The following is an 85697-nucleotide window of genomic DNA, read 5'->3' as shown; positions in this document are numbered from 1 at the left end:
GAATTCAAAAAAGCACACACCAAAATAACTGACGATTGGACTATATTTTACAAAATAATCTGCAAAGACATCTGCCAAGCAAGAAAAATCGAAAAGCACATCAAATCAATGAAAAGTAAAAAATACATTCATAACCTAAGTGTCTTTCCAGAAATAACCGTAAAACTATTAGAAAAATACACCTAAGAGGGGCCTTGTCCCGATAGCTATCGGGACGAGCCCAAGAGGGGGAGCAGAAAAAGCCTGACAGTAATGTCGGGCTTTTTTTATTTTTACACCGGAAGAACACCTGTCACAGCACAAACGGAGCAGTTTTTCATAAAGAACAAGTATCCCCCCTTCTTTCTCTACTATCTATTTTCTATCATCCATTTTCTTTTCTCCACATCCAAAGTAACAAGAGTTACATTTCCTACACTTCTATTTCGTAACTTTACGTAAACATTAAAAAATTACCATGCATACTTTTTTTCAGAACTGGCATTTCATGCGCTATTTCCGATTGGCGTTAGCGCTGCTTTTAGGCTACGAAGCCATCCGTACCCACGAATGGTTTTTCATGGCATTTGCGGCTTTTTTCCTCATACAGGCCATCTTTAACTTCGGATGCGGGCCGAGAGGTTGTGCTGTGCCCCAAAAAAGAAACAACAAACAATAATGAGCAATTTCTCAGAAATAATTAACAAAGACCAACCCGTACTGGTAGATTTTTTCGCTACCTGGTGCGGACCGTGTCAGACCCTCTCCCCGATTCTCAAACAAGTCAAAGACGAATTGGGCGACAGCGTTTCAATACTGAAAATCGATGTCGATAAGAATCAGGCCATCGCAGCACAGTTTCAGGTGCGCGGGGTACCCACCATGTTGCTGTTCAAAAACGGAAAGCAACTGTGGCGGCAGTCAGGCGTACTATCGAAGAACGATCTGATTAGTGTTATAAAACAACACAGTTAACTACCATCCTGAGTCTGTCGAAGGACCAAAACAAAACCATTAAACAAGAATAATTATGAAAGCAAACATGGGAAAACGCGACAAATTCATCCGCATCGGAGTCGCCCTCGTTTTAGCAGTATTGGTCGCCCTGGAAATTATCACCGGCACCCTTGCCTTTGTGGCATTAGGCGTCGGCATTGTTTTTCTGCTGACCAGTTTTATGAGTTTCTGTCCGTTATACACACTATTAGGCATAAATACCTGTAAGAAACAAACCAATGAATAAAAAAACAGTACTGCTTTGGTTGGCCGGCGGCGTCTTGGGCGCTGCGGGAGGTTATTTCTATTTCCTTTACTTTGGATGCGAGGGCTCGTGTGCCATCACCTCAAGTCCGGTAAACAGTACGCTCTACGGAAGTGTTATGGGCGGGCTTCTGCTTTCCATGTTCGATACAAAGAAGAAAAAATAAACCGTTTACGGTTATTCAATATACTACAACCCTTGCTTATGCAGGGGTTTTTTGATTCCCCTCCTTTGGAGGGGTGCCCGTAGGGCGGGGTGGCTGACTACAAAAGTCATTCTGCTTCCTATTTAGTGTTGCAAAAAAATAATTTTTAAATTTTTGCAACAAAAACTGTGTCAAAAATTTTATTCTGAAAAAAAAGTCACAACTTTCGTTGCAAAAAAAATATTTTAAAAAAATTGCAACAACCATTACTCCGTTTGCTTTAACTCTTGCCATACGAAGATCTTCTTTATTTTTTCTGAAATTCCTTCCGAAGATAAATTCCGCAAAGAACGAAACGGTAGAATTACCCTCCTCCGGAGGGGTGCCCAAAGAGCGAGGCGGTTAACTACAAAAGCATCCAATAACTCAAATTTCCAATTCCAAACCCGTTAATAAAAAGATTTTTTTGAGGTCAATTGTAGGCAGGTCAATTGTAGGCGTAAACATAATTTTAAAAACTATGAATATTCAGGAAAAATTTGGTTTAAAAGTGAAACAGCTAAGGGAAGAAAAAGGCTTCTCCATTGAGTATTTAGCCAATGTTTCCAATGTAGACAGAAACTAGATCTCCGATATAGAAAAAAGTATTAATACAAAATTAAAAATCATGAAAATTAATGAAATTATTGATGAATTAGAAAATTATCCAAACAAAGGATTTCAATTAACTAAGAGAAAAGGAATGCTAACCTCAACATGGTTAATCTATAAAAAAGGTGATTTTTATTATTACTTTGATATAAATGAAAAAATTGAATTTATAAAAAAATATAAATACTCAAAAGAGGAGATACTCAATGAACTCGAACATTCATCATTTATGATAGAAGAAATTATAGATTAATCTGATATTGAATTCTTCTATTTTTAATTTTTAGTTCTAACTCATCAATCGTTAAGAAAGCATAAGACGAGCCTTTTTCATTTAAGCTTACAAAACAAAATCTAAATCTGTCTCCTAAAATTTTTCCAAAATTAAATTCATTTTCAGTTGCGCCAAAAAAGAAACCCTTAGGATTATCCGGTAAATATTTTTTAGTCGTTTTCAACTCAATTAAAAGTATATCTTCCAAATAGGTTTGAACAAAATCAGTATCGATATTTCTGCCTACCATTGAAGGCACATAAATTAAATCAAAAGCTTGCAAAAATCTATGTTCGATTTTCAACAAATCGAGCAATTCCTTTTTTGTTGCTAAATCTATCTTGAAAAAACCTGTGAAATTTTCTATTAGATAATTTACGCCTTCTTTTTCAGTAACATTATTAGATAATGTCAATACAAATGAGTGCTTTCTTGACATTATTATTCTGATTTTAATTCATAATCACTAAAACTATGATTTGGGTTAATTGATTCGAAATCCAAAAGCTCAGAAAGATTAACTTCAAAAATTTTAGCAAAGATTGCCATATTAGTAAGGGAAATATTTCTCTCTCCTCTTTCAATCATACCGATATAAGTTCTGTGAAAACCAGTCAAAAAAGATAATTTTTCCTGACTAATCCCTTTTTCAAGCCTTAATTGCTTAATTCTGTCCCCAAATTCTTTAAGTAAAAACTTATTTGTCATTGAGTAAAACTATACATATTGTATGCTTAGGTCAACCGACAATAAGTATCATTATTCAAAGTCAAAATTTCAATCATACTTCAAAAACAACTTTCATATCAACCTTCCTAGTGTCATGGCAACACCAAAGTAACATCATTGTTATTCCATACATACCATACCTCATCCCTCCCAAATTCCAAATCCCTACTACTCCGACTTAAAGCCGTGGATACTCCGAGGATAGTTCGAGTACAACCCGAGAAAGCCCCGAGCAAGCAAAAACCAAAACAGGTTTCAGACAAAAACCGTAACTTTACCTTTCACAACGGTATTGTCATGCAAACAAAAATAAACACGGCACAGGAAGCCTTCGGGTACTGGAAAGCCATGCCGCTCCAAGAGCGCATCGGTCTGGTAGACAACCTCAAAAAGGTACTCCACGAAAACCGGCTCCATTATGCGACACTTATCACACAGGAAATGGGCAAACCCATCACGCAATCCCTTGCCGAAGTCGACAAATGCGGCGTACTCTGCGAGTATTATAGCGAGAACGCTGCTGCCCTACTGCAAACCAAACACATCAAAACCGAAGCGCAGGAAAGTTTCGTAACCTACGAACCCTTGGGCGTCCTCTTGGGCGTCATGCCATGGAACTTCCCGTTCTGGCAGGTGTTTCGTTTCGCGATTCCGTCCATCCTTGCCGGAAATGTCGTGATGGTCAAACACGCGAGCAACGTACCCCAATCTGCCGAAAGCATCGAAGCCCTGTTTATGGAAAGCGATTTCCCCATTGGTGTATATCAAAACCTGCATCTTCCAAGTGATAAAGTCGCGGAAGTCATCGCCCACCCCGAAATCAAAGCCGTTTCCCTAACCGGAAGTGAAGCCGCCGGAAGTGCCGTAGCCGCTCAGGCGGGAAAATACCTGAAAAAATCCTTATTGGAACTCGGGGGCAGCAACGCCTTTATCGTTTGCGAAGACGCCAATCTGGACAAAGCGGTGGCTATAGCCGTAAACGCCCGCATGCAGAATGCCGGACAGAGCTGTATTGCCGCCAAACGCTTCCTGATTCAGAAAACCGTTTTCGCCACCTTCACCGAAAAATACAAACTGGCCGTAAGCCAACTCAAAGTCGGCGACCCGATGAACACCGAAACGCAAATCGGACCCCTCGCCCGTCTTGACTTAGCCGTAGAGCTGGAAAAACAAGTCAACCAATCCATCGCCATGGGCGCCAAAGTTATTTTGGGCGGAAAACGGAAAGACGCTTTCTACGAACCCACACTATTGGTTGATGTCACACCCGAAATGCCGGTTTTCAAAGAAGAAACTTTCGGACCCGTCGCTGCATTATTGGCGTTCGACAGCTTAAACGAAGCCATCGCAATCAGCAACCAGTCCGAATTCGGTTTGGGGGTTTCCATCTTCACCGAAGATATTAATTACATCAGAAACCGCATCAACGAATTCCACGAGGGCGCCGTATTCATCAACGAAATGGTCAAATCCGATCCGCGATTACCGTTTGGAGGCATTAAAAAATCCGGTTACGGAAGGGAATTATCCGAAGAAGGCATCAAGGAATTTGTCAATATAAAAACGGTAGTAATTAATCGGTCTTAAATTCCCCTCCTTTGGAGGGGTGCCCGCAGGGCGGGGTGGTTTACCCATAATGAAATTACCCCATAAAATAATTTCATTAAACACAACAATAACATACAAGCCATACAAAATGAATCCGCCAATACTAACCCAAATTAACGGAATCCCCATAAAAAGGAATTTCGTAACAGACCTTCCCTATAACCCGGCTCTGGTTCACAGAGCAAAAGCCTCAGAAAAGCAGGCCATTTTCCTGAAGTCGTCTTTTGGAGACAGGTACGAAACAAAACCTTTTGGAACATTGATTTCGATCGGCAGCGCATCATCGGAAGCTATATAGTCGATTTTTACGTGAAAGCTTTGGGGCTAATCATTGAAATTGACGGGGAAAGTCACAACACTAAGGAAGAATACGATGAAAAACGTGAAGTCTTTCTGATTTCATTAGGACTAAAACTCTTCAAAACCTCCAATCACAAAATACTTCATGATACCGACAACGTTATGAAGGATTTGGAACAATTTATTATCGATTCATTTGGGGTGAAAAAATAGTTTCAAAGCGAATGGCTTGGGCTAATTTGGATTCCTTATTCCTGCTGTACGCTAAATCTTTTGCTCCTCTCGTAAAAAACGAAATCCACAAAAGGATACCGCTACCATCAGGGCTGTTTAGTTGGCTTTAAAACCTTTGGGAGTCTCTGAAAACATTTGCTGTTAATCGGAATTTCAATGTTGTATCCGAAAAAACCACCCCACCCTACGGGCACCCCTCCAAAGGAGGGGAAATGAAAAACTTTGCGTAAATTGCTATAAAATTAAACCTCATGAAAAAACTATTTTTACTGCTTGCCACCCTAACGCTGATTTCCGGTAAAATCTCGGCACAAAAACACCAGTCCGACAAACAAGCCATCACCACGGTACTGGACAATTGGCACAAAGCCGCGGCGGAAGGCAATTTCAACAACTATTTCGGCGCCATGTCGAACGAATCGATCTTCATCGGCACCGACGCCACAGAAAACTGGAACAAAAAACAGTTTCAGGACTTTGCCAAACCGTATTTCGATAAAGGCGCTGCGTGGAATTTCAAACCCTTAAACCGCAATATCTATTTCGATGCCTCCGGCAAAACAGCCTGGTTTAATGAATTACTGGATACGTGGATGAAAATCTGTCAGGGCTCCGGCGTAATGGTGAAGGAAAAAGGCGTATGGAAGATCAAACATTACGTACTCTCAGCCACCGTACCGAACGATAACATTAATGAGGTCGTTAAGATTAAAGCACCTATCGAAGATGCCCTGATTCAGCAACTCAAAAAGTAATCCTCCGAAAACCTGTTCTACCGAGCAGGTTTTTTTATTTCTATATTTTTTTTTCAATCCTGTAAAACCAACTGGGCTTTTTTCTCGTAGATAACCAAACGAACACAAAAAGACAACAGGTATGAAAATCAATAAAACCGTAAAATGGATAGCAGGCAGTATCCTAGGAACCATCGCGCTGCTTTTTATCGTATTGGTGGTACATATCGCTACCGCAAAACCGATACAGATTGACAATGCCACACTGCAAATCAGCCGCATCGACTTTAAAGAACCAATCGACTCGCTCAAGGCGAAAGAAATTCACCGCCATTTAAAATCGATTCCGGGGGTTAAAAACGACCGACTGAACAAAGAAACCGGCGTATTGGTCTACTTCCACGACAACCGCATTACCGACTCCGAAAGAGTGTACCATCTTTTGATGGCCAAAGGAAATTACAAGGCCGAACGCTTTACGATCTCCAATGAAACCGCATCGAAAAAAGTCTGCCCGGCAATGAACACCAACAGCTTCAGCTTCAAATTCTCAAGAGGAATCCAACGAATTTTTAATTAATCTATAAATACTATTCTTATGAAAAAGCTATCAAAAATCGCGCTTTTAGTACTGTTCACCGGAACAGCCGTATGCTTCACATCGTGTAATGATGACGATGACACTGCAATGACACCCGCAGAAAGAACCTTATACCAGAAACTGGGCGGGACCACCATGGTGGCCGATCCGAACAATCCGGGTCAGATGATCGAACAAGGGCGTTTGAGTTACCGTTCGGTGGTAGACAGTACCATTACATTAATTGTAGCTGATATCGTAGCTGGTTCGGAAGGTAATCTGGGTGCTCATTTTGCACCGATTGTAGCCGAAGTATCCAGCGGCAACGCCACCAATGTAGCCGTACTGAGCGACAACTTAACCGATTTCTTTTCGGCCAATACCGGAGGAGGTGCCACCAATACCTACACGGGCTTAAACATGGTGGATGCGCACAACCCGGATACCAATCCAAGAATGGGAACTACCGCTACCGATGCCAATTATGATAAATTCATCGGCTATGTGGGTGCCGCTGCCGGTTTGAACGGAGTTACCGATACAGGAATAATTAATGAGGTTGTTGCGGTTTTGGAGTCGTTGAGAGCTCCGATTGTGCAATAATTTGTGTTTGGTTTTTAATGCAGAAACGCTACCCGAACAGGTAGCGTTTCTTTTATTTTCATTTCTTATTTTTTGGCTAAATTCTCCAGCATTACCGAAGTCATTCGTTCCATATCGAAATCGTGCTGCCAGCCCCAATCGGTTCTTGCATATGAATCATCTATACTTGCCGGCCAGCTGTCGGCAATCGCCTGACGGAAATCGGGCGCATAATCAATGGTAAATTCCGGAATGTGTTTCTTAATCGATTCCGCAATCTCTTTCGGCGTAAAACTCACCGCCGACAAATTGTACGAAGAACGGATTTTGATCTTTTCCGCCGGGGCCTGCATGATACTGATGGTCGCTTTAATGGCATCGTCCATATACATCATCGGTAAACCGGTATTTTCCGAAAGGAAGCAGGTGAATTTTTTATCTTCCAACGCTTTGTAGTAGATATCCACGGCATAATCCGTAGTACCGCCACCGGGAGGCGACGTCCAGGAAATCAATCCGGGATAACGGATGCTTCGCACATCCACGCCATATTGTTTGTTATAATACTCACACCAACGTTCTCCGGACTGTTTCGAAATGCCGTATACTGTCGAAGGTTCCATAACAGTGTATTGAGGTGTGTTGTTTCTTGGTGTTGTAGGTCCGAAAACCGCGATACTGGAAGGCCAGAAAATCTTTTGAATTTTACCGGCTTTCGCCAAATTAAGCACGTGAAACAACGAATTCATGTTCAGATCCCAGGCAAAAGCAGGGTTCTTTTCTGCTGTAGCCGAAAGCAAAGCCGCCATCAGATACACATCGGTGATTTGATATTTCTCAATAAGATGTTCTATCTGATTGTAATCTAAAGCGTTAACCACTTCGAAAATTCCGTTTTTTACCACGTCATTTTCCAGTTTTCGGATATCGGATGCGACAACATTATCCACTCCGTAAGTGGCTCGCAGCTTGGCTGTCAGTTCGGTACCAATCTGTCCGCAAGCGCCAATGATTAAGATTTTCGTGCTCATTTGTGTTCGTTTGTTACTTACAAAGATACTCTTTTGACAAAAATTACGAATCGCTTTTCATTCCGAAAATTCACAATTCACAAAAAACAGATTTTTAGTTAACATAATCCTATCAAAAAAAGGAGTTTACAATAACATTTGTAAATTTGCTTTCTAAACTCGAACTATGAACATCAAGTCTTCGCTGTTACTTTTACTATCACTTGTGCTTTTTTCCTGCAACGACAAGGACGAACGAATGGCCGACAGTGGCAAAGCAGCCAAACATAACGATTCGGTATTTGCCATCATCAATCAAAACTGGAAGTTCAACATTCCGCCAGTAGCACCAAAAGTACAGGCCAACATCAGCAGCTGGCAAAGATGGCGTGTTTTTAATCAGGAACTCCAGCAAAAACCGAAAAGTTCTCTGACCGCCTTCCGTCTGAAAGCCAAGAACCTAAGCGCTAAAGCCGATTCGTTAAGCGTTGGTATTCCGAAAATGTTCGACAAACCAGCTGTAAAAAGCCGTATTTCGACATTGAACACCAAACTGAAATCGTTGGACACCTTTATTTCACTGGAATACATCCCCACCAAAAAAGTCATCACGATTATTCAGGATATTTCCACGGAAGTCATCTCCATACAGAATCAGATGAATGAGATTATCGTAAAAAGCGAAATCCCGAAAGAGGAAGGCGAAGCGATCATGCTTCAGGCACTCGACACCACGCGTCATGCCCGACGTGAACTTCAGGAAGCACCACAAATTAAGGAATAAATCACAGTAGCAGCAGTAATAAGATATCTTGAAAACCGACATCCAAAATACCTATCATAAATCGGCGAAAGTCGCCCAGATTGCGGAACAATTGCAAAAACGCGAATCGAAAATCCAAATGAAAGGATTGATTGGGTCTTCGTTGTCGTTTGTTATCGAAGCGCTTTTCCGTAAAAACGAACTTCCATATTTACTGATTTTTCAGGATAAGGAAGAAGCGGCGTATTATCTGAACGACCTCGAAAACATGATTAACGATCAGGATGTGTTGTTTTATCCCGGTTCCTACCGTCGTCCGTATCAGATTGAAGAAACCGATAATGCCAATGTTTTGTTGCGTGCCGAAGTACTCAACCGCATCAACTCGCGAAAAAAACCGGCCATTATCGTTACCTATCCCGATGCACTTTTCGAAAAAGTGGTGACCCGAAAGGAATTGGACAAAAACACATTGAAAGTAGCCGTTGGCGATTCCATTTCCATTGATTTCATTAATGAAGTCTTGTTCGAATACAACTTCAAACGCGTGGATTTCGTTTCCGAACCGGGCGAATTTTCCGTACGAGGCGGAATCATCGACGTCTTTTCGTTTTCCAATGACAATCCATACCGCATCGAATTTTTCGGTAATGAAGTGGACACCATCCGGAGTTTTGATGTCGAAACCCAGCTTTCCATCGAAAAACAGAAGAAAATCAGCATCATCCCGAATGTCGAGAACAAATTCCTGAAAGAGAACCGTGAGAGTTTTCTCGATTACATCAATCCGCAAACAGTACTTTTCCTTCAGAATACCGATTTGCTCTTGTCGCAATTGGACAAGTTGTTCGGAAAAGCCACGGAAGCGTTTGATAAACTATCCAAAGATATTCAGCACGCCGCACCGGAAGCGATGTTTTTGAACCAACAGGCGTTTGTGAAAAAAGCACTGGATTTCACTTTAGTCGAATTGGCCTCCAAACATCCAATTTTCCGCGCCGAAAAAACGTTCGAATTTCACATCCAGCCGCAACCGTCGTTCAACAAACAATTTGATTTACTATTGAACAACCTAAACGACAATCATTTTAACGGTATCAAGAATTATCTGTTCTGTTCCAATGATGGACAGGCCAAGCGTTTCCACGATATTTTTGAAACCATCATGAGGGAAGATTATGTTCCAAATGACAGTCTTAATAAGATGGTTCTTGACGACCAAATAAAAACAATAAAAAAACCGTCAAAAAGTCTGGACGAAGCCAATCATGAGAACCTCCGCAAACAATACAAAACCATCGTTTTTCCGCTGTTTCAGGGATTTATCGATGAAGAAAACCAAATCGCCTGTTATACCGACCATCAGATTTTTGAACGCTACCACAAGTTCAATCTGAAAAACGGCTATTCGAAAAAGCAAACCATCACGCTGAAAGAGTTGAACACCCTTTCCGTAGGCGATTATGTGACGCACATCGATCACGGTATCGGGAAATTTGGCGGGTTACAGAAAATTCAGGTGGAAGGTAAAACGCAGGAAGCCATCAAATTGGTCTATGCCGATAACGATATTGTGTATGTGAGCATCCATTCGCTGCACAAAATTTCGAAATACAACGGAAAAGACGGTGCACCGCCTAAGATTTACAAATTAGGTTCCAGCGCCTGGAAAACTTTAAAACAGAAAACCAAAGCAAGGGTTAAACATATCGCATTCAATTTGATTCAGCTGTACGCAAAACGCCGTTTGGACAAAGGGTTCGCCTTTGCTCCCGACAGCTATTTACAGGCCGAACTGGAATCGTCGTTCATTTACGAAGACACGCCGGATCAGATGAAAGCGACACAGGAAGTGAAAATCGATATGGAAAACGACCGTCCGATGGACCGTTTGGTGTGTGGTGACGTGGGCTTCGGGAAAACGGAAGTCGCGATTCGTGCCGCCTTCAAAGCCGTGGATAACGGAAAACAGGTGGCCGTTTTGGTACCGACTACCATTTTGGCGTTTCAGCATTATAAAACCTTCCGCGAGCGTTTGAAAGACATGCCGGTGAATGTGGGCTATATCAACCGTTTCCGTTCGGCGAAACAAAAAGCGGAAACCCTAAAACAACTCGAAGAAGGGAAACTCGATATTTTGATTGGCACCCATCAATTAGTGAATAAAAATGTGATTTTCAAGGATTTGGGCTTGTTAATCGTGGACGAAGAACAGAAATTCGGCGTAAACGTAAAAGACAAACTGAAAACCATCGCCCATAACGTCGATACCCTGACACTAACCGCAACACCGATTCCGAGAACCTTACAGTTTTCACTGATGGCGGCACGGGATTTGTCTGTAATCACTACCCCGCCACCGAACCGTTATCCCATAGAAACCCAAGTGGTCGGTTTTAACGAAGAAGTCATTCGCGATGCGATTTCGTATGAGATTGAACGCGGCGGACAGGTGTATTTCATCAACAACCGAATTGAAAACATCAAGGAAATTGCGGGCATGATTCAGCGCTTGGTGCCCGGAGCAAAGGTAGGCGTCGGTCATGGTCAAATGGACGGTAAAAAACTTGAAGAACTGATGTTGGCCTTCATGGACGGCGAATTTGACGTTTTGGTAGCGACGACCATCATCGAAAGCGGTTTGGATGTACCGAATGCGAATACGATTTTCATCAACAATGCCAATAATTTCGGATTGTCCGATTTACACCAGATGCGCGGGCGTGTGGGACGAAGCAATAAAAAAGCGTTCTGTTATTTCATCTGTCCGCCCTATTCGGCGATGACGGAAGAAGCGCGAAAAAGAATTCAGGCCTTGGAACAGTTCAGTGAACTGGGTAGTGGCTTCAATATCGCCATGAAAGATTTGGAAATTCGTGGTGCCGGTGATTTGTTGGGTGGTGAACAAAGCGGTTTCATTAACGACATCGGTTTTGACACCTATCAGAAAATCATGAACGAAGCCATCGAGGAACTGAAAGAAAATGAATTCAAGGAGTTGTATCCGGAAGAAAACGACATCGAAACCAAGGAATACGTCAAAGACATTCAGATTGATACCGATTTCGAATTGCTGTTCCCGGACGAATACATCAACAACATTTCGGAGCGTTTGAATTTGTACAACGAATTGAGCACCATCAAAACCGAAGAAGCGCTTCAAAACTATGAACAGAATTTGATTGACCGTTTCGGACCGTTGCCAAGACAGGCGATTGCGTTACTGAACAGCATCCGCATCAAATGGAAAGCGACCCATATCGGAATTGAAAAACTGGTATTGAAACAGGGAAAAATGGTAGGGTATTTTGTTTCCGACCAGCAATCCAACTTCTATCAATCGGCGAAATTCATGAAAGTGGTTCAGTTTGTACAGCAAAACGGCAATATCTGCAAAATGAAAGAGAAGGAAACCAAAAACGGCTTGCGTTTGTTGCTGACCTTTGAAAACGTGAAGTCGATAAAACGCGCGTTGGAATTAATCGAAATGATATAAAACACAAAACCTCCCGGTCTTTCGATAAGGAGGTTTTTGAATAAATAACACACGGTGCTTACTTAAAAGCTTTGTCATTGCAAAAATGACCTTTTCGCTTTTTGTAAACGTTATCGGATGTTTATCTGTTTGTTAAAAGGATGACGCCTATGTTATTTTAAAAATTGGTTTAGAAGAAATGTAGTGGAGCTGTCGTGCGAAGTTGCTTTTCCTGATTTGATTTCCTCCAGTATCGTATTTGCCAGTTGTTTGCCGTATTCGACTCCAAATTGGTCGTAACTGAAAATATTCCAGATTACCCCCTGAACAAAAATTTTGTGCTCGTACATCGCGATTAACGAACCAAGCGTTTTGGGCGTTAGTTTTTTAATCAGTAAGGTGTTTGTGGGTTTATTGCCTTCAAATCCCTTAAAAGGAGTTAAAAAGTCGTTTTGAGTGCTTTCCGCAACCCTTTTCCCCATCAGTAAGGCTTCGGTTTGGGCGAAGAAATTGGACATCAGTTTGTCGTGATGATCTTTATTGCCGTGAAGGGATTCTTTAAAACCGATAAAATCACACGGGATCAGTTTGGTTCCTTGGTGAATTAATTGAAAGAAAGCGTGTTGTGCATTACTGCCCGGTTCGCCCCAGATAATGTTTCCGGTTTGGTAATGCACCGGATTTCCGTCGCGATCCACACTTTTCCCATTACTTTCCATCACCGCCTGTTGCAGGTAGGGTGCCAGTTTTTTCAGATACTGCGAATACGGGATAACCGCTTCCGTCTCACAGCCGAAAAAGTTAGTGTACCAAATGCTCAGCAAGGCTAAAATTACCGGTATGTTTTTTTCGAAAGGTTCGTTCTTAAAATGGTCGTCCATTTCATGGGCCCCTTCGAGTAATTGTTTGAAATTATCGTAACCCACCGCCAAAGCAATGGACAATCCCACCGCACTCCACATCGAAAAGCGTCCGCCAACCCAGTCCCACATCGGGAACGTATTTTCGGAAGTGATACCGAATTCGGTTACTTTTTCACTATTGGTGGACACCGCCACGAAATGCTTCGCCACATCATCTTCCTTTGCCGACTGTAAAAACCAGTTCTTAAGCATGGTAGCATTCGAAAGGGTTTCCTGTGTCGTAAAAGTTTTGGAAACGATTACGAACAAAGTGGTTTCCGGATTTAGCTTTTTAATGGTTTCGGCAACGTGATCACCGTCGATATTGGAAACAAAATGGAGGTTCAGGTGGTTTTTGTAATACTGCAGGGCTTCCACGGCCATATCCGGACCCAAATCGGAGCCGCCAATACCGATATTCACCACATCGGTGAACGGTTTTCCGGTAAAACCTTTTTGACTTCCTGAAATAATCGCTTCGGTAAAGGATTTTATTTTTGATTGTACGGCTTGAACTTCGGTTAGGATGTTAACCCCGTCAACCAGTATGCTTTTTTCCGACGAACGCAAAGCGGTATGAAGTACTGCCCGGTTTTCGGTTACATTGATTTTATCGCCAGAGAAATAGTTCTGAATGGCCGATTTCAGCTTTACTTCCTCCACTAACTGTAAAAGCAGCTGAAGGGTTTCGGCGTTGATTCGGTTTTTGGAATAATCCAAAAGGAAATCATTCCACTGAAGGTGCAATTTTTCGGCTCTTTTGTTGTCGGCAGCAAACATTTCCTGCATTGAAGTCGGCCCCATAGTTTCGAAATGGGCGCGCAGTTTTTGCCAGGCAACAGTTCCTGTGGGATTTGTGTTTTCTAACGCCATTATTCTCCGAATTTAGCAAATGAAACACTGTCTAATTCTTTTTTCAACGGCGCACTTTCTGCCATAAAACGGGCCTTGTATTTTGGGTTCATCGGTTCCGAGTTGGGTAATTTCTGGCGCAACGGATCCACCTGAACTCCGTTTTTCCAGAATCGGTAGCAAACGTGCGGGCCAGTCGCCAAACCGGTACTTCCCACTTTACCGATCACTTGTCCCTGCTGCACGTGTTGTCCGCGACGCACCAGGATTTTAGACATGTGCAGGTATTGGGTCGAATAGGTCGAATTGTGTTTTACTTTAACGAAATTTCCGTTACCGGCGGTATAGCCCGTTTGTTCAACGGTTCCCGAGGCGGTGGTCATAATCGGCGTTCCGGTTGCCGCGGCATAATCGGTACCGTTATGGGCCTTCCAGCGCAACTGCACGGGATGGAAGCGGCTGCGGGTAAATCGGGAGGTGATGTTTACGAATTTCAGTGGGGCTTTCAGGAACATGTTTTTCAGCACTTTTCCTTCCTCATCGTAATAATCGACTCTTTTGGAATTTTCGTCCTGTTTGAACGGAAACGCATAGATTTTCTTGCCTTTGTATTCAAAATAAGAAGCCTCTACACTTTCCACTCCAAGATATTCGCCGCCTTCAAGGTATTTTTCATTGATGGTTACGGCAAATTTATCGCCTTTCTGAATTTTAAAGAAGTCGATGGACCAGGCATAAATTTTAGACAGTTCCGGAGCCAAAGCCGGAGAAACTCCTGCGCGACTCAACGTACTGGAAACCGAACCGTCGATGGCAGCGGCTATTGTTCTTCGTTTAATAACGACAGGACGCTCTTTTTTATAGACTACAGGGATAGAATCACGCAAATCCACAACAAAATAGCTCATTTTATCGGGTTGATAAATGAACACTTTTAAATCGTTGGGTGCTGTTTTATTTTGAAGTAAGGTAAAAGGTTTCCCGATTCGGATATTGCGGACATCAAAAGAATCTTTCACTTTTTCATTGATCTGATGTACTTTAGCGGCATCAAAACCTTGTTCTCCCAGAATTTTACCAAAGCTGTCGCCGGATTGGATTGTATCGTGAATGACTTTAAAATCGTTCAATCGGAAACCGAATTCGACTACAATTTTCTCTTTTTTAACTTCCGCTTTATTTGTTTTTCCCTTTTCCTCCTTATTGTTACAAGCAAATAATATTAGTGATAATAATATGATTGTGACGTATCTCAATGGTGTTGGTTTTGGTTGGTTACTGTTTTATTCTCCCCATTTTTCCAATTCTTCTTTGCTCCAAAGTTCCGGGAAAAATATCCTTCTTTGGTATTTTGGCAACATGTATTTTTTCCAATCACTGCCTCCGGTCGCTTCGTGGTTTCCGGGAACGCTCTCGATGTATTTCACTGCAGCGTTATAATGCCCCATTACCCAAGTGATGTTTACCGTTTTGTCGTAGTGACGCATGGCGGCGATCAAATCGGCATTTTGCTGATCGGCTTCGGGTAGTTGTTTGAATTTTCGCCACAAATTGATGGTATTGTATTCTTCCATCAGACTCAAAAATTCTTTTTTGTATTTTCTTTCGAACTCCAGTAATAAAAATGATTTCTCACCTGTTTTATAATCCTTTCCGGCGGCCTGCCAATACAGGTGATCAAAAGCGTGTTCGTAAGGCGTATTCCTGTCGATGGTTGCTCTGAATCGATGGTCGATAAGATTAATCAAATCCGTAGAGGCAAATTCAATCATACGGTATTGTGCACTCTGGAATCCGCTTGCCGGTGTTAAGGTATTTCGAAATTTCAGGTATTGCTCCACTTCCATACCATCGCCCATAATATCGAACGATGTGGTAAGCATATCGAAATAACGGCTAATGCGCATTAAACGTTCCGTGAAAAAATCGGTAGTCAGTTTTTCGCAATGCGACACCTGTTGGATCTCCCAAAGAATCATCTTGAACAATAACTCATTCACCTGATGGTACATGATAAACACCATTTCATCCGGCAAAGTGGTGCGTTGGATTTGCAGGTTTAAAAGCGCATCGGTTTGAATATAATCCCAATACGTAATGGGTTTTGCCCATAAAAGACCTTCTAAATGTGTTTCTGTTTTTTGATTGATGGCTTGAAACTTTTCATCAATCTGATTGATTCTATCTTTAATCTCAGGAGTAATTTCCATTATTGTTTCACTTTTACTTTAAAAGAGTTCTTTAATCCTTTAAAACCTTCCAAATCCGCTTTTAGGGAGCCGACTGCCAAACTGGCTTTTATTCGTATTGGCATTTTATTATCATCGTCTGAAATCCAGACCGTTAAACTTTCCTGTTCCTTAAAGACACGTCCCGATTGTACGTAAGGCCTGAAAACCATAGTCGGAATTATCCCGAATTTGGTATCGATATCTTCCCTGCCCAGGTATTTGAGTTTGAACTTAAAAACCTCGTCGTCAAAAAACATATCGATAAGAATGGACTCGCCCACGGCCAGTTTGTCTATTTTCGGATGGTTTCTTAAATAATAAAACGAAGATACAATATCCTGAACATTTTCGGGTACTGAAAATGTTTTTTCGGTATTATTTTTATAGTCTTTAACAAGAATGGTGTTTTTTGTCTGATTAAAAAAACCTTCCTGATTTTTGGTATATCCTCCTTCGTCAATTTTTCTGAGGTATTGGTAAGGCTGTCCGGTTTGTTTGTCGAAAATACTTTGGTAATCGTCCTGAACCTTGAAGAAAAACTTGGTCATTCCAACGGTATATCCTTTTCCGATAACGTGGTGTACTTTTTTATTGTTTCGCACCGCTTCTTTGACTTCCAAAGTGGCATACCCCGCATTCACAAGGCCGTAATGGATTCGGAATTTGAAGAATTCCCCGGTAGTAAAGGCATCTTCCTGTTTGACAGCAGTAAAAGAAACCGCCAAAACCAGTAAACCGAGAAGGGTCAGAAGTGTTGTAAATCTTTTCATTGGTTTAAATTTATAAAATTTATAACCATTAATACAATTTTCATTCCAAAAGTACTAAACAAAAAAACTCAGTCAAACAAATGACTGAGTTTTTATGCTATTAACCAACCAAAAAACTATAAATTATGAAAATTTACTAGCTCGAATGAGGGGTTATGACTTCCTCATTTTTGCGAGTGCAAATGTAGTTGGTTTTGTTGTCAAATTGCAACCAAAAAATTAACTTTAACACATTTTTAGCAAAATTTATGTTTTTAAAAGCTTCTTTTTTGCATTATATGCAATATAACCATAATTTTTATAATGTTCCTCGCAATTGTTGCTCTCTCTCGATGGACTCAAACAAGGCCTTAAAATTCCCGGCACCGAAGCCTCTCGCTCCCATTCTTTGAATAATTTCGAAGAAAAGTGTCGGACGGTCTTCCACCGGCTTGGTGAAAATCTGCAACAGATACCCTTCTTCGTCCGCGTCAATCATGATTCCCAATTTCTGAAGTTCGTTGATATCTTCTTTAAATTTGGACATGTGATCTTTCAAACGCTCCGGAATAGCATCGTAATACGCTTGTGGCGGTGTACTTAAAAATTCTATCCCACGGGCACGCATTTCGGCAACCGTTGTAAGGATGTCATCCGTAGCCACGGCAATATGTTGTACTCCTGGACCTTCGTAGAAATCCAAATATTCTTCAATTTGGGAACGTTTTTTCCCTTCTGCCGGTTCGTTGATTGGAAATTTGATGCGTCCGTTGCCGTTACTCATTACTTTGGACATCAAAGCCGAGTATTCTGTAGTAATCTGTTTGTCGTCAAACGAAAGGAAGTTCACAAACCCCATCACATCTTCGTACCATTTTACCCAGGTATTCATTTCGTTCCAACCCACGTTACCTACCATGTGGTCAACATATTTTAAGCCAACCGGAGTTGGGTTATAATCCGATTTCCATTCTTTGTAGCCTGGTAGGAACGTTCCGTTGTAGTTTTTACGCTCTACGAACATATGAACCGTTTCGCCGTAGGTGTAAATTCCGGCACGTACCACTTCACCAAACTCATCGGTTTCCACTGTGGGCTCCATGAAGACTCTTGCCCCACGTTTTGTAGTTTCTTCGAAAGCGGAACGGGCATCTTCTACCCACAACGCTACGATTTTTACCCCGTCTCCGTGTTTTTTAACGTGTTCCCCGATTGGCGAATCACTGTTCAACGCGGTGGTTAATACCAAACGGATTTTATCCTGCTTCAATACGTACGAAGCGCGGTCTTTCATTCCTGTTTCCAATCCCGCATAAGCGTGTGACTGGAATCCGAAAGCGGTTTTGTAAAAATGAGCGGCCTGTTTGGCGTTTCCAACATAGAATTCCACATAATCGGTTCCTAATAAGGGAAGGAAATCCTGTGCGCCTTCAAATATTTTTTCTAATCCGTATTCTACTGATTTTATTTCTTGTGCCATACTGTTTTATTTTTTTGGGTAACCGAAAAATGACTTTCTGTTACCGGTTGTGTTTGTTGTCTTTATCTAGCCCCGATAGCAGCGGCATCCTTTTTAGTTTAAACTTGCCCCAGCAAGTTGAAACTGAAAAGATATAGCGGATAGCGGGAATTGCTTCTAATTCTTATTATTTTACTCTAACCAGGATTGGTAATACTTATCATCGGCGATTTTCATGGCCTCTTCCGTAACCATAAGCGGCTTGAACGTATCCACCATAACAGCCAATTCCTGAGTTTCTTTTTTACCGATACTTCTTTCTGCAGCGCCCGGGTGCGGTCCGTGTGCAATACCTGCCGGATGCAAAGAAATATGTCCGACTTCGATATCGTTTCGGCTCATGAAATCACCATCCACATAATACAATACCTCATCGGCATCGATATTACTGTGGTTGTAAGGCGCAGGAATGGATTGCGGATGGTAATCGTACAATCTCGGTACAAAGGAACAAATTACAAAAGCCGCTGATTCAAACGTCTGGTGAATCGGTGGCGGAAGGTGAATCCTTCCCGTAATCGGTTCGAAATCGTGAATGGAGAAGGCATACGGATAGTTGAAACCATCATACCCCACCACATCGAAAGGGTGCGTGGCATACACCAAATCGAAAATTTCGTCTTTCTTTTTTACTTTGATGATGAATTCGCCTTTTTCGTCGTAGGTTTCCAATTCTTCCGGACGACGGATGTCGCGCTCGCAGAAAGGTGAATGCTCCAAAAGTTGTCCGAACCAGTTGCGGTATTGTTTTGGGGTATATACCGGCGCGTGGGATTCTACGATAAACAAACGATTGTCTTCGGTATCGAAATCGATTTTATAAATCATGCCGCGCGGCACCACCAAATAATCACCGTATTTGAAATCAAGATTCCCTAACATGGTTCTTAATTTCCCGGTTCCTCGGTGGATGAAGATAACCTCATCGGAATCGGTATTTTTATAAAAATAATCGGTAGTGGATTTTCTTGGTGCGGCCAGTACGATATGGCAATCGGAATTCGTCAGTACGATTTTGCGGCTTTCCAGGTAATCGTCCTGTGGCGCCACTTCAAAACCTCGCAATCGGTACGACTGGATGTTATTGGCTTTGGCGATTTTAGGCGCTACACTGTATTGGCTTCTGATTTCTTTTACTTGCGTTGGGCGGTGTTCGTGATAGGAATTGGTATACATTCCGTCAAATCCCACGGTTCCGAACAATTGCTCGTAATACAAGTCCCCGTTTTCCTTACGGAACTGTATGTGTCTTTTGTGGGGAATTTTTCCTAATTTATGATAAAATGGCATGTTCTTTTTTGTTTAAAGTTACTGTATAAAAGCTCGGCTAAGGAACTTTCTCAATTAATCAAAAAGAAAATGGCTCATTCAGGATTTCTCTTGATGAGGAATTTAAGATGTGCTAATAAACCGATCCAAGATTTATTCATAACACTACAAATATCGGAAATTTTATTGAAAATGCGCAAAATAAAAAAACCCAAAAAGAAGTTCCTTTTGGGTTTTTTTAGAAATACAATATCCTCTAAAAATTATTCATTGTTAATTTTACTGTTCTTTTTACCATAAATAAAGTAAAGAACGACACCAAGTCCCATCCAGATAAATAAACGAACCCAGCTTTCACCCGGCAATGAATACATCAAAAACAAGCACACCAAAATTCCCGCAACAGGCACAAAAGGAACCAATGGCGTTTTGAAGGCTCTTGGTACATCCGGCATTCTTTTACGCATTACCAAAACACCGATACAAACCAGAACGAAAGCCAATAACGTACCGATACTTACCATGTGACCTAAGTCGGATACCGGTACAAAACCGGCAAACAAACTTACGAATACCATAAAGAATAAGTTTGTCTTCCAAGGCGTTCTGAATTTAGCATGAATGTCTCCAAAAAAACCAGGTAACAAGCCATCCTTACTCATGGTGTAAAACACACGGCTTTGTCCCATCAACATCACCAGGATAACCGAAGTATATCCCGCTAAAATAGCAATAATAAGTCCAGTCTGCAGGAAATCATAACCTGTTTTGGCAAACGCGGTCGCGGCAGGTTTTGCGTCACCTGCAAATTCAGTATACGGCACAAGACCGGTCATTACGTGAGCGAACAAAACATACAAAACGGTACAGATAACCAAAGATCCTAAAATACCGATAGGCATCCCTTTTTGCGGATTTTTTGCTTCTTGGGCAGCCGTTGAAACCGCATCAAAACCGATGAAGGCAAAGAAAACAGTCCCCGCGCCGGCAGCAATTCCGGACCAACCAAATTCACCGAATACACCGGTGTTTTCAGGAATATAAGGAGTGTAATTGTTGACATCTATAAATTGCCAACCCAAAACAATAAATAATATTACTACTGCAACTTTTAAAACCACAAGGAAATTATTCATTGAAGCCGATTCTTTTGTCCCTCTGATTAACAACAATGACAAAATGGAAACGATGAAAATTGCAGGAAGATTGATAATCCCGCCTTCAATGACAGTTCCGTCGCTGAGTTTTAAGGTTTCCCAAGGTGAACAGATCAAATCGGGAGGCAGATGAATTCCGAATTTACTTAACAGTTCCAGAAGATATCTTGACCAACTAACCCCAACGGTCGCAGCGCCAAGAGCATATTCCAAAACCAAGTCCCAACCTATGATCCACGCCATGAACTCACCCATAGTCGCATAAGAATAGGTATAAGCACTACCGGCTACCGGTATCATCGATGCAAATTCCGCATAACATAGTCCGGCAAAAGCACATCCCACAGCCGCCAAAACAAACGACAGGGTTACCGCTGGTCCGGCATGTTCCGCAGCAGCGATCCCGGTTAATGAGAAAAGACCTGCACCAATAATCGCGCCGACACCTAAGGCTACAAGGGCACGGGAAGACAATGTTCTTTTTAAACCTTTTTCTGACTCATCCGCTTCAGACAGAAGGAGAGTTATAGATTTTCTTTTCCAGATTGACATAAATAGTATTTTTGGTATTTTAAGTTTCCAAAAATAGAGTTTTTTTGAAACATTGTTACAAAAAAAGGGAAATTAACGCATAAAAACCTTAGTTAAGCCGTTTCAGGGCTTTTAAAACCAGAAGCCCAAACTGATCCAGGTGAAATGGTTTCGGGTTTCGGGAGACCAGGAATGTTTGAGTTCTATTGGTCCGATAAATGTTTCCAATCCGTATCCCAGCGCATAGCCGGAATATTTAGGACGGGAAATCCAACGGTCGTCTTCGAAAATCGCATTTCCCACATTGGCAAAATTGGCACTGAAATTAAAATGGTTCTTTTTGTAAAATTCGTAATCCAATCCTATTTCGCCTTTCACATAACTGTCCCCCGCAATGCTAAGGAAGTCATAGCCGTAAAAATGACGGAAATTATTAATCATGCTGTAGCCGTAGCCTCCCAAAACGAAATCATGAAAAGGAATACTTCGTTCTCCGATGGCAAATCCCCCTTCGGACTGGAGTTTCACCGCTACACGCTTAAAGAAAGTCTGCACTATTTCAATATCGGCTTTGGCGATGGAAAACGGTTCAAAAGAATTGGTGTAATCCGACGAATACACAAACGATTTAAAATCACCAAAAAAATGCACTCCTTTCTTAGCGAAGTAATTTTTATCCTGTGAATCGAATTTCACATACCCGTACATAGACGCATAACTGCTGTTCTCCAAAACCGGATTGATATTTCCCAGGGTTTCCGATTTGATTTTCAAATGTTTCCATTCCGTTCCGGCGCCCACAAGAAATTTTTGTGCGAAAACGGTTTGGGCAAACACCTGTTGGGTGAAATCGGAAAAATTGATATTGATGGAATTTGTCCCGAGCGACTCAAGCGCTATGCCGTTGGCAAAATCGGTGGTGATGTTTTTGTTGAACTGATTGTATCGGGAATTCACCCCAAAACTCCAATAAAACCCATTATCATAATAATAATTCAGATTGTATCTGAAATTATCGCCCAAAACCACATCCAAAGAAACATTATCGTTTTTAAAGAAGACTTTCTTTTGTGTTACGTTTATTAACGCGGCACTTTTATACAAACCGTCATAATGCACTCCGAATTTCAGATACCGTTTCACCGGATTTTCTTTCAGTTCCAATACAAGATTGTCCTTATCATACCCTTTTTCAAATGAATATGAGATAGCACTGAAATTTTGTGTGGAACTCAGATTACTGATTCCGTCGCTTAGTTTTTGAAAAGTGATTTTGGAGTTGTTTTTAAATCGCAACTTCCCCAAAACATAGGCTCGTGTAAAATTATTGAGGTTGTTGACCTTAATGCTGCCGATATTTAGCGTGTCTGTGGGTTCGATAACAGGAACTTTTCTTCGGTTTTCGTTAGCGGTAAAACCCAATTTGGCGATTTGCTCATACACCGAAAAGGCAGCTTCCTCCCCCTTATTAATGATTTCTTTCCCCAAATCAAACGAGATAACCGAATAGCCTTTAATATCCGGTTTGATATAAATATCGGTGGCCTTGCGCTTCGCTTCCATCTTTTCAATCATGGTGAAATTGGTAATCTGCACCAAAACTCCGGAAGCGCCACCCAAATTATCCCTGTCTTTCAAACCTTCCTGCACATCGACACCAATAATGATATCGGCACCCATTTTCCGAACTTCTTCAATCGGATAATTGTCGGTCACCCCGCCATCCACGAGCAATCGGCCGTCAATTTCCACTGGCGTATACAACGACGGAAAGGCTCCGCTGGCCAGAACCGCCTTGGGCAGAATGCCGTTTTTAAGCACCACTTTCTCTCCGGTTTCAATATCGGTGGCAATACAAACAAACGGAATGGGAAGTTTATCGAAATCCCGAATCAAACGCACGTGATTGGTTAATCGGCTGAGTAAATTATAGTTGTACATCCCTTTCGAAAGTGCTGTGGGAACGCCTACCTTAAACTTGTTAAACGGCAAGGTCAGTGCGTATACCTCGTCGTTTCTTTTTTCGAAAAAACTTTTGGAGGTTCTGGGAATGTAATCCTGAAGGAGCGCATCGGTATCCACCACGGTAAAAATGGAATCCAGTTGTTTGGCGGTGTACCCGGAAGCATACAAACCGCCGACAATGGCCCCCATACTGGTTCCGCCGATATAATCGACTTTCACGCCGGCTTCCTCCAAGACTTTCAACGCGCCGATATGCGCCAATCCTTTCGCACCACCGCCACTCAAAACCACACCGATTTTTGGTCGTTTTTGGTCCTGGGCAAAGGCAGAAAAAACTAAGCTAAATACTAAAATCAGCAGGGAGAGTTTTTTCATTTTATGGTTTTGGATTGGATTCCCTGTAAAATTCGACAATTTTTTTGGCTTTTGAAAGTCCTACTACCTCAGATATTTCTTTTTCGGTCGCTTTTGACAATCTTTTAACCGATTTGAAATGTTTTATTAACGCAATCATGGTTTTTTCCCCGATGCCCGGTATGGTTTCAATCGAGGTTTGAATCGCCGCCTTGCTTCGTTTGTCCCTATGAAAAGTGATACCGAAGCGGTGTGCCTCGTTCCGCAACTGCTGAATGATTTTCAGGGTTTCCGATTTCTTGTCCAGATACAACGGCACCGAATCCCCCGGATAGAACAATTCTTCCAGTCGTTTCGCAATCCCGATGATGGCCACTTTTCCGCGCAGCCCCAAATCGTCGATACTTTTTAACGCCGACGACAACTGCCCTTTTCCGCCATCAATAATAATCAGTTGTGGTAATTGCTGGTTTTCGTCTAACAATCGTTTGTATCTTCGGTACACCACTTCCTCCATCGAAGCGAAGTCGTTCGGTCCTTCTACGGTTTTGATATTGAAATGACGGTAATCTTTCTTGCTCGGTTTTCCGTCCTTGAACACCACACACGCCGCCACCGGATTCGTTCCCTGAATGTTCGAGTTATCGAAACACTCAATATGCCTCGGCTCGACCGAAAGACGTAAATCCTTCTGCATCTGTGCCATAATACGGTTCGTATGTCGGTCGGGATCGACAATTTTTATCTGTTTCAACTGATCCATGCGGTAGAACTTGGCGTTTCTTTCGGACAAATCGAGTATTTGTTTCTTGTCGCCCAATTTGGGAACGGTGACTTTTATCTTATCGCCGAAATCGATCCCGAAAGCTTTCGGGACGAACGGCAGGATAATTTCTTTGGAATTCAGATGAAAACGCTCGCGCAATTCCACCACAGCCAGTTCCAGCAACTCTTCGTCGGTTTCTTCCAGCTTCTTTTTCAGTTCCATCGTATGGGAACGCACAATCGCGCCGTGGGAAATCTGAAGGAAATTCACATACGCCATCGCTTCATCGGAAACAATCGAAAAGACATCGATATTGGAAATCTTCGGATTCAGAATCGTCGAACGCGACTGGTAATTCTCCAGCACTTCAATCTTTTCCTTGATTTTTTGTGCTTCTTCGAACTTCATGTCGGCCGCCAATTCGCCCATCAGTTTTTTGAAATCCTTCAAACTCTCTTTAAAATTCCCTTTCAGAATTTCTCGGATGGCCTGCACCTGTTTTTCATAATTCGTAATCGTCTCCAAGCCTTCACAAGGCCCTTTGCAGTTCCCGATATGGTATTCCAGACACACTTTGAATTTTCCGCTGTCGATATTGGCTTTACTCAAATCGTAATTGCAGGTTCTTAGCGGATACAGTTCTTTAATTAAATCCAGAATCGTATGCACGGTCTTGAAACTCGTGTACGGACCAAAATATTCCGAACCGTCCTTAATCATTTTTCGGGTGGAAAAGATGCGGGGAAAGCGTTCGTTCTTGATGCAGATCCACGGATAGGTTTTATCGTCCCGTAACAACACGTTATACCGCGGCTGCAGTTTTTTAATGAGGTTGTTTTCCAGCAACAGCGCATCGGTTTCCGTGGGAACGACGATGTGCTTGATGGAAACTATTTTTTTGACCAACACGTTCGTCTTGGCATTATCGTGTACTTTATTGAAGTAGGACGCGACCCTTTTCTTGAGGTTTTTGGCTTTCCCGACGTAGAGAATCTTCCCTTCCTTATCGTAATACTGATACACCCCCGGACTGTCGGGCAGGGTTTGGAGTTGGAGTTCTAAAGTGGGAATCACAGGCTAATTATGAGTTATAAATTATGAATTATGAGTTATTGGAAGTCGTTTCGTTTCTATCCCGACGCTCATTACCATTTCAAAGTTACAAATTTATTGAGAGCAAAAAAATGCATTATCGGGACACTTCATTAACCGTAAAAAAATAGGGGTTCTTATAATATTTTTTGCTGGGCGTAAATTTATATTTTTTCTTATACTTGTCTTCTAAACTGTCTGTCAGATATTCTATTCCTCCGTAACCAATTTGCTTTGCAAAAAACTTATTGATTTCCATCTTTTGATATGTCCCATCAAGCATCGGTTTTGAAACAGCGTATACTCTCCCCTTTTCTACTATGAAAAGGTGTTGGGTGAGCCCGTCAATTTTGAAGGTGAAAAACTTGTCCTGCAATCTCAACTTCATCATAGTAAGGATGTTGCTTCCTATTGGCTCAGTCATTATACAATCAAACATTAAAGGGGATTTCAAATAATCAGGCACTTCAACAGTAGTTTCAAAATGCACAAATTTATCTTGCTTATCATAAATATTATATAGACTGTTAATATTCTCATTATGGAAATCGAGAAAATCAAGGACATTACCCTGAAATTTAAAATCTTTTAGCAGTTTGAATTCAGGTATCGCTTTAACATGAAGCTCATCCGGATTGTACTCCGTAATAAACCTACACCCATGGTGCGCTTTCCAACCCGGATATTCTCCAGAGTCTTTAGCCGAGGTCGTATAAACATACTGTTCTCCCAAATTTTTTCTAGCTGATTCCTCGTATTCCTTAAGTGGAAGTTTAAGCGCAATTATGTCTTTCTTTAGGGAGCAGCCAACATTTATCAGGAGCAATAGTAGACACACTGAAACATGCTTCATCATTAGTTCTATTTTATTGCACAAATGTATTGTATCTTACAAAGCAACTCAAAATTTATAATTCATAACTCATAATTATTATTATTTTAGCGTTTTAACCTGCTATGAACTACCGAAATAACGTTTTACGAATTCTGAAAGAAGACATCCTGCCCGGAGAGAGCAAAACCATCAATATGGAAATTGCCAAGCTCCATACCATGACCAAACTGAAGATTCCCATCATCGTGGAACGTTCCAAATTACCGGGTCCTACCGTTTTATTATCGGCGGGATTGCATGGCGATGAAATCAACGGCACGGAAATCGTACGGCAACTCATTGTTAAAAAAATCAACAAACCCAAAACCGGCACCATCATCTGTATTCCGATTATCAACGTTTTCGGTTTCGTGAACCAGACGCGGGAATTTCCCGACGGTCGTGATTTGAACCGCGTGTTTCCGGGAAGTAAAACCGGTTCGTTGGCCAGTCGTTTTGCGTATTATCTGCTGAAAGAAGTGATTCCGCACGTAGATTACGCCATTGACTTTCATGCCGGAGGCGCCGCGCGTTTCAATGCCGCACAAATTCGAATCGCACCCAACAATCCGGAACTGCGGGATTTAGCGGAAATTTTTCACGCACCTTTTACCCTTTATTCCAACAACATTACTGGTTCGTTCCGAAATTCGTGTGACAAATTGGGGGTAAAAATGCTCTTGTTTGAAGGCGGGAAATCCATCGACATCAACGAAGATATCACCCAACAGGGCATCGAAGGCGCCAAACGCGTTCTGGAACATCTGGGCATGCTCAACCACCGAAGAAAAGCCAGTTATCCCGAAGAAAAAAGCATTTACATCGAAAAATCGGCCTGGATTCGCGCGCGGTATTCGGGGATGTTTCACGGATATACCAAAATCGGCAGTTTCGTGGAAAAAGGACAGTTGTTGGCCACCATTTCCGATCCGTACGGAAAAATAGAACACAAGATGAAAGCACCCAATTCCGGGTACATCATCAACGTGAACGAAGCGCCGATTGTGTATCAGGGTGATGCCATCTACCATATTTCAACCGAATTGGAAAAGTAAATCAACACAATTCATTGATTTCACCGCAGATTCGCAGATAATCTAAATTTGTAAATCTGCGGTTAAAAAAATAAGAATCCAGACCGTTCCACAAACACACAACTGCAGTTTCTCAGACTTTATTATTCGTGCATTCGCGCTAGGAAATCTGCGAATCTGTGGCAAAAATAAAATCAAAATGTTGCGGTTTCCCAATTTTCAAAACCTAACAATTATCATATTTTATTTGTTTTGAAGCCCTTAGCTTTGAGTCAAATTTGATTGCATATGATAACTTGGAAAAAACTAACCCAAAAAGAACGTCAGGAGCGCATTGAAAAAGCGTTGGAGGAAAATGTAAATTTCGCTCACGATGCGTCCTTGGGCTATCCGGCTTCTAAACTCGACAATAAAGTATTCAACAGCGATGCGCCTTTTTTAAAAGACGCACCCACCCTGCAAACCTATGTGGCGAATCCCAACCATATCGGATGTCATACGATTGGTTCTTCGGAAAAAGCGTTTAGCGGCACACAGGAAATGGAGCGTGAAGTACTGAAAGTATTGGCCGTGGATGTTTTTAAAGCTGAACCCGATTCTTACGACGGTTATATCGCACCCGGCGGCACCGAAGCCAACATCCAGGCCATCTGGATGTACCGCAACTATTTCATGAATCAGCATGAGGCAAAACCCGACGAAATCGCCATAATCGCAACCGAAGACACGCACTATTCCATTCCCAAAGCAGCCAATCTGCTGATGTTGGAACGCCTTTCGGTTCCGGTACATTTCGAAAGCCGCGAATTGGACAAAACGGCATTGGAAACGATTATCACTTCGGCGAAAGCCAACGGAAAAAAATACTTTATCGTGGTATCCAATATGGGGACAACCATGTTCGGCGCGATAGACAACCCGGACGATTATATCGAAGTCCTTGAAAAACACCAACTGGCGTACCGATTGCATATCGATGCGGCTTACGGTGGTTTTGTGTACCCGTTCAGCAACAAAGACTCGGTCATTAATTTTGAAAATCCCAAAATCAGTTCGATTACCATTGACGCCCACAAAATGCTGCAGGCACCTTACGGGACCGGTGTGTTCATCTGCCGAAAAGGGCTAATTGAAAACGTCCTGACCAAAGAAGCCGAATATGTGGAAGGCATGGATTTGACTCTTTGCGGCAGCCGTAGCGGTTCCAATGCCGTGGCGGTCTGGATGATTTTATTTACCTATGGTCCGTTTGGCTGGTGTGAAAAAATCCGCGTACTGCAAATGCGTACCGACTGGTTGTGCGAACAGTTGGATGCCATGAACATCAAGTATTTCAGGGATCCGAACATGAATATTGTCACCATACAGGCCAAATACATCCCGCAGGTATTGGAAGCAAAATACGATTTGGTGCCGCAAAAACACGACGAAACCAACGAATGGTACAAAATTGTGATCATGGATCATGTGGAAGTAGATCATTTGAGTACTTTTATAGCCGATTTAAAAAGTACGTTACATGTTGAAAAAAGAACTGCGCCTAAAGTATAAAAACGAAAGAAAAGAGCTGAAATTTGAAGAAATTCAGGACATAAGTCTGGCGATTGCCAACAGTTGTCTGGCCCTGCCGATTTGGGACTACACCTATTTCCATTTGTTTCTGCCGATAGAAGAACAGAAAGAAGTCAACACCGAATTCCTTTTGCAGATCTTGGCCGGAAGAGACAAGGAAATCGTTATTTCGAAATCGGATTTCGAAACCCGAAAAATGACGCATTATCTGTTAACCGACAACACCAAAATAAAAAACAACGCCTACGGGATTCCCGAACCGGTTGATGGGATAGAAGTACCTTCCTCTAAAATAGATGTGGTTTTCGTACCGCTTTTGGCTTATGACAAAAAAGGACATCGGGTAGGGTATGGCAAAGGGTTTTACGACACTTTCCTTTCCGAATGCAAATCGGATGTAATTAAAGTAGGACTCTCGTTCTTTGATCCGGAAGAAACCATCTCCGATGTTTTTGAAAGCGACGTTAAATTGGATTTTTGTGTGACCCCTTATGGTATTTTTGAATTTAAAATATAATTCGATATATTCGTCAAACCAAAAACCCCATTTTATGAGAAATAGTGTTCTAAAGAAGATTATGTATGCCGCCTTTGCTTTTATGATTGTGTTTGGATTCGACAGTTGTGTCGTAAAACACCATCATCACAAAACCGTTGTGGTAAAAAAGAAACGATTACCGCCGGGACAGGCTAAAAAAATCAGCGGTGACAGAAGCGCGAGACGTCATGCACCGGGACATAATAAATAATAAAAAAGACCACAAAATTGTGGTCTTTTTTATGTATACTTTGCGCTATAGTTACTTCCCGAAAGCTCTTTTATTGAATACAATCAGAATTCCGACACCGGTTGAAATTGCCACGTCGGCTACGTTAAAAATCGCGTTGAAGAATGTAAAATGGTTTCCACCCCAAACCGGTAACCAAGACGGTAAGTTTCCTTCCCAGATGGGAAAATAAAACATGTCCACCACTTTTCCGTGGAACCATTTCCCGTAAGGTTCATTGCTGAATAGTGTGGCTACCTGATGCGAACTGTCGTTAAAGATTCGACCGTAGAATACCGAATCGATAATATTCCCAACCGCTCCAGCCAATATCAAAGACACCGCCACAATCAGGAAATTGGACGATTGTTTTTTCACCGCATCGTACAACCAATAGCCGATGCCGCCAACGGCGATGATACGAAACGTGGTGAGTAACAACTTACCGAAGCTGCCCGGGATTTCGGCACCCCAAGCCATGCCGGAATTTTCAATAAAGTGAATGCGGAACCAATCGAACACTAAGACTTCTTCGTCCAGCATAAAATTGGTTTTGATGTATATTTTGGAAATCTGGTCAATCACCAAAATCAGGACAACCAGTAAATAGGCTTTCTTTAATGACATTTTGCTCAATTTAGCCACAAAAATAAGAGAATTAAACCATATAAAAAACGCTCCGGGCGGAGCGTTTCGTATTTTTTGAAAAGATTAACGTTGCAAGTTCTTTGCTTCGATGCTCATGGTTGCATGAGGAACCAGTTTCAATCTCTCTTTATTGATTAATTTTCCTGTTACTTTACAAATTCCGTAAGTCTTGTTCTCTATACGGATCAAAGCATTTTTCAAATCTCTGATAAATTTCTCCTGACGAATGGCAAGCTGTGAATTGGCCTCTTTTGACATGGTTTCGCTACCTTCCTCGAAAGCTTTAAACGTTGGCGATGTGTCATCGGTACCGTTGTTTAAGTCGTTAAGGTAAGCGCTTCGTATTAAATCCAAATCGTTTTTCGCTTTTTCCAATTTCATCTGGATCAATTCCTTGAACTCTGCTAAGTCCGAGTCGGAATATCTTATTTGTTCATCCACCATAATTTCCTTATTTTGAAATTAATATTCTTGTTTTTAGGTCATCAAACTCAATTTCCGTACCATTTTCAATACGGTCTTCAAAAACAAGTTCTTCCGTTAACGTTTCCGATTTAATGTATGCTTCGTTGTCTTTTACGGCGTCCTGAATAATGCCGTCTTTTTGCATGGTCACTTTAATCTTATCGGTCACTTCAAAACCTGAATCTTTTCTGATATTTTGGATTCGGTTGACCAATTCGCGGGCGATACCTTCTTTTCGTAAATCATCGGAAATTGTGATGTCCAATGCCACGGTAATGCCTCCCGAATTTGCCACTAACCAACCCTCAATATCCTGTGAAGAAATCTCCACATCTTCAAGTGTTAAATTAACACTATTTCCTGAAATAACAATACTTATTACGCCTTCTCTTTCCAATTTATTTATCTGATCCTGAGAAAAATGCTGTATCTCCTTAGAAATCAATCCCATATCTTTACCGAAACGCGGCCCCAATGTCTTAAAATTAGGCTTGATCTGCTTCACAAGTATCCCGGAAGCATCGTCCAGCAACTGTACTTCTTTCACGTTCACTTCGGCTTTAATCAGGTCGGAAATCGCTTCAATTTCGGCACGTTGATTTTCGTCAAGCACAGGAATCATAACCTTTTGCAGCGGTTGACGCACTTTTATCATTTCCTTCTTACGCAGCGATAAAACCAGAGACGAAATCGTTTGCGCCTTCTGCATTTTGCTTTCCAGCGACTTATCAACAAAGTTTTCAACGGATTTCGGGAACTCGGCCAAATGTACACTTTGGAATTTTTCCCCGTGTGTTGCCTGGGTTAAATCTCGGTAAAGTTTGTCCATAAAAAACGGCGCTATAGGCGCTCCAAGTTTGGAAATTGTAAGTAAACATGTATATAAAGTCTGATATGCCGCTATTTTATCCTGCGCATAATCGCCTTTCCAGAAGCGACGACGACACAAACGCACGTACCAATTGCTTAAATTTTCCTGTACGAAGTCGGAAATTGCTCGGGCAGCACGGGTTGGTTCGTACTCCGCATAGGCCTCATCCACCACCTGAATTAAGGTGTGCAATTCGGATAAAATCCAACGGTCGATTTCCGGTCTGTCAGCTAACGGGATTTCCGCTTCGCTGTAACTAAACCCGTCGATATTGGCATATAAGGCAAAGAACGAATACGTATTATATAGTGTTCCGAAGAATTTTCTTCTTACTTCGGCCACCCCTTCGATGTCAAATTTCAGGTTGTCCCACGGATTCGCATTGGCAATCATGTACCAGCGGGTCGCATCCGGACCGTATTCGGCCAAAGTGGTAAACGGATCTACCGCATTACCAAGACGTTTGGACATCTTTTGTCCGTTTTTATCCAACACCAAACCGTTGGAAACGACATTTTTATAGGCTACTTTATCAAAAACCAAGGTTCCGATAGCGTGTAAGGTATAGAACCACCCTCTGGTCTGATCCACGCCTTCAGCTATAAAATCAGCAGGAAAGGCTTTGTTTTCATCGATTAACTCCTTGTTTTCGAACGGATAATGCCATTGCGCATACGGCATGGCGCCCGAATCGAACCAAACATCAATTAAATCACTTTCGCGTTTCATTGGTTTTCCGGATGGCGAAACCAATGTTATTGTATCAACAACATTTTTATGTAAGTCAACTAAATCGTAGTTTTCCTCGCTCATGTTTCCGATTTCAAACCCTTTGAACGGATTTACGGATTCCACACCCGCTTGAATCGCTTTTTCGATTTCATTGTAAAGTTCTTCCACCGAACCAATGAGCATTTCTTCCGTTCCGTCTTCCGATCTCCAGATTGGCAATGGGATGCCCCAGTATCTTGAACGGGATAAGTTCCAGTCGTTGGCATTTTTCAGCCAGTTCCCGAAACGGCCTTCTCCGGTAGCTTTTGGCTTCCAGTTGATGGTTTCGTTCAGGTCAAACATACGGTCTTTCACTTCCGTCACCTTGATGAACCAAGAATCTAACGGATAGTACAAAATCGGTTTGTCCGTTCTCCAGCAATGTGGATAACTGTGGACGTATTTTTCCACCTTAAAGGCTTTGTTCTCTTCTTTTAAACGAATAGCGATTTCCACATCCACCGATTTCTCAGGAGCCTCACCCTCATTATAGTATTCGTTTTTAACGTATTTCCCAGCCATATCACCCATCTGAGACACAAAACGCCCTTGCAAATCCACTAAAGGCACTGGGTTTCCGTTTTCGTCCAACACTAACATTGGCGGTACTTCCGGAGATGCTTCTTTGGCTACTTTGGCATCATCGGCACCGAAAGTTGGTGCGGTGTGTACGATACCCGTTCCGTCTTCCGTGGTAACGAAATCACCTGAAATTACTCGGAATGCGTTTTCTGGATTTTGATACGGTAACGTGTACGGCAATAATTGTTCGTATTGGATGCCGACTAAGTCAGCCCCTTTACATTCGGCTATGATTTCAAAAGGAATTTTTTTATCGCCTTCCTTGAAATTTTCAAAATCGGCAGCTTCGCTGGTTTCGAAATAGTTTTTCGACAACTGTTTCCCAACGAGATTTTTCGCTAAAATGATATTGACAGGTTGGAACGTGTATTGATTGAAGGTTTTCACCAGCACATACTCGATTCTTGGACCAACTGTCAAAGCGGTGTTACTTGGCAATGTCCAAGGTGTCGTCGTCCAGGCCAAAAAGTGGATTTCATCCAGTTCCAATGCTTCAAACTTGTATTGTTTTAAATCGTTGGTGGTAATGTAATCGTAAAATTTGGCGAACGTTAATTTTCTTTGATTCTCCAAAACCTTGAACTGCGCCACAATGGTAGTATCGGTCACATCACGATAGGAGCCCGGCTGATTTACTTCGTGCGAAGACAATCCGGTTCCCGCTTTGGGCGAATACGGCTGAATGGTGTAGCCTTTGTATAATAAATCTTTGTTGTAAATCTGTTTCAGCAACCACCAAACCGTTTCCATGTACTTGGATTTGTAGGTCACATACGGATCTTCCATGTCTACCCAGTAGCCCATTTTTTCGGTCAGGTCGTTCCACACGTCGGTATAACGCATAACGGTTTTTTTACACGCTTCGTTATATTCGGCAATGGAAATGGTTTTTCCGATGTCTTCCTTGGTGATGCCCAATTCTTTTTCGGTACCCAATTCTACCGGTAATCCGTGGGTATCCCAACCCGCTTTACGTTTTACCTGAAATCCTTTTTGGGTTTTGTAACGACAAAAAATATCCTTAATCGCACGGGCCATCACGTGGTGAATCCCCGGTAATCCGTTTGCCGAAGGCGGGCCTTCAAAAAACACATACGGCGTCGCGCCCTCACGGGACGTTACACTTTGCTCAAAGATGTTTTGTTTTTTCCAGAAATCAAGCACTTCAGAAGCCACAGTGGGCAAATCAAGTCCTTTGTATTCAGTGAATTTTGTACTCATTTTGTCGTTTTCTTAAATCAATGCGCGAAAGTACGGAATTTTAGAGAAAATAGAGAAAAGAAGCGAGAAAAAAGACGACCAAACACTACAGTTTTAAGAGTTTACTAACATATGGGTTCCTGCTGTTAAGAGAAAACCTCCTTAAGCACATCCAGCGATTTCGGTTTTTTAAAGCCATCAAGGTGAGCCGTGTAGTAATCCAGCAGGATTTTAAGCAGAATTTGGCGTTCGGTTCCGGCGAAGATTTTCTGGTCGGAATCGAATTTCAGACCGACAAGTTTTTTAAACAGAAACGTCTCGTGTTCGGAAAGACAACTGATGCCGTGAAACGGGGTAAAAACCCCTTCGTTCAGTTCAAAAAAAGGCAAATCCATTCCCGAAATATCGGGATAAAAACCTAAAAACTTGGAGACTTCCAGCAGCAATATCAAATGAAAATTGGCCGTCTCTTCGTGGGAATCCAGCCACATCATCGCGGTTTCGAGAAAGAAAAACAGGTTTTGGTTTTTTTCTTCTTCGCGGATGCTGTGGTGCAACATTTCAGATAAGAAAATCACGATGGTACTTTTAAAAATGTCGGTATTTACGGAATGATACGGTGTCGCCAATCGGATTTCCTTAAAATGCTCCAACGTGCCTTTGTTCTTGTGATTCGCTTCGATTTCGAGAATCGTCAACGGCTGAAAATAGGCGATTTTCTGATTCGATTTCTTTCCGGAAAAAGCACTGGGAACGAAATAGGATTTCAGACCGTCGGATTGTGTAAAACACTTCACAATCAGACTTTTTTCCTGATATTTTATTGCGCTTAAAACAATGGCTTTGGTTTTAACAAGCATTATCGGATGATCATCACTTTTTTAACTTTGGTCTCTACTCCGTCATCGGCAGCAATGAAAATCATGTACACGCCCGAGGCTACTTTGTGTTTTCCGAAAGCGCGGGTATCCCATTCGATGGTACCACCCTCCGAGGTGGTTTCATAGACCAGATTCCCTTCAATATCGGTAATTTTGATATTGGCTTTATCGATCAGTCCGCTGATTTTTACCGTTCCGCTATATTCCGGACGTACCGGATTAGGATAAACGTAGACATTGCTCAAATCGTCCTGCGGTTTTGTGGAAATCCCTTGAAAGGAAACTAACCCTTTATCGGTGGCAAAAAACACCTCTCCGGACGCATCGTCGATTTCGATATCCAGCACATTATTACTTGGCAATGGAGAATTCTCTTTGGTAAAGTGATACAACGTTTGTTGTCCGTTAGACGAAACCAAAAAAGCACCGGCACCGTCTATGGACAGCCATTTGTTGTTGGAACCGTCAACCACAATATCCATGATGCTTTGCTGATAGAACAGTTCCTGCGCAAGGTTGTCGTCCAGAATAATAATCGGATTGGTTTCCAAAGTGGTGTCCGTCACAAAACGATCCACACTCGGCAAGATCCGCAAACCCGCAAAAGTTCCTATCCATAACTGATTTCGATTGTCGACCGCCACGCATCGGACATCCCTGTCCGGAAGATTTCCGTTATCGGTTCCGACTTTTATCAGGATAAACTTATTGTTATAATTCTCATTAAAACCTATGACGCCGTTTCGGTAGGAGGGAATCCATTTGGTGCCGTTTTTATCAATGGCTATACTGGCATAGTCATCGTTTTCGGGAGCAGTGGTGATGTTTTCAAGGGTATAGGATTGCCATTGCCCGTCTTTTTTCAACACTTTTATGGCTTTCTTCACAAGACTGTTGGTCATCCACAAATTGCCGTTTTTATCGAATGCGGGACCGTTAATCCTTACATCAATATAAGAAGGATTGGGAGGGGACAACACCAGCGACTCCAAACCGTTTGGCCCGGTATTGGCCTGATTGAACAATGTTACCTGATCATTATTTTCAATTTTCAGTAAACCCGAAAAGAAGGAACTCACAAAAACCTGATTGGGATTACTCGGATTCAACGCAATGCGCGAAAGCGATTTTGCCCCCTGTAAATCAGTGTACGGAATAGACTTCCATCCCTGTTCTTCAGAAAATTTACTGATCTCATATTCATCCAGCGGATACGGATTGTATTGCTTGGTGTAATCGCCATAAACTGCCCAAAGAAAATTGGGTGCCTTTTTCAGATTAAAAATACTGTTTCTTGGCGGACCGTTAGGGGTAACATCTTCAAAAGTTGTGAGATTCCCAAGGGTTGTCTGATGCAAACCTTCATCCATTGTTCCGACGAATATTTTGTCGTTAATTATCGTGGCACAAGTAAACGTGGAAATAACATCCGGTATCTGCGTGATATGTGCCAATTGAAGCAACTGATTATCGTAAATAAAGACATGGTTGGCCGAAGTAATAAGCAATCGGTTTTCAAATTCTCTGAAATCAAGCACCGTTTGCCCTACATTGACAATTTCCTGAAAAGCTCCCCCGGTATATTTGTAAATCCTGTTGCTGGTATTCGACAAAACCAATTGATTCTGAAAAGTTACAATCCCATTCCAATATCCCGCATCAAAGGTGGTCCATTCACTGAAATCAACTAAATTCGGGCTGGTAAAATTCGCTCTTCGGATACCGTTCAATTGCGTTACAGCATAAATAAATCCGTTAAAAACCGTGGTTTGAAAAACCTGTACATCTTCTCCGGAAGGTCCGATGAAGTAAGTGTCTCCAAATTGAGAGGTTGCCAAATCAAACACACAAACACCAAAATCACACGACAAATACGCTTTGCCCTCGTACTCATAAATATGATTAATCTTTTTCTTATTAGGCGGAATTGTCGGTTTGTTAAGAATGTCGATTACGTTTAAAACACTTCCGTCAATTTCATTCACCACTAAAAGCAAACCGTTTTGGTTTCCGACCAGTATTTTTTTATAAGTTGTGCTGTAATGTACCGAAGAAATTATATCGGCTTTAAAATCATTTACCGAAGTGATGGTTTTTAATTCGTTTGTAGTGACATTGTTAACAAACAGGGTGTTTTCAGGTGCAGCATAAACCTTATCGCCGGTTTGCGACAAATCCTTAATAGCGGTATAAGAAAAAAAGCCACGCCACAATTGGTTTTGCTGTGAAAAACAATTGATGCTGAAAAAAGTCAGCAGAAAAAGATAAAATATTTTTTTCATTAAAAACGGTTTCAAATACAAATATAGCGTAAAACGGGTTTTTTGTGTTTTTTTATATAATTTGATTCGAAATATTTTTAACAGGACAGCCAATAATACAAACGCAACATATAAAATTTACATTTTTTTAAAAGTCTTTTTTTTACTTTTTTTTTAAAGTGTGGTTTGTTTTTATATATTTGTCGGATATTGACCTAAAATAAAGTAAAATGCCCAGAAAAATTTTATTTATCCTGCTAGTTGCTCTAGGTAGTAGCAGCGCTGTTAGAGCCCAATTTGGTTTTTCCCATGAAATTGGAGCAATTGCAGGCCCTGTGATGTTTATGTCAGATTACGGTGAAAGATATGATTTCAAAACAAATGCCGGAAATACCGGTTATGGTATTGGTATTATCCACTATTTGAATTTTTCTTACAGAGCAGAATGTAACTGTTATACTCCCGAAACTTATTTTAACGATCACTTTAAATTAAGAACGGAGCTTTCCTATAACAAATCGGAGCTTCAACACTTTGGTCAATGGGTTGATAACAAGAAAAATTCCTTGATGGCACAACAATTAAGAGCCATGAGAGGTTCCGCATCAAATACCGATATTGGAATGCAATTGGAATATTTCCCTTTAAGTATTAGAGATTTTACGGCTACGGATGGTGCTTTTGGACCTTTTGTAAGTTTAGGAGCTCATTATACTTATTTCAGCCCGGAAGCCAGCTCGGAAAGAGGGCGTTTGGACCAACCGGGTGTTTTGCCAACGAAATATATCGGTGGTGTTTCCAATGACAGCGGAAGTACGTGGTCGGTTGTAGCCAGTGTGGGTACACGTTACAAACTAACGGAACTATCCGACTTGATGCTTGATTTACGTTGGCAGTATTACTTCTCCAACTGGGTGGATGGTTTAAATCCGGATCCTGCCATTTACAAAGAAAACAAAGCTAACGAATGGTTGGTTTGGTTAAACTTCGGATATATCTATTATTTGAATTAATAGTTTTAAAATATAAAAGAAAAGCCCGAGCAATGCTCGGGTTTTTCTTTTTATGCTAAGGCTTGTTTCAAATCTTCAATCAAATCATCAGCATCTTCTATGCCAACGCTCAAACGAACCAAATCATCACTGATGCCAATCTCCTTTCGCTTGTCTTCCGGTATCGAGGCGTGTGTCATCAAGGCCGGATGATTCGCCAATGATTCCACACCGCCTAGTGATTCCGCCAAAGTAAACACTTGTAGTTTTTCCAAAAAGCTGATGGCATCTTGTTTCGCTCCTGATTTAAAGGTAAAGGTTACCATCCCTCCAAAACCGCCAATCATTTGTTTTTTGGCAATCTCATGGTACGGATGCGAAGCCAGTCCCGGATAATAAACGCGTTCCACTTTAGGATGGTTCATTAAAAATTCGGCTACTTTCACACCGTTTTCGCAATGTCTTTGTACCCGCAGGTGCAACGTTTTGATGCCTCGTAGCACCAAAAAAGAATCCTGCGGTCCTAAAGTAGCTCCGGTAGCAAATTGCTGGAAATGCAATTGATCTCCCAATGCAGCATCTTTCACAATTAAAGCGCCTGCAATTACATCCGAATGGCCGCCCAAATATTTTGTAGCCGAATGCATTACGATGTCGGCACCCAAATCCAACGGTTTTTGTAAATATGGGGTGGCAAACGTATTGTCTACCGCAAATAAGATGTTCGAATGTTTTTTGGTGATTTCCGCAATTGCGGCGATATCCGCCAATTTCATCAACGGGTTGGTTGGCGTTTCTACCCATACCAAACGCGTGTTGGCGTTAATTAACGATTTGAATTTCTCCAGATTATTCATATCCACAAAATGGAAAACAATGCCGGATTCTTTATAAATACGGGTAAACATTCGGTACGTTCCGCCGTATAAATCGTCCATGGCAATTACTTCATCACCCGCTTTTAATCCACGTAAAACGCAGTCGGTGGCGGCCAATCCCGATGAAAAAGCCAAACCGCGCGTTCCGTTTTCGATACTCGCCAAAGCGTTTTCCAACGCAGTTCGGGTCGGATTCGCGGCACGGCTGTATTCGTAATCCGGGTTCAACGGTTTTCCGGGACTGATCTGTACAAACGTAGACGTTTGATAAACCGGCGGCATTACCGCTCCTGTACTTGGATCATGATGTTGTCCACCATGTATAACTTTCGTGTTAAATTTCATTGTTCTGTTTTTTAAAGTGTAAAATTAAGGCTTATTTCAGGATTATAAAAACTTACTGATGCGCATCATGACCCCTGTATGCACTCCTTCGTGGTAATTATTGAATTCCATGGCTTCCTGAGCATTTCGGATGTGGAATCCGGACATGGTGGTAAACGCATTATACTCTTTAAAAATCCCTGTTGAAAAATCTTCTTTGGTCTGCTCCAGAGTAGCGTATAGCAAGCCTTTGATTTGTTCCGCTTCTTGTTGAGAAACCGGAGCTTCAGGTCTAGTCCCTTTTTTGTATTTCTCGACCATTTCAGGAGCAACCAGCATCGGCAAACCCGACAAATGGTACACCAACATCTGTTGCACCACCACGATATGACCAATGTTCCAGATTAAATTGTTACTGTAGCCTTCCGGCACCGTATTTAATTGCTCCAACGAATAATTTTCAAGAAACTTCAGCAAACTATTTCTGCTGGACAGGTTAATATCAAATGTAGATTGCATAGTGTATGTTTGGTTGCTTAAAGTAAAATAAAATCTTCGGTCTTTGGAAATGCGTGCATCACTTCCTTTGCGATTTCAGGGGTCGGACTGGCCAGTTTGCGCAATTTGGTGTCTATCCACGCACCGTCTACGCTAAGTACCGCACACACTTGACCCAACTGGTTTTTCAGTTCGTGCACAATCGTCCAACGTGAAGCATCGTCCTTCATTTTTCCCATTTTGGTACTGATGGTGATGGTATCGCCCATATGGATTTCTTTTCGGAACACGCATTCTTCGCGAAACAAAACGGGTCCGAAATGCTGCTGCTGCATGATTCTCATGGTCAATCCCTGTTGCTCCAGAATCTCTATACGATGCTGGGCTCCAAAATCATAATAGGCACTGTGACGCATGTGGAAATTCGGGTCTAAATCAGACCAGCGAATCGAAATTTCTTTGGTAAAAACGCTCATCTGTTCAAAAGTTTATTCAAAAATAAAGAGAATTATCCGCTTGACTACTTTAGTGGCATTTAAATTAAAGCTATTTTAACGAAAAGCCTATTTTTGCAAAAAAGAATCTCATGGATAAAATATATTACCTCGCTTCCTGCGATACCTGCCGAAAAATCATCAAATCCTTACCGAACACCAACCGTTTGGTATTTCAGGACATTCGACAGGATCCCATTACTCCGGAGCAATTGGAAGAAATGCACCAGCTTTCCGGGAGTTATGAGGCGCTTTTCAGCAAAAAAGCACAGTTGTACAAATCCATGGACCTGAAAAATAAAAACCTTACGGAAGCCGATTACAAAAAATACCTTCTGGAGCATTACACGTTTCTGAGTCGTCCGGTATTTATCATTAACGGAAAGATTTACATCGGCAATAGCCAGAAAAACATCATCGAAGTAACCAAAGTGTTGAGCTAATGTCAAAAAGAGCCTATGCCTTACTGGCGGCATGGACCGTAGCCCTGATTTACGGCGTTACGTTTACCATAGCCAAAGACGTGATGCCGAAATACATCGATGCTTTCGGATTCATTTTCCTCCGCGTGGGAGGTTCCACCCTTTTGTTTTGGTTGGCGGCCTTATTTATAAAAACAGAGAAAATAGAGCGAAAAGATTTCCCGCGTATTCTTGCGGCGGCTTTCTTCGGTGTGGCTTTCAATATGCTGACTTTCTTTAAAGGGCTGAGTTACACTTCCCCCATTATGGGAGCGGTTTTGATGGTTACCACCCCCATGATTGTACTGGTCTTGTCGGCCATTATCATGAAAGAACGGATGAAAAACCGAAAAATACTCGGTATTCTTTTGGGATTGGCGGGAACCGTCACCCTTATTTTATACGGAAAATCAATGACCAACGCCCCAAATGCCACGTTAGGGAATTTACTGGTGTTTGTCAACGCCGTTTCTTATGGGTTTTACCTGATTATCGTTAAAAAACTGATGGACAAATACAACGCTTTTTCGTTTGTGAAATGGATTTATCTGTTCGGATTCCTGATGGTGCTTCCGTTTGGCTGGGGTGAATTTCAGGCGGTGGACTGGAGCTCTGTTCCGACGGGTATTCTGTTGAAAATTGGATTTGTAGTCGTGTTTTCCACTTTCTTAACCTATCTGCTGAATTTACTTTCCATGCGGGAACTGAAACCCACTACGGTGGCCGTTTTCATCTACCTGCAGCCTTTTTTTGCTACGGTTTTCGCTATCGGATTAGGGAAAGACGATTTGAGTTGGGTAAAAATCGGTTCGGCCGCGTTGATTTTTGCCGGAGTCTATCTGGTAATCCATAAAAAACCGGAAGTGATTGAGGAATCGCTCACAGGAACCGACCCAAGCCAACACTAAGTACGGAATACTGAACAGTTTTATTTATCTTTGAAGTCTATTTAGAAAAACATGATACAATCGATGACCGGATTTGGAAAGGCGACATTGCAGTTGGCCACCAAAAAAATCACAGTGGAAGTAAAATCATTAAACAGCAAAGGATTGGACCTGAATGTCCGAATGCCTTCGGTATACCGCGAAATGGAATTGGGGTTGCGCAATCAGATTTCCCAAAGTTTAGAGCGCGGAAAAGTTGATTTTTCACTCTATATCGAAGTGACCGGAGAGGAAACTTCCACGAAAGTAAACGCCCCGATTGTAAAAGCCTATATGTCGCAAATGCGCGCTATTTTAGCCGATGCCGATGAAACGGAACTGATGAAAATGGCCGTTCGCATGCCCGACGCCTTAAAAACGGAACGCGACGAAATCGACGAAAACGAATGGAAACAAATCCTGTCCGTTATTAACGAAGCCCTTGCCAATATCAATAATTTCAGAGCTGATGAAGGTGCGTCACTGGAAAAAGAATTCCAATTGCGCATTGCCAACATCCGTTCGTATATGGAACAGGCGTTGGAATTGGATCCGGAGCGCGTTCAGAACATCAAAAACAAACTGCAAACCGCCATTGACGAATTGAAAGTGAATGTGGACGAAAACCGCTTTGAACAGGAATTGATTTATTATCTGGAAAAACTGGATATTACGGAAGAGAAAGTGCGTCTGACCAATCATTTGGATTATTTCATTGAAACCTTGAACGGAAACGAAGCCAACGGTCGTAAATTAGGATTCATCACGCAGGAAATGGGCCGTGAAATCAACACCATGGGTTCCAAATCCAACCATGCCGGCATGCAGAAATTAGTCGTTCAGATGAAAGACGAGCTGGAAAAAATCAAAGAACAGGTTTTAAACGTTTTATAAGCCGAAACATTATAAACAACACAACAAAGCTAAAGGCTAACCGCTGAAAGCTAAAAGCTAATACAATGAATAAAGGAAAATTAATCGTCTTCTCGGCACCTTCCGGATCGGGAAAAACCACCATAGTAAGACATTTATTGGGATTGGAAGATCTGAATCTGGAGTTTTCCATCTCGGCAGCCACCCGTGAACCGCGCGGAGAAGAAGTAAACGGAAAAGATTACTACTTCATGTCGATTGACGAATTCAAAAAACACATCAAAAATGAAGACTTCGTGGAATGGGAAGAAGTCTACCGCGATAACTTCTACGGGACCCTGAAAAGCGAAGTGGAACGCATCTGGGCGAAAGATAAAAACGTAATTTTCGATATCGATGTGGCCGGCGGATTGCGCATCAAATCGAAATTCCCGGAAGAAACCCTGGCCGTTTTCGTAAAACCGCCCAGTGTGGACGAACTGAAACGCCGTTTAAAGGAACGTTCCACCGAAAGCGACGATAAAATCAACATGCGTATCGCCAAAGCCCATGTGGAATTGGCCACCGCACCGCAATTCGACACCATCATCAAAAACTACGATTTGGATGTCGCAAAAGAGGAAGCGTATCAATTAGTGAAAGGTTTTGTGAATAAGTAACAAGGGAAAAGGGATAAGAAAAAAGTAAAGCAACTTCTCACGCATCCCTTCTCACTTATCCCTTTATAAAAATGAAAATCGGACTCTATTTCGGAACCTTCAACCCCATTCACATTGGGCATCTGATTATCGCCAACCACATGGCGGAGCATTCCGGTTTGGATCAGGTTTGGATGGTGGTCACGCCGCACAATCCGCACAAACAGAAAAGTTCCCTTTTGGACGATTACCACCGTTTGCACATGGTCCATCTGGCTACCGAAGACTATCCGAAAATAAAACCTTCAGATATTGAATTCAAGTTGCCGCAACCCAATTATACCGTTAACACCTTAGCGCATTTACAGGAAAAATTTCCAAATCACGAGTTCTGTCTGATTATGGGCGAAGACAACCTGAATTCGCTTCACAAGTGGAAAAACTACGAAATCATCTTGCAAAATCACGATATTTATGTGTATCCGAGAGCCGCTTCCGGAGAAATTGACGCCCAATTTGTCAACCATCCGAAAATCCATCGGGTAAGCGCCCCGATTTTGGAATTGTCGTCGACGTTTATCCGCGAAGGCATCAAAAACGGAAAAAACATTCAGCCGATGTTGCCCCATAAGGTTTGGGAGTATGTGGAGCACAATTTGTTTTATAAGAAGTAAACCACTCAATTAACATAGTTTTAAAACTCGTTCCGGCAATCTTCATTACCTTTAGATTTTTAAAAAATAAGCTATGTTAAACTTCGAATTATACAATCCTACCAATTATGTTTTTGGGAAAGGACAAATCGCAAAACTATCGGAACTGGTGCCAAAAAACACCAAAATCCTATTGGCCTATGGTGGCGGAAGCATCTTTAAAAACGGTGTTTACGAACAGGTAAAAGCAGCACTTCCTAACTTTGATATCGTCGAATTCGGTGGCATCGAACCCAATCCGCGCTATGAAACCCTGATGAAAGCGGTGGCCATCATTCGCGAACAAAACATCGGTTTCGTTTTGGCTGTAGGGGGCGGAAGCGTGATTGACGGCGTAAAATTCATCTCGGCCGCCGTGAAATTTGACGGTAATCCGTTGGACATCCTGCACAAACGCTTGTTGATTAAGGAGGCATCGCAGGTGATTCCGTTCGGAACCGTTTTAACCTTACCGGCAACCGGAAGTGAAATGAATTCGGGTGCGGTTATCACCATCAATGAAACGCAGGAGAAACTCTCTTTTGGCGGCAGTGCCTTGTTTCCGAAATTCTCCATTTGCGATCCAACGGTGATTGCTTCCCTTCCGAAAAAGCAAATCCAAAACGGCGTGGTGGATGCGTTTACCCACGTGATGGAACAGTATCTGACTTATCCGCACGATGCTTTGCTTCAGGACCGGATTGCCGAAAGCATCCTGCAGACGTTAGTGGAAATCGGACCCGATGTGGTTGAAAATCCGACCGATTACAAACTGGCGTCGAATTACATGTGGTGTGCTACGATGGCCTTAAACGGATTACTGAATAAAGGCGTTCCGACCGACTGGGCGACGCACATGATCGGACACGAGTTAACCGCTTTGTATGAGATCGATCACGCAAGAACATTGGCGATTATTGGTCCGAATCTGTACCGTGTGATGTTCGACACCAAAAAAGACAAACTGGCCCAATACGGCGAACGCGTTTTCGGAATTCAGGGCACTTCGATAGAAGAAAAAGCCGAAAAAGCGATTGAAAAAACCGTGGACTTCTTCCATAAGATGGGCATGCTGACCAAACTTTCCGAAAACACGGCCGAGTATCAGCCCACTGCGGATTTTATCGTAAACCGTTTCGAAGAAAGAGGCTGGAAAGCGCTTGGTGAAAAACAGAACATAACTCCCGAAAAAGTAAGAGCCATTGTGGAAATGAGCTATTAATACTAAAAAACGCTCCGTTTGGAGCGTTTTTTATTGTTTGCTAATCCGAATTTCTTTTGTTCCGAAAGCCGTTGCGATTTTCAGCCGATAGATTCCCTTTGAAAAGGAACGAAAATCGATGGGATGACTTACGGCATCGGAACCAAATTCTTTAACTTGCTGTCCTAACGGATTAAAAACCGTAATGGAACTGATCTCGGTCACACCGGTGACATATAAAGTGTCGGAAACCGGATTGGGATATATTCTTAAAGCATTGAATCCGAAGGATTCAGCACCCAATGTTCCTACTTCAATGCTTATCACAAAGGAATTACTCCCAAACTCATTGGTAGCGGTAACCGTATAATCGGTCATTGCGGAAACCTGCGCTGGTGTTCCCGAAATTTCACCGGTAACGGAATTCAAGGTCAATCCGGCAGGTAAATCAGGCGAAATACCATAGCCGTAGCGGCTGATTTTTCGGATTTTGTGATTCCCGTAATCGGCAATATAAACCGTTCCTGCATTATCAACGCAAACTCCGGTTGGACTATTGAATGTGGCTGATGAAGCCGCCGCATCATTGGCTCCCGAAGTCCCAGTTCCAGCAAAAGTGGTTACTTCATTAAGCGAACTTATCTTTCTAATTTTATGATTTCCTTCATCGGTAATGAAAAGGTTGTTGTTTGTGTCTACCGCCACTATTGCCGGATGGTTAAAAGTAGCTGTTACTGATGCACCGTCTGCCGCACCGGCGATTCCGGTTCCGGCCACCGTCGACACTTCACCTAAAGTAGAGATTTTTCGGATTTTATGATTGTTGTAATCGGCTACAAAAACATTTCCCGAAGCATCAACAGCCACACCGGTGGGCCCGTTAAATTTAGCAACGCTGGTATTTCCGTCCGTGGCTCCGGCTATCGCAAGTCCCGCATAGGTAGTCACCAAGCCACCGGGCGTAACTTTTCGGATGCGATGGTTGCTGTAATCCGCCACATATAAATTATCGTTAGCATCTATTGCCATTCCGGCAGGATAATAAAATTTCGCTGTCGCTCCCGTTCCGTCTGTAAATCCGGCCACTCCGGAACCCGCAAAGGTGGAGACAATACCATTAGTATCTAATTTCCGGATTTTATGATTGCTCTGATCCGAAATCAAAATATTTCCTTGGGAATCCACCACGGCACCATCGGGATAACGGAAAGTCGCACTGAGAGCTGGTCCGTCTAGCGTACCGATTGCTCCGGTTCCCGAGAGGGTAGTCACGGCACCGTCAGCAGAGATTTTTCGAATTTTATGATTACTGCGATCCACTACAATAAGGTTGCCAAAATTATCCGTCGTTACCACTGTCGGATAATTAAACCCGGCGGCTATTCCGAGGGCATCAGCGGAACCCATCACTCCGGAGCCCGCAAATGTGGAAACCACAGGTTGATTGGAAACCCCTCCACCGGTATTCGAGGGAACAAGAGGGACAATTGGTTCGTTAACAGAAAAGGTATTGGGTGTTGTATAGGAAATCTGTGGGGCTTGCCCATAAACAGCAAGTAGTGTGAAGAAACAAACGTAAACTTTTAAAACAGCTTTCATTCCATTGTAATTCGCTCTTCAAAAGTAAGTTAAAAAAACGAAAGGCGCTCCGAAATAAATTCCAAGAGCGCCTTTCTCACCAAAAACAAAAATATTAACTAATTCTAACCTAACTTCAACTCCAAACGTTGCCCGAGTGAGCGTTCCAAAAAACAGTTCTTCTAAATTATCCCGTCAATATCTAATGCGAATGACAAATTACAGGCAACTTGTGATAATAACGGGGAGTCAAAAGAATCATTGCCTCATCAAATCATAATCTAATGTTAAATTTTCTTAAGTCCCGGTACATGCCCTGAATAAGGAATTCCTAAAAACAATCCGGCCGTTTTTCACTTTCATCAAATTTGAGTACTTTTGAAGTTACAAATTTGAAAACCAAGATGAGTACTACCCAAAAATTTGCGGTAATTGGCGGCGGAAGCTGGGCAACGGCAATTGCAAAAATGCTATGCGTAAACCTTCCGGAAATCGCGTGGTACATGCGAAACACTTACGCGATTGAGCACATAAAAATCAACAAACACAATCCGAATTACCTAAGCTCGGTAGAGTTTGACACCAATAAACTGAAACTTACCAACGACATTAATGAAGCGGTGGCTTATGCCGATTATGTCATTTTTGCCATTCCTTCCGCCTTTTTGAGCGGCGAATTGGAAAAATTAACCGTCAGTCTGGAAGGAAAAGTGATTTTTTCCGCCATTAAAGGAATTGTTCCCGAAACGAGTTTGATTGTTGGCGAACATTTTCACAAAACCTACGGCATTCCATATGACAATATCGGAGTGATTACCGGTCCGTGTCACGCAGAAGAAGTGGCGCTGGAACGCCTTTCGTACCTTACGATTGCTTGTGGTGATGATGAAAAAGCTAAAGTTATGGCTCAAAACCTAAGCAGTCATTACATCAAAACCAAAACCTCCGACGACATCATCGGAACAGAATACGCCGCCATGCTGAAAAACATTTATGCCATTGCGGCCGGAATCGCTCATGGTTTGGGTTATGGCGACAATTTTCAGGCGTTATTGATGAGCAATGCCATCCGTGAGATGAAAAAATACATCAAGAAAGTCCACAAAATGAAGCGTAACATCAACGATTCGGCTTATTTGGGTGACTTGTTGGTGACCGGTTATTCCATTTTTTCCCGTAACCGTATGTTCGGAAACATGATTGGAAAAGGGTATACCGTCAAATCGGCACAAATGGAGATGAGCATGGTTGCCGAAGGGTATTATGCCACGAACAGCGCCCACAAACTTAACGAAGAATACAAAGCCAAAACACCGATAATTGACGCGGTGTACGATATCTTATACGAAGGAAAAGAACCTAAAAAAGTATTTAAGAAACTAACGGACAAGCTGGATTAATTTTTTAAAAAAAAATTCTTTTTTACCGTTTCCGGAAAATAATCAGATAAAAACAGGGCTAACCTATTTAAAAACAATGGTTTACCTTGTTTTTCTCTTTTTCAGAAGCAGCAGCAACATAATTGTAAGGCCCAGATTTCACAAGGGTTCCGGCTTTTTGCCTTGGAGAAAAAAATAACACTTATTTTCGCAGAATAAAATGTGCAGCACAAATGGATAATTTAATCAACCACCCCGGAATTTTAACCGCATTTACCATTGTAATCCTTGCAATGCTTTTACTCGATTTAGGCGTTTTCAAGAAAAACACCCACGCCATCACCAATCGGGAGGCCCTGATGTGGTCTACCATTTGGATTTCGCTTGCTATGGGGTTTAGCGCAATCATTTATCATTACATGGGTGTCGAGAAATTTGCGCAATTCCAGTCGGCCTACTGGATTGAAAAAGCGCTTTCGGTAGACAACTTGTTCGTATTCATTCTGGTCTTCGGATTCTTTAACGTGCAACGCGAACTGCACCACAAAGTATTGTTTTGGGGAATCATCGGTGCCTTGGTTTTCCGTGCGATTTTCATTTTTACTGGTGTCGAACTGATTAACATGACCTATCTTCCGGAGACGGATATTTTCGGTCATCTGGTAAAGATCAACATCATTTTATCGGTTTTCGGGCTCTTCCTGATTTTTGCCGGAATCAAATCCTGGTTTTCAGAATCCGATGAAGGGGATAAAGATTTTACCAAAAGTCCGGGAGCACGTTTGGTGCATCGTTTTTTTAAGGTGAGTGAAAACTATGACGGCGACAAATTCTTTACCGTAGAAAACGGTGTGAAAATGGCCACGCCGCTATTGGTTGTGGTAGCAGTTATCGAATTTACCGATTTGATTTTCGCGGTCGACAGCATTCCGGCGATTTTCGCCATTGCTCCCAACGATCCGTTCATCCTTTACACTTCCAACATATTTGCGATTTTGGGACTTAGAGCGCTTTATTTCCTGTTAGCCAACTTCATGTATATGTTCAGTCGTTTAAAGTACGGATTGGCGCTTATTTTGGCTTTTATCGGGGTAAAGATGATTATTGCGCCTTTCTATCACATATCCTCACCAATGTCACTGATGATAGTGGGTAGTGTTTTGATGCTTTCGGTCGCTGCTTCCCTTTTGTTTCCGGTTAAGGATTAGATTAACGGGCAAAGGTTTTTTCACAGACATACACAAAAAAGGCACAATGATTCGCGAAAAATCGTTGTGCCTTTTTTATCTCAGTGCTTTTTTCAGCATCTACTTCACCGTAAACTCATCAATAAAGATATAGGCATCGTATCCGGCGCCCTGATGCCATTCGGGTAATTTACCGAAATTGTACGCTTTCACTTTGATGTAGCGCGCATTTTGTGGCTTAACTTTTCCGTCGAAAGCGATGATTTTGGTATCGTAGTCTTTCGCGTCCAGCGTATTGTTTACCGTTGCCGCCAACTCGAAATTCACATTGTCCTTGGAAACATAATACTCCACTTTTGCAGGCATCAGAATCCAGGCGCGGGTATCCTGCAGAAAACGTGCGGAAAGTTGGGACACTTTTTGTTCTTGCTGCAAATCGATCGTGGCTTCGAAATCCTGCCCCTGATAGCCTTGCCAGTCGCCCTTACGCCAGTTTTCATTCCCTAAGATACCATCCAGCAATCCATCCGGCCCACCGGCATGGTATTGTGGGGTGTATTTTGATTGGATACTGATGGTGTAATTGTTTGGTTTTTTGTAAAATGTTGCGGAAATCACATTGCTTTTTATACCATTATTGGAACTGTAAGCAAAAAGAGTAGTTGTCTTATCAATTTCAAATGGTTGTGTATATTCCTTAAAGGCATTGGTATTGGTAAAAGAATAATACATTTTATTGTTTGAATTGGATCCAATGGCAATTTTCAATTTATCCTTAAATGCTTTGCTTTCCGCTTGAATTACTGGAACTGGGATAATGTCAATATAATTTTTTGGAAATCTTAAGTAAATTTCATGGAAACCAAAATTAGAATAATCTACCAATCTACTTTTTTTATTAATTACATCATCGCCCCCATTTTCAAGTTTTACTTTAATTTCATCAAAAAAAGGCTCGATTACAGTCCAATTAAAATTACGATTTCCAGGAGTAACATTGTAAATTCCCATAGAACTCAACACATACCACGCACTCATTTGACCACAATCCTCATTACCGATTAAGCCGTCGGGTGTGTTTTTATAGAATTCGTTTAGGATGTAATGGATTTTCTCTTTGGTTTTTTCCGGTTTCCCGATGTAGTTGTACAGGTACGCCATATGGTGACTCGGCTCGTTTCCGTGCGCATATTGTCCGATCAAACCGGTGATATCAACCTGTTCCCGACCGGTAGTGGCAGAAGGCGCGGTAAACATCTCATCCAGTTTCGCTTCGAATTTTTCTTTTCCGCCGTACGCCTCAATCATACCCGGAATATCCTGCGGCACGAAAAACGAGTACTGCCACGAATTGCCTTCAGTAAAGTTATTGTTCACTTCTCTCGGATCGAAAGGTTTGTCCCATCCGCCGTTTTTCTTCGGACGCATAAATCCGGTCTCGCTGTCGAAAAGATTTTTCCAACTTTGGGAACGTTTCATGAAATACTGATAGTCCTCGGTTTTATTCAGTAGTTGTGCCATTTGTGCGATACACCAGTCATCATAAGCATATTCCAGGGTTTTGGAAACGCTTTCATGCTCATCGTCTATGGAAATGAAACCGTTTTTCTTATACGCCTCCAGCCCCAAATGATCCAGCATGGCCGAGTGTTTTGCTGCTTCAAACGCTTTCTCGTAATCGAATCCTTTGATGCCTTTTACCATCGCATCCGCTATTACGGATACCGAATGATAGCCAATCATGCAATCCGTTTCGTTAGATGCCAGTTCCCAAACCGGCAATCGTCCGCCTTGCTCGTATTGCTTAAGGAAGGTGTTGATGTAATCGGAAGTACGTTTTTTATCAATCAAGGTGTACAACGGATGGGCACCACGGAAGGTATCCCAAAGTGAGAACACCGTATAATAATCAAAGCTATCCGCCACATGAATTTTATTGTCCCTGCCGCGGTATTTTCCATCGAGATCTTCGGCAATGTTGGGCTGCATCATGGTGTGGTACAACGCAGTGTAGAAAATCGCCAGTTTGTCTTTGTCGGAAGACGTTACTTCAATTTTGGACAGTTCTTTATTCCAAAGTGCTTCGGCTGCTTTATGCACTTTATCGAAATTCCAATGTTTAATTTCGGAACTGTTTAATTTGGCTCCTTCATAACCTGTTGGCGAAAGTGATACTTTTACGAGAATTTTTTCGCCTTTTTTGACTTGTTTGGTAAAAGTAGCGGCACTTATTTCAATATTATCAGTGTTTTTATTCTGATTATTTTTATTGGTAAAATATACATTATCAAACGCAACATTAAACTCAATTCGGGCATACACATATTGATCTCTTGCCCAGGCTTCGCTTCTGCGTAACACCTCAATGGTTTTATTATCAACTACTCGAATTCTTCCCTCCAATAACTTATCTCGATGATTCAAATCCAAAATAATATTGCCTTGACCAGATTTATTAAACGTATATTCATGAAAACCAACGCGGGTTGAAGTAGTTAAACGCACATCGATATCGTGTTTATCTAATTTCACAGAGTAAAATCCGGCGGAAGCTTTTTCATTAGCATGCGAAAAAGTAGAAGAATACTCTTTATTATTTACCACAGGCGTTCCCATAGTTGGCATCAACATGATATCACCGTAATCGGAAACCCCTACTCCGTTGAGATGCGTATGGGAAAAGCCGTAAATCACGTTATCCGAATAATGATAGCCGCCGCAACCGTCCCAACTGCCGTCGATTCGGGTATCGGGCGACAATTGTACCATGCCGAAAGGGACCGTCGCACCGGGAAAGGTATGCCCGTGACCGCCTGTACCAATAAACGGGTTCACATGTTGCGCGAAATTATTCTTTTGTGAAAAGGCGCTTACCGAAAGTAAGGCTGTTAGCAATAAAAAGGCTGTTTTTCTCATTATCCGTTGTGCTGAAAAATTTCCCTAAAGTAGAAAATATTTCAGGAACGCAGCAGTGTAATTTTGTGATTTACTTCCCGGAAATGCGTCGTTTTGTCAAAATCACTTCACCAAAACGCCGCGTTTGTGCATTACCGGAACATCGGTCATTGCCTTATCGTTGATGGCATTCGCTCTGAAAACATAACTTTTGTCATACAGTTTGTCGCCGATAAAGAAGGTTACCAGAAACTCGTTGTTCAGTTGCAGCACATTGTTTTCCAACAATTCGATTTTTACGGCCGAATTGGGTTCGACTTCTTTAAAAGCATGACGAAAAGTTCCCGTTTTGCGGTCTTCGCCGTTAATTTGTCCGTACGCCCTGGAAACCACAATGGCCATTTCCAATTTCACATCGCCATCATTCACCAGATAGGCATACCAGGAGTTCTCCATAAAATCGTCGTTCCATTCCTGAACGGCGGCCACATATACATTTTCCACTTTTGGTATAATAATATCCTTTTGCATAGCGTTGTAAATTAAAAGTGTGCAAATTTACCACTTAATTTCTTTATTTCTTAACCGTATTGACAAAGGAATTCATCTTTTGAAACAACATAACACCTCCAATTATGAAACAACAAATTTTAGCTTTGGCTGTTTTTACACTGACATGCACAAGTTGTAAAAACGAAGTAAAAAACGAAGCAACAACTCCGGTTGCAACTGTAGATTCAACAACAACCGCTCCCGACAGGCATACTTCGGAAAATGCTCTGGACTGGAACGGAACCTATGAAGGCGTAATTCCCTGCGCGGATTGTCCGGGCATTGAAACCGAATTGACCTTGCGTGAAGACAAAACCTACTCGCTTTCCGTTTTGTATCAGGACAGGGAGAAAAAACCAACGGTTACCCAAGGTTCCTTTACCTTTGATGCTACCGGAAGCATTATTACCCTAGACAAAAACGGCGACCAAAACAAATACAAAGTTGCGGAAGGCTGCATAATGATGCTGGACAAAGACGGAAAAGAAATTGAAAGTGATTTGAAAGAAAACTATATTCTGAAGAAAAACAATTAAAAAAATCTTTGTCAAAGTTTAAAACTTTGACAAAGATTGATTGGATATGTTATATTCTATTTTGAGACTACCGAACGGTAAGACCCCTGCTAATTAGCCCCGATTGAAACGGTATCTTTTATACCTGAAAGGTATAAAAATATAGTGAAAAGCGGGAATAGGGGCTGCAAAAGTACGCAAGCCATTCGCTCCTTCCTTTGACAAACTCAGGCTAATCTTTATTATTAACAACCTTTGTCAAAGTTTTAAATTTCGACAAAGGTTGATTGGAATTATTATATGCTTGATTTGAACTGCTCCAGAAAACGCACATCGTTCTCATAGAACATTCGGATGTCTCCAATTTGATACAATAACATGGCAATACGCTCGATACCCATACCGAAAGCGAATCCGTTGTATTTGTCGGCGTCGATACCGCAGTTTTTCAACACGTTCGGGTCGACCATTCCGCAGCCCATGATTTCCAACCAGCCGGTTCCTTTGGTGATACGGTAATCGGTTTCCGTTTTTAAGCCCCAGTAAATATCCACCTCAGCACTTGGCTCCGTGAACGGGAAGTACGACGGACGCAGACGGATTTTCGATTTTCCGAACATCTCTTTGGTGAAATACAACAGGGTTTGTTTTAAATCGGCAAAAGAAACATTCTGGTCGATGTACAAGCCTTCCACCTGATGGAAAATACAGTGCGAACGTGACGAAACGGCTTCGTTACGGAACACGCGTCCCGGTGAAATGGTACGAATTGGCGGTTTGTTGTTTTCCATGTAACGCACCTGAACGGATGACGTGTGCGTGCGCAACAACACATCCGGATTGGTTTGGATGAAAAACGTGTCCTGCATGTCTCTTGCCGGATGGTACTCCGGAAGGTTCAACGCGGTAAAGTTATGCCAGTCGTCCTCGATTTCCGGACCTTCGGACACGTTGAATCCGATGTTCGAGAAAATATCGACGATTTGATTTTTTACGATAGAAATGGGATGACGCGACCCGATAACCAACGGTTCGCCCGGACGGGACAAATCGCCATAGATACCGCCTGCCACTTCTTTGCTTTCCAGGGCTTCCTGAATGGTTTTCACCTTGTCTTCGGCAGTGGTTTTCAGCAAATTGATGACCTGACCGAATTCCTTTTTCTGGTCGTTCGGCACGTTTTTAAACTCGGCGAAAAGGTCTTTCAACAAGCCTTTGCTTCCCAAAAACCTGATTCGGAAGGCCTCTAAAGTGTCCTTATTGTCGGTGGTAAAAGCCTGCGCTTCACCAATGTATTCTTTAATCTTGTCTGTCATCGTCATTCGGTTATTGCGTGCAAATTTAGGAAAAAGTTGGAAGTTAGATTGCAGAAATCAGAAATTAGATTGCAGAAACTTTAATGGTTCGCCATAAAAAGAATCGTTGCATTCTGACACCAGAAATCTGTTTGCTATTTAATCAGTTCTTTTTCCAGAAAGTAATTTACGATAGCGTCTTTCATCAGTACCGATTGTTCTCCGGCTTTCAAGGGCGGTAATTGCTCTTTTATCTGATAATGCGGCCAGCCTTCTTCGTCAAAAAAGTCGAATTCGTAGTAACCGTAAGGCTCCAACAACCGACAAATGGCGATGTGCATGAGGTTTAATTTTTCGTCTTTTTTGAACGTTCGGTTGAGTTGCCCCAGTTCCTGTACACCGATTAAATAAATTATGGCATCCAAATCCAAGGTTTCACCATCGGCGAATTGGTTGGAAAGTATCGTGACCACTGCTTCCCAGCGGATTTTTAATTGTTCGTCTCTTGACATATTTTAAAGTTATGATTTATGAATGAATGAATTAATTATGAGTTCATTATTCATAAAATTTATTTGCAAAGATACTAAGTTGTAAACTGAGAAACGGAATCTTAAGAAAAGTCTTTTTCTTCTTCCTTTTTACTTTTCCCTTATCCCTTTTTCTGTCTGTTCTTTTATCTTTGCTCTTTTATCTATTCTCTATTTTTTTCAATTATGGGTTTTATCGATATCGTATTGGCCGCGCTTTTGGTCTTCGGACTGATTAAAGGATTACGCAACGGTCTTTTTGTGGAACTGGCGTCGCTGATTTCGCTTTTTGTCGGGATTTACGTTGCCATTAAATTTTCCTATCTGGTACGTGATGCTGTGGGAAGCGTCGTATCGTGGTCGCCCAAAACCATTCAGGTTACCGCCTTTGTTTTAACTTTGATTGTGGTGGTGGTCGCGATTCATCTGTTGGCAAAAGCCTTGACCGGAATCGCCAGTTTTGCATTTGTGGGCTGGCTGAACACCTTAGGCGGCGGCCTCTTTGCTGTACTTAAAACCGCGTTGCTTTTGGGTGTGGTACTGAGTCTGTTTCAGAAAGTGAATATCAATAACATGCTGGTTTCCAAAGAAACTCAGGAAAACTCGTTACTCTTTAATCCGATTTTGAAAACTTCGGAATTTTTACTGCCGGTATTGACGGATTGGTTTGTGGATCTGAAAAAAAGTGCTGTTGGAAATTCAGAAAACACTGAACACTGATTACTTCAACTCTTTAATCGCGTCTTTCTCAATCCAGCCTTCGGTTTCGTCCGTAAGCTGAATTTTGCGCCATTTGTCCTGATTTTCCAAAACGAAAACTTTGGTGCCTTCGTGCAGCACAAACGCTTCCGGTGCAGCCGCTTTGGGTTCGTTTTTTACCGAAACCATCTCCGAAAACACTATCGCAGGTCTTTCCTTTTTGTAATTGTTCCGCTCCGTAATGGCGGATCCGACACTGATCAGCATGAAGAAAAAAGCCACAATCATTCCCACAAAAAACGTACGCTTTAACATCGACGTGCTACCGAAATAGTAACCGATGAAAAACAACAGAAACAATGCGGAAAATCCGGTCGCAATTCCCGCCCAGGTATCGTAATGAAAAACATCTAAGGCATCGTTTATCATTTTGGAGAAACCAACTTTCGGAACAACTTTTATCTCGTCGATGGCCATTTTCTGGGCGAATTTCAGGTTGGTCTGAATCTCTGTGTCATTAGGATGTAACAATAACGCTTTTTCATAGTTGTACACTGCCGGAGCAACCTTGTGCAATTTGTAATAGGTATTTCCCAAATTGAAATACAATTCGGCCGACTGTTGCCCGGATTTCACAATCCCTTCATAAACAACCACCGCTTCCTCGTAATGTTCTTTTTTGTACAATTCGTTGCCTTTTTCGAAAGCCGATTGTGCGTAAAAGACCTGGGAAATCAATAAAAATATGTAAACTAATCTCTTCATCACTAAATTATATTATCCGCTTAACTCACAATCTCTTTGCGTTCTTTGCGCTTGCTTTGCGAACGTTGCGGTTATATTTTAAATCTGTTTACTCAAATCGGAAATTACCGTCACCGCCTTATCATAATCCTGTTGCATCGCCACGCCGGTTGACGGGGCGTAACGGGCGAATTCGCAGTTGTCCATCAATTTCATGAAATCGCCGATGGTTTCCGTTTGCGCCTTTTTCGACACCAGCAATTCCTGAATGTTCTCCTTCGTCATTTCGGACGTTTCAATGTGCAGTTTCGCCTTCAGGAAGTTGTGCAGGGCACGTTCCATCGCATCGTAGAACAATTCTTTGTTGCCCAATTGCTTGCTGGCTTCGGAAAGGAATTTTTTGGCCAGTTTGTTCGACTGACGGATTTTATTTCCAGCCACATCACTGTCCATTGCTTCTTTTTTCTTCTTCGCCAAAACAATAATCGGAAGGATTAAGAACGGCGCGAACAACAACGAATAAAACAACGTGGAACCTAAGAAATCATCGGTTGCAATCGGAGACAACTCGGTTTTTGATTTGATAAACGCAAACTGATCGCTCTTGGTAACGGTTTGTTTTTCTGCCGAAGCCGTATCGTCACCCGATGTTGGCATTGGTCCGTCCAGAACATTGATTCGGATTTCTTCGGAAGTGATTGTTTTATAGGTTTTGGAATTCAGATCGAAATACGAAAACGACAACGGTTTTATCGTATAAGTTCCTTTGTATTGTGGCACAATGGTATACGTGTCTGAAATTGTTCCCTGTGTTCCCGTTAAAGGTGTGGTCACATTTTCTTTATGCTCCGGATCGTACATTTCCAAAGCGCTTGGCACTACCGGTTTGGGCAACGTGAACAGTTTCATGTTTCCTTTTCCGGCGACACTTACTTCCACTTGCAGGGATTCGCCTGATTTTAAAGTCGTTTTAGAAGGCTTTACTTTGAAATCGAAATGCCCTACCGCTCCGGTAAAATCCTCCGGTTTTCCGGTTTCCGGCAAGGCTTTCACCGTTATTGTCTGTGCGCCTGCCGACACTCTTTTGGTGCCGTTAGTGATTTCCATTCGGCCAAAAACATCCCGACGGCCGGTAGGTGCCTGCATGGTAATGTCCAAAGTCAAAGGTTCAATTTTCAGTTTTCCGGATTCCTGCGGATACAAGACCGTTTTTCGAAGCACCACATAACGGTAATCTTCTCCGTTGTATTTCCCTTGTTGCACCGACAAATTTTTCACGTCGATGCTCTGACTCCAGAAATTATTGTATTTCGGACTCGCGGTTTCCCGAAAATCACTCACACTCACGTACGGACTCACATACAGTTTGTAAACCGCGGTAATCGGTTCGTTCAGATACGGATTGGGATTTGATATTTCAGCCACCAGATGCACGCCATCGCCTTTAAGTTGAGGTGGTGCCTGAGGCTGTTGCGGTTGACGCGGCCTTCCGTTTCCGAAAATAATCGCAAACGGATCTTCTTCCTCTTCGGGTTCCGGTTGGGCCACGGCATTCCCTACGGTTACTTTAACCGGATTGGTTTTGTATACTTTTCCGCCGATTTCAATCGAAGCCGGTTTGATAACAAACGTTCCTTTTTTAGTGGGTGCCAAAAAGAAGGAATACGATTTACTGAACGATTTTCTTCCGTTGACCCAGGAGTAATTCACCGATTGATTCGGTCCGCCGAAAACTTTAAATCCTTCAAATGAAGGCGCTTCAAAATTATCGCCATCATCGTTCATGGTGAAATCCACCCGCAAACGTTCGTTGATGCCAATAGTGTTTTTACTCACCGTGGCTTTGAATTCCACCTGAGCAAATACCCCTTGAACGGTGAGTAATAAGAGGAAAATATAATTTTTTATTCGTGCCTTCATCATTAACAGCTTACCAGTCTTTTTCATTTCGGGAGGGTCTTCCTTTTACTTCCTTGCCTTTTACCTTATCCTGAATTTTCTTTTCTTCATTGTTTAAAGCCTCCAAAAGATTTTCCATGCGTTGTTTGGACGTTCCGCCTGGTTGTGGTTTCTGAGGCTGTTTGTCCTCATCGCCTTTGCCGTCTTTCTTTTCCGGATCTTTAGGGTCGTCTTTCTTGTCCTGATTTTTATCCTGTTGATCTTTCTTATCTTCTTTATTGTCTTTTGGCTGCTGGTCCTTGTTGTCGTCTTTATTCTTATCCTTGTCCTTATCGTTATTCTTGGGCGGATTTTCTTTTAATTTTTGTTTAGCCAAAGCATAGTTATACCTTGTCTCCTCGTCGTTCGGGTTGTTGCGAAGCGCATTTTTATAGGCTTCCACTGCCCCCTGATAATTTTTCTCGGTCATCATGACATTCCCTAAATTGTGGAAGGCTTTGTGTTTTTGACGCTTCCCTTTGGCATTTTCCAAGGCTTCCACATACGCATGTTTTGCCTCACTGGGTTGGTTCTGACGGTAAATGGCATTCCCTAAATTATAGGATGCGGTAGCCCGACGCGGATTTCCGAATTGGGAGATACGATAATTCGCTTCCGCTTCCGCGTATTGCTTTGCGGCAAATTCTTCGTTTCCTTTGGGTAGGTTTTTGTCTTTCTTTTGCGCAAAAAGCACTACCGAAAAAAGCAACAAGCCATATTTAAGTAACTGCTTCATTATTCTTTTTCATTAAATAAATTCAACTTTTTCACCCAAGCCGTTTTTCTTTCGAGGAAGAAAACATCGATCAGCAACAGAAAAAAGGCGATGCCCAAAAACCATTGGAATTGCGATTCGAAATCGGCAATCTGTTGGCTTTCGAAATCCGTTTTTTCCAGATTATCCAATCCGTTTTTCACGAATTCCAAGACTTCTTTTGTGCTTCCGCCGAAAACATAGCCACCATTCGCGTTTTTAGCGATGGTTTTTAAGGTTTCCGGATACAATTTGGTAATAACCGTTTCGCCGCTTTGGTCTTTTTTGAAGCTTTCAATCACCCCGTTATAGCGCAACGGAATCGGTCCGCCTTTTTCGGTTCCGATACCGATGGTAATCACTTTTATTTTTTTGTCTTTGATTTCCTCTAACGCCTCATCGAAACCTTCACCGTGATCTTCCCCGTCGGAAAGCATGATGATTAATTTACTGGTTTGCGGATCATCAAAATAGGAACTTGCCAATTTCAACGCTTCCCCCAAAGCGGTTCCCTGCGACGAAACCATATCGGTGTTCATACTTTGCAGGTACATTTTCGCCACACTGTAATCGGTCGTTATCGGTAAAACCGGATAGGCACTCCCCGCATATCCCACAATTCCAATTCGGTCAGAGCCCAATTGATTGATGATTTGGGAAACGACCTGTTTGCTCTTCTCCAATCGGTTCGGGGCAATGTCTTCGGCCAGCATACTCTTTGAAATATCTACGGCAAAAACGATGTCCACTCCCTGACGTTTCACAGTTTCCATTTTGGTACCGATTTTCGGATTTACCAAGGCTAAAACCAGCGCGGTTAATCCCAACAATACCACCACCAATTTCAGAATCGGTTTGAAAACTGATTTTTCAGGGCTCAATTTTTTCAGCAACTCCAAATCGCCGAATTCCCGTTGCTTTTTGCGTTGCCAATACAAGTTGACCAAGAAAAGCACCAGCAATACCGGCACAATTGCCAACAGGTAAAAATATTTCGGTTCGTCAAATTCCCACATAACTAGATAAAACTTCTAAAAATGGTTTTTCGTAATAACAGTTCCAACACTAAGAACCCTAATGCGAACAAAGCTAAAGAACGGTATTTTTCATCGTAATTGTAAAAACGTTGTTCCTGTACTTCGGTGGTTTCCAGTTTGTTGATTTCGCTGTAGATGTTTTCCAGGCTTTTGTTGCTGGTGGCTCTGAAATACTTCCCGTCGGTCATCATCGCGATTTCCTTCATCAATTTTTCATCGATTTCCACTTTCATCATACGGAACAAAAATTGTCCGTTCGGTGCAATCGCATATGGAAATTCCGCCATGCCGTTGGTTCCGATTCCGATGGTGTATACTTTAATGCCAAACTCTTTTGCGATTTCCGACGCCATTCGCGGGTCGATAAATCCGGAATTGTTCACCCCGTCGGTCAATAGAATAATGACTTTACTCTTCGCTTTACTGTCTTTAAGTCGGTTGACCGCTGTGGCCAATCCCACTCCGATTCCGGTTCCGTCCTGCAAGACATTGTCGTATTTTACTCCGTTAAGCGCTTCCAAAACTACCGCTTTATCACTGGTCACCGGTGTTTTCGTATAGGCTTCCGCGGCATACACCACCAACCCTATTCGGTCGTTCGGACGTTGTTCCACGAATTCGGCTGCCACTTTTTTCAGTGATTCCATACGATTCGGTTTCAAATCCTTAGCGAGCATACTTCCGGAAACGTCAATCGCCATAACAATGTCGATGCCACGGGTGGTTCTTGATTTATTGGTTACGTCTGTAGATTGCGGTCGGGCCAAAGCGACGATTAACGAAGCCAACGCCAATATGCGCATGGCAAACAACAAGGGTTTCATTTTCGGCAAAACCGAATGTGCGGCTTTAAATCCTTTAACGGAACTTACCTTCAAAGTGGCCGACTGTTGGTTTCTTTTCCAGAAATACCAGCCGATGGCTAATGGCAGCACTAAAAACAGCCAAAAGAATTCCGGATTGGCGAAAGTGATATTCTTCATCATGGCGCTGCTTTTCTAAGTTCGACTGATTCTAAAATTCGTGCCGTGATTTTCTGTCCGAATTCATCTCCTTCTTTGTACATGGTCAGTATCTGTTGCAATCCTCCATCTTGGCTGAACATGACGAATTCGTAGTACACTTTCGTGGACTTCTTACTGATGCCGTCCAGCATGTTCATGGTTCCGTAGGCTTTTCGTCCGGACAAACCTTCGCCGGTATTGAAATCTTCGGTTTTCACGATGATATCCTGAGCGCCTTTCAGCTCCATGGCCTGCAAACCGCCTTCAAGCGCTTTATCCAGATCGATTTGGGTTTCTTTTTTGTATTTTAACGTGCTTACGGCAATATAATACTCGTCGAAGTAACCGCCAAATTCGAAAATCTGCATTTCTTTGACCATGGCCATAACGGTTTTCGGAACTTCTTTTTCCGCATCTTTTCGTTTCAATACTTCGGGAGTTGAAATAATGATGCCCGGATTGCCGTATTCGCTGGTAATCCAATCTTTCTCGTGCAGTGCTTCAGTAGAGCTGCCAAAAAGATTGATTCCGTTAAAGAATATCGAACCGAGGATAAAGAAAATAGTGAATCCGGCCACGAAACCTATAGCGGCATTGCGCTTTTTAATTTTTCGGCGTTTGAGTTCTTCCTGTTGTCTGGCATAATCCGAATCGGTTTCGTCTTCCTCGATTTCTTTCGGAAGCGCCTTATCGATGGTCAGAATGATTTTTTCGATATTTTTTCGGTCTTCGGAAATTTCAAAATCCATCGGTTTGGACTTCGCGAATTTCACCAAATCGGCGTTTTTGAGGATTTTTTCGAACGTTTCCATCGTTTCCTGACGGATGCCCATTTTCTTTTTCATCGACGCTTTTTTCATCGCTTCCAAAAGTTCGTCGGTGGTACTTTCCATAGCCGGAATCTGAACCGTTTCTTCGATGTAGGTACGCGTAATATCGGTCATTTCGGAATAATACGATTTCACATCGCCTTGTTCCAAAAGGGATTTTTTCTCTAAATTCTGTAATAGACTGGTCGCTTTTTCAATAGGCGAAGCATAGATTACTTCTTCCTCTTTCGGACGGTTTTGGTATCTTTTGTACAACAAATAACCCAAAAATCCCAATCCGCACAAAACAACAATCCCCAGTAAATACCACCAAAAGTTGGACGACGGATCTTTAACTTCCACAATGGGTTTGATGTCGTACATTTTTTGTTTGAGCGTATCCACCACCACATTGTTCACTTCAATTACCGCAGAATCCGATAAAAACTGACGGTTACCGATTAACACCGGAATTCTTGGTATCACATAACGCCCCGAATCGAATTGGGTTAATCCGTATTTTTTGATGAATTCGTACTGCGTCTCTTTTTTAATCGTATCGACCGGATAGGATTCCAAAACCTCCAATTGTCCGATACTTTTCGTTTCCGGAAAAGCCACGCGGGTTTGTTTGGTTCCTTTTACTTTCAAGGTTAAGTTGAATTGGGAGCCAATCTTGATTTTAGTCGAATCGACGCTGGTTTGCACCGGTTGTTGTGCAAAACCCAAGGCGGTCATCAGTAAAAAAAGAAATATGTAAAGTTGTTTACTCATTTTTAACTTCTAGCTTTAAAATAGCCCAATAATTTTGTCACATAACTTTCGTCAACGCGCGTACTTACGGTTCCGGAACCGCATTTGGAAAACGTTTCCCTGAAATATTTCACGTTGTCCTGATAGTTTTTCTCATATTCCAGGCGCACCGCTTTCGAATTGGTATTCACCACCAGGATATCCCCGGTTTCGGCATCTTCCATGGTGACCATTCCGAGGTTGGGCATGGTTTCTTCGCGAACATCATACACACGAACGCCGGTTACATCGTGTTTTTTGCCGGCAATTTTTAAGGTTTGTTCGTAATCGGCCGACATGAAATCGGAAATTACGAAGACGATGGCTTTCTTTTTCTGCACGCCCGAAAGGAATTTCAGGGCCTGGGACAAATCGGTTTTTCTGCTTTTCGGCTCGAATTCGATTAATTCCCGGATGATGCGAAGTACGTGTGATTTCCCCTTTTTGGGTGGAATGAACAATTCGATTTGGTCGGAAAACAGAATCAGTCCGATTTTATCGTTGTTCTGTGTGGCCGAAAATGCCATGGTAGCCGCGATTTCGGTAACGATTTCGCTTTTCAGCTGGTTTTTGGTTCCGAAGCTTTCCGAACCCGAAATATCCACCATCAGCATCATCGTTAGCTCGCGTTCCTCTTCGAAAACTTTCACATACGGTTCGTTATAACGCGCCGTTACGTTCCAGTCAATCGCACGAACATCGTCACCAAATTGGTATTGGCGTACTTCCGAAAAAGTCATTCCGCGGCCTTTAAACGATGTATGGTATTCGCCCGAAAAGATGTGATCGCTCAATCTTCGGGTTTTGATTTCTATTTTCCGTACTTTTTTTAGTAATTCTTTGGTATCCATATTTTCAGTGGTCAGTGGTCGAATGTCAGTGGTCAGTTAAATACGTTGCGCAGAGCAACTGATTACTGATGACTAAAAACTGTTTACTGATTAAGGTACTTCAACTTCGTTAACGATTTTGTTGATGATGTCTACCGAAGTCACATTTTCGGCTTCCGCTTCGTAGGTGATTCCGATTCTGTGACGCAACACATCGTGAACTACAGCGCGAACATCTTCCGGAATGACATAGCCACGACGTTTGATAAACGCATAACATTTCGCGGCCAAAGCCAGATTGATACTTCCACGAGGCGAAGCTCCGAAACTGATTAACGGTTTTAAATCGGCCAGCTTGTACTTTTCAGGGTAACGTGTGGCGAAGATGATATCCAAAATGTATTTTTCGATTTTCTCGTCCATGTATACTTCACGAACGGCTTGTTGCGCGCGTAAAATCTGCTCTAAAGAAACGACTTGGTTTACTTTTTCGAATCCGCCGTTTAGGTTTTGACGGATCACCAGACGTTCGTCTTCCATTTTAGGGTAATCGATAACGACTTTCAGCATGAAACGGTCGACCTGTGCTTCCGGTAATTGGTAGGTTCCTTCCTGCTCCACCGGGTTTTGTGTCGCCATAACCAGGAACGGCTTGTCTAATTTGAATGTTTCATCCCCAATGGTTACCTGTTTTTCCTGCATCGCTTCCAGCAACGCCGATTGCACTTTGGCAGGAGCTCGGTTGATCTCATCGGCCAGGACGAAATTCGCGAAAATGGGACCTTTCTTAATCGAAAAGTCGTTCACTTTCATATTGTAAATCATGGTTCCCACTACGTCGGCAGGAAGCAAATCGGGTGTAAACTGAATTCTGCTGAAAGTACCGTGAACCGCTTGTGACAGGGTATTGATGGCTAATGTTTTCGCTAATCCGGGAACTCCTTCCAAAAGAATGTGTCCCTGAGCCAAAAGCCCGATAAGTAATCTTTCAATCATCGTTTTCTGACCTACGATTACCTTGTTCATCTCCATAGTCAGAAGGTCAATAAAAGCACTTTCTCTCTCTATTTTTTCATTAATCGCTCTAATATCCAGAGTAGTTGTTGTATCTTCCATTTGTGTGTTTTTTTGAGCCGTGAAATTAATAAGATATTTTAATAATGCAAATTGATAATTAATTTAGTGCTTTGTTGTTAATAATTGGTTAAAAAACAAAAGACAGCCTTGGTTTTAGCTGTCTTTTAATAAAATTTTTATTTCTCTTTAACTTATGGCAGTGTGAGGCTTCCCATGTTGGTTATTTCTCCGTTAACCACCACCACATTTTCAACGACTAAAACAGTCAGTCCGGAAGCGATGTCGGGGGTTAGCGTTACCGTATACGTGCCGGAAGGGATACCGTTTAACTGAAACACGCCTTGCTCATTGGTATACGCCGAAACCAACGTTCCGTTTACCTCAACGGAAGCTAACGTTTGCACCGTAATTGGCAAAATTGTTCCTTTGATGGCTCCGGAAGTGGCCTCGGTGGTAACCCTGATGACCGGATGCAGATTGTAATTTCCGGAGCCGCCGGCCTCAACAACAACAGAGTGCTCCACGTCAAAATCCAAAAGGAAGTTATACGTTGCTCCGGCCTGCAGTGTTTGGTTTATCTGTAATTTCAATCCGGATTGTTGGGCGCTTGGGGTGTTTAAGGGGTATGTCACTCCGTCTTTCACTACGGTGTTTTCATCGCCTAAAACCAAACGAATCTGACCCAATAAGCCTGACGGCACTTCGTTATCGGCTAATAAAACAGTAATACCTCCTGTTAAATCCAACAGGTTGTAAATTCCGGGGCTGATGTTTCCGATACTCACCCATCCGTTATCCGAGGTGTCGGAGTTGTTTTTAATCATCACGTCCAAAACCTCAACATTGACTTCATCGTAATCGCCAGGGGCATCTGTCATACGAACCGTTACTTTTGAAGTTCCTTGCGTAGTGTCATCCTCGTCGTTACAACTTATCAATAAGCCGGAAAGAGGGGCGATAATCAAAAGCAACATCAAATACTTTTTTAAATTTTTCATGAGAATCTGTTTATAAATTAGTACATTCATAACGCATCCTTAAGAGGACATCTTACAAACGTTAACAAAAATTAACGAACTTTATAAAAATTTTGTGTTTTTAAACCTAAACCCTTTTTTGAGATGATCAACAAACGTCTTCTTATTAAAAACCTGCTGGCTCACAATGATGAAAGCAGTTTTTATGACAAAAAAAGACAGCTGAATCTGCATACCAAGGAAGGCAAAGCGAAGTTCCTGAAACACATTTGTGCGCTTTCCAATTCGAATCCGATGAACAATTCGTATATCGTAGTGGGTGTGGAAGATCAGGACAATGAAATTGTGGGGGATGATTTTTTTGACGACAGCCGGATTCAGAATCTGGTGAATGCTTTTCTGGAACATCCGCCGAAAATCCAATACGAGAACGTACCCTTCCCGAATTTACCCAAAGACAAGGTGGTGGGACTGGTAACCATCAAACCGAACAATAAAATTTCGTCGTTTAAAAAAGGGATTCACACGATTGCCGCGAAAAGTGTTTTTGTGCGTCGGGGCAGTAATACGATTCCGGTGGAAACGACCGACGAGATTCCGATGTCGATTAAAGCCAAAAACCTGAATACGGAAACGGTCATCAGCATTGAAAACAATTCGCGCAACAGCATTGCCCATACGTTGGAAAGTGTAATTGATTTTATGAACAACCGCCACAAGGACATGAACCCAAAGTACAAGGTTTTTAAAGAACTTTTCGTGGTGTGTTGGGCGGGCAACAAGAAGCGGGTGCGCGATAAAACCTTCTTTTCCCGCGTGGACATCGAACTGATTAACGAACAGGTGAAACTGTTTTACTCGGCACTGGACGAGGTTACGGTGGAGTATACCGACAACAATTTCACGATTACCGAATATGTTCCGCTCGGGCTGAACGACAAGACGAGTTATTATCCGCTGGAGAAGGTGACGCTTCATTTTTATGAAAACGGCTACTACAAAATGGACACGGAAATGTTGTTTGAACCGCCGGAATACAACCGGAAAATGCTGTACCACATTTACAATTCGAACTTAACGCTTATTGCGAAGCTGCAAAAAGGGTTGGTTTTATCGGATCGGGAAGAAAAGGATCTGGAAAACCTGCCTTCTACGCTGATGATTTGTTACCTCAACGGTTTTGAGGAGGCCAAGTACAAACTGATTGACGCGAAACCGTTTTTAAAAGCGCGGGAGCACTCCTCGGTTTATGTGTCGTTTAAGGAAGTGATGCGTATTTTACGAAAAGTGAAATACAACTAGGCGCTAAAGCAACGTAAGAGTATTTCTACCGTATATAAAATAAACGTGAGGAGCAGTTGTATCATTTAATCGAATTCGTTGAGGCCGTATAGGATTTCTTTCATTTTGGTGCCGTTGACTTCCACCGGTTTGTAGGCCACGTTGAACTTGTTGATGGCTACGTCGATATCGGCTTTTAGTTTTTTGTATTCCAGCGGCAGTTTGGTTTCACATTGTTTGGCGTTTTCATAACTGTTGAGGATGATTTTGAATTTCTCGTAGAATTTCCCGCCCTGATCGATGAAATTATTGTACTGGGTGATGAACTGCAGCAGGCGATCGATGGGAAATTCCATGTTGACCTGCATTTTGTATTGTGAGGTTCCTGTGGTGGTTTTCATTTTGGCAAGGTATTCTTCCATTTTTTGGGTGATGGTTTCCCAATCGTCATTCGTTCGACAATTTTCCAATGTAGCAACATACCCGATCGGTTTGGTATAATCCTTAAAAAGCAACTCTATTTCCTTCTTGATTTTTTCGTTACTGGTTTGCAGAAAAGCGGTTTCGAAATAAATCGTATTCAAATCATTCTGCATGCGCAGTGTGAAATCGAGGATACAATCCACATTGGCCAGTTCTTTTTCCTTTTCCTCTTTGGTAAGGCTGGAAGCGATCATGTTGGTGAAGGTCTGCACCACCGAAACAATGGTATTAGTACCCAATACAGCAGTTAAATCCAGGCTTGTCTTCTTGTCTTTTTTGGCGTTTACTACTTCTTTTAACTTGCTGTATTCGGGGTACTGATTGGGGTTTGAAATTTTATTGATTTCGTTCAACGTTCTCACCGAAGCGAAATGATGGTCCAGACTCAGTACTTTTTCGTATAAGGTCTTGATAACCTGTAACCCTTTGAGGTAACGGATTTTGGAAATTTCACTGTTCGTTTCCAACTGAAGGAAGTGGATTTGTTCTTTGATTTCGTCTTTTTTAATCAGAAAATCCATTTTCCGGTCCCGGTTGTTTTCTGTAGCCAACCCTTGGTTTATTTCGGTCAATTGATTGCTCAACAGCCGGTATTTGGTATGGTATTCTTTTTGGACACGCTGAATTTCAACTGTCAACTCCATAACAACTTCGTTCGGTTCTTTTTCGGAATCGAAAACAGTTTTGGCCTGCAATTGTTGTATCAGAAACAACAGCAGAATGACGAATTGGTATTGGATTTTTTTCATGTGAACGATAGCGTTGTGGTGCAATTTTTAACCCTCCGATAAAGTGAGTGTAACCGCCACCTTGTCTTTGGTAACTTCAATCGGATAATTTCCTTTTTTCAGCACTTGGTATTTGGTATCGAAACCCAAATAAAGCAGGGTATCCTTGTCGAAAACAAAATCCTCATCCTGAGTAAACTCGAGGATTTCATTGGGAGCTATTTTCGCGTATTCTTTTCCGAAAAACATTATCTGGTCTTCCACGGAAAGTTTTTCGATTTCAATTTGCAACAACATCGTGTTGAACGACTTTTTGGAGACGTTAAAGTTTTTCATACTTGTTTTATAAAGTTCCGGTGAGGTTGTGGTGCAAATTCCAAGACCTCCGATACAACTCCTACCGCGAATATCCAATTCGATTGAGGTCGTTTCCGTTTGGGCAAAAGACAGGACAGGCAACACTAGGGCCGCCAAAAAATAATGGTTTTTCATTTGATTTTTTAATTAACGCCCAAAGCTTCTTTTTGCTCTTTGGTCAGGTTCCAGCTTTCCTGAAAATCGCAGTTTAAGAGATAGTAATTGACACTGATTCCTTTTTGTTTGGCTTGTTCCAGCAGTTTGACCCAGTCGAAGGCTTTTTCTTTGTTTAAGGCACCTGCATACCTTGCCCAAGTGATAAAAACGGTAATTTCTCCTGGTTTTTCTGATAACAATTTTTTATCGGAACCCACTAAAAAACTCTTCAACTCTGTTAAGTTTTTTGTGGAATCCTTCTTAGCTTCGGAAAAAGCATTTAAATCCTGAATAAAACCATCCACTTTGGCATTACAGTCCGTCGCTGACTTTCTGTAATCAACAAAGTTTCCGTTTCTGTCAAAGAAATAGGTGTCTGGGATTTGTAAATACTTTTTTTTGGAAGCTTGGGCAAGAGAATAAAAGTCTTTAAAATAAACAACCCTTGTCGTGTCCATATCATTTTTATGCAGATACTTTTTGGCAGAGCTATAGTTCTCTATTTTGGGGTCTTTTACCCCTTTTACCTTTAATAATACGGTTTTGCAGCTTACAAACAGCAGGGCTGAGAAAATAGTGATTAGTAGTTTTTTCATTTTGTATTTATTTAATAAATAAAGCAAGTGAAAATTCACTTGCTTTATTCAAGATTCCTATTTACAAAATAACAGAGTTAATACCTGAACGGTCTGTGGTTACAGTATATTTTCCTGCTTTAACAGTGTATCCTTCTTTTAGTCCAATCTGTTTGCAAACTTCACTCGAAACCGTGAAATCCTCTTCTAAAATGATTGTTTTACTACCAAAAGTTTTAATTATTGATTCCAATCCAAGTTTTGTAACTTCTAATTGTAGATTTCCATTACTGTTAGCCTCTCCTCTGAAAGAAATCTGATCTAATGGAATATCTCCTTCAAGAACAATTGAACATACTCCAAAGCCTGTACAATCTTTTGATTTTCTTCCAAAATCAATTGTAATCTTAATTTTTAATAAATCTTCTGAATCTGATTTTGAAGAAACAACCGCTTCTTTCTCAGACAATTTTTCAGTAGAAACAACTTCTTTAGCACTCACATTTAAACCAAAAGCAATAACAGCAACAAACCCAAATAATAATTTTTTCATGATTTTTTTAATTTTAATAATTCTTAATTTTTTACTTTTTAAACTTCAAATTTTTCTGCAGTAATTTGATGTTGTAAAAGTACTATCATGAAAAAAGCTGGCGTTGTGGTTTTTCCGCAATTAATGTTAAAGTCAGATAAATCCTAATTTTTTAGCTTCACGGATAATGTCTTCATCGTTACCCTTATCGATACAGAAGTAGTCTTTTATTTTGGCTTTCCGCTTTTCCACGGCGCTTTCCGTAAGATTGATTTCCCCGGCAATCGTTTTGGTTTTGAAGCCCTGGGAAATGAGCATAATGATTTGCCGGTTGATGCTGTCCAGATAATCCTCCCGGGAAAGCAGTTCCTTAATGGCTTTTCGGACGGTTTCACTATGATAGGTTGCACCGTCCAGTATCCGATCGAAAGCCGACAGGAGCTCCTCCCCGCTGAAATCGCTTTTAATCAGCAAGCCTGTCGGGTTGACTTTCTTCACGATATCGTAAATAATAAACGATTCCGCGTGCGAAGTGAGAATAACGATTTTGGTGTCCGGATAATTTTTCTTCAATAAGACCGCCAAATCTTCCCCGGAAAAGATATCCCCTTCTTCATAGGCGGGCATGCTGCGGTCTAAAAAAACCAAATCAAAATTGGGAGGATTAACCGTATCGGTAATAATTGAAAAGGCGTCTTTGCAATTGTAGCACTCGGTCGCTTCAATGTCAAGATTCCGGTTATTGTAGGTTAAGATTGTTTTGTAACCAAGGATTTGGGAAGGATGGTCATCTACAAAAAGAATTTTAACAGCCATTTTCGTGTTATATTTTCGCGTGAAAGTATAAAACTATGTTGGAATTATCAAATTAATTGCCGTTCCTTTTCCGATAGCGGACGAAATAATGCATTTGCCATTGATTTCTGCTGCGCGTTCGTGCATGTTTTTGTGTCCGATACCGCTTTTCCCGGAACGGGGGTCAAATCCGATACCGTCATCAGTGATGGTTACACTCAGGTGATCTTCTTTTTCAAGCATACTGATAACCACTGTAGTGGCATTGGCGTATTTTTCGATGTTTTGCAACGCTTCCTGAAGGATTCGGTATACCTGCATTTTCACCGAACTGTTGATTCGGTTCCAATCGATTTTCTCGTCGGCGATGATTTTGAAATGGATGGCCGAATGTTCCCGGATGTTATCCACAAGATTGGTCACCATGAGCATGAAATCGGAAGCGTCGGCAAACAGATTTTGGTTCAGGTCGTGCGAAATTTTCCGGATTTCCTTTTCGATATTCTGAATTTCATCCACATGTTCCATACATCGGATTAAAGTCTCGGAATCGGGATTTTTACCTAGAACAAAGAGGTTCATCCGAATAGATGAAAGTTTTCCCATCACCCCGTCGTGCAGTTCTTTGGAAATGCGTCGTTTTTCGATTTGCTTGCCCTCTTCAATTTTTTGCTGTTGGTCCAGCATCAGGCGATAGATTTCCTCATTGGCTTTCTGTTGTTGCTGCAGGTATTGGAGTTCCTTGTTTTTGGAACGTTGCCTGTGCGAAATGTAAAGGAAAATAAACACGGCAAGAAAGAAAAGACTGAAACCGAGAATCATCCAGCGTTGTGCCGATATTTTCTCCTTTTCGGCTTCTGCCAAGTTTTTCTGTGTGGTGATTTCGTCGGTTTCAAATTCAATCCGGGCGAATTTATTGCGGGTGGCGCGTTCTACGTTTTGGAGGCTGTCGTTTAGAGAAATGAAGCGCTCATTGTAGAATGCACTATTTTTGGGGTCAATTTTGGCAAGCAACTCCATGGTTTTTAATTCGCCTTCGAAATTCTTTTTTGTTATTGCTATCCTTTTTCCATTTTCACAATACTCTTTAGCTCTTAAGGTATCACCAACAGATAGATAATATTCCGCCAAATAAAATCTTGAAGTAAATCCGATGGAACTATTTCCCAAACTATCTCCAATTCTTAAAGTTTCCTTTAATATTTTAAGGGAACCATCTTGCGTTATTCTAATTTTAGCAATTGCCTTCTTATTGTTTAAGTAGGAAAACATTGCTGGATCAACTTTTCTGAAGTTGGCTAGTTTTAATGCCTTCTCAACATAATTGATTGCTGAAATATAATCTCCTTCATTAAGAAGAATTTCTGAAATATAATTATAAGGTTGGGCCTTCAATGTCACATATTGGGGATCATTCTTAAGCTCTATTGATTTTTCTATTGATTTTTGGTAGTAGTCTTTTGCACTATCATAATTTTTAATACCTGATAAAGAATTCCCGATAGTTATATAACAATCATAAATCAAGCGATTATTGTTTTTTCGTTTTGCAATCCTCAATGCCTCTATCGCCTTCACTTCTGCTCCAACATAATCCCTCTGAAAACATAAAAGATCGGCTTTATTCAACAGGATGAAGTCAAAGTATGGCTTGCTCTTAAGTTTTGTTGAAAGCTTCTCTGCCCTAGTAAAATAATAATAAGCAGAATCTATTTTGAAAGCTCTACTATTTGAATTAGCAATTTGACAATCGGTCAAAATTAACCCTAAAGTATCCTTAAATAATAAACTTTTCTCTTTAACGAACTCAAGAATTTCTAAACTCCTTTTTTCATTTGAATTATAATGATAAAGAGAAGCTAAAATATAATATCTATCTCGAAAACTTGAATCATAATCTTTTACTAATAATTTATCGGCTTTTTTCAAAAAAGCTATTCTTTTCTCTTTGTCAATATTATTTTTTTGTGACCAAGTCAATAATGAATCAACATTTTCAGAATCAATTCCTTTTAAATTAGATTCTTTTTTTTCGCAGCTTGAAATTGATAAAATTAAAAGCAGAATAATTTTTAATTTAATTTTCAAAATTGTTTACTTAAATAATTCCAAAAATAAGAATTTATATCAAACAAAGATTGCGTTGATTTGTATCTATGGCTTAATTATCACAATAATCGGTTTAGTCGGCGGATCCGTCTCCTCCCCATCTTTAGAAATCGAATCCCGTTGCATCATCGCATCGGTATAATCAATCGTTGTGGATACGGGTTTTAATTGTGGTTCCGGGTCTTCCGGTGAACAGGATTGCAACAAAAGCAAGGCAATAAAAATAAGAAGTAGTGTGGTGGTGGTTTTCATTTTTTAAGTGTTATCGTTGTTTTTAGTTAGTTTGAAAGACCCTGACATTACAGGACAAAACTACCATAACGGGTGGTGGAGCTCTTGCGGCTTTTCGTCAAAAAATGTTAATTCTCGAATTCGTTTGCGTAGGGTTTGATAATCCCGATTGTTTTTTGGACATTTGAATAAAATTAAGCGCAACTCATGAGCAGAACCTTAGTAATCGGTGACATACACGGCGGACTCAAAGCCTTGGTACAGGTTTTGGACCGGGCAAAAGTGACACCCAACGACAAACTCATCTTCTTGGGAGATTTTGTGGATGGCTGGAACGACACGCCCCATGTCATTGACCATCTGATTGAGCTGGATAAAACGCACAATTGTCTTTTTATCCGAGGGAATCATGAGGAAATGGTGCTGCAATGGCTTTCGGAAGGGGAAGACAACGACGAATGGCGCCTGCACGGCGGACAGTCGACCGTAGAGGTATATCAGCACATTGAAGCCGACAAAATCGCGCTACACATCGAGTTCTTATCCCGACTGCATGATTTTCACCTGGACGAACAAAACCGCCTGTTCATTCATGCCGGATTTACGAATCAGAAAGGGGTGCATTACGAATATTTCCGAGGCATGTTCTGCTGGGACCGCACCCTTTGGGAAGCGGCCTTGGCGATGGACAAAACCCTTTCCCGAAAAGACTTGTTTTTCCCGAAACGCATGTCCCTTTACGAAGAAATTTTCATTGGACACACGCCGGTAACCCGCATAGGGTATTCGGTTCCGGTGAATCGTGCGAATGTCTGGAATGTCGATACCGGTGCCGCATTCAAAGGCCGATTGACCATTATGGATGTGGATACCAAAGAATTCTGGCAAAGCAAACCGCTGCCGGAATTGTATCCGGAAGAGCGGGGTCGCAACTAATCCGTATCTTTACAAAAAAATTGAAGCCATGAAAAATAAATTCTTACTGTTCGGACTGTTGTTTATCGGACTGTTTTCGGTTAACGCACAAAAGAAAAATGAGGTAAAGATGAACTTCCTCAACACCATCGTAATCCAGTCGGTGGAAGTGGGTTATGAACATTTCATCGAAGATGGCTTTTCCATTGGAGGTGAACTTTTCATCAACGACCGCTACTCGTATTGGCCGGAACTGAAAAAAGACGGGTACAAATTCAATACGAACAGTGTGGGTCTGAATGCCAATTTCTATTTCAGTGCCAACAGCAGCGGCTATTATATTTCCCCAATGCTGAAATACCGTTTCGGTGATTTCGAAGAAAAAAAGACCGACGAACTAAACCAAGACTATATCAAGAAAACCGACCTGGACAGCTTTATTTTAGGCGTGGGCATGGGCTACAAATGGGTATGGAACGATCATTTTGCATTTGCGCCTTATGCCAACCTTAGCCGTAATTTCAGCGAAGACGTAAACGAGCGTTTTTGGGCTGTCGAATTAAATGCCGGGTTAAGCCTGGGATACCGATTTTAAACTCCGAAACACCCTTATTTTATAAACACCAAACACATTATTATGAGCGTAATTGAAAAAAAATTAAAAGACCGAAGTGATTCGAAATGCGAATTGTGTGGCAACCCGCACGATTTAACCGTATATAATATTCCACCGGATTCCAAAGACACCTTAGACGACAGCATCTTAGCCTGTACCACCTGCGTGGGGCAGATTGAAAACCCGGAAACCACCGATGCCAACCACTGGCATTGTCTTTCCGACAGCATGTGGAGCGAGCATTTACCGGTACAGATTGTTTCCTGGCGTATGCTTACCCGTTTAAAAAAGAACGACCTGCTGGAAATGATGTATCTGGATGAAGAAGCCTTGGAATGGGCAAAAGCGACCGGAGAAGGCGATGACGATGAAGGCAAAATCATCCACAAGGATTCAAACGGCAATATTTTGTTTGACGGGGATTCTGTAGTACTGATTAAAGATCTGGACGTAAAAGGCGCTAATTTCACCGCAAAACGTGGTGCGGCGGTACACAACATCAAATTGGTTTGGGACAATGCCGAACAAATTGAAGGCCGTGTGGAAGGACAGCATATTGTTATCCTTACGCAGTATGTGAAAAAGACGAAGTAATTCGACATTGTATAAATTAAAAAACCCGATTCGTTTGAATCGGGTTTTTGTTTTTAATTTTTGATAACCATTTCTTCCTCTTGAAGTATCTTTAAAACGGTTTCAAAATTTCTTTTATCGTCCTTGAACTCAATGGTAAAATTGTACCGAGCCATAGGAACTATGGAAGAATAATTGCCTTTTAAATCCGAATCGATTAAAGCAAAATCCAAGAGCGTTTTAATTGTCGTATTCTTTCCGATAACTTTATTAGTTTCGTTAGCGACGGTAATAACTTTGGAATCTAAAACCGGTACTTGCTGATAAGAAATTTTCACATTATCTCTTTCTATTACGTTTATTTCCTTCGAAACAAACTGAAGGCTTAACAACATGGCGGTTAATGCTATTAAATTCCATGCTCCATGAAAAATCATAGCCAGCCACAACTTACTGTTAATTGTTATCCATGTTAAAAACAAACCCAATATGATTTGAACCAGAACGAACGGATTTATCTGACCAATAAAATCAGTCGCGTTATAATGAATCAATCCAAAAACTACCGCATTGGTAATAACAAAAAGAACGAAAATTGAATTGTTTTTAAACTTATAATAGAGCGTTATCAATACCAAAAAAATCAATGCATTAGCAACAGCAAAATCAATTGAATATTTCGAATAAAACATCAAACTCGTATAAGATAAAAATCCAATCAAAGCGATTATTTTTAATTTGTTACTGTTAGAAAAGAATCCTCTAAAAGATAATTCCTCGAGAACGGGAGCTATAATAGCACCAAATGTCAACAATACAAGAATCGGAAGACTGTCAAACGCATTAACCCTACTAACAGGAAGTTTCACCTGCGCAAACAACATTATCAAAACAAAAAAAATACCCAGACACATCGCTAAAACGAATATCCAATTATACTTGTATCCATTAAGTCTCTTATACATGTTTAAAAAATAAAAAACCCGACTCAAAGGAGCCGGGTTACAATATTAAGATAAATCCGATTAGAAATCAAATTTGATTCCCTGAGCCAACGGAAGCGCGGTTCCGTAGTTAATCGTATTGGTTTGTCTTCTCATGTAGGCTTTCCAAGCATCCGATCCTGACTCACGGCCACCACCGGTTTCTTTCTCACCACCAAAAGCTCCACCGATTTCCGCACCGGAAGTTCCGATGTTTACGTTTGCGATACCACAATCGGAACCAGCCGCAGAAAGGAACAATTCCATTTCTCTCATGTTGTTGGTAAAGATGGATGAGGATAATCCTTGAGGCACCCCGTTTTGAATCGCGATCGCTTCTTCAATAGTGCTGTATTTCATTACATACAATACCGGAGCAAACGTTTCGTGTTGTACGATTTCGAATTCGTTTTTCGCTTCGATGATACATGGTTTCACGTAACAGCCACTTTCGTACCCTTCACCTTCCAAAACGCCACCTTCAACGATTACTCTTCCGCCTTCTTCTTTCGCTTTTGCGATCGCGTTTAAGTAATCCTGAACCGCACCTTTGTCGATAAGTGGTCCAACGTGATTGGTTTCGTCTAATGGATTTCCGATTTTCAACTGTCCGTAAGCATTTTTCAATACTTCTAACGTTTTATCGTATACACTTTCGTGGATGATTAAACGACGGGTGGATGTACAACGTTGTCCTGCTGTACCTACCGCTCCGAATACCGCTCCTACCAATACCATGGATAAATCGGCGTTTTCTGAAACGATAATCGCATTGTTTCCTCCCAATTCCAGGATGGTGTTTCCGAAACGTTCCGCTACCGTTTTCGATACGTGACGACCGATTCTTGTAGAACCCGTGAACGATACCAACGGAATACGTTTGTCGTTATTGATTAAATCACCCGATTCGTTACCAACTACTAAACAGCTGATGCCTTCCGGAAGATTGTTTCTTTCCAAAACCGTTTGGATGATGTTTTGACAAGCTACTCCACACAAAGGTGTTTTTGAACTTGGTTTCCAGATACAAACGTCGCCGCAAATCCAAGCCAACATCGTGTTCCAAGACCAAACGGCTACCGGGAAGTTGAACGCGGAAATGATTCCAACGATTCCGAACGGATGCCACTGCTCGTACATTCTGTGCATCGGACGCTCAGAGTGCATGGTTAAACCGTGTAACTGACGGGACAAACCTACTGCGAAATCACAGATGTCGATCATTTCCTGAACTTCACCAAGACCTTCCTGAAGGCTTTTTCCCATTTCAAAAGAAACCAGTTTACCAAGGGCTTCTTTATTTTTACGCAACTCCTCACCCATTTGGCGAACGATTTCACCACGTTTTGGAGCCGGTAACAAACGCCATGTTTTGAACGCTTCTTCTGCTGCGCTCATGGCGGTTTCGTAATCTTCTTTTGTGGATGATTTTACTTTTCCGATCAATTCGCCTGTTGCCGGTGAATACGATTCGATGATTTTCCCGTTGGAAAACCAGTTGGAACCTGTAGAAGTTCCTTCGTTTATTTCTTTTAAGCCTAATTGCTGTAACGCTTCCTGAATACCAAATTGGTCTACTGCTGTTGTTGCCATTATTATAATTTAAGTCGGTTTTTAAAATTTTCTGCAAAGTTACTCATTTTTGTTAAATCCTTAACACCTTAAATAGTTAAATCTAACACAAAGAGAAACAGGGTGTTACGAATTAAAAAATGTTGAAATGAAACTATTTCGAAACGAATCGCGGATCGGTTTCCATAACCGTACCACATTCGGAACAGGTTCTCAGCGCTTCCGAATTGTAAAAATGTTGAAAATGCGGCAGGAAATCGTTTTCGATATCACTTAATTCGAAGTAGACCTCGTAGAGTTTATGATTGCAGTTGTCGCAAAACCATAACAAGCCGTCTTTGGCACCAAGGTCATGACGCTTTCTTTCGATTACCAATCCGATTGAACCTTCGGAGCGAACCGGCGAGTGGGGCACTTTAGCCGGATGCAGATACATATCGCCGGCGGAAAGTTGCATGGCTCGCTTTTGCCCTTCATCCTGAACATACACCGTGATATTCCCTTCCAACTGATAAAACAGTTCTTCTGTTTCATTGTAATGGTAGTCTTTACGGGCGTTGGGTCCGGCCACAATCATTACGATATAATCCTCGGATGCCACATACACGTTTTTATTCCCTACCGGCGGTTTCAGTAAATGTCGGTTTTCGTCAATCCACTGATTGAGGTTGAATGGTTTTTGAACAGCCATAATTGTATTTTTTGCCCTGCTAATTTACGAAAATAAAAAAGGCCGACTTTCGCCGACCTTATTATTTTTATTTTGCTTCTTTTATCAGATAGACATACACCGGGAAGTGGTCGCTGAAACCAACCTCTCCATTGGAATTTCGGAGCGGATATCCTTTGTACTGTCCTGTTTTCTGAACCAGGAACGGCTTATTGTATACGCCGGCTTTCCAATATCTCCAGGAAGAGTAATCGTTGCGGATTAGCGGTTCCGACACCATGATGATATCAAACAAATCCCAGGCATCGCGGTAAGCCAGGGTTCCGATTCCTTCTTCAGCCATTTGCTGCATCGGGTTGTAAATGCCTAACGGTTTTACCTCGCTGCGTTTTCCTTTGGCACCCACTTCGGTTTTCACACTTTTATTGAAACTTCCGTCGTTCAAATCCCCCATGGAGATGATTTTCGCATTCGGATTGATTGCATAAATGGAATCGATGATTTTTCGGTTGAGTCTTCCGGCCGCTTCACGGTTCGGACTGCTTTTCTTTTCGCCTCCGGAACGCGATGGCCAGTGGTTTACGATAACGTTTACTTCTTCACCATCCAACAAACCGGTAACCAACAACTGGTCACGGGTATAGATTCTTTTGGTCACCTTATCCAGGTTTACATTTTCCTCTTTTTCGTCTTCCTCGGCAGCCTCTTTTTTGTCTTTCTTGTCTTTGGCGCCTCCTTCGTAAATAATCAAAGGAATGTTTTTGTAGCTCAACGGCTGGAAATGCTTCTTTTTATACAACAAGGCTACATCAATTCCACGTTTGTCTGGAGAATCGAAATGAACAATCCCGTAATCTTTATTGATTAAAGTCGGGTGTTTTACCAAATCTTCCAACACTCTGCGGTTTTCAATTTCGCAACCGCCAATTAAAACCGGCGATTCTTTTTGCACGTCACTGGTACCCAATTCGACCAACACACGGCTCAGATTGTCCAGTTTCTTTTTGTATTTTTTCCCCGTCCAGTTTTGCGCACCATCCGGTAACCACTCTTCGTCGTAATTAGGACCGTTGATGGTATCAAACAAGTTTTCAAAATTATAAAACGCAACGGTGTGCACGGCAAATTTTTTCTGTTGCGCCGTCATTGACGCCATTGAAAAAAACAACACAAACAAAACAGCAATTCTATTTTTCATAAGTACAAGTATCTTTCTTTATTACTAACCAGCCTATACAACAGGCCCTCAAAGACTTAATTAAAATTAAACATTACAAATATCAGACCAAAACATTGAAGACCAAAGCTTTTTTTGTTTTGGGGCAACAAATGTAAAATAATAATGCCAAAATGTTACGTTTATTTCGTTAATAAATTTTTAGGACAGATTCGGGACGGACATACACATTTTAAAAAAGCACAATTGTTTAGTATTCAGTAATTTAAACTTTAAATACTGATTTATTTTTTATAAATTGTAAAATTTTAAGATTAACTTATGATTAAGTTTTTTAAAAATATCCAACAAGAACATTGCTAGTTGTTTGAAAACCCGTAAATTTGCCACCCTTTGTCTCTTAATCTTTAATAAACAGGGGATTAACTTTAATTTTTTTTATGAAAAAACTTGTAATTTGTACCTTACTTGTAATGCAAGTCGTTTTTGCCTGGGCACAACAAAACCCTTCTCTGAAAGGTAAGGTTGTGGATTCAAAAACTCAGAAACCATTACGAAATGTTGTAGCAACCATTCAAAGCACGAACCAATCGGCATTAACCAATGCTTTGGGGGAATTTGTTTTTGCTGCTGTAGCCGGAGGTAATCAGTCCCTACAAATCAGTAGCACCGGTTATACTTCACAAACTTTTGCAATTGAAATTAAAAAAGGAGAAACCCTGGACTTGGGTGTGGTTGTTTTGGAAGAAGACATTACTTCGGAACAACAATTGGCCTTAGTGACCATTACCGAAAACGACTTAGGGGACGACAACAGTGGTTCGGAAAGCACATCCGGACTTTTACAGGCTTCCCGTGATGCGTACCAGCAAGCGGCCGCTTTCAACTGGGGACAAGCCCGTTTCCGAATCAGAGGTTTGGACAACGAATACGGAACTACCATGATTAATGGTATTGTAATGAACAAAATTTACGACGGAAGACCGCAGTGGAGCAACTGGGGTGGCTTGAATGATGCTACCAGAAACCAGGAATTCACGATGGGTTCCGCACCGTCCGATTATACTTTCGGAGGAATTTTAGGAACTCAGGAAATCAACACCAGAGCATCCCACTACAGACCCGGAAACAGAGTCTCCTTCTCGGGAACCAATACGAATTACAGCTGGAGAGCTATGGGAACCCATGCTTCCGGAATGAATAAAAAAGGTTGGGCATTTGTGGTTTCCGGCTCCAGAAGATGGGCTGATGAAGGGTATTTTGAAGGAACCGACTATTCTGCCAACTCCCTTTTCGCGAGTGTTGAGAAAAAATTCAACGAAAAACACAGTTTGAACTTCACTTCCATTTATGCTGAAAACAGCAGAGGAAAATCATCACCGAATACCAAAGAAGTGACCGACCTAATGGGGGTTAAATACAACTCTTACTGGGGATGGCAAGATGGCAAGAAAAGAAATTCCAGAGACAAAGACATCCAGGAACCTATCATGATGTTGAGTCATTACTGGAAAATCAACACTAAAAATTCCCTGAATACCAATGTGTCTTACCAATCCGGTTCGGTTGGAAATTCCAGACTGGATTATCAGTTGGCAAACAATCCTGACCCTACTTACTACAGAAACTTACCAAGCTACTATCTGAACTACCACACTTCAACAGGAGAATGGCAGCCGGACTACATTCAGGCAGAAAACGCGAGAAACTATTTCCTTGCCAACAGCCAGATCAACTGGAACGCCATGTATCAGGCAAATCAAAACACCGCTTCCGGCAACAGCGCTTACGTACTTTACGAAGACCGTACGGATGACAAGCAGATTTCTGCCAATTCCATTTTAACTTCCGAATTAGCCGACAACATTAATCTTAATGCAGGTGTTACGTTCAGAAAATTAAAATCACACAACTTTCAGAATCTTTTGGACTTGATGGGAGGACAGCATTTCAATGACATCGATCCTTTCTATTCCGGAGATGCCACACAGTCGGATTTGAACAATCCGGACAGACAAGTTGGTGAAGGTGACACTTATGGTTACAATTACAACTTAAACGCCATTGTTTTTGACGGGTTTACACAGTTCAAATTCAACTTCAAAAAAGCTGATTTCTACCTGGCACAAACCTTCTCCCGTTCCCAATACCAAAGAGACGGTTTATACCGAAACGGTATTTATGCAAACAATTCTTATGGCGAAAGCGCAAAAATGGTTTTTGAGAACTTCGGTTTCAAAGGTGGTTTAACCTACAAGATTACAGGGAACCATTTGCTGAACTTCAACGGAGCCTACATGACAAAAGCGCCAAACATGAGAAACACTTTTGCAAATGCGCGAATTAACAACAACATTACGCCGGATATAGACAATGAAAGAGTGTTCAGTGCCGACGCAAGTTATGTTTTGAGAACACCGAAATTAAAAGCGCGTTTAACCGGTTTTATGTCTAAAATACAAAACACATCCGAAATTTCATTCTATTACGGTGAGGGTATTTCCGAAAACGACGACTCTTCCGCAGGTGATGACGATGCGTTCATCAGTGAAATTGTTACCGGAATTGACAAAAGAAACATCGGTGCGGAGTTAGGTATCGAATACCAGATAACTTCTACGATTAAAGTAACGGGTGCGGCTTCCTACGGTCAATACATCTATTCCAACAATCCGAACCTGAAAGTTAACGATGATGCTTTAGCATCAATGAACAATCAGTTCCCTGTGGTTGACTTTGGCAAAACCTACCTTAAAGGATACAGACAGCCGGGTATGCCACAACAGGCTTACTCTGCCGGCATAGAATACCGCGACCCTAAATTCTGGTGGATTGGCGCTAATGCCAACTACATGGCGGACAACTATTTGGATGTTTCCAGCGTATTGAGAACCGATAATTTCACTATTGATGAGACTTCAGGTGTTTCCTACCCGGGAGTTACGGAAGAAAGTGTTAGAAAATCCTTAAGACAGGAAAAATTTGATTCTTTCACTTTGGTAAACCTAACAGGAGGTAAATCATGGATGATTAACAGCAAAACAAGAAGTACTTTAGGTTTCTTTGCCTCTGTTAATAACGTATTTGACATTGAATACAAAACCGGAGGTTTCGAACAGTCCAGAAAGGCCACTTTCACATCTTCACAGCAAGATAACGTTAACGGAACGCCAGCTTTTGGTCCTAAATATTTCTACGGATACGGAAGAACGTATTTTGTGAACTTCTACATTAACTTCTAATCAAAAGACCATGAAAAAAATATTTTTAAAACCTATTTTCATCCTGTCCTTATCAGCCGGTTTATTTACTGGTTGTGTTAATGAAGATGAATTTGATATTCCTACCATACGACCGGTAATTTTCACTGAAGATTTCAATGAAGTTGATTTCAATCAGGTATTGGATTATGAAGGATGGACCAATTTTGCGGAAGCGGGAACAAAAAAATGGATTGAAAGAGATTTCAACAACGACGGGTATGCACAATTCAGTTCTTTTGGCAGTGGCGAAGCTTCCAATATCGGCTGGCTGATTTCTCCGGCAATCAATATGGATGCCAATGAAGGTGAAATACTGTCGTTCCAATCGGCAAGTAATTTCGTGGATAATGCCAACAACAAATTGGAGGTTTTCGTTTCATCGGACTATGATGGCACGAACGTTTTAACAGCCACATGGGTTCCGCTTAACGCAACTGTTGCTGACAACACCACCAACAATTATACGTATATTCCATCCGGGAACATTGATTTATCAACATATACGGGAACATTGCATATTGCTTTTAAAGTTACCGGTAACGGATCGACTTTAGATGGTTTATTTCAAGTAGATAAGATAAAAGTTTATTCTTTAAATTAATTCGTTATGAAACAAATGAATATAAAAGGCTTATTAATCTTCCCTTTATTGGCAGCTACAATCAGTGGTTGTGTGAACGGAGACGATTATAACACTCCGGATTTGTCCGGCGAGTGTAACACACTGACCGTTACCAAAACAGTTCAGGACATCACAACGACTGCTACACCCACTTATCAGCAATATTTAGGTGACGATGTAATTGAAGCGTATGTTACTTCCAGTGATGAAGGCGGGAATTTTTACAAATCCATTTCTCTAATTTCATTAGACGGTGCTGTAGGGTTCAGTATGCCAATTGACGCCTACAACCTGTACACCAAATTCGAACCGGGAAGAAAAGTGTATGTGAACATGAAAGACCGTTACTTTGTTACGGAAAACAACTCCACGGTAATCGGTTCCTTATACAACAACAGTACCCCTGCCGATCTTGGTGATGATGAAGTGGGCAGAATCTCAGGCGTGGAATACCAGAACATCGTGAAACGTTCTTGCGAGAAAGTCGATGAAAATGACATTGTGAAACATCTGACTGTTGCCCAGGCAAAAAACAATGCGAATTTGAACATGCTGATTGAATTTGACAATGTTCAGTTTACAGATGCCTCTGTTGGAAAAAAATATTTCGACCCGTCCATAAATAACCTTGGCGGCGCTACCAATCATCTTATTACCGATGAATTTGGGAATACTATCATTGTGAGAGTAAGTGAGTTCGCTGTTTTTGCACAGAAAACAATTTCCAACAAAAACGGTAAAATCAGAGGCGTTTTAACGAAATTCGGAAGCGATTTCCAGTTCATGGTCCGAACAGAGAATGACATCAATTTAACCAATGACCGATTGGCTATTGACTTTTATCCTCCAATTGGCGGAACCGGAATTTTGTACTCAGGTACATTATCCGAACCTTTTACATCGTACACGACAACAAATCAACAGGTTTTCCCTAAATACATCAACGATGCTGTGGTGGGAAGCAGATATTGGCAAGTGAAAACTTTCAGTGGTAACAAATATATCCAGATGAGTTCATTCGGAGGTACACCGGAAGCGAACCGAACTTTATTCATTGTTCCGGTTGATATGACGGCTGCCAACACATTATCTTTCGCAACAAAATCCGGTTTTGATAACGGTTCTCCGTTGAAAGTATATTACTCTATGGACTATGTACCGGGTGCCAATATCAGCGGAGCTACTTTAGTGGATATCACATCAAGCTTCAGTATCCCTAACGGACCGGCGAGTGGCTACCCTACCAACTTCACAAACAGTGGAAATTATGCTATCCCAGGTGCTTTAACCGGAAATGGTTATTTCATCTTTGAATACAACGGAAACGGAAATGGAGGGATTACGACTACCATGCAAATTGACGACATTACCATCAACTAATTTGTAATACATATCACAAAAAAAGACCGCAATTGCGGTCTTTTTTTATTCCCACTATCCAACGAAGCGCAAAAGACCCTAAAACCCCTTTTAAGCAACTCAAATTGTCCAAGTCGACAAACGTCGGTCTTTATCAAAACAAACCCTGTAATCGGCCTTATTTGGCGTAAAATCACATTTGGCATCGGCTATCGCGAGTTGATTTGTTTAATGTAAGCCGTTTTCCGAATAAGTACAAAATATGGTAATAAAAGACCACCGAATCAGACTTTAAAAAAAGAAGTGGTGGCTACACATACTTAAACTTCCTTGTATTAAATTGAATGCTGAAATCCTTTCATATGAAAGTAAATTTCTCATGAGAACACAAACCGCATTCACTAAAACTCCAGGAAACCGAATCCTCGTTTGCCGAGTGGTACCAGTCCGATAATTGATTCCGGTTATAGCATAAAAAAAGCGCTCCTGTTAC

General features: G+C 41.7%; 81 protein-coding genes and 1 pseudogene. 36 read left to right on the top strand and 46 right to left on the bottom strand.

Annotated features, from left to right (window positions below):
* The 6 genes from BLQ05_RS13830 to BLQ05_RS11930 all read left to right on the top strand — a co-directional run.
* Positions 1-186 (top strand): GIY-YIG nuclease family protein (locus BLQ05_RS13830; protein WP_483299152.1); only part of this gene is annotated, 186 nt, incomplete at its 5' end.
* A gap of 271 nt (positions 187-457) precedes the next feature.
* Positions 458-658 carry a hypothetical protein gene (locus tag BLQ05_RS11955; protein WP_035655076.1) on the top strand — a complete coding sequence of 67 codons (201 nt, stop codon included), beginning with the start codon at positions 458-460 and terminating at the stop codon, positions 656-658.
* A complete protein-coding gene (gene trxA / locus BLQ05_RS11950) occupies positions 658-954 on the top strand; it encodes a thioredoxin (RefSeq protein ID WP_023577682.1) in 297 nt (98 codons plus the stop codon). Before BLQ05_RS11955 ends, trxA begins: the two co-directional genes overlap by 1 nt.
* Before the next feature lie 55 nt (positions 955-1009).
* A complete protein-coding gene (locus BLQ05_RS11945) occupies positions 1010-1222 on the top strand; it encodes a YgaP family membrane protein (RefSeq protein ID WP_023577681.1) in 213 nt (70 codons plus the stop codon).
* Complete coding sequence (locus tag BLQ05_RS11940; RefSeq protein ID WP_035655075.1) at positions 1215-1406, top strand: hypothetical protein; 192 nt, start codon at positions 1215-1217, stop codon at positions 1404-1406. The genes BLQ05_RS11945 and BLQ05_RS11940 overlap by 8 nt, the downstream gene beginning before the upstream one ends.
* Before the next feature lie 646 nt (positions 1407-2052).
* Positions 2053-2289: a hypothetical protein gene (locus tag BLQ05_RS11930; protein ID WP_023577678.1), complete on the top strand. Its 237-nt coding sequence runs from the start codon at positions 2053-2055 to the stop codon at positions 2287-2289.
* Here the strand turns inward: BLQ05_RS11930 and BLQ05_RS11925 are convergent.
* Together BLQ05_RS11925 and BLQ05_RS11920 are read right to left on the bottom strand one after the other, a co-directional pair.
* Entirely contained in the window at positions 2279-2749 is a 471-nt protein-coding gene (locus tag BLQ05_RS11925) for a hypothetical protein (RefSeq protein WP_023577677.1), read from the bottom strand. The genes BLQ05_RS11930 and BLQ05_RS11925 overlap by 11 nt on opposite strands.
* 2 nt (positions 2750-2751) lie before the next feature.
* A complete protein-coding gene (locus BLQ05_RS11920; protein WP_051365788.1) occupies positions 2752-3018 on the bottom strand; it encodes a helix-turn-helix domain-containing protein in 267 nt (88 codons plus the stop codon).
* A gap of 318 nt (positions 3019-3336) precedes the next feature.
* Between BLQ05_RS11920 and BLQ05_RS11915 the strand changes: the two genes are divergently transcribed.
* From BLQ05_RS11915 to BLQ05_RS11895, 6 genes and pseudogenes are all read left to right on the top strand, one after another.
* Positions 3337-4626, top strand: coding sequence for an NAD-dependent succinate-semialdehyde dehydrogenase (locus BLQ05_RS11915; RefSeq protein ID WP_074460141.1), 1290 nt, complete (start codon positions 3337-3339; stop codon positions 4624-4626).
* Between the two features lie 109 nt (positions 4627-4735).
* Positions 4736-4945 (top strand): hypothetical protein, encoded by a 210-nt coding sequence (locus tag BLQ05_RS13880; protein WP_238321157.1) that lies wholly within the window; start codon positions 4736-4738, stop codon positions 4943-4945.
* A pseudogene (locus tag BLQ05_RS13875) lies at positions 4885-5160 on the top strand (endonuclease domain-containing protein); the annotation flags it as partial. The gene BLQ05_RS13880 and the pseudogene BLQ05_RS13875, both read left to right, overlap by 61 nt.
* A 272-nt stretch (positions 5161-5432) precedes the next feature.
* Positions 5433-5936 carry a nuclear transport factor 2 family protein gene (locus BLQ05_RS11905; RefSeq protein ID WP_023577672.1) on the top strand — a complete coding sequence of 168 codons (504 nt, stop codon included), beginning with the start codon at positions 5433-5435 and terminating at the stop codon, positions 5934-5936.
* Between the two features lie 121 nt (positions 5937-6057).
* Positions 6058-6495 (top strand): hypothetical protein, encoded by a 438-nt coding sequence (locus BLQ05_RS11900; protein ID WP_023577671.1) that lies wholly within the window; start codon positions 6058-6060, stop codon positions 6493-6495.
* Positions 6496-6513: 18 nt separating this feature from the next.
* Positions 6514-7098: a globin family protein gene (locus BLQ05_RS11895; RefSeq protein WP_023577670.1), complete on the top strand. Its 585-nt coding sequence runs from the start codon at positions 6514-6516 to the stop codon at positions 7096-7098.
* Between the two features lie 65 nt (positions 7099-7163).
* On the opposite strand, the gene BLQ05_RS11890 is transcribed toward BLQ05_RS11895, so the two are convergent.
* Positions 7164-8108, bottom strand: a complete 945-nt coding sequence (locus BLQ05_RS11890) for an L-threonine 3-dehydrogenase (RefSeq protein ID WP_023577669.1) — start codon at positions 8106-8108, stop codon at positions 7164-7166.
* Between the two features lie 166 nt (positions 8109-8274).
* Here BLQ05_RS11890 and BLQ05_RS11885 point away from each other — a divergent pair, with 166 nt between their 5' ends.
* Together BLQ05_RS11885 and mfd are read left to right on the top strand one after the other, a co-directional pair.
* On the top strand, positions 8275-8871 hold the full coding sequence (locus BLQ05_RS11885) for a hypothetical protein (RefSeq protein WP_023577668.1): 597 nt from the start codon (positions 8275-8277) through the stop codon (positions 8869-8871).
* Positions 8872-8989: 118 nt separating this feature from the next.
* On the top strand, positions 8990-12346 hold the full coding sequence (gene mfd, locus BLQ05_RS11880) for a transcription-repair coupling factor (RefSeq protein ID WP_238321158.1): 3357 nt from the start codon (positions 8990-8992) through the stop codon (positions 12344-12346).
* A 152-nt stretch (positions 12347-12498) separates the two neighbouring features.
* On the opposite strand, the gene pgi is transcribed toward mfd, so the two are convergent.
* The 10 genes from pgi to BLQ05_RS11825 all read right to left on the bottom strand — a co-directional run bounded on the left by pgi (position 12499) and on the right by BLQ05_RS11825 (position 26568).
* Complete coding sequence (pgi, locus tag BLQ05_RS11875) at positions 12499-14100, bottom strand: glucose-6-phosphate isomerase (protein WP_035655072.1); 1602 nt, start codon at positions 14098-14100, stop codon at positions 12499-12501.
* Positions 14100-15335: a peptidoglycan DD-metalloendopeptidase family protein gene (locus tag BLQ05_RS11870; RefSeq protein ID WP_023577665.1), complete on the bottom strand. Its 1236-nt coding sequence runs from the start codon at positions 15333-15335 to the stop codon at positions 14100-14102. Before BLQ05_RS11870 ends, pgi begins: the two co-directional genes overlap by 1 nt.
* A gap of 27 nt (positions 15336-15362) precedes the next feature.
* On the bottom strand, positions 15363-16289 hold the full coding sequence (locus BLQ05_RS11865) for a tryptophan 2,3-dioxygenase family protein (RefSeq protein ID WP_023577664.1): 927 nt from the start codon (positions 16287-16289) through the stop codon (positions 15363-15365).
* The gene (locus BLQ05_RS11860; RefSeq protein ID WP_035655071.1) at positions 16289-17080 is read right to left on the bottom strand and encodes a DUF3108 domain-containing protein; all 792 of its coding nucleotides are present in this window, start codon (positions 17078-17080) and stop codon (positions 16289-16291) included. The genes BLQ05_RS11865 and BLQ05_RS11860 overlap by 1 nt, the downstream gene beginning before the upstream one ends.
* Positions 17081-17378: 298 nt before the next feature.
* Positions 17379-18539: a 4-hydroxyphenylpyruvate dioxygenase gene (gene hppD / locus BLQ05_RS11855; RefSeq protein WP_023577663.1), complete on the bottom strand. Its 1161-nt coding sequence runs from the start codon at positions 18537-18539 to the stop codon at positions 17379-17381.
* Between the two features lie 171 nt (positions 18540-18710).
* Entirely contained in the window at positions 18711-19868 is a 1158-nt protein-coding gene (locus BLQ05_RS11850) for a homogentisate 1,2-dioxygenase (protein WP_023577662.1), read from the bottom strand.
* A gap of 242 nt (positions 19869-20110) precedes the next feature.
* Positions 20111-21556 carry an amino acid permease gene (locus BLQ05_RS11840; RefSeq protein ID WP_023577660.1) on the bottom strand — a complete coding sequence of 482 codons (1446 nt, stop codon included), beginning with the start codon at positions 21554-21556 and terminating at the stop codon, positions 20111-20113.
* A 111-nt stretch (positions 21557-21667) separates the two neighbouring features.
* Positions 21668-23875, bottom strand: a complete 2208-nt coding sequence (locus BLQ05_RS11835; protein WP_023577659.1) for a patatin-like phospholipase family protein — start codon at positions 23873-23875, stop codon at positions 21668-21670.
* A gap of 1 nt (position 23876) precedes the next feature.
* Complete coding sequence (gene uvrC / locus BLQ05_RS11830) at positions 23877-25694, bottom strand: excinuclease ABC subunit UvrC (RefSeq protein ID WP_023577658.1); 1818 nt, start codon at positions 25692-25694, stop codon at positions 23877-23879.
* Between the two features lie 115 nt (positions 25695-25809).
* Complete coding sequence (locus BLQ05_RS11825) at positions 25810-26568, bottom strand: hypothetical protein (RefSeq protein WP_023577656.1); 759 nt, start codon at positions 26566-26568, stop codon at positions 25810-25812.
* Positions 26569-26669: 101 nt separating this feature from the next.
* Here BLQ05_RS11825 and BLQ05_RS11820 point away from each other — a divergent pair, with 101 nt between their 5' ends.
* The 4 genes from BLQ05_RS11820 (at position 26670) to BLQ05_RS11805 (ending at position 29941) form a co-directional block, all read left to right on the top strand.
* A complete protein-coding gene (locus BLQ05_RS11820; protein WP_023577655.1) occupies positions 26670-27641 on the top strand; it encodes a succinylglutamate desuccinylase/aspartoacylase family protein in 972 nt (323 codons plus the stop codon).
* A 267-nt stretch (positions 27642-27908) separates the two neighbouring features.
* The gene (locus tag BLQ05_RS11815; protein ID WP_023577654.1) at positions 27909-29171 is read left to right on the top strand and encodes a pyridoxal phosphate-dependent decarboxylase family protein; all 1263 of its coding nucleotides are present in this window, start codon (positions 27909-27911) and stop codon (positions 29169-29171) included.
* Positions 29140-29709, top strand: coding sequence for a 5-formyltetrahydrofolate cyclo-ligase (locus BLQ05_RS11810; protein ID WP_035655067.1), 570 nt, complete (start codon positions 29140-29142; stop codon positions 29707-29709). Before BLQ05_RS11815 ends, BLQ05_RS11810 begins: the two co-directional genes overlap by 32 nt.
* 34 nt (positions 29710-29743) lie before the next feature.
* Entirely contained in the window at positions 29744-29941 is a 198-nt protein-coding gene (locus BLQ05_RS11805; protein WP_143000950.1) for a hypothetical protein, read from the top strand.
* Between the two features lie 51 nt (positions 29942-29992).
* On the opposite strand, the gene BLQ05_RS11800 is transcribed toward BLQ05_RS11805, so the two are convergent.
* The 5 genes from BLQ05_RS11800 to porZ all read right to left on the bottom strand — a co-directional run bounded on the left by BLQ05_RS11800 (position 29993) and on the right by porZ (position 37659).
* A complete protein-coding gene (locus BLQ05_RS11800) occupies positions 29993-30586 on the bottom strand; it encodes a lipoprotein signal peptidase (RefSeq protein ID WP_023577651.1) in 594 nt (197 codons plus the stop codon).
* Positions 30587-30670: 84 nt separating this feature from the next.
* Positions 30671-31051 (bottom strand): TraR/DksA family transcriptional regulator, encoded by a 381-nt coding sequence (locus tag BLQ05_RS11795; RefSeq protein WP_023571092.1) that lies wholly within the window; start codon positions 31049-31051, stop codon positions 30671-30673.
* Positions 31052-31058: 7 nt separating this feature from the next.
* On the bottom strand, positions 31059-34517 hold the full coding sequence (gene ileS, locus BLQ05_RS11790) for an isoleucine--tRNA ligase (protein ID WP_023577650.1): 3459 nt from the start codon (positions 34515-34517) through the stop codon (positions 31059-31061).
* Between the two features lie 125 nt (positions 34518-34642).
* Positions 34643-35356, bottom strand: coding sequence for a DNA repair protein RecO (gene recO, locus BLQ05_RS11785; protein ID WP_035655063.1), 714 nt, complete (start codon positions 35354-35356; stop codon positions 34643-34645).
* Positions 35356-37659, bottom strand: coding sequence for a type IX secretion system anionic LPS delivery protein PorZ (gene porZ, locus BLQ05_RS11780; RefSeq protein ID WP_023577648.1), 2304 nt, complete (start codon positions 37657-37659; stop codon positions 35356-35358). The genes recO and porZ overlap by 1 nt, the downstream gene beginning before the upstream one ends.
* 209 nt (positions 37660-37868) lie before the next feature.
* Here porZ and BLQ05_RS11775 point away from each other — a divergent pair, with 209 nt between their 5' ends.
* Entirely contained in the window at positions 37869-38651 is a 783-nt protein-coding gene (locus BLQ05_RS11775) for a THC0290_0291 family protein (RefSeq protein ID WP_035655060.1), read from the top strand.
* A gap of 50 nt (positions 38652-38701) precedes the next feature.
* Here the strand turns inward: BLQ05_RS11775 and BLQ05_RS11770 are convergent, their stop codons facing one another.
* Genes BLQ05_RS11770 through BLQ05_RS11760 form a run of 3 tightly spaced genes read right to left on the bottom strand, consistent with a single transcriptional unit; the run spans position 38702 to position 40806 of the window.
* The gene (locus BLQ05_RS11770; RefSeq protein WP_023577646.1) at positions 38702-39853 is read right to left on the bottom strand and encodes a cystathionine gamma-synthase; all 1152 of its coding nucleotides are present in this window, start codon (positions 39851-39853) and stop codon (positions 38702-38704) included.
* Between the two features lie 42 nt (positions 39854-39895).
* Complete coding sequence (locus BLQ05_RS11765) at positions 39896-40351, bottom strand: DinB family protein (protein WP_023577645.1); 456 nt, start codon at positions 40349-40351, stop codon at positions 39896-39898.
* A gap of 17 nt (positions 40352-40368) precedes the next feature.
* Positions 40369-40806, bottom strand: a complete 438-nt coding sequence (locus BLQ05_RS11760) for an acyl-CoA thioesterase (RefSeq protein ID WP_023577644.1) — start codon at positions 40804-40806, stop codon at positions 40369-40371.
* A gap of 110 nt (positions 40807-40916) precedes the next feature.
* Here BLQ05_RS11760 and BLQ05_RS11755 point away from each other — a divergent pair, with 110 nt between their 5' ends.
* The 6 genes from BLQ05_RS11755 to BLQ05_RS11730 all read left to right on the top strand — a co-directional run bounded on the left by BLQ05_RS11755 (position 40917) and on the right by BLQ05_RS11730 (position 45636).
* Positions 40917-41267: an arsenate reductase family protein gene (locus BLQ05_RS11755; protein ID WP_023577643.1), complete on the top strand. Its 351-nt coding sequence runs from the start codon at positions 40917-40919 to the stop codon at positions 41265-41267.
* Entirely contained in the window at positions 41267-42193 is a 927-nt protein-coding gene (locus tag BLQ05_RS11750) for a DMT family transporter (protein WP_035655058.1), read from the top strand. Before BLQ05_RS11755 ends, BLQ05_RS11750 begins: the two co-directional genes overlap by 1 nt.
* A gap of 51 nt (positions 42194-42244) precedes the next feature.
* Positions 42245-43105 (top strand): YicC/YloC family endoribonuclease, encoded by an 861-nt coding sequence (locus tag BLQ05_RS11745; RefSeq protein ID WP_023577641.1) that lies wholly within the window; start codon positions 42245-42247, stop codon positions 43103-43105.
* 65 nt (positions 43106-43170) lie between these two features.
* Positions 43171-43743: a guanylate kinase gene (gene gmk / locus BLQ05_RS11740; RefSeq protein WP_023577640.1), complete on the top strand. Its 573-nt coding sequence runs from the start codon at positions 43171-43173 to the stop codon at positions 43741-43743.
* A gap of 71 nt (positions 43744-43814) precedes the next feature.
* Positions 43815-44396, top strand: a complete 582-nt coding sequence (gene nadD, locus BLQ05_RS11735; RefSeq protein WP_023577639.1) for a nicotinate (nicotinamide) nucleotide adenylyltransferase — start codon at positions 43815-43817, stop codon at positions 44394-44396.
* Between the two features lie 73 nt (positions 44397-44469).
* Positions 44470-45636: an iron-containing alcohol dehydrogenase gene (locus tag BLQ05_RS11730; protein WP_023577638.1), complete on the top strand. Its 1167-nt coding sequence runs from the start codon at positions 44470-44472 to the stop codon at positions 45634-45636.
* Positions 45637-45666: 30 nt separating this feature from the next.
* On the opposite strand, the gene BLQ05_RS11725 is transcribed toward BLQ05_RS11730, so the two are convergent.
* Entirely contained in the window at positions 45667-47214 is a 1548-nt protein-coding gene (locus tag BLQ05_RS11725) for an NHL domain-containing protein (protein WP_023577637.1), read from the bottom strand.
* A 383-nt stretch (positions 47215-47597) separates the two neighbouring features.
* Between BLQ05_RS11725 and BLQ05_RS11720 the strand changes: the two genes are divergently transcribed.
* Together BLQ05_RS11720 and BLQ05_RS11715 are read left to right on the top strand one after the other, a co-directional pair.
* Complete coding sequence (locus tag BLQ05_RS11720; RefSeq protein ID WP_023577636.1) at positions 47598-48593, top strand: NAD(P)H-dependent glycerol-3-phosphate dehydrogenase; 996 nt, start codon at positions 47598-47600, stop codon at positions 48591-48593.
* A gap of 212 nt (positions 48594-48805) precedes the next feature.
* Entirely contained in the window at positions 48806-49780 is a 975-nt protein-coding gene (locus BLQ05_RS11715) for a TerC/Alx family metal homeostasis membrane protein (protein ID WP_023577634.1), read from the top strand.
* Between the two features lie 99 nt (positions 49781-49879).
* Here the strand turns inward: BLQ05_RS11715 and BLQ05_RS11710 are convergent, their stop codons facing one another.
* Together BLQ05_RS11710 and BLQ05_RS11705 are read right to left on the bottom strand one after the other, a co-directional pair.
* Positions 49880-52675 (bottom strand): GH92 family glycosyl hydrolase, encoded by a 2796-nt coding sequence (locus BLQ05_RS11710; protein WP_023577633.1) that lies wholly within the window; start codon positions 52673-52675, stop codon positions 49880-49882.
* Positions 52676-52777: 102 nt separating this feature from the next.
* Positions 52778-53185 carry a hypothetical protein gene (locus BLQ05_RS11705; protein ID WP_023577632.1) on the bottom strand — a complete coding sequence of 136 codons (408 nt, stop codon included), beginning with the start codon at positions 53183-53185 and terminating at the stop codon, positions 52778-52780.
* Between the two features lie 104 nt (positions 53186-53289).
* On the opposite strand from BLQ05_RS11705, the gene BLQ05_RS11700 reads away from it, so the two are divergent.
* Complete coding sequence (locus BLQ05_RS11700; RefSeq protein WP_023577631.1) at positions 53290-53742, top strand: copper resistance protein NlpE; 453 nt, start codon at positions 53290-53292, stop codon at positions 53740-53742.
* A 275-nt stretch (positions 53743-54017) separates the two neighbouring features.
* On the opposite strand, the gene pheS is transcribed toward BLQ05_RS11700, so the two are convergent.
* Both pheS and BLQ05_RS11690 read right to left on the bottom strand, forming a co-directional pair.
* Positions 54018-55037: a phenylalanine--tRNA ligase subunit alpha gene (gene pheS / locus BLQ05_RS11695; protein ID WP_023577630.1), complete on the bottom strand. Its 1020-nt coding sequence runs from the start codon at positions 55035-55037 to the stop codon at positions 54018-54020.
* 134 nt (positions 55038-55171) lie between these two features.
* The gene (locus BLQ05_RS11690) at positions 55172-55528 is read right to left on the bottom strand and encodes a hypothetical protein (RefSeq protein ID WP_023577629.1); all 357 of its coding nucleotides are present in this window, start codon (positions 55526-55528) and stop codon (positions 55172-55174) included.
* A 204-nt stretch (positions 55529-55732) separates the two neighbouring features.
* Here BLQ05_RS11690 and BLQ05_RS11685 point away from each other — a divergent pair, with 204 nt between their 5' ends.
* The gene (locus tag BLQ05_RS11685; RefSeq protein WP_023577628.1) at positions 55733-56266 is read left to right on the top strand and encodes a CvpA family protein; all 534 of its coding nucleotides are present in this window, start codon (positions 55733-55735) and stop codon (positions 56264-56266) included.
* Here the strand turns inward: BLQ05_RS11685 and BLQ05_RS11680 are convergent, their stop codons facing one another.
* From BLQ05_RS11680 to BLQ05_RS11640, 9 genes are all read right to left on the bottom strand, one after another.
* Positions 56267-57010: a tetratricopeptide repeat protein gene (locus BLQ05_RS11680; protein ID WP_035655056.1), complete on the bottom strand. Its 744-nt coding sequence runs from the start codon at positions 57008-57010 to the stop codon at positions 56267-56269. It lies immediately after the preceding gene.
* Between the two features lie 78 nt (positions 57011-57088).
* Entirely contained in the window at positions 57089-58936 is a 1848-nt protein-coding gene (locus BLQ05_RS11675; RefSeq protein WP_238321156.1) for a BatD family protein, read from the bottom strand.
* The gene (locus tag BLQ05_RS11670) at positions 58920-59663 is read right to left on the bottom strand and encodes a tetratricopeptide repeat protein (protein WP_035655053.1); all 744 of its coding nucleotides are present in this window, start codon (positions 59661-59663) and stop codon (positions 58920-58922) included. The genes BLQ05_RS11675 and BLQ05_RS11670 overlap by 17 nt, the downstream gene beginning before the upstream one ends.
* Positions 59663-60697 carry a VWA domain-containing protein gene (locus BLQ05_RS11665; RefSeq protein ID WP_023577624.1) on the bottom strand — a complete coding sequence of 345 codons (1035 nt, stop codon included), beginning with the start codon at positions 60695-60697 and terminating at the stop codon, positions 59663-59665. The genes BLQ05_RS11670 and BLQ05_RS11665 overlap by 1 nt, the downstream gene beginning before the upstream one ends.
* Positions 60698-60699: 2 nt before the next feature.
* Positions 60700-61701, bottom strand: a complete 1002-nt coding sequence (locus BLQ05_RS11660) for a vWA domain-containing protein (protein WP_035655084.1) — start codon at positions 61699-61701, stop codon at positions 60700-60702.
* Entirely contained in the window at positions 61701-63305 is a 1605-nt protein-coding gene (locus tag BLQ05_RS11655; protein WP_035655051.1) for a hypothetical protein, read from the bottom strand. The genes BLQ05_RS11660 and BLQ05_RS11655 overlap by 1 nt, the downstream gene beginning before the upstream one ends.
* A gap of 2 nt (positions 63306-63307) precedes the next feature.
* Positions 63308-64174 carry a DUF58 domain-containing protein gene (locus BLQ05_RS11650; RefSeq protein ID WP_023577622.1) on the bottom strand — a complete coding sequence of 289 codons (867 nt, stop codon included), beginning with the start codon at positions 64172-64174 and terminating at the stop codon, positions 63308-63310.
* A 90-nt stretch (positions 64175-64264) separates the two neighbouring features.
* Positions 64265-65269: an AAA family ATPase gene (locus BLQ05_RS11645; protein ID WP_023577621.1), complete on the bottom strand. Its 1005-nt coding sequence runs from the start codon at positions 65267-65269 to the stop codon at positions 64265-64267.
* Positions 65270-65421: 152 nt separating this feature from the next.
* Entirely contained in the window at positions 65422-66228 is an 807-nt protein-coding gene (locus BLQ05_RS11640) for a DUF4382 domain-containing protein (RefSeq protein WP_035655083.1), read from the bottom strand.
* 123 nt (positions 66229-66351) lie between these two features.
* On the opposite strand from BLQ05_RS11640, the gene BLQ05_RS11635 reads away from it, so the two are divergent.
* Complete coding sequence (locus BLQ05_RS11635; RefSeq protein WP_023577619.1) at positions 66352-67509, top strand: ATP-binding protein; 1158 nt, start codon at positions 66352-66354, stop codon at positions 67507-67509.
* A gap of 65 nt (positions 67510-67574) precedes the next feature.
* Here the strand turns inward: BLQ05_RS11635 and BLQ05_RS11630 are convergent, their stop codons facing one another.
* The 7 genes from BLQ05_RS11630 to BLQ05_RS11600 form a co-directional block, all read right to left on the bottom strand.
* Positions 67575-68720 (bottom strand): hypothetical protein, encoded by a 1146-nt coding sequence (locus BLQ05_RS11630; RefSeq protein WP_035655050.1) that lies wholly within the window; start codon positions 68718-68720, stop codon positions 67575-67577.
* Between the two features lie 27 nt (positions 68721-68747).
* Entirely contained in the window at positions 68748-69191 is a 444-nt protein-coding gene (locus tag BLQ05_RS11625; protein ID WP_023577616.1) for a hypothetical protein, read from the bottom strand.
* Between the two features lie 8 nt (positions 69192-69199).
* Positions 69200-69808, bottom strand: a complete 609-nt coding sequence (locus BLQ05_RS11620) for a hypothetical protein (RefSeq protein WP_023577615.1) — start codon at positions 69806-69808, stop codon at positions 69200-69202.
* 61 nt (positions 69809-69869) lie between these two features.
* The gene (locus BLQ05_RS11615; protein WP_023577614.1) at positions 69870-70340 is read right to left on the bottom strand and encodes a hypothetical protein; all 471 of its coding nucleotides are present in this window, start codon (positions 70338-70340) and stop codon (positions 69870-69872) included.
* Between the two features lie 132 nt (positions 70341-70472).
* The gene (locus BLQ05_RS11610) at positions 70473-71135 is read right to left on the bottom strand and encodes a response regulator (protein ID WP_023577613.1); all 663 of its coding nucleotides are present in this window, start codon (positions 71133-71135) and stop codon (positions 70473-70475) included.
* A 33-nt stretch (positions 71136-71168) separates the two neighbouring features.
* Entirely contained in the window at positions 71169-72515 is a 1347-nt protein-coding gene (locus BLQ05_RS11605) for an ATP-binding protein (protein ID WP_143000949.1), read from the bottom strand.
* Between the two features lie 753 nt (positions 72516-73268).
* Positions 73269-73475, bottom strand: a complete 207-nt coding sequence (locus tag BLQ05_RS11600) for a hypothetical protein (protein WP_023577611.1) — start codon at positions 73473-73475, stop codon at positions 73269-73271.
* A gap of 186 nt (positions 73476-73661) precedes the next feature.
* Between BLQ05_RS11600 and BLQ05_RS11595 the strand changes: the two genes are divergently transcribed.
* The 3 genes from BLQ05_RS11595 to BLQ05_RS11585 are packed head-to-tail and all read left to right on the top strand — an operon-like array spanning position 73662 to position 75579.
* On the top strand, positions 73662-74390 hold the full coding sequence (locus tag BLQ05_RS11595; RefSeq protein WP_023577610.1) for a metallophosphoesterase family protein: 729 nt from the start codon (positions 73662-73664) through the stop codon (positions 74388-74390).
* A 28-nt stretch (positions 74391-74418) separates the two neighbouring features.
* Positions 74419-74964 (top strand): DUF3575 domain-containing protein, encoded by a 546-nt coding sequence (locus tag BLQ05_RS11590; protein WP_023577609.1) that lies wholly within the window; start codon positions 74419-74421, stop codon positions 74962-74964.
* A gap of 42 nt (positions 74965-75006) precedes the next feature.
* A complete protein-coding gene (locus tag BLQ05_RS11585) occupies positions 75007-75579 on the top strand; it encodes a PhnA domain-containing protein (RefSeq protein ID WP_023577608.1) in 573 nt (190 codons plus the stop codon).
* Positions 75580-75632: 53 nt separating this feature from the next.
* Here BLQ05_RS11585 and BLQ05_RS11580 read toward each other — a convergent pair whose 3' ends face one another.
* From BLQ05_RS11580 to BLQ05_RS11565, 4 genes are all read right to left on the bottom strand, one after another.
* Positions 75633-76523 carry a CPBP family intramembrane glutamic endopeptidase gene (locus tag BLQ05_RS11580; protein ID WP_081711869.1) on the bottom strand — a complete coding sequence of 297 codons (891 nt, stop codon included), beginning with the start codon at positions 76521-76523 and terminating at the stop codon, positions 75633-75635.
* 60 nt (positions 76524-76583) lie between these two features.
* Complete coding sequence (gene amaB, locus BLQ05_RS11575; RefSeq protein ID WP_023577606.1) at positions 76584-78134, bottom strand: L-piperidine-6-carboxylate dehydrogenase; 1551 nt, start codon at positions 78132-78134, stop codon at positions 76584-76586.
* Between the two features lie 133 nt (positions 78135-78267).
* Positions 78268-78804, bottom strand: coding sequence for a 3-hydroxyanthranilate 3,4-dioxygenase (locus BLQ05_RS11570; RefSeq protein ID WP_023577605.1), 537 nt, complete (start codon positions 78802-78804; stop codon positions 78268-78270).
* A gap of 67 nt (positions 78805-78871) precedes the next feature.
* Positions 78872-79981, bottom strand: coding sequence for an endonuclease/exonuclease/phosphatase family protein (locus tag BLQ05_RS11565; protein ID WP_023577604.1), 1110 nt, complete (start codon positions 79979-79981; stop codon positions 78872-78874).
* Positions 79982-80400: 419 nt separating this feature from the next.
* Here BLQ05_RS11565 and BLQ05_RS11560 point away from each other — a divergent pair, with 419 nt between their 5' ends.
* Genes BLQ05_RS11560 through BLQ05_RS11550 form a run of 3 tightly spaced genes read left to right on the top strand, consistent with a single transcriptional unit; the run spans position 80401 to position 85225 of the window.
* Positions 80401-83202 carry a TonB-dependent receptor gene (locus tag BLQ05_RS11560; protein ID WP_023577602.1) on the top strand — a complete coding sequence of 934 codons (2802 nt, stop codon included), beginning with the start codon at positions 80401-80403 and terminating at the stop codon, positions 83200-83202.
* Positions 83203-83212: 10 nt separating this feature from the next.
* Positions 83213-83824, top strand: coding sequence for a choice-of-anchor J domain-containing protein (locus BLQ05_RS11555; RefSeq protein WP_023577601.1), 612 nt, complete (start codon positions 83213-83215; stop codon positions 83822-83824).
* A gap of 6 nt (positions 83825-83830) precedes the next feature.
* On the top strand, positions 83831-85225 hold the full coding sequence (locus BLQ05_RS11550; protein WP_023577600.1) for a DUF5689 domain-containing protein: 1395 nt from the start codon (positions 83831-83833) through the stop codon (positions 85223-85225).
* The last annotated feature ends 472 nt before the right edge of the window (positions 85226-85697 follow it).

This window comes from Flavobacterium saliperosum, assembly GCF_900100625.1.
In the GTDB taxonomy this organism is placed as follows: domain Bacteria; phylum Bacteroidota; class Bacteroidia; order Flavobacteriales; family Flavobacteriaceae; genus Flavobacterium; species Flavobacterium saliperosum.
This window is presented reverse-complemented; position numbering and strand designations above follow the sequence as displayed.

Coding starts and splice junctions, on each gene's coding strand:
- BLQ05_RS11955 (WP_035655076.1), top strand. CDS start 458: ATGCATACTTTTTTTCAGAACTGGCATTTCATGCGCTATTTCCGATTG.
- trxA (WP_023577682.1), top strand. CDS start 658: ATGAGCAATTTCTCAGAAATAATTAACAAAGACCAACCCGTACTGGTA.
- BLQ05_RS11945 (WP_023577681.1), top strand. CDS start 1,010: ATGAAAGCAAACATGGGAAAACGCGACAAATTCATCCGCATCGGAGTC.
- BLQ05_RS11940 (WP_035655075.1), top strand. CDS start 1,215: ATGAATAAAAAAACAGTACTGCTTTGGTTGGCCGGCGGCGTCTTGGGC.
- BLQ05_RS11930 (WP_023577678.1), top strand. CDS start 2,053: ATGAAAATTAATGAAATTATTGATGAATTAGAAAATTATCCAAACAAA.
- BLQ05_RS11925 (WP_023577677.1), bottom strand. CDS start 2,749: ATGTCAAGAAAGCACTCATTTGTATTGACATTATCTAATAATGTTACT.
- BLQ05_RS11920 (WP_051365788.1), bottom strand. CDS start 3,018: ATGACAAATAAGTTTTTACTTAAAGAATTTGGGGACAGAATTAAGCAA.
- BLQ05_RS11915 (WP_074460141.1), top strand. CDS start 3,337: ATGCAAACAAAAATAAACACGGCACAGGAAGCCTTCGGGTACTGGAAA.
- BLQ05_RS13880 (WP_238321157.1), top strand. CDS start 4,736: ATGAATCCGCCAATACTAACCCAAATTAACGGAATCCCCATAAAAAGG.
- BLQ05_RS11905 (WP_023577672.1), top strand. CDS start 5,433: ATGAAAAAACTATTTTTACTGCTTGCCACCCTAACGCTGATTTCCGGT.
- BLQ05_RS11900 (WP_023577671.1), top strand. CDS start 6,058: ATGAAAATCAATAAAACCGTAAAATGGATAGCAGGCAGTATCCTAGGA.
- BLQ05_RS11895 (WP_023577670.1), top strand. CDS start 6,514: ATGAAAAAGCTATCAAAAATCGCGCTTTTAGTACTGTTCACCGGAACA.
- BLQ05_RS11890 (WP_023577669.1), bottom strand. CDS start 8,108: ATGAGCACGAAAATCTTAATCATTGGCGCTTGCGGACAGATTGGTACC.
- BLQ05_RS11885 (WP_023577668.1), top strand. CDS start 8,275: ATGAACATCAAGTCTTCGCTGTTACTTTTACTATCACTTGTGCTTTTT.
- mfd (WP_238321158.1), top strand. CDS start 8,990: ATGAAAGGATTGATTGGGTCTTCGTTGTCGTTTGTTATCGAAGCGCTT.
- pgi (WP_035655072.1), bottom strand. CDS start 14,100: ATGGCGTTAGAAAACACAAATCCCACAGGAACTGTTGCCTGGCAAAAA.
- BLQ05_RS11865 (WP_023577664.1), bottom strand. CDS start 16,289: ATGGAAATTACTCCTGAGATTAAAGATAGAATCAATCAGATTGATGAA.
- BLQ05_RS11860 (WP_035655071.1), bottom strand. CDS start 17,080: ATGAAAAGATTTACAACACTTCTGACCCTTCTCGGTTTACTGGTTTTG.
- hppD (WP_023577663.1), bottom strand. CDS start 18,539: ATGGCACAAGAAATAAAATCAGTAGAATACGGATTAGAAAAAATATTT.
- BLQ05_RS11850 (WP_023577662.1), bottom strand. CDS start 19,868: ATGCCATTTTATCATAAATTAGGAAAAATTCCCCACAAAAGACACATA.
- BLQ05_RS11840 (WP_023577660.1), bottom strand. CDS start 21,556: ATGTCAATCTGGAAAAGAAAATCTATAACTCTCCTTCTGTCTGAAGCG.
- BLQ05_RS11835 (WP_023577659.1), bottom strand. CDS start 23,875: ATGAAAAAACTCTCCCTGCTGATTTTAGTATTTAGCTTAGTTTTTTCT.
- BLQ05_RS11825 (WP_023577656.1), bottom strand. CDS start 26,568: ATGATGAAGCATGTTTCAGTGTGTCTACTATTGCTCCTGATAAATGTT.
- BLQ05_RS11820 (WP_023577655.1), top strand. CDS start 26,670: ATGAACTACCGAAATAACGTTTTACGAATTCTGAAAGAAGACATCCTG.
- BLQ05_RS11815 (WP_023577654.1), top strand. CDS start 27,909: ATGATAACTTGGAAAAAACTAACCCAAAAAGAACGTCAGGAGCGCATT.
- BLQ05_RS11810 (WP_035655067.1), top strand. CDS start 29,140: ATGTTGAAAAAAGAACTGCGCCTAAAGTATAAAAACGAAAGAAAAGAG.
- BLQ05_RS11805 (WP_143000950.1), top strand. CDS start 29,744: ATGAGAAATAGTGTTCTAAAGAAGATTATGTATGCCGCCTTTGCTTTT.
- BLQ05_RS11800 (WP_023577651.1), bottom strand. CDS start 30,586: ATGTCATTAAAGAAAGCCTATTTACTGGTTGTCCTGATTTTGGTGATT.
- BLQ05_RS11795 (WP_023571092.1), bottom strand. CDS start 31,051: ATGGTGGATGAACAAATAAGATATTCCGACTCGGACTTAGCAGAGTTC.
- ileS (WP_023577650.1), bottom strand. CDS start 34,517: ATGAGTACAAAATTCACTGAATACAAAGGACTTGATTTGCCCACTGTG.
- recO (WP_035655063.1), bottom strand. CDS start 35,356: ATGCTTGTTAAAACCAAAGCCATTGTTTTAAGCGCAATAAAATATCAG.
- porZ (WP_023577648.1), bottom strand. CDS start 37,659: ATGAAAAAAATATTTTATCTTTTTCTGCTGACTTTTTTCAGCATCAAT.
- BLQ05_RS11775 (WP_035655060.1), top strand. CDS start 37,869: ATGCCCAGAAAAATTTTATTTATCCTGCTAGTTGCTCTAGGTAGTAGC.
- BLQ05_RS11770 (WP_023577646.1), bottom strand. CDS start 39,853: ATGAAATTTAACACGAAAGTTATACATGGTGGACAACATCATGATCCA.
- BLQ05_RS11765 (WP_023577645.1), bottom strand. CDS start 40,351: ATGCAATCTACATTTGATATTAACCTGTCCAGCAGAAATAGTTTGCTG.
- BLQ05_RS11760 (WP_023577644.1), bottom strand. CDS start 40,806: ATGAGCGTTTTTACCAAAGAAATTTCGATTCGCTGGTCTGATTTAGAC.
- BLQ05_RS11755 (WP_023577643.1), top strand. CDS start 40,917: ATGGATAAAATATATTACCTCGCTTCCTGCGATACCTGCCGAAAAATC.
- BLQ05_RS11750 (WP_035655058.1), top strand. CDS start 41,267: ATGTCAAAAAGAGCCTATGCCTTACTGGCGGCATGGACCGTAGCCCTG.
- BLQ05_RS11745 (WP_023577641.1), top strand. CDS start 42,245: ATGATACAATCGATGACCGGATTTGGAAAGGCGACATTGCAGTTGGCC.
- gmk (WP_023577640.1), top strand. CDS start 43,171: ATGAATAAAGGAAAATTAATCGTCTTCTCGGCACCTTCCGGATCGGGA.
- nadD (WP_023577639.1), top strand. CDS start 43,815: ATGAAAATCGGACTCTATTTCGGAACCTTCAACCCCATTCACATTGGG.
- BLQ05_RS11730 (WP_023577638.1), top strand. CDS start 44,470: ATGTTAAACTTCGAATTATACAATCCTACCAATTATGTTTTTGGGAAA.
- BLQ05_RS11725 (WP_023577637.1), bottom strand. CDS start 47,214: ATGAAAGCTGTTTTAAAAGTTTACGTTTGTTTCTTCACACTACTTGCT.
- BLQ05_RS11720 (WP_023577636.1), top strand. CDS start 47,598: ATGAGTACTACCCAAAAATTTGCGGTAATTGGCGGCGGAAGCTGGGCA.
- BLQ05_RS11715 (WP_023577634.1), top strand. CDS start 48,806: ATGGATAATTTAATCAACCACCCCGGAATTTTAACCGCATTTACCATT.
- BLQ05_RS11710 (WP_023577633.1), bottom strand. CDS start 52,675: ATGAGAAAAACAGCCTTTTTATTGCTAACAGCCTTACTTTCGGTAAGC.
- BLQ05_RS11705 (WP_023577632.1), bottom strand. CDS start 53,185: ATGCAAAAGGATATTATTATACCAAAAGTGGAAAATGTATATGTGGCC.
- BLQ05_RS11700 (WP_023577631.1), top strand. CDS start 53,290: ATGAAACAACAAATTTTAGCTTTGGCTGTTTTTACACTGACATGCACA.
- pheS (WP_023577630.1), bottom strand. CDS start 55,037: ATGACAGACAAGATTAAAGAATACATTGGTGAAGCGCAGGCTTTTACC.
- BLQ05_RS11690 (WP_023577629.1), bottom strand. CDS start 55,528: ATGTCAAGAGACGAACAATTAAAAATCCGCTGGGAAGCAGTGGTCACG.
- BLQ05_RS11685 (WP_023577628.1), top strand. CDS start 55,733: ATGGGTTTTATCGATATCGTATTGGCCGCGCTTTTGGTCTTCGGACTG.
- BLQ05_RS11680 (WP_035655056.1), bottom strand. CDS start 57,010: ATGAAGAGATTAGTTTACATATTTTTATTGATTTCCCAGGTCTTTTAC.
- BLQ05_RS11675 (WP_238321156.1), bottom strand. CDS start 58,936: ATGAAAAAGACTGGTAAGCTGTTAATGATGAAGGCACGAATAAAAAAT.
- BLQ05_RS11670 (WP_035655053.1), bottom strand. CDS start 59,663: ATGAAGCAGTTACTTAAATATGGCTTGTTGCTTTTTTCGGTAGTGCTT.
- BLQ05_RS11665 (WP_023577624.1), bottom strand. CDS start 60,697: ATGTGGGAATTTGACGAACCGAAATATTTTTACCTGTTGGCAATTGTG.
- BLQ05_RS11660 (WP_035655084.1), bottom strand. CDS start 61,701: ATGAAGAATATCACTTTCGCCAATCCGGAATTCTTTTGGCTGTTTTTA.
- BLQ05_RS11655 (WP_035655051.1), bottom strand. CDS start 63,305: ATGAGTAAACAACTTTACATATTTCTTTTTTTACTGATGACCGCCTTG.
- BLQ05_RS11650 (WP_023577622.1), bottom strand. CDS start 64,174: ATGGATACCAAAGAATTACTAAAAAAAGTACGGAAAATAGAAATCAAA.
- BLQ05_RS11645 (WP_023577621.1), bottom strand. CDS start 65,269: ATGGAAGATACAACAACTACTCTGGATATTAGAGCGATTAATGAAAAA.
- BLQ05_RS11640 (WP_035655083.1), bottom strand. CDS start 66,228: ATGAAAAATTTAAAAAAGTATTTGATGTTGCTTTTGATTATCGCCCCT.
- BLQ05_RS11635 (WP_023577619.1), top strand. CDS start 66,352: ATGATCAACAAACGTCTTCTTATTAAAAACCTGCTGGCTCACAATGAT.
- BLQ05_RS11630 (WP_035655050.1), bottom strand. CDS start 68,720: ATGAAAAAAATCCAATACCAATTCGTCATTCTGCTGTTGTTTCTGATA.
- BLQ05_RS11625 (WP_023577616.1), bottom strand. CDS start 69,191: ATGAAAAACCATTATTTTTTGGCGGCCCTAGTGTTGCCTGTCCTGTCT.
- BLQ05_RS11620 (WP_023577615.1), bottom strand. CDS start 69,808: ATGAAAAAACTACTAATCACTATTTTCTCAGCCCTGCTGTTTGTAAGC.
- BLQ05_RS11615 (WP_023577614.1), bottom strand. CDS start 70,340: ATGAAAAAATTATTATTTGGGTTTGTTGCTGTTATTGCTTTTGGTTTA.
- BLQ05_RS11610 (WP_023577613.1), bottom strand. CDS start 71,135: ATGGCTGTTAAAATTCTTTTTGTAGATGACCATCCTTCCCAAATCCTT.
- BLQ05_RS11600 (WP_023577611.1), bottom strand. CDS start 73,475: ATGAAAACCACCACCACACTACTTCTTATTTTTATTGCCTTGCTTTTG.
- BLQ05_RS11595 (WP_023577610.1), top strand. CDS start 73,662: ATGAGCAGAACCTTAGTAATCGGTGACATACACGGCGGACTCAAAGCC.
- BLQ05_RS11590 (WP_023577609.1), top strand. CDS start 74,419: ATGAAAAATAAATTCTTACTGTTCGGACTGTTGTTTATCGGACTGTTT.
- BLQ05_RS11585 (WP_023577608.1), top strand. CDS start 75,007: ATGAGCGTAATTGAAAAAAAATTAAAAGACCGAAGTGATTCGAAATGC.
- BLQ05_RS11580 (WP_081711869.1), bottom strand. CDS start 76,523: ATGTATAAGAGACTTAATGGATACAAGTATAATTGGATATTCGTTTTA.
- amaB (WP_023577606.1), bottom strand. CDS start 78,134: ATGGCAACAACAGCAGTAGACCAATTTGGTATTCAGGAAGCGTTACAG.
- BLQ05_RS11570 (WP_023577605.1), bottom strand. CDS start 78,804: ATGGCTGTTCAAAAACCATTCAACCTCAATCAGTGGATTGACGAAAAC.
- BLQ05_RS11565 (WP_023577604.1), bottom strand. CDS start 79,981: ATGAAAAATAGAATTGCTGTTTTGTTTGTGTTGTTTTTTTCAATGGCG.
- BLQ05_RS11560 (WP_023577602.1), top strand. CDS start 80,401: ATGAAAAAACTTGTAATTTGTACCTTACTTGTAATGCAAGTCGTTTTT.
- BLQ05_RS11555 (WP_023577601.1), top strand. CDS start 83,213: ATGAAAAAAATATTTTTAAAACCTATTTTCATCCTGTCCTTATCAGCC.
- BLQ05_RS11550 (WP_023577600.1), top strand. CDS start 83,831: ATGAAACAAATGAATATAAAAGGCTTATTAATCTTCCCTTTATTGGCA.